Here is a 114,007-nt window from a genome sequence, read left to right as displayed (position 1 = left end):
GACCGGGCTGGGCATCAGTTTCTGGCCACGGCCGGCCGGACGATCCGGCTGGGTGTAAACCGCCACGATCTCGTGCTGGCTGGCGAGCAGGGCTTTGAGGTGTTCGGCGGCGAATTCGGGCGTGCCGGCGAAGACGAGGCGCAGTGCTTGGCTCATGGGGGCTCACTTCAAAACGTGGAAAAGAAAAAGGCTTGCCGGAGCAAGCCTTTGATCGGCGTTTCAAGCCTGCTGGCGGTGCTGCTTTTCCAGCTTCTTCTTGATCCGGTCGCGCTTGAGCGTAGACAGGTAATCAACGAAGAGCTTGCCGTTGAGGTGGTCGCATTCGTGCTGGATGCACACGGCGAGCAAGCCTTCGGCGATCAGTTCAAAGGGCTTACCATCGCGGTCCAGCGCTTTGATTTTGACCTTCTGCGGGCGGTCGACGTTTTCGTAGAAACCGGGCACCGAGAGGCAGCCTTCCTGGTATTGGTCCATTTCTTCGGTCAGCGATTCGAACTCGGGATTGATGAAAACCCGCGGCTCGTTTTTCTCTTCGCTGAGGTCCATGACCACCACGCGTTTATGCACGTTGACCTGCGTGGCGGCCAAACCAATACCCGGCGCGTCGTACATGGTCTCAAACATGTCGTCGATCAACTGACGCAGGGCGTCGTCAACCACGTCTACGGGCTTGGCGATGGTACGCAGGCGCGGGTCGGGAAACTCGAGGATGTTTAGGATTGCCATATGCGTTGTGTGATGCACTTGTGGAATAAAGTCAAAATCCGCTGCTAATATGCTGAGCAGCTTTGAAAAACGGCTTCAGGCCGCGGCTTCCGAGGGTTTCGGAGCAGCCCTTGGGCGTTCTACGTGAAGACACATAATAAAGGGATTCACCGCATGAGGAAATCACTACTCGCCCTGCTACTCCTAGCCGCCTCTGGCTTGGCTCAGGCCGAAGTGCAGCTCAAGGAAGGTCATCCGGACCGCTACACCGTGGTCAAGGGCGATACCCTCTGGGATATTTCCGGGAAGTTCCTCAGTGAACCGTGGAAGTGGCCAGAAATTTGGCACGCTAACCCACAAGTTGAAAACCCCCACCTTATCTATCCAGGCGATCAACTCAGCCTAACGTACGTTGACGGCCAGCCGCGTCTGACCCTCAACCGTGGCGCATCGCGTGGCACCATCAAACTGTCGCCGCAGGTTCGCAGCACGCCGATGGCGCAAGCGATCCCGACTATTCCGCTGGAAGCCATCAACAGCTTCTTGCTGAAAAACCGCATCGTGAACAGCGACGAAGATTTCACCAAAGCCAACTACGTGGTTGCCGGTACGGCCGAGCGCGTGGTCAGCGGCGCGGGCGATCGCGTTTATGCGCGCGGCACCTTTGATGAACAGCACCCGGTTTACGGCATCTTCCGCCAAGGTCGTACTTACACCGATCCGGACACCAAAGAATTCCTCGGCATCAACGCTGACGACATCGGTGCCGGTCAGGTGATTGCTGAGGAAGACGGCGTTGCCACGCTGACCCTGAGCCGTACCACTCAGGAAGTGCGCAACGGTGACCGCCTGTTCCCCACCGAAGAACGTCCGGTTAACTCCACCTTTATGCCAAGCGCGCCGGTCAACGAGATTCGCGGTCTGATTCTCGATGTTCCACGTGGCGTGTCGCAGATTGGTCAGTTCGACGTGGTTACCTTGAACAAGGGCAAGCGTGACGGTCTGGTCGAGGGCAACGTGTTGGCCGTGTACAAAACCGGCGAAACCGTGCGCGACCGTGTTACTGGCGAACAAGTGAAAATCCCCGACGAGCGCGCCGGTCTGTTGATGGTGTTCCACACCTACGACAAGCTCAGCTACGGCCTGGTGCTACAAGCCACCAGGCAGCTCGAAACGATGGATAAGGTACGAAATCCGTAACACCAAGAACCCCCGCGAAAGCGGGGGTTTTTGTTTCTGGGGTCTTGTAGGAAACGACCCGTAATTAACAGCTTTTTCGATCAAGGATGATCCGCAATGTCACACGCCACCTCGCCCGCCGAACTCGAAGCCCGAATCCGTCTGCACTGCCTGCCCGATCTGGGCGGCAAGCGCTTTCGCACCCTTATCAATGCGTTTGGCAACGCCTCATCGGCCCTCAGCGCGCCGGCCTCTGCCTGGCGCGCGCTAAAGCTGCCGGACACCTGCGCCGAAGCGCGGCGCGACGAAACAGTTCGCCAACGCGTAACCGCCACCCTCGAATGGCTTGAGCGCGCCAACCAGCACCTGATTATGTGGGACAACCCCGACTACCCCGCCCTGCTCGCCGAGTTGCCGGACGCGCCGCCGCTGCTGTTTGTGGCCGGCGACATGGACCTGTTGCAGCAACCACAACTGGCCATCGTCGGTAGCCGGCGGGCGTCGAAACCCGGCATGGATACCGCCAACGCATTCGCGCGCAGCCTGGCCGGCGGCGGCTTTGTCATCACCAGCGGCATGGCGGTGGGCATCGACGGCGCCGCCCACCAGGGCGCATTGGCAGTGGCGGGCAAGACCGTGGCCGTGCTGGGTACGGGTCTGAACCAGCTGTATCCGCCGCGCCATAAAAGCCTGGCCGCCGACATCGCTCGCGAAGGCGCGCTGGTATCGGAGCTGCCGCTGGACAGCCCGCCCATCCCCGCGAACTTTCCCTTGCGCAACCGCCTGATCAGCGGCCTCTCGCTTGGCGTGTTGGTGGTCGAGGCCAGCCCCTCCAGCGGCTCGTTGATCACCGCACGCCTGGCGCTGGAACAGGGCCGCGAGGTGTACGCCATCCCCGGTTCCATTCACCACCCGGGCGCGCGAGGCTGCCATCAGCTGATTCGTGATGGCGCGGCGCTGGTGGAATCGGTCGAGCACATTCTCGAAGGTCTGCGCGGTTGGCAGAACGTGGCCCCCGCGCCCAAAGCGCGGCGTAAACCCGAGGCGGTCAAACACCCTATCCTTAAATTGCTATACGCCGCCCCGCAGAGCAGCGAGGCGCTTAGCCTGGCCAGTGGCTGGCCGTTGCCGCGTGTGCTGGTAGCGCTGACGGAGCTGGAGCTTGAAGGCAAAGTCGCCAGCGAAGGTGGGGTCTGGGTGGGCCGTTAAGCGGCGCTTGGGTACACTGCGCGCAGTTCGAAATACAGCGAGGGTTAGCCATGATCAGCAGTTGGCGGGTGAAGCAGGCGGCACGTGTAGTGCGCAACGGTGGCGTGATCGCCTACCCCACCGAAGCGGTGTGGGGCCTGGGTTGCGACCCTTGGGACGCGCAAGCTGTGCAGCGTCTTCTGGCGCTCAAGCAGCGGCCGATGGAGAAGGGCCTGATTCTGGTGGCCGACACCATTCACCAGTTCGACTTTCTGCTCGAAGACTTCCCTGAATTGTGGCTCGACCGCCTGGCCAGCACCTGGCCCGGCCCGAACACCTGGCTAGTGCCGCATCAAAATCTGTTGCCTGCCTGGATTACCGGCGCCCATGAAACCGTGGCGTTGCGCGTGTCCGACCATCCGTTGGTGCGCGAATTGTGCGCCATGGTCGGGCCGCTGGTGTCCACCTCGGCCAACCCTGCAGGCAAGCTGCCGGCGCGCAACAGCCTGCGCATTCAGCAGTACTTCCCCGACCAGCTCGATGCCGTGGTGACCGGGTCGCTCGGTGGGCGCAAAAACCCCAGCGTGATCCGTGACCTGGCCACCGGCAACGTGCTGCGCGCCAGCTAAGTGTCTACGGCAGCAACACGGTCGAGCCGCTGGTTTGCCGGCCAGACAGCGCAATGTGCGCCGCGGCGGCATCTTTAAGGGCGAAGCGCTGGTTGATGTCCACGGTGATCTGGCCGCTGGCGAGCATGGCGAACAACTCATCCGCCATGGCTTGCAGGCTGGCCGGTGAGTCGGCGTAGCTGCCCAGGGTCGGACGCGTCACGTACAGCGAACCTTTCTGTGCCAGCACGCCCAGGTTCACGCCGCTGACCGGGCCTGATGAATTGCCAAAACTCACCAGCAAGCCGCGCGGCGCCACGCAGTTCAGGGACGTTTCCCACGTGTCCTTACCAATCGAGTCGTAGACCACCGGGCATTTCTTGCCGTCTGTGAGTTCAAGCACGCGCGCCGTCACGTCTTCGTGGCTGTAATCGATGGTCGCCCAGGCGCCCAATGCGTGCGCGCGCTCGGCCTTGGCGGCGGAGCCAACGGTGCCGATCAGTTTTACGCCCAAGGCTTTCGCCCACTGGCAAGCGATGCTCCCCACGCCGCCGGCTGCCGCGTGGAACAAGATGGTCTCGCCGCCTTTCAAGGGAAAGGTCTGACGCAGCAGATACTGCACGGTGAGGCCTTTGAGCATGACGCTGGCGGCCAGCTCGAAGCTGATGCTGTCGGGCAGTTTCACTACGTGCGCGGCAGGCAGCACATGCAACTCGCTGTAAGCGCCCAACGGCCCGGTGCCATAAGCCACGCGGTCGCCGACCTTGACGTTGGTGACCGCCTCGCCCACCGCATCCACCACACCGGCGCCCTCGCCGCCCAAGCCCGACGGCAATGCAGCCGGGCTGTACAGGCCGCTGCGGTAGTAGGTGTCGATAAAGTTGAGGCCAATGGCGTGATTCGCCACGCGCACATCGTTGTCGCCCAACGCGGCGGGCTGATAGTCGAGGTACTCGAGCACGTCGGGGCCGCCGTGGCGGGCGAATTGAATACGCTTGGGCATGGAAAACTCCTGTGGCTGCGCGAACGAAAGGGCTCTATCCAACGCCCCGAGCCGATGGCCGTCAACAGCGAATCCGCTTGCGGCGGTGGTATGCTTGCGCCCCTGTTCGGGCTATGAGCCCCGCCCGCTGCGGCTTCTGGGCGCCAAACCGTTTCCTATTTTGCGTGTTGAAGGTGATGTTGTGAGTGAACGTAGCGCAGCCGTTAAGGCCTATCTGCTCGACCTGCAAGACCGTATTTGTGCTGCCCTGGAAGCCGAAGACGGCGGCGCCACGTTCGCTGAAGATGCGTGGGAGCGCCCGGCGGGCGGTGGCGGTCGTACGCGGGTGATTGCCAACGGCGCGTTGCTGGAAAAAGGCGGGGTGAATTTCTCCCATGTGTTCGGCACTGGCCTGCCACCGTCTGCCAGCGCCCACCGTCCCGAGCTGGCCGGCCGAGGCTTTGAAGCCATGGGCGTGTCGCTGGTGATGCACCCGACGAACCCCCATGTGCCGACGTCCCACGCCAACGTGCGATTCTTCATCGCCGAGAAAGAAGGCGAAGAAGCCGTGTGGTGGTTCGGCGGCGGTTTCGACTTGACGCCCTACTACGGCAACGACGAAGACTGCCAGCACTGGCACCGCGTTGCCGAACAAGCCTGTGCACCGTTCGGCGCCGACGTGTACCCGCGCTACAAAGCGTGGTGCGACACGTACTTCCACATCAAACACCGCAACGAACCCCGTGGCATCGGCGGCCTGTTTTTCGATGACCTCAACGAGTGGGACTTCGACACCTGCTTCGCCTTTATCCGCGCCATTGGCGATGCCTACATCGACGCCTACCTGCCGATCGTGCAGCGGCGCAAACACACCGCGTTCACCGCTGAGCAGCGCGAGTTCCAGGCATTTCGCCGTGGCCGCTATGTGGAATTCAACCTGGTGTACGACCGTGGCACGCTCTTCGGCCTGCAATCGGGCGGGCGTACCGAGTCGATTCTGATGTCGCTGCCGCCCCATGTGCAGTGGGGCTACGACTGGAAACCCGCGCCCGGCAGCGAAGAAGCGCGCCTGACCGAGTACTTCCTGCAAGATCGCGACTGGTTGGGCGAGGCTGCTAACTGATGGACCGTTACGGTGTATTCGGCCATCCCATTGGCCACAGCAAGTCGCCGCAGATTCACCGCTTGTTCGCCGAGCAAACCGGCCAATCGCTCAGCTACGAAGCGCTGCTTGCGCCGCTGGACGGCTTCACCGCGTTTGCCCGCGAGTTCTTCACCAGCGGCCGTGGCGGCAACGTCACCGTGCCGTTCAAAGAGCAGGCCTACCAGCTCGCCGACTGCCTGACCCCGCGGGCGCAGCGCGCCGGGGCGGTGAATACCCTGAGCAAACAGAACGACGGCGGGTTGCTCGGCGACAACACCGACGGCGCCGGGCTGGTTCGCGACCTGACGGTAAACGCCGGCATGAGCCTTGAGGGCAAACGCATTTTGCTGCTGGGAGCGGGTGGCGCGGCGCGCGGCGTGCTGGCGCCGTTGTTGGCTGAGCATCCGCATTCGGTAGTGATCGCCAATCGCACCGTGGAAAAAGCCGAGGCGCTGGCGAAGGCCTTTGCCGACCTTGGCCCAGTGGCGGCGTGCGGGTTTGATTGGATGGAAGTGCCGGTGGACCTGATCATCAACGGCACGTCCGCCAGCCTCGGCGGCGAGCTGCCGCCCATTTCGCCAGGCCTGATCAAACCGGGCCATACCGTGTGCTACGACATGATGTATGGCAAAGGTCTCACGCCCTTTAACCAGTGGGCCAGCGACCACGGCGCAGCGCGCACCCTGGACGGGTTGGGCATGCTGGTGGAGCAGGCGGCGGAAGCGTTTTTCCTCTGGCGCGGCGTTCGGCCGGACAGCGCCAGCGTGCTGGCCGAACTGCGCCGCCAGCTCGGTTAAACAGCCGGCTCGAACTCGATGGGGCAGCCCGCTTCACCTTCAAGCTTGAGCAATTCCTCGACCACCTGCGCCTTGGCCCGGCGCAGGCACAGGCGTCGGCCCTGCGCCCGCAGGCGATGGGCTTCCTGGTGGAGCATGGTGACGCCGGCGTAGTCGATAAAGTTGATCTGCTGCGCCTCGATCACCACCCGCTTGCCCTTGCTGCGTTGCAGGCGCAACTGCAGGAAATGGCAGGCGCCGAAAAAAATCGAGCCTTCCACCCGCAGAATTTCTTCATCGCCTTCGAACCAGTGCTGTACCCGGGGTTGCGACGTGCGCTTGAGGTAGAAAAACAGCGAGGCCAGCACCCCGGCATAAATGGCGGTTTGCAGCTCCATCAACAGCGTGGCGGCCAGGGTCAGCAGCATCACCACAAATTCCGAGCGGCTGACGCGGTACAGCGCGCGAATACCGGCGAAATCGATCAAGCCCCAGCAGATGAGCAAAATGCTGGCGGCCATGCTCGGGAGCGGAATGTGGGCGATCAGCCTCGCGCCGAACAGCGCGAACGCGGCCACGCACAAGGCCGAAAACACGCCGGCCAGCGGCGAGCTGGCGCCGCCCTGCAGGTTCAGGCCGGAGCGGGTGAACGAGCCCGCCGACAGATAACCCGAGAACCACGCTCCCACCATGTTCGACAGACCTTGCGCGCGCACTTCCTGATTGGCGTTGAGCATTTGCTGAGAACGACTGGCTAGAGTGCGTGCGATCGACAGGCTGGTGACCAGCCCGAGCATGCCGCACGCCACGGCGGTAGGCAGCAGCCTGATCACGGTCGCGGGGTCCAGGCTTAGCGGGCTGAAGGGCGGCAACGAGCCGGTGAAGGCCGGCACCAGGGGAACGCCGGCAAAGAACGTCGGTAGCGCGGCGACAACGAGGCTGCCCAAAGCAATGCCGACCAGCAGCGCCGGGGCTCTGGGCCAAAAGCGGCGTACGACCAGACTGCTGATTAAACTCACCAGCGAAACCGCGACACAGGCTGCGCTGGCGCTGGGGAGCAATTGAATCAGGTGGGTGATGCTGTCGTAGCCGGTCGCCTGGCTGGGTAAGTCGATGCCCAATAAATACGGCAACTGGCCGAGGGCAATCACCAGCGCCGCGCCTGCGCTGAAGCCGACCACCACCGAATGCGAAACAAAATTCACCAGAGAGCCGAAGCGCAGCAGGCCGAGCAGCCACTGGAACAGTCCGGCGAGAAAGGTCAGCAGCAGCACCAACTCCACATAGTCGGCACTGCCGGGCACGGCGAGCGGGCTGACGCTGGTAAACAGCACCACGGAAATCGCCGCCGTTGGTCCACAAATCAGGTGCCACGACGAACCCCATAAACAGGCAATAACCACCGGCACCACGGCCGCATACAAACCGTATTCGGCAGGCAGCCCCGCGATCAGCGCGTAGGCAATAGATTGAGGCAGGGCGAGTACCGCGCCGCTAAGGCCGACGAGAAAGTCGCGGCGAAGCGAGCGACTGCTCTGGAGTGGCAACCAGGCGAGAAAGGGAAAAAGCATCAAGCGATTGGGCCAGCGCATCTACATCTCGGTACAAGGGTTTGGCGAAAGGGTAGCAGTCATGACAGGCACACTGCGCCCGGGGAGTTGGCTTTGCAGTGAGGGCGCGGGGCAGGTTTCACGTTACGCGCATGACTGACAATTCTGGATCCCCGCGTGCGCGAGGATGACGGAGGTTTGGAGTTAGGTTCGCGTAGGAAAACACCATCTCTACCCCGTCCACCGTCATCCTCGCGCACGCGGGGATCCAGGCTATTACGTGGGACTGCGATTCCAGCAAACCGCGGTTGCACTCCCACAGAAAACGTTTTCATCTGTGGGAGCGGCTTTAGCCGCGATGCTCTTTAGCCTTAAAGCTTGGCCTTCACCGCCGCCAGCGCATCACCGCCGTCTTTTGTTTTCACCCCGTCCAGCCAGCCGTTCAATACCTCGGGATGGGCACTTATCCAGGCCTTGGCCGCTTCGGCATTGCTGCCTTTTTTATTGGCCACCTGGGCCATGATGCTGTTCTCCATCTCCTGGGTGAACGTCAGGTTGGTGAGCAGCTTGGCGACGTTAGGGCACGCCTGTGCATAACCTTTGCGCGTCAGGGTATAAACGCTGCCGCTGGCGCCAAAATATTTCTCGCCACCGCTCAGGTATTTCATCTTGAATTGCACGTTCATGGGGTGCGGGGTCCAGCCCAGGAAAGTGATGAAGCGCTCGCGTTTCACCGCCCGCGCGACCTCCGACAGCATGGCCTGTTCGCTGCTCTCCACCAGCTTCCATTTACCCAGGTCGAACTCGTTTTTACTGATCATTTCCTGCAGCGACTGGTTGGCCGGCGCACCGGCGCCAATGCCGTAAATCTTCTGGTCGAACTTGTCGGCAAACTTGGCCAGGTCGGCGTAGTCATGCACCCCGGCGGCATACACGTAATCGGGTACAGCCAGCGTGAACTCTGTGCCTTCGAGGTTTTTGCTGAGTTGCACCACATCGCCCGGTTTTACAAATTTGTCGTAGTGGGCTTGCTGTGCGGGCATCCAGTTGCCCATGAACACATCCACCAAACCGTCTTTCATGCCGCCAAAAATAATCGGCACCGCCAGCGTGTCGATTTTGGCTTTGTAGCCCATGCCGTCGAGCAAAAAGCTGGTCACGGCATTGGTCACGGCGATGTCGCTCCAACCCGGATCGGCCATTCGCACGGTGTCGCACGACTCGGCCGCTTGCGCCTGGCCAATCGTCAGCGCCAGCGCGCCGGCCGCTGTGAGCAAGGCTGTGGATAACTTGGTGGATAAAATGTTCATGGCGTCCCCTTGGATTTAGTTTTTAGTGTGGGCAGGTGGTTGCGGAAAACGGGCTTTGCGCTCCAGGTCGTCGAGGTCGATGTGGTTGCGCATGTACTGCTGACTGGCATCAGTAAACGGCTGGTGGTCCCAGCTCTTGAGGGTGCCCAGGCTCAGCGCGCCGGCCACGAAGCGACGACGGCGCTGACTGGCCAACACCTGGTGGTGAATCGCAGGAATGTCCCACTTGCTGCGCGCCTCATCGAGAAAGGCCTCGAACAGGCTTCGGTGCTCGGCTGAGCCGCTCAACTCTTCAAGCTCGAAAGGATCTTGCTCGGTGTTGTAGAGCAGGCAGGGGTCTTGCTCGGAGTACATGAATTTGTACGGACCGCGACGAATCATCATCAGCGGGCTATTGGTGCCCTCGGCCATGTATTCGCCGAACACTTCGTCATGGCCGCCGGTGCCCAGCAAATGCGGCAGCAGCGAACGGCCGTCCAGCGGCAAGTCGTGTTGCAGCTGCCCGCCCGCCAGTTCGACGAAGGTCGGCAACAAGTCGGCGGTCGAGATCGACGCGTTCACCCGGCCGGCAGCGAACTGCGCGGGAGCGTGGATGACCATAGGCACGCGAGCGGCCATTTCAAACCAGTGCATTTTGTACCAGAGCCCACGCTCGCCGAGCATGTCGCCGTGGTCGCCGGAGAAGACGATCACGGTGTCGTCCGCCAACCCGGTGGCTTCGAGCGTTTCCAGCAGCTTGCCGATGTTGCCGTCGATGTAGCTGCACGCGCCAAAGTAGGCGCGGCGGGCGTCGCGAATCTTTTCTTGCGGCAGCGGCTTGTCCCACAGGTCGATGACTTTCATCAGCCGTTGCGAGTGCGGGTCTTGCTCGCTTTGCGCGCGGGGATGGCGGGGCAGCGGAATGTCCTGCTCCTCGAACAGGTCCCAGAATTTTTTCGGGATGGTGTACGGGTCGTGGGGGTGAGTCATCGACACGGTCAGGCAAAACGGCTGGTCCGGCGCTTCGCGCACATGGTCGAACAGGTATTGCTGCGCCTTGAACACCACCTCTTCGTCAAAATCGAGCTGGTTGGTGCGCACGCAAGGGCCGGCTTGCAGCACCGAGGACATGTTGTGGTACCAACTGGGGCGGACGTCGGGCTCGTCCCAGTTCACCGCCCAGCCGTAATCGGCGGGGTAGATGTCGCTGGTCAGACGCTGCTCGTAGCCGTGCAGTTGATCGGGCCCGCAGAAGTGCATTTTTCCCGACAGCGCCGTCTTGTAGCCCAAGCGACGCAGGTAGTGGGCGTAGGTCGGTACGTCGGCGGGAAAGTCGGCCGCATTGTCGTAAGCGCCGATTTTCGACGGCAACTGACCGCTTACCAGCGTGAAGCGTGAAGGCGCGCACAGCGGGCTGTTGCAGTAAGCGGAGTTGAAGACCACGCCTTCGCTGGCCAGGCGGCTGAGGTGCGGCATTTGAATCGGCGATGCCGGATCGTGGATCGGCAGAAGTGGCGCGGCCATCTGGTCGGCCATGATGAAAAGGATGTTCGGGCGCTTCATGTGGCAGGCTTATCCTATGCGGATCGGTTATGCGATAGTGATGGCTCGATCTTCTGCCTCACGCATTCAGGGGTAAAGCGCATGGCCAGGCATGTTTCGGATAACCATTGCTTATGTGAGCGCGTGGCGTGAGCCTGCCGCTGGATTTGCTTCGCGTGTTTGAAGCGGCTGCACGGTCGCTGAGCTTTACCAGCGCCGCTGCCGAACTGGGCACCACGCAGCCGGCGGTTAGCCAACAGATAAAGCGCCTGGAAAAAGAGCTGGCGGTGCGGTTGTTCAACCGGATTCACCGTGGCATCACCCTGACCGACGCCGGGCAGGTGCTGCTCTTGCATGTGCAGCAGGGGTTGGAAACCATCGACGCGGGCGTTGCTGCCATCACCGCGCAAAACCAGCACGAGGTGCTGCAGGTTTCCACCGATTTCGCCTTCGCCGCGTATTGGTTGATGCCGCGTTTGCCGCGCTTTCGTCAGGCTAATCCACACCTGGATGTCAGCCTGATTACCAGCGACCGCAGCATGACCAGCCTGCGCAGCGACATCGATATCGCCATCACCTTTGGCGATGGCCGCTTCAAGCACACCGAGGCCAGCCGCCTGTTCAGCGAAGAAGTGTTCCCGATCTGCAGCCCGCGCTTGCTGGAAGGCCGCACCCTGCCGTTGGCCAAAGAGCAATTGGCGAGCTTGCCCCTGCTGCACTTGAAACCGGACATGAGCAGCCGCTGGTTTGATTGGAGCGGGCTGTTTCAGGCCCTGGGTATCAATCAGCCGGTGGGCCCGGCGGCGCTGAGTTTCGACAACTACACGCTGCTGATCCAGGCGGCGATTGCCGGCCAGGGCGTGGCGATTGGCTGGAGCCACCTGGTGGATGAGCTGCTGGACCAAGGCGTGCTGTGCAGGGTGATTGAAGGCCAGGCTCAGTCCCTGTTCGGTTATTACGCCGTGCTTTCTGAGCGCAAACGCCGGGCGCGTTTGTTGCAACCGTTTGTGGACTGGCTGCAGGCCGAACTGAAAGATCAGGGATAGGAATTTTCTGATCGCATTTGATGAACTGCATCACAGCGCATTCCATACCGCACCGGCCTTTCCTATACTGCGCGGGCCGGCAAGGACTGCCCTGGCTTCCATTTCATCTGCCATGTGGACCGTCCTTGTGAATATTCGCCCCGCCCTCGCCCGCGTGTTGTTCTGCACCTTATTTGCCTTCAGCACCGTCGCCGCAGCGGCAGAGAAAATCCCTGCCAAACCGGCTGGCAAAACCCCGGTCAAGGTTCAGGAACTGGCCTCCGGCAGCGCCCTGTTGGTGGACCTGAAAACCAACGAAGTGCTGTATTCCAGCAACCCCGACAAAGTGGTGCCTATCGCCTCGGTGACCAAGCTGATGACCGCCATGGTCACGCTCGACGCCAAGTTGCCGATGGACGAAGTGTTGCCGGTGAAGATTCAAGACGTGCCCGAAATGCGCGGGGTGTTTTCGCGGGTCAAGGTGGGCAGCCTGGCCACGCGCCGCGAAATGCTGCTGTTGGCGCTGATGTCGTCGGAAAACCGCATGGCCGCGAGCCTGGCCCACCACTACCCGGGCGGCGTGACGGCGTTTGTGAACGCCATGAACACCAAGGCCCGCGCGTTGGGCATGACCCACACGCGCTACACCGAACCGACCGGCTTGTCGGAGCGCAACGTGTCCAGCGCCAATGACCTGGTCAAGCTGCTCAAAGCCAGCCAGCAATATCCGCTGCTGGGCCAACTGAGCACCACGCCGGAAACCACCGCCAGTTTCAAAAAGCCCAATTACACCCTCGGCTTTCGCAACACCAACCACCTGATCTACAAGGCCAACTGGAGCATCCAGCTGACCAAAACCGGCTTTACCGACGAGGCGGGTCATTGCCTGGTGATGCGCACCATGATGAACAACCGGCCGGTGGCGTTCGTGGTGCTCGATGCGTTCGGTAAGTACACCCACATCGCCGATGCCGGGCGCCTGAAAACGTGGGTCGAGACGGGCCGCGTGTCGCCGGTATCGGCCGCTGCCATGGCCTACAAACGTTCCAAGCAAGGCGCCCATCAGTTGGCGGCCGACTAACGCTTGTTCAGGAAACGCCGGTGTAGCGGTCGGCCCGGTGGTTGATCGCTAGCACCAGGTTTAGCGCCAGCGCGCCAAGCACCGACAAGGCCACCTTGTCGGGGGCGATGACGAACAGCGAAGTCAGCACGATCACCGCGTCCACGCCCATCTGCACCAGCCCCGCGCGCACGCCGAAGCGATCCTGCAAAAACAGCGCAAGAATGTTCACCCCGCCCAGGCTGGCGCGATGACGAAACAGCATCAGCAAGCCCAGGCCCATCGCCAGCCCACCGAACACCGCGGCGTAAAGCGGGCTCAAGTGAGCAAATGACACCCACTGCGGCGTCAGCTCCGCCAACACCGACACCAATGCCACCGCACAGCCGGTGCGCAAGGTGAAGCTCCAGCCCATGCGCCAGATACCCAGCAGGTAGAACGGCAGGTTGAGCAGGAAAAACATCAAGCCAAACGCCACGCCCAATTTGTACTTGAGCAGAAATGCCAGGCCGACCATGCCGCCGGTCAGCAAACCGGCATGGGCGTAGAAGGCGATGCCCAGGGCCACCATGGCGGTGCCGGAAATCATGGCCAGGCCGTCCTCCCAAAGCGGGTGGCGGACAAACACCTTGGCCACGGTTTCGACTTCGGCCGGGTCGATGTCGACGGAGCCGGACGTGTTGTCTTGCATGGAAAACCTCGGAAATAGCAGCGCGCCGCCCCGAGTGAGGCAGCGTTAATCAGCGTAGTCAGTGGAGCAGGCGGTGCGGGCTAGCGTTTGTCCCACACTTCGAAGCTGTAGGCCGGCGTTTCGCCGCTGGCCTCGTGCTCGATGCTGGAGGCCAGGTGCCAGGCGGCTTGATCGAACGCGGGAAACCAGGCGTCGCCCTCCGGGCTCAGGGCCACGCGGGTCAGGTACAGGCGTCGTGCCAATGCCAGGCCTTGTTCATAGAGCTGGGCGCCGCCGATCAGCATCAGCTCATCGGCATCTTCGCGGCTGGCCCATTCTTCGGCGCGGGCGATGGCCGCTTCCAGCGAGGCAAATACCTCGGCGCCTTCAAGGGTCAAACCGGCCTGGCGGCTGACCACCAGATTCAGCCGACCCGGCAACGGCCGGCCCAGAGAGTCCCACGTTTTGCGGCCCATGATGATCGGCTTGCCGAGGGTCATGGCTTTGAAGTGTTTAAGGTCGGCCGGCAAATGCCAAGGCAGTTGATTGTCGCGGCCAATCACACGGTTGTCGGCGAGGGCGGCGATCAGGCAAAGGGGGCGGGTCGTATTCATGGCCGCGAGGATAACGGCTCGCCACCGGGAAAAAAAGCAAACGGATGATGGGGCGCGCCTGAGCGGTTATCCTCAAACCCGGCTGCCACCTGAGCGGCCACCTTTTTAGCCATGAGTTTGTGCATGACCGCATTGAAATCACCGCTCCCTTCCCTCTCACCGTTGCAGCGCCTGTGGCTGACCGAGGCCGTGCGGCTGCGCGAAGAACAGGCCGGCCCGTTGGAAGACCGCGAGGCCAATCGCCAGGCGGTCAGCGCGGGTGGCCCGCTGGAACAGCGCATCGAAACCCGCGCCCTATGGCTTGCGCAGCGCGACGGCATGCTCGCCGCCTTGCTGCACTGGCGCCAGGGCGCCGTGCTGGCCGTCTGGCTGCTGGCGGTTCTGGCCGTGGTCAGTGGCGCAGGCTTGGGCTTCGCGGCATTGGGCGATGGGCAGCGGCCGGTGAATTTGTTCTGGGCGCTGGGCAGCTTGCTCGGTCTTCATCTGTTGACGCTTATCGGCTGGGCCGTTGGCCTTGCGTTCGCCGGCAGCGGCGGCGCCACCCTGGGCCGGTTGTGGTTATGGCTGAGCGAAAAATTCGCCCGAGACGCGCAAGCGGTGCAACTCGCCCCGGCGTTGCTGGTGCTGTTGCAGCGTCAACGGCTGAGCCGCTGGGCGCTGGGCATGTTCGTGCATGGCATGTGGTTACTGTTGCTACTCAGCGCCTTGGGCAGTTTGCTAGCGCTGCTGGCGACGCGGCGTTATGGCTTCGTGTGGGAAACCACGCTGTTGGGCAGCGACACCTTTGTCAGCGTTATCCAAAGCCTGGGCGCCTTGACCCATTGGTTGGGTTTCACCACCCCGGCAGCAGACGTCATTCGCGCCAGCGGTGGCGACGCCATCGCCGAAGAGAGCGCACGGCAGGCGTGGGCGGTCTGGCTGTTGGGCATGTTGATTGGCTACGGCGTGGTGCCCCGCGCCGTGCTGGCCTTGTTTTGCGCGTGGCGCTGGCAGCAAGGGCGCGCGCGGCTGAGTCTGGACCTCGATGTGCCCGGTTACAGCTTGCTGCGTGACCGCTTGCAGCCGAGCAGCGAGCGGCTGGGCGTGACCGACGCCGCGCCGCAGCAATTGCCCAGTGCGCAGACGGGCAGTCTGACGGCCGCCAGTTCGGGCGCGGTATTGGTGGCGATTGAACTCGATCCCCGGCGCCCCTGGCCGCCGGCCCTGCCTAAAGGCGTGGCCGATGCCGGCGTAGTCGACAGTCGCGAGCAACGACAGCATCTGCTGGACCAACTGAACCGCTTCCCACCCGCGCGCCTGGCCATCGCTTGCGACCCTCGCCGCTCGCCTGATCGCGGCACCTTGGCGTTACTGGCTGAGCTGGCGCGCAATGCCGGCGACACCCGCGTCTGGCTGTTGGCCGCCGAGCCCGGCGAAGCGCTCGACGGCCAGCGCCTGGAAGACTGGCACGGCGCGCTCGACGCCCTGCAGTTGAACTGGCGCCAGGGCGCGCCGTTGCAATGGCTGGAGCAGACCGATGAGTGAACGCCGTGAATCGCCGTTGAAACTGGCGGTGGTGGGCCACACCAACGTCGGCAAAACCTCGCTGCTGCGCACCCTCACCCGCGACGTCGAGTTTGGCGAGGTGTCCCATCGGCCGAGTACGACGCGCCACGTGGAAGGCGCGAGGTTATCGGTGGATGGCCAGGCCTTGCTGGAGCTTTACGACACGCCCGGCCTGGAAGACGCCATCGCCCTGCTCGACTACCTGGAACGGCTTGATCGGCCCGGCGAACGGCTGGATGGTCCGGCACGTCTGGCGCGTTTTCTGGAAGGCAGTGAGGCGCGACAACGCTTCGAACAGGAAGCCAAGGTGCTGCGGCAACTGCTCGCCAGCGATGCTGGCCTCTACGTCATCGACGCCCGCGAGCCGGTACTGGCGAAGTACCGCGATGAACTGGCGGTGCTCGGCAGTTGCGGTAAACCGTTGCTGCCGGTGCTCAATTTCGTGACCTGCGCGCAGCAGCGCGAAGACGAGTGGCGCGACGCATTGGCGCGCCTGGGGCTGCACGCGCTGGTGCGTTTTGACACCGTGGCGCCGCCCTTGGACGGCGAGCGTCGGCTGTATGAAAGCCTGGCCTTGCTGCTGGAGAAGTCCCGACCGCAGTTGCAGCGATTGATCGACGACCATGAAGCGCAGGCCCGCGCACGCCACACCGCCGGCGTGCGGTTAATCGCCGAGTTGCTGATTGATTGCGCGTCGTGCCGACGCAGTGTCGGCAACGACGAGCAGGCGCAGGTGCAGGCGCTGCACCAAAGCGTCCGTCAACGCGAGCAAGCTTGCGTACAGGCGCTGCTGCGTTTGTATGCCTTCCGCGAAAACGATGCCCGGGCCAGCGATTTGCCGCTGCTCGACGGTCGCTGGAGTGACGATTTGTTCAACCCTGAAACCCTCAAACAGCTGGGCATTCAGGTCGGCGGCGGCATGGCAGCCGGTGCCGCAGCGGGCGCCGGCATCGACTTGATGGTGGGCGGTATTACCTTGGGCGCTGCCACGGTGCTCGGTGCGTTGGCGGGCGGCGGCCTGCAAACCGCACGCACGTATGGCGAGCGGCTGGTGGGCAAGCTCAAGGGCAACCGTGAACTGAGCGTGGATGATGGCGTGCTTCGGTTGTTGGCCGTGCGCCAACGCCAATTGTTGGACGCACTGAGCGCCCGAGGCCATGCGGCGACCACCGCGATTGAGGTCAAGGCTGATCAGGATGGTGCCTGGCGCCAGGGCAAATTGCCTGCCGTGCTTCGCCAGGCGCGGGCGCACCCGCGCTGGTCGTCGCTCAACCCTCAGGCTCGCTTGCAACAGCCGGAGCGCCAGGCCGCAGTGGCGAAATTGGCGGCGCAGTTACAGGCCTAGGCTTGTTTCTTTTCGCCTTCTGCCGCGACGTGTATCTGGTTGCGACCGCCCCGTTTGGCGCGGTACAGCGCTTGGTCGGCGCGTTCAAAAACCTCGTCCACGCGATCGCCTTCGACAAACTCGGTTAAGCCACCCGACACGGTGATGGTTACGCGTTCGCCTTTGAAGTGAAACGGGCAGGCTTCAATGGCAGCGCGCAGCGTTTCGAGCAGTTGCTGGCCACCGACAACGGGCGTGGAGGGGATCAGCAAGACGAATTCTTCACCGCCGAAGCGCGCCATAAAGTCGGTTTTGCGCAGCCGGTTGTTCAGCTCGCCGGCGATGATTTTGAGCACCTTGTCGCCAGCCAGGTGGCCATAGTTGTCGTTGATGCGCTTGAAGTGGTCGATGTCCAGCACCGCCATCAGCAACTCGCCGCCGTAGCGCTGCCAGCGCGCCACTTCCAGATCCAGACGCTCAGTCCAGGCGGCGCGGTTTGGAAGCCCGGTGAGCGGGTCGGTGAGCGCTTTTTGCCGCTGCTCTTCGAGGTGGTCGCGAAAGCCCTTGGCTTCTTGTTCCATGCTCGCCACGCGCTCAACCAACGTTTGCAGGCGGCCGGCTACTTCCTGGTCGCGCTCGTCGCGTTGCGATTGGTATTGGGACATGGTGCTGAGCAAGCCGTCCAGGCGGTTTTCCACCAGGTGTTTCAGGCTGCTGAGGTCGGTGGCTTCCTGCACGCTGTTGTGCAGGCCGTCGACCTGCTGACGCAGCTCGGTATCCAGCTCGCGCGCGGCGGCCATCGATTCCGAGTAGCCCTGGTGGGCATCCTGCAAGCCGCCTTGAAACGTGGCCAGGCGTTGGTTGAGTTGCGCCAGGTAACCCTCGAACTCGCGCTGGCCGAGGTCGGCTACGGCCAGCATCAGCACGGCGAAATCGTCCAGCACCGGCACAAGCTCGTACAGGTTCAGCCCACCCTGAATGCGCACGCGCAACGACTCGGCTTGCGGCTTGTGGTGTTCCGGCACGGGCAAATCGTCGAGCAGCCCGAGCAATGTGGCTTCGACATGACTGGCAATGGCGCTGTAGCCGGCTTCGGGTTCCGGCGGAATAGCGAAGTCGGGGTCTGCCAGTTCCTGCTCGACGGTGGCGTGGATGGCGGCCGAAACGGTGGCACCGTCGGTGAGCAGCGAAGCGGACAGCGGCAGACTGTCGAGGGTCGACAACGACGAGCCCCGCGCGCTTCGCCGTGCTGCCAGTGCTTCGTTAATGGCCACCGTGGCCGCTTCACTGCCCGCTGCCGTGGCAGGCACCGTCGCCGGCTCAAGGGGTTGAGTCGTTGGCGTTGGCACGGCTGCCGGAGCGGGCGCGGTTGTAACGGCGGCGGCAGCGGGCTCCGATGCCGGCGTTGGCGTCAACGCGGGCGTCGGCTCAGCGGCCACTGGCGCTGCTGGTTGGACGGGGGCAGGAACCGGGTGCTGCACTGCTTGCGGCGCGGGCGCGGGCGGCGCTGCACTACTTGGTGTTTCGGGCGCTTCGCCGGCCCCGCCATCACGCCCGCCAAACAAGCGCTGCAGTAAGCCTGGGCGAGCGGCTTCAGGCGTTTCCAACACATCAAGTGCCTGGCGTTGCAGGCTGCTGAGTTCGGACAACAGCGCGGGCAGCTCGCGAACCTGACTGGCGCGGTTTTCTACCTGCTTGTTAAATTTTTTCAGCGGCTTGCGCACTTCGCTGGGCAAGTCGAGTTTGAGCAATTGGCTGACCAGCCCGCCGAGCGCTCCGGTGACTTGGCTGGCGCGCTCCACACGGCGCTGCTCAGAGTCGAGCACGGCTTTTTCCAGACGCGGAATCAGCGCGGAAAGGCCGGCGTCCATGTCGTCACGACGGACGATTTCCCGGAGCTCGGACATGCATTGGTCAACGGCCTTGTCAGTGCCTTCGGCCGCCAGCGAGCTGCGCACCAAGCCGCGGCGCAGTAAGTCCAGACGCATATCCCAGCGGCGCTCGAGCTTTTCCTGTTGCTCAAGGCTGCTGAGGTACTTCTCTTTCCAGCGCTGCGCGTCGTCACTCATGGGGTATTTCCGCGAGGGAAGTGTTGGATCTATCCGGCTGGCTGCACAGGCTATCAGGCAAGCGGATTTCGACGGCCACCGGCAAGTGATCGGAAATCGGCTGGGCCAGTACGCGCACAGCTTCCAGGGTCAAACTCGGGCTCAACAAAATATGGTCCAGACACCGCTGCGGTCGCCAGCTCGGGAAGGTGGCTTCCACTTGTGGGGCCAGCAAACCGAGGTCGCGCAGTGGTGAGTGCAGCAGTAAATCAGAAGCGTGGGTGTTCATGTCGCCCATCAAAACCTGATGGCGATATTCGCCGATCAGTTCACGAATATAGGCCAGCTGCCGTACGCGCGTTTTCGCCCCGAGCGACAGGTGCATCATGACCACCGCCAGCGCGTCTTCACCTTCGCCGAAGCGCAGCAAGATGGCGCCTCGTCCAGGCGGGCCGGGCAGCGGATGGTCTTCAATAACGGTGGGTTGCAAGCGGCTGAGCACGCCGTTGCTGTGTTGGGCCAGGCGCCCGAGGTTGCGATTGAGCTGCTGATACCAGTAAGGAAACGCGCCCAACTGAGCGAGGTGCTCGACCTGATTGATATAGCCGGAGCGATGGCTACCGCCGTCGGCTTCTTGCAGGGCGACCAAGTCGTAGTCGGCCAGTAGCGCGCCGATGCGCTGCAAATTGCTGGACCGGCCTTGGTGCGGCAGCAGGTGCTGCCAGCCGCGGGTGAGGTAGTGGCGATAGCTTTCGGTGCTGTTGCCAACCTGAATGTTGAAACTCAGCAGACGCAAACGCCCATCTGCCGGCAAGCCGCTGGAGTCGCATTGAGCATTGACCCGCGCATCACGCAGGCCGGCTACCCGTGGCGTACCCCAGCGACGGAGCATGGCGCGTTACTTCGCTGCGCGTTCTTTGGCGATCAATTGATCAGCCACTTGCAGGGCTTGATCCGGGCCGCCGGCCGAGCCGATGTCGAAACGGTATTTACCGTTGACGATCATGGTCGGTACGCCACTGATTTGATAAGCCAGCGCCAACTTCTTGTCTTTCTCGACCTGGCTCTTCACGCCGAAGGAGTTATAGGCCTTGAGGAACTCGTCTTTATCGATGCCCTGAGTGGCGAGGAAATCAGCCATTTCTTCAGGCTTGGCGAGCTTTTTACCTTGGTTTTGAATGGCGTCGAAAATGGCGCCGTGTACTTTTTCTTCAACGCCCATGGACTCGAGGGTCACGAACAGCTGGCCGTGGGCATCCCACACGCCGCCGAACATGGCTGGAATGCGGATGAAGTGAACATCGGCAGGCAGTTTTTTGATCCATGGGTTGATGGTGGGCTCGAAGTGGTAGCAGTGCGGGCAGCCGTACCAGAACAATTCAACGACTTCGATTTTGCCGGGCTTGGAAACCGGAACAGGGCTGCTGAGCTCGACATATTGTTTGCCGGCTTCGATCGGCTGCGCGGCGGTGGCGGTCGCAGTCATGCCGATCAGGCTCGCGGTAGCGAGGACAGCGCTGAAAATCAGGTTACGCATGCTTTACTCCTTGGCGGATAAAACTCGCCCGATAGCGAGCTGGATTTCGACCGATTGCCTGACGGCGGGTTCCCGGTTGAGGGCCAACATTGTACTGGCGGCTCCAACGAAAAAGGGTGGCTTTCGCCACCCTTTTCTGCCCGCTAATGCGTACCGGATATTACCGTTGCGCGATTAATGCAGGCCCTGGATGTAGCTGGATACCGCCGCGATATCCTTGTTGCTCAGCTTAGCTGCAATGCCGCGCATGATCATGCTGTCGCCATCGTTAGTGCGCTCGCCTTCGCGGAAGTTAGTCAGCTGCTTGGCGACATATGTGGCGTGTTGGCCGCCCAAATGCGGGAAGCCAGCGGCCGCGTTGCCGGCGCCGTCTGGCGAATGGCAACCGGTGCACGCTGGCATGCCGGTTTCCAGGTTGCCGCCGCGGAAGATTTCCTGACCGCGCGCCACCAGTTTCGGATCGGCTGTGCCGACGCTCATTTTCTGGCTGGAGAAGTAGGCAGCGATGTCTGCCAGGTCCTGATCGCTCAGGGGGGTGAGGATGCCGGTCATTTCCAGCACCACGCGGTTGCCGGATTTGATGTCTTTCAGTTGCTTGAGCAGGTAGCGCTCGCCTTGGCCTGCCAGTTTCGGGAAGTTTGGCGCAGGGCTGTTGCCGTCGGCACCGTGGCAAGCGCCACATACAGCTGCTTTGCCTTGACCTACAGCGGCGTCGCCTGCGGCATGAGCCATACCGGTGATGCCCAGGGTCAACAGCAGACTCACGAGTACTTTGTTCATCAGCTAATCCAATTACGGCTAAAGGGAGAGAATCAACGCGTGGCTTACTTGCTCATCCAGTGGATGACGGCTTGGAAGTCTTCAGCGCTACAGTCGGTGCACAAGCCGCGAGGCGGCATGGCGTTAAATCCATCGGTTACATGCTTCACCAGCGTATCCATGCCTTGGGCCAACCGCGGGGTCCAAGCAGCCGTGTCACCTTTTTTAGGGGCCATCGGCAGTTGTCCATTATGGCAGGCTCCACAGGAACGGTTGAATACCGCTTCCGGGTCCTGGGCTGCGTGAGCCATGGAGGACAACAACAGGGTAGTGGCTGTGAGCAGTAACAACTTCATCAGATCAACCTCATCAGTGAGGAACGTTCCGCATTCTGGTGAGCGAAATCGGTAAATCCTTCCTGCAAATGCTTGCCCTTATACCGGACAAAGCGCACACAAAATCTGCGGCATTATATACTGGCGTCACCGAAACGGAAACGACACCGCACGCCGGGCCACCTACTGGCACCGCCCTCACCGGAAAATTCGATGCAAGCCAAAAACCCCATCATCGGTCTGTGCCAACAGGCTGCGTTCATGATCAGCGCCGCAAAAGTTGATCAATGCCCGGACGACCAAGGCTACGAAGTGGCCTTTGCCGGCCGCTCCAATGCCGGCAAATCCAGCGCGCTCAACACGCTGACTCACGCCGCCCTCGCCCGCACTTCCAAAACGCCGGGCCGCACGCAACTGCTGAACTTTTTCCGCCTGGACGAAGAACGCCGCCTCGTCGATTTGCCCGGTTACGGCTACGCCAAGGTGCCGATTCCACTGAAGCTGCACTGGCAGCGCCACCTCGAAGCCTACCTGGGCAGCCGCGAGAGCCTCAAAGGGCTGATGCTGATGATGGACATTCGCCACCCGCTCACCGAGTTTGATCGGTTGATGCTCGACTGGTCCGCAGCCAGCGAAATGCCTATGCATATCCTGCTGACCAAGGCCGACAAGCTGGCCTACGGTGCCGCCAAGAATGCATTGCTAAAAGTGCAGACAGACCTACGCAAAGGCTGGGGCGACGGGGTGAGTATTCAGTTGTTTTCGGCGCCCAAGCGTCAGGGCATTGAAGAGGCCCAGGCCGTGCTGGCTCGCTGGATGGAGCTGGAAGACACGGTGGTGGCCGAGTAAATCGCAGGCAAAAAAAACCCCGAGCTTCGTATGGGGAGGGAGAGGCTCGGGGTTTAAGGGTCTGAACCGCTAGGGCGGGGCTCAGATATCTGCCAACACTTAACACAACATAGGAGCACCGAAGGGCTTCATCAGCCATTCAGTAACTCTGACCGCCCCCATTTGTGGAAAGTTCACCGGCCCCTTAAAACCGGTTAGTAATAAAAAGTGTCTTGGTAATTCCGTTAGCTTCCTAGCTTTCGGTTTCTGTGCGGCGTTATGCCGCAGCAGAAAAATGCCCAAGACGCCCTTTCTAGTGCGCTTCGTCCCAGTTAGCGCCGGTTCCGACCTCAACCAACAGCGGCACATCCAGTTCAGCGGCTTCGCTCATGCGCTGGCGAATTTCCGCGCTCACGGTGTCGACCAGGTCTTCGCGCACTTCGAGCACCAATTCGTCGTGCACTTGCAGAATAACTTTGGCATCCAGCCCCGATTCCGTAAGCCAGTTATCCACCTTCACCATCGCCCGTTTAATGATGTCGGCCGCGGTGCCCTGCATCGGCGCGTTGATCGCCGTGCGCTCGGCGCCTTTGCGCAAACCGGCATTTTTGGAGTGGATTTCCGGCAAGTACAAGCGACGCCCAAACAACGTTTCGACATAACCCTGCTCGCTGGCCTGCTCGCGGGTGCGTTCCATGTACGCCAACACGCCCGGGTAACGGGTGAAGTAGCGGTCGATATAGGCCTGCGACTGCTTGCGGTCGACGCCGATCTGCTTGGCCAGGCCAAACGCGCTCATGCCGTAAATCAGGCCGAAGTTAATGGCCTTGGCGCTGCGGCGCTGGTCGATGGTGACCTCTTCCAGTTCGACGCCAAACACTTCCGCTGCGGTGGCGCGGTGTACGTCCAGGTCGTTGCGGAAGGCATGCAACAAGCCTTCGTCTTGAGCCAGGTGCGCCATGATGCGCAGCTCAATTTGCGAATAGTCCGCCGCGAGCAACTGATAACCCGGCGGCGCGATAAAGGCCTGGCGAATGCGGCGCCCTTCCGCCGTACGAATCGGAATGTTCTGCAAGTTCGGATCGGTCGAAGACAGCCGCCCCGTCGCCGTCACCGCCTGATGGTAAGACGTGTGAATACGCCCGGTGCGCGGATTGATCTGTTCCGGCAGGCGGTCGGTGTAGGTGCTTTTTAGCTTGCTCATCGAGCGGTACTGCATCAGCACCTTAGGCAGCGGAAAGTCCTGCTCCGCCAGCTCGGCCAACACGGCTTCCGCAGTGGATGCCTGACCTTTCGCGGTTTTGCTCAGAATCGGCAAGCCAAGCTTTTCGTACAGAATCACGCCCAGCTGTTTGGGCGAGCCCAGGTTAAATTCTTCACCTGCGATGGCAAACGCCTCACGCTCCAGCTGGACCATTTTCTCGCCCAGCTCATGGCTTTGAATGCCGAGCAGATTCGCGTCCACCAGCGCACCGTTGCGTTCGATGCGCGCGAGCACCGGTACCAGCGGCATCTCAATGTCGTTAAGTACCTTGGCAAGAGTCGGCGTTGCTTCCAGTTTTTTCCACAGCGTTTGATGCAGACGCAGGGTGATGTCGGCGTCTTCTGCCGCGTAAGGCCCTGCTTGCTCAAGCGAAATCTGGTCGAACGTCAGCTGCTTGGCGCCTTTGCCGGCAATCTCTTCGAACGCGATGGTGGTGTGATCGAGGTACTTGAGCGCCAGCGCATCCATGTTATGGCGCGTGGCCACCGAGTCGAGCACATAGGATTCGAGCATGCTGTCGAACTTCAGCCCTCGCACATGGATGCCCTGCTCGGGGTCGCCGCCGATGGCGCAGTTCGCCAACACGTTGATGTCGTATTTCGCGTGCTGGCCGACCTTGGCTTTGTGCGGGTCTTCCAGAATCGGTTTGAGCGCGCGCAGCACCGAATCGCGATCAAGCTGGGCCGGTACGCCCATGTACGAATGGGTCAGTGGAATGTAGGCCGCTTCGTTGGGTTGCACGGCGAACGAAAGCCCCACCAGCTGCGACTGCTGAGCATCAAGGCCGGTGGTTTCGGTATCGAAGGCAATCAGGTCGGCCTTGTGCAGTTTTTCCAGCCATACCGCAAAGCGCTCGGCCTCGAGCACGGTTTCGTAATTAGCGCTCACCGCTGGCGCCGGCTCCGTGTCTTCTGCCAACGCGTTTGCTGCGCCCACATTGGCAGGCTCATCGAACAGCCCGCCCGTAAAACCGCCGGAGCGAATGGCGGCAATGTCGGCGGCCTTGGCGTCGCGCGCCAGTTCGTCCAAACCGCTCTTGAATTCCAGTAGGGAATACAGCGCCGCCAGGGCTACGCGGTCTTGCTCGCCGGGGTGCAGGCTTTCGATTTCGATATCCAGCGGCACGTCCAGCTTGATGGTCGCCAACTGATAGGAAAGAAAGGCCATCTCTTTGTGTTCGAGCAGCTTGGCCGGCAACGCTTTGGCGCCGCGAATGGGCAGCTCTGGCACCTTGTCGAGGTTGGCGTAGAGCACGTCGAGGCCGCCACCCACACCCACCAGCAGCCCAACGGCGGTTTTCTCGCCGACGCCGGGCACGCCTGGAATGTTGTCGACCTTGTCACCCATCAGCGCCAGGTAATCGATGATCAGCTCAGGACCGACACCGAATTTCTCCTTAACGCCATCAATGTCGTAGACGCTTCCCGACATGGTGTTGACCAACGTAACGTGCGGGCAAACCAGTTGGGCCATGTCCTTGTCGCCCGTAGAAATAACCACGTCGCGGCCTTGGGCAGCGCATTGCCGGGCCAGCGTACCGATAACGTCATCGGCCTCCACGCCCTCCACGCAAAGCAGCGGATAACCAAGGGCGCGCACGCTGGCATGCAGCGGCTCGATCTGCACGCGAAGGTCATCCGGCATGGACGGGCGATTAGCTTTGTAATCGGCAAACAGCTCGTCGCGAAAGGTGCCGCCCTTCGCGTCGAATACCACCGCAAACGGACTCTGCGGGTACTGCTTGCGCAGGCTTTTCAGCATGTTCAGCACGCCTTTAACGGCGCCGGTGGGCAAGCCTTTGGACGTGGTCAGCGGCGGCAAAGCGTGGAAAGCGCGGTAAAGGTAGGACGAACCGTCTACGAGGACGAGAGGAGTCTGAGACATGCGCGGAATCAACCTATAAGACGGGCCGTGGTGTACGGACAGCTGAAAAATGTAGCGAGCAACGGTGCGTGGGGCAATGTTTGCAGAAGGCCAAGCCGGGGCGTCTGAATGCCACGTCAGTAGTTTCGCGGCGGCCTGTTAGAATGGCCGCACCGTTGACAACAAAGGGACAAGGTTACCATGCGCACTCTTTCTAGCTTACTGCTGGCCGGCTTGCTCGCTGCGGGCTCGCTGAACGCTTACGCCGAAGACGAACCGGTGAGCGGCGATCCGGACGTAACCATCCGCCAGGACGGCGACAAGACCATTCAGGAGTACCGCCAGAACGGTTTCCTGTACGCCATCAAGGTCACGCCCAAAGGCGGCAAGCCCTACTTCCTGGTACGCGCCGATGGCAGCGACGGCAATTTCATCCGCTCCGACAATCCAGACATGCTGATTCCTGCCTGGGAAATCTTCAAATGGTAAGCGGCGCCTAACTCCACCCTCCTTATAAGCAGTTGGCAGGTTCTCGATGTCGGTATTCACCCCCCTCAGCCGTCCTGAGCTGGAAGCTTTTGTAGCGCCTTACGGCCTTGGCCAGTTGCGCGACTTTCAAGGCATCAGCGCCGGCAGCGAGAACAGCAATTTCTTTGTCAGCCTGGAGCAGGGCGAGTTTGTGCTCACCCTCGTAGAACGCGGGCCGATTGGCGATCTGCCGTTTTTCATCGAACTGCTCGACACCCTGCACGACGCTGGGCTGCCGGTGCCCTACGCCCTGCGCACCCGCGATGGCGAGGCGTTGCGCAGCCTGGCCGGCAAACCGGCGCTGCTACAGCCGCGCTTGGCCGGTAAACATGTAGAGCAGCCCAATGCTCACCACTGCGCGGAAGTGGGCACGCTGCTGGCCAACTTGCACAACGCCACGCGCGGCAAGGTACTGGAACGCCGCAGCGACCGTGGACTGGACTGGATGCGAAGCGACGGTGCGCCACTGCTGGCCAAACTCGATATGGCCGACCAAGCGCTGATGGCCGACGCGTTAAAAGACGTTGAAACCCACTACCACGCCATATTCGACCTGCCTCGCGCCAACCTGCACGCTGACCTGTTTCGCGACAACGTGTTGTTCGACGGCACGACGCTGGCGGGTTTGATCGACTTCTACAACGCCTGCTCGGGGCCGATGCTGTATGACGTCGCCATTGCCGTGAATGACTGGTGCTCCAGCGCCACCGGCGAGCTCGACGGCCCGCGCGCCAGGGCGTTGCTCGGTGCGTATGCGGCGCTGCGTCCATTCACGCCGAAAGAAGCGGAGCTGTGGCCCGTGATGCTTCGCGTGGCGTGCCTGCGCTTCTGGATTTCGCGGCTGATCGCAGCCGAATCGTTCGCCGGTCAGGATGTGCTTATCCACAACCCCGACGAGTTCCGCCGTCGCCTGGCGCAGCGCCAGGATGTGCTCCTGTCGCTGCCGTTTGCGCTGTAGCTCACAGCGCTTCCAAGCAACCCGCCAGCTCGTCGCCCAAGGTTTCCAATAGACGCTCATACCCGTGAGCGTCTACCGCGATTTCCTTCCCACCCAATGCGTCCAACTCTGCCAGGCGCACCGGCAAACCGGCGCTCAGCGTGTTGACCAAGCGCGGGCGCAGCGGTGGCTCGCTGAACACGCAAGTTGGTCCGGCTTGCTGCAAACGCTCGCGCATGGCCGCCACGTGCTGGGCGCCCGGCTGCACTTCGCTGGCAATGCTGAATACACCAGCGTGCTTCAGGCCGTAGGCCGATTCGAAGTAATCGAAGGCTTCGTGGAAGACGAAATAAGGCTTGCCCGCCACCCCCGCCACGCGCTGTTTCAGGCGTTGATCCAGCGCGCTTAACCGCTCGGTAAACGCCTTCAGGTTGGCTTGGTACCGCGCCGCGTTGGCCGGGTCCGCTGCGCTGAGATCGGCCGCCATGCGTTCGGCGATCACCCGTGCGTTGGCCGGCAGCAACCACAAGTGCGCATCCAGGCTGCCGGGTTGGTGATCATGGTCGTGCTCATCGGTGTCGCCGCTGTGGCCGGCCTCGTCGACATGGTCATGGCTTTCGCCGAAATGACGCAGGCTTAGGGCTGGCAGGTCTTGCACCGCCACAGTCGGCAAGGTGCGACTCTTCAATACGCGCGGCAGAAAGCTCTCCATGTCGGGGCCGATCCAGTAGAGCAACTGAACCTCAGCCACGCGTCGAACGTCCGAAGGGCGCAGCGCATAGTTATGTGGCGATGCGCCGGGCGGCAGCAACACCTCGGGTGTGCCTACACCGTCTTGCACCGCAGCCGCTATCAGCTGAAGCGGTTTAATGCTGGTGAGAACGCGCACATCGGCGTGGGCGGTTGCGCAAAAAAACAGCAGAAAGATCACAAGGAAACGCGACACGGGAACACACTCGCCGGGAAAAGGGTTATAGAATAACGTCTCTCTCACCAGCCGTCGCCGCCCAATGATCTTTACACCTTTGGCTTCACGTCCCCACGACCATTCCCACTGCGTGCACAACGCCCTCACCGAGGCGGACGCTATCTGCGAGCGCGCCGGTTTGCGCCTTACTGCCTTGCGCCGTCGTGTGCTGGAGCTGGTGTGGCAAAGCCATAAACCGCTGGGTGCGTACGACATTCTCGGCGTGCTGACCGAGCAGGACGGCCGCCGCGCCGCGCCGCCGACCGTGTACCGCGCCCTGGATTTCTTGCTTGAAAACGGCCTGGTGCACCGCATCGCCTCGCTCAACGCCTTCGTCGGCTGCAACCACCCTGCTCACGCGCACCAAGGTCAGTTTTTGATTTGTCGCACCTGTAGCGCTGCCATCGAGCTGTCCAACGACGCCATCAGCCAAGCCATTGTGGCTGGCGCCAGCGACGTGGGCTTCACCGTTGAAAGCCAGACTGTGGAAGTGGTTGGCGTCTGCTCCGGCTGTCAGAAAAAGTCATGAGCGAGGCTTTAATCCGCCTTGATGGCGTCGGCGTCAGTTTTGCCGGTCAGGCCGTGCTCAGCGACGTGCAACTGAGCGTGCAGCCTGGCGAAATCGTCACGCTGATCGGCCCCAACGGCGCAGGCAAAACCACCCTGGTGCGCGCCGTGCTGGGCTTGCTGAAAACCGAGGTGGGCAGCGTCTGGCGCAAGCCTAAACTGCGCATCGGCTATATGCCGCAAAAACTCCACGTTGACCCGACCCTACCGCTCACCGTGCTGCGTTTTTTGCGCCTGGTGCCCAAGGTCGACCGCACTTTAGCGGCGGCCGCGCTGGAAGAAGTGGGCGCCAGCCAGGTGATCGACAGCCCCTTGCAGAGCATCTCCGGCGGCGAACTGCAGCGCGTACTGTTAGCCCGTGCGTTGTTGCGCAAGCCCGAGTTGCTGGTGCTGGACGAACCCGTGCAAGGCGTCGACGTGGCCGGCCAAGCCGATCTGTACCGCTTGATTACCCGTCTGCGCGACCGCCACGGCTGCGGCGTACTGATGGTCTCCCACGATTTGCATCTGGTCATGAGTACCACCGACCAAGTGGTGTGCCTTAACCGCCATGTCTGCTGCTCCGGGCATCCCGAGCAGGTCAGCGGCGATCCGGCCTTCGCCGAGCTGTTCGGAAAGGACGCCCAGGACCTGGCGATTTACCACCACCACCACGACCACGCCCATGACCTCCACGGCGGCGTGGTGACCGACGCGCCCGCCGCAAACGGTTTGCGCATCCATGGTCAGGTGCAGCCGCATGTACACGGAGACGGCTGCAACCATGCCTGATTTCCTCGTTAACGCATTGCTCGCCGGTCTCGCGCTGGCGCTCGTCGCGGGCCCGCTGGGTTCGTTTGTGGTGTGGCGGCGCATGGCCTATTTCGGCGACACGTTGTCCCACGCCGCGCTGCTCGGCGTGGCCCTGGGCTTTTTGCTGGATGTCAGCCCAACCGTGGCGGTCACCGTGGGCTGCGTGCTGCTCGCCCTGTTGTTGCTGACCTTGCAGCAGCGCCAACCGCTGGCCTCCGACACGCTGCTGGGGATTCTGGCGCCGACCACGTTGTCGCTGGGGCTAGTAGTACTGAGCTTTATGCACGATGTGCGCATCGACCTGATGGGCTATCTGTTCGGCGACCTGCTGGCCGTGAGTAGCGCCGACCTCGCCTGGATTCTCGGCGGCAGCGCGTTGGTGCTGGTCGCGTTGACGGTGATGTGGCGGCCGCTGCTGGCGGTCACCGTGCATGAAGAGCTGGCCAAGGTTGAAGGCCTGCCCGTGGCCGGCCTGCGCCTGGCGCTGATGTTGTTGATTGCGGTGGTGATTGCCGTGGCCATGAAAATCGTCGGTGTGTTGTTGATCACCTCGTTGCTGATCATCCCGGCAGCCGCTGCGCAGCGCCATTCGCGCACGCCTGAGCAAATGGCGGGTGGCGCCAGCGTGCTGGGGTTGGTGGCGGTGTGCGCCGGGTTGTCGCTGTCGTGGTTCAAAGACACGCCGGCTGGCCCTTCCATCGTCGTCAGCGCCGCTGCGCTGTTTCTGCTCAGCTTCGCCCTGCCCCGTCGCCACGCCTGAAGCCGCCTGTCGCCCAGGCGCGCCCGGCGGTGTAAACTCGCCGGTTTTTGCGCACCCCGAGACCTGCATAGATGAAGCCGTTCGCCTCCCGTTATCTACCCGTTCTGGCGATTTCTCTGCTGTTAGGCGCATGCCAAAGCGCGGCGCCGAAAGTGGCCAGCCTGCCGCCGGACGAGTTGATCGTGGCCTTCCGCCAAGTGGAACAAAGTCTTAACGACGGTCAGCTTGGCGCTGCTGAAAGCCAGCTCGCCACTATCGCTCCGCGTGCCCAGGGCGACACGCGCCTGGAGCAGTACCAGCGCCAGTTGGCCGATGCTTACCTGAAACAAGGCAACGACGCCCTGCAGCAAGGCGACCTCGACACCGCCACCAAAGCCCTGAGCCACGCCCGCAGCCTGATGCCGCAAGCGCCAGCGCTGACCAAAGGCCTGGATAATTCCATTGCCCAGGCGCGTGCCGCAGAACTCTCGGCCGCTGATCAGGCGCGCGCCCGCGCCGCCGCTCAGACCGCCGCCAAAGAAGCTGCGGAAAAAGCCGAACAAGTACGCCAACAACGCCTGGCCGCCGAGCGCCAAAGCAAAGCCGCCACGGCCACGGCCGAAGTTGCCCCGGCGGCCGAGGCGGTTGTCGCGCCTTCCAAACCCAGCGCGCGCGTCATCAACCCAGGCGCCGCTTCCAGCGTGGTGCCGATGCCCATGCTAGACAACCAAGACAACGAACGTCTGCGCAGCCTGCTTGATGCCGTGGCCGCGGATGTTGTGACCTTCGACTGCGACGTACGCATCGAAGTACGCCAGAACAAGGACTACCCCTGGGTTGCGTCCCTGTTGCTCGCGCGGATCAAGCGCCTCGATCCGAGCTACAGTCCACGCCTGTCTCAAGCCCTCAAGCTGGAGCAAGTGCCGCGCCTGTTGCTCACTCCGCAAGCCAAGGGATGAGGCCAGCGTCCGGCTGGTGTTCCAGGCGGCCGGGCGACAGCGCACTACCTTCCACCGCAGCACCTTCTAGACTGTGGCAACGGTTTCGCTCGCTTAGAGCCGAAAGCTATAACCATAGGATTACAAAGATTTTTGCGGTCTATAGAGCGCCGGCTAGACTAGCGCCACTTATGCCTATCCGGCAGACCGCCAAACCCAAAAGGTTTAACGAGTGATCGACTTTCATCACGTCCACAAGGCGTATCGCGTCAACGGCCGCGACATCGCCGCCTTGCAGCCCACCGACCTGCGCATCGCCAGTGGCGAAGTGTTTGGCATCATCGGCCATTCCGGCGCCGGCAAAAGTACCCTGCTGCGTTTGATCAACCGCTTGGAAGAGCCTTCGGGCGGGCGAATCGAGGTAGACGGCGAAGACGTCACTGGCCTCGACGCCAATGGCCTGCGCCGCTTCCGTCAGCAGGTCGGCATGATCTTTCAGCACTTCAACTTGCTGTCCTCGAAAACCGTGGCCGACAACATTGCCCTGCCGCTGAAGCTGGCGGGCGAGCTGTCTTCCAGTGCCATCGAGCAGCGCGTTAACCAATTGCTTGAGCGTGTCGGCCTCACCGATCACGCCAAGAAGTTTCCGGCGCAGCTGTCGGGCGGTCAGAAGCAACGCGTAGGCATTGCCCGCGCCTTGGCGACGCAGCCAAAAATTCTGCTCTGCGACGAAGCCACCAGCGCCCTCGACCCGCAAACCACCGCCTCGGTGCTGGAATTGCTGGCGCAGATCAACCGCGAACTGAAGCTGACCATTGTGCTCATCACCCACGAAATGGACGTGATCCGACGCGTCTGCGACCGCGTCGCGGTCATGGATGCCGGCGTTATCGTCGAACACGGGCCGGTGACGGACGTGTTCTTGCACCCCAAACACCCGACTACCAAACGGTTCGTGATGGAAGCCGAGCAGATCGACGAAGACGAGCAGCGCGACGACTTCGCCCATGTCAGTGGCCGTATCGTGCGGCTGACGTTCCAGGGCGAGGCAACCTACGCACCGCTGCTGGGCGTGGTCGCGCGCGAAACCGGCGTGGACTACAGCATTCTTGCCGGCCGTATCGACCACATCAAAGACACTCCCTACGGCCAGCTCACCCTGGCATTGACGGGCGGCGATATCGAGGCTGCGCTCGCGCGGTTCGGCACCAGTGATGTGCACTTGGAGGTACTGCGCTAATGGACGCCCTACTCCCTAACGTCGACTGGGCCGAAATCTGGCAAGCGAGCCTGGACACCCTGAGCATGCTCGGCGGTTCGCTGCTGTTTACCGTGGTTCTCGGCCTGCCGCTCGGCGTGCTGTTGTTTCTCACCAGCCCTCGGCAAATGTTCGAACAGAAAGGCTTCTATGCCCTGCTGTCGCTGGTGGTCAACGTGCTGCGCTCGGTGCCCTTCGTCATTCTGCTGATCGTCATGATTCCACTGACCGTGCTGATTACGGGCACCTCGCTAGGCGTGGCCGGGGCCATTCCGCCTCTGGTAGTCGGCGCCACCCCATTCTTCGCGCGCCTGGTGGAAACCGCGCTGCGTGAAGTCGACCGCGGCATTATCGAAGCCACCCAGGCCATGGGCGCGACGACTCGGCAAATTGTCGTCAACGCCCTGCTGCCAGAAGCGCTGCCGGGCATTGTGGCGGCCATTACCGTGACCGCGATTACCTTGGTCTCCTACACCGCGATGTCCGGCCTGATTGGCGGCGGTGGTTTGGGCGACCTGGCCGTACGTTACGGCTACCAGCGTTACCAGCCGGATGTGATGGTGGTTACCGTCATTTTGTTGCTGGTGTTGGTGCAAGTGCTGCAAACCGTTGGCGACAAGCTGGTGGTGCACTTTTCCCGCAAATAGCGCTGCAAAAAATAACTGCAATTCGTTCGAATAAACCGTCACTAAACGAGTGCGGCCACTAGCCGCCAACACTGCATCCCACAAGGAACCCAGAGATGAAAAAACTGCTCGCTGCCCTGGCCACCGTTGCGGCGTTTTCCGCCCACGCCGAAACCCTGACCGTTGCCGCTACCGCCGTGCCCCACGCCGAAATTCTTGAATTCGTGAAGCCAGCCCTGGCCAAAGAAGGCGTAGACCTGCAAGTAAAAGTCTTCACCGACTACGTGCAACCCAACGTACAGGTTGCCGAAAAGCGTCTGGACGCCAACTTCTTCCAGCACCAACCGTACCTGAATGAATTCAACAAAAGCCGCGGCACTCACCTGGTCAGCGTGGTGGGCGTTCACGTCGAACCCTTCGGCGCTTACTCGAGCAAATACAAATCGCTCGACGAGCTGCCACAAGGCGCCACCGTGGTCATCCCCAACGACGCCACCAATGGCGGCCGTGCCCTGCTGCTGCTCGACAAAGCTGGCCTGATCAAGCTCAAAGACACCAAGAACATCCTGGCCACCAGCAAAGACATCAGTGAAAACCCGAAAGGCCTGAAATTCCGCGAACTGGAAGCAGCCACCCTGCCGCGCGTACTGAGCCAAGTTGACCTGGCCCTGATCAACACCAACTACGCGCTGGAAGCCAAGCTCGACCCGAAAAAGGACGCGCTGGTTATCGAAGGCAGCGACTCGCCTTACGTCAACAACCTGGTTGCCCGTGAAGACAACAAAGACTCCGACGGCATCCAGAAACTGGCCAAAGCCCTGCGTACTCCGGAAGTGAAGAAATTCATCGAAGAGAAATACAAAGGCGCCATCGTTCCGGCGTTCTGATGCTCAACGGATGAGTGTTGGGAAATGAAAAAGCCCGCTCGTGATGAGCGGGCTTTTTTGTGGGCGAGAGATTTTGGGTTGTAACCCTGGGGCTACGCGCCTAGGGCGTATCCAGCGGCTCGGGGATAAAGCCTTCTTCACGAAGCGCCTTGATCACACCACGGATTAGAAAGTTGTTTGAGAACCCGATCGTGTAAATCCGCGCCCCGGGACTGCTCGGTACGAGCATTCCTTGGCCCAACAGCTTTCGTATTTGATAGGTACGCTGCCCTGCGGTGAGCGTCGGCATCGCGGCCGCTATATCGCCAGATTTCACCGCCCCCCTCTCGATGGCGACCTCAAGGATCGTGCGCTCGGCTTCGGTAATCCACTCCCGTTCCCGAGCCATAGCCACTGCAGGGCGAAGTATGTGTTTTTTCAGATACCCGTATTGAGTAAGGCGGTCGACCTTTTGTAGCTCCACGCGAATGCCGTCGAGCACATAAGTGCACCAAGCCTCCAACCCGGCCGAAGTCCCTTTGTCGGCGGTTGCCAACATCGTGTAGTACTGCTCGCGGTTGTTACAGAACACCGCCGTTGGGTTGAGGACGCGCCCGCCAGTGCTTACGTTGAAGCCGTACTTGATTAGCAAGGCGTAAGTCAGAAGACGCACCACCCGTCCATTGCCGTTGCTAAATGGATGAATCCAGCCGAAACGGTGGTGAGCGAGCGCCACCTTCATCAAGTCGTATTTTGGCGGGTCGTTTCTGTTGGTGAAGGCGACGAGTTCTTCCATATATTCCGACACCATTACCGCGTCGGGAGGCAGGTGCGCGGACTGGGCGATACGCACCCCAGCGGTCCGGTAAGTGCCGGGCGTTCGGTCTCCCTCTCGCTCCAGGTCGTGCACGGCTATGCTGTGCAGTTCCCGAATTGTTCGCTCGGTCAGCGCCTCTCCTGGAGCCATCACCGTTTCGACGTAGTCCATGGCTTTCTCAATATTCGCCACTTCTCGAAGTTGATCCGTTGCGTCGGCTGACCCTTCTACTTTGCTATCGATGTAATCCGCGAGCGTTGTGTGGTTTCCTTCGATCCGAGCGGAGCCAAGGCTCTCCAGCGTATGGAACAACGACTTCAATTGGAAAAAAACGGACGGCGGCGTGTCACCTTCTAGCCGGAGCCGGCGCAGTTGTTCCAGTTCCATCAGCACATCGGCCAACCCGGAGTCGAAAGAAGGATTTAGCAGCTCCAACGGGTGATGAGAAAACGCGGCCATGTTGAATTATCTCTAAAGCGCTTTTTGATTATCTTTAAAAAAATCGCATGAGCGCCCGAATATCAAGGGGTACAGCGAAATGGCGGGAAGTGATTATCTTAAAAACCTAGTTAAGCTAAGTTAAAAACGCCGCGCAGGGAAGTCGAAATTTCGGTACTGAAGTTCCTCGCTTCGCTCTGCGGCGACCCCCGTCAAACCCATTACGACTTTATTCAGAAGTCACAGAAGGCGAGCTAGGCGATGTCGAACTCCGCTACGTGTTCGGATAGTTGCCGCAGATACCCTTCAAGGCTTCAACCCATCAAACAACGTCTGCGTCATTTGCCGGATGCGCTGCGCGTGGGCGTCGAAGTCGGGCTTGTCGGCTTGCACTAGGCGCATGAACAGCATGGAGCTGTAGTCGTTGAGGAAGTAGGCGACGAAGTCGACGTCGACGCTGGCGCTGAGCATGGTTTTGCCTTGTAGTTCGCGCAGCAAGTTGGCGATTTCGACTATCAGCCCGGCGTTCATGTCGGTGAACTGGCCGGCGGGTTCGTTGAGCAGCCCGAGGGGCAGCAGCTCGCGCCAGATGGCCGGTGGCAAGACGTTTAATTCGTGCCGCACGATTAGCGATTCGAGGTGGCACATGGCGTCCACAGCGTTATCAAAATCGGGAATCTGGGAGCGCGCATCGATGATGGCTTGCTTGTCGGCGTGCTCGACTAGGGCCAGGAGAATTTCCTGTTTGCTGCCGAAATAATTGAATACCGTGGGCGTCGAGACGCCGGCTTGCACCGCGATCTGTTCCACCGTCGTGGCAGCAAAGCCCTGTGTCTCGAAGAGCGCCAACGCCGCCGCGACTATCGCTTCCCTGCGCTGTTCTTTCTGTCGCTGCCGTAATCCCGTCACGCCAAGGTCCCCTGAGCACGCTTTGATAAGTGGCTGATTTTAGGCAAATTTAGATTGCGGTCAATATTTTTAGTTGACTATAAAAATTTATATGAATAAAACATGTCATCGCCAACGACGAGACATGCCCCATGAACAGCGAATTCACCCAGGCTTTATTGGGTGCTTATGAAGACGGTGCGCCGCCCGCTGCGCCTTTGATGCAAGGGTTCCCGCCCGCTGCCGAGCACCGCGTTACGTGGCACAACTTCATGACCCCGCCGCACAACCGGTGGGCGTTTCACAACCTGGGGCGCATCCGCCCGAGTATCACCGTTGAACGCGGCGCGTCGCCGTGTTCGCCGCTGTCGAGTGCGCCGCAGGCCATCGACAACTTCCGCTTCGAAAGCGCTGCGGGTCGACTGGTCACGCTGCAAGAGCATCTGCAAGCCAGTTGCACCGATGGTTGGCTGGTGATGAAAAACGGCGCTGTGGTGCAAGAGCACTACTTCAACGGCCACCAGCCGCACAAACGCCACATCATGTTTTCCGTAACCAAGTCGCTGATCGGCGTGTTGGCCGAAGCCATGGTCGGCTCTGGGCAACTGCGCGACGCCGCCCTGGCCAGCCACTATGTGCCGGAACTCACCGGCAGCGCCTTTGGTGACGCCACGGTGCGCCAACTGTTGGACATGGCTGTCGCCATCGATTACGACGAGGTCTATGACGACCCGCTCTCGGGAAGCTCGCAGTTCGGCTACGCCTGCGGGCTGACCGTGCCGCCGCCCGGCCTCACCGTCAGCCAGTCGCTCTACGAATACCTGCCGGCCACCCGCAAGAACGGCGAACACGGCGGCTTCTTCCATTACGTAACCGCCACCACCGAAGCCCTGGCCTGGGTAATGGAACGGGCCAGCGGGCGCAGCTGCGCCGAACAGTTGCGCGACGTCTGGCAAGGGCTTGGCTGTGAACGCGACGGCTATTTCGTGGCAGACCCGTGGGGTCGCAACGTCGCCGGTGCCGGCTTCAATGCCACGTTACGGGACATGGCGCGCTTCGGCTCGCTGCTGCTGGCCAAGGGCGAGGCGCAGGGGGGTCAACTCATTCCGGCAGCGGCCATCGAGTCGGTGCTGCAAGGCGGCGACCCGGCGATTTACGCCGCCAATGAAAACTTCGCCCTGTGGAGTCCCGGCGCCACCTATAAAAGCCAGTGGTATGTATACCCCCACGAGGCGTTGCTGGCGGTGGGTATTCACGGGCAAATTTTGTATGTCGACTTCGCCCAGCAGGTGGTCATCGTCAAGCAGTCGTCCTTGCCCATTGCCGAGAGCGTGCTGGACGTCGACACCCTGCGCCTCATCCGTTCCCTGGCCCGCGCGTTGTAACCGCTTCGAGGTATTGCCATGAACCACGTGCTGAAAACTTGCTTGATCGGGCTGCTATTCAGCGGCGTTACGGCGGCCGCCAATGCCGAGAAAATGGGTGGCGAGCTGCGGATCTACAACTGGATCGAATACCTGCCCAAAGACGTGCTGCAAGACTTCAAAGACCAGACTGGCATCAGCGTGCTGTACGACGTATTCGACAGCCCGCAAACCTTGGAGGCGAAGCTGCTCACAGGCTCGGCCGGCTACGACGTCGCGTTTCCCAGCAGCAGCCAGTTGCCCAACCTGATCAATGCCAAGGCGCTGCAACCGCTAGACCGCGAGCAATTACCGCATTTCAACCAGCTGGACCCCGCCTTTATGGCGCAGCGTCAGCAACTCGACCCGGGCAGCCGCTACGCCGTGCCCTACCTGTGGGGCAGCACGCTGCTCGGCTACAACAAAGCCAAGGTCGAAGCGGTGCTGGGCAAAGACGTCGACATGCGCGACTACGACCTGCTGTTCAAACCCGAAAACATTGCCAAACTCAGCCAGTGCGGCGTGGCCATCCTCGACAGCCCCGACGAAGTCGTGCCCATCGCCCTTCATTACCTGGGCCTGAACCCCAGCAGCGACAAGCCTGAGGATTACGCCAAGGCCGAAGCGTTGATGAAGTCCATCCGCCCCTACGTGCGCTATTTCAACTCCGCCAAATACCCGCAAGACCTCGCCAATGGCGATATCTGCCTGGCGCTGGGTTGGTCGGGCGGCATGCTGGCGGCGCGCAACATGGCGCTGGCCGCGAACAACGGCATCGACATCCGCATGGCCTTACCGCGCCAGGGCACGCTGCAATGGTCGGATGACATGGTCATCCCCGCCACGGCAAAAAACCTCAAACAGGCCCATGCGTTCATCGACTTCTTGCTGCAACCGGAAGTGATCGCCCGCGTCACCAATCAGATCGGCTACCCCAATCCGAATCCGGCGAGCACGCGGCTGATCAACCCGGAACTGCTGACCGAGAAAAACCTGTTCGTACCCGAGGCCGATCGCCATCTGTTGTTCCAGATCGAGCCGCCGAAAAAGGCCGCGCAGCGTTTGTTAACCCGGCTGTGGAACCGAATTCGGTCCGATGCCTGAGTTCGCGCCGAGCCAAACCCTGCACTGACCCGCTTATTAACCTGCAACGGAGAACGTCACCACCCAACACCTGCAACCTCACCTGCAACGCCGAGCGACGCCCCTTCGTATAAGAAAAATTTTCGACTCGAGCCTTTCGAGCCGGCGGGGTCGTTTTGCCCGAAAAACATAAAAGCGCCCCACAAAGCGCAGCGATGACCATCGCGAAGCTGTACCCAAAACAACAAGAGCCAGCGGTTTTTTCTGCCACATCAATCACAACAAAACGGAGCAGAAACACATGAACACCCTCATCAAGTGGAGCCTTGCGAGCGCCGCCCTGAGTTTTTCAGTCACCAGCCACGCCATCGACCTGACCCCCGAGGTAATGCTGGATCTCACCGTCATCGCAGCGAGCGACTATCGCGTTGGCGGCTTCTCTCTTACCCAGGGCAACCCGGTGCTGCAAACCGTCGCCAATCTGGTTCACAAACCGTCCGGCGTGTTTGCCGGCGTGTTCACCAGCAACGTCGACTTCGGTACCGACACCCGCCGCGAATTCGACTACTTCGTCGGCATCGCCCGCCCGCTCAGTGAAAACACGCGGTTCTCACTGGCGTATGTCGCCTACGACTACCCAAAAGACAGCTGGGTGAACTTCCACGAATGGGTCGGCACCTTCAGCTACAAAGGCGCCACGGCCGGTTTCAAATACACCAACGACCTGCAAAACCCGCCGGCTCTGGATGCCCTTGCCAAAGAGCTGGCGCCGTTTGGTATCAAGGTTCCCGAGCGTGACAACGACCGGATTATCACCTGGGTGGAGTACACCCAGCCGATGCCCTACCAAACCCTGCTGAACGTGCGCTACGGCTACAGCGACACCCATGACGAAATGGCCTACCGCGACGGCAGCGGCGACTATCGCAGCACCTACTACGACTGGAGCGTGGGGCTGAGCAAGAAGATGTTTGGCCTCGACTGGAAAGCTACTTACATCGACACCGACCTGTCGCAGGCTGAGTGCATGTCAGCCTTTGGGCGCGCCGGTGAGTGTTCGGCCACTGTCGTGGCGTCGGTTTCCAAAAACTTTTAATCACAGCGGGACAGTTTGCTTATGTACTCGACCTATCTAAAACACCCGCTTCGTTGCGGCGCATTGAGCCTGGCCTTGTTGCTAGGCGCCCACGGCGTGGCCTTGGCCCAAGCGCCCGAAGATGAGGGTATGCCGCCGTCTGATCGCAGCTTTCAAGCGTTCTGGGGCAAACGCGTGACCGGCTACCTGAAAGCCGCCGACGGCACAGAGCTGCGTTACTCCGTGCTGCTGCCCAAAGCCGAGGGAAAATTCCCCGTGTTGGTGCGCTACAGCGGCTATGACTCCGGCAGCATCGGCGGCCCAGCGTACTTGGGTGACAACGAAACCTTCTCCGTCGCCATGGACAAAGAACTGGTCGAAAAAGGCTACGCCGTCATGGGCGTGCAAGCCCGTGGTACCGGTTGCTCACAAGGCACCTTCGATTTTCTGGGCCCGCAATACGGCACCGATGGCCGCGACGCGATTGAATTCGCTGCGACCCAAAGCTGGTCCGACGGCAACATCGGCATGTTCGGCTGGTCGTGGGCCGGCATGTCGCAACTGATGACCGCCGAAGAGCAACCCAAGCACCTGAAAGCCATCGCCCCTGGCATGGTGCTCGGCGATGCCCGAGGCGACAGCTGGGCGCCTGGCGGCGTGCCAAATCAGGAGTTCACCACCACCTGGCACTGGTTCGTCGACCAGCGCTGGCAAGCGGTGAAAGCCAGCGCCGAAGCGGAACATGACCAGCGCTGCCTGGCGCAAGTGGCCGAGAACCAAGCCAAGGTGGTCAGCACGTCGCTGATGTACAACCTGCTTCGCCACCCGCTACGTGATGAATGGACCGAGCAGCGCAGCAGCCCCCGTGACCGCGCGGCGCAGATCAAGGTGCCGGTGTTGTCCATGCAGGCCTGGCAAGACGAAGCGGTGCTGGCGCGCGAAGGGTATTACCAAGAGCGCCTCGATCCGAAACAGCTGTGGATGGTGCAAGCCAGCGGCGGCCACAACCTTTACGAGTCCGAGCGCTTCCGCAAAAAGCTCGGCGCCTTCCTCGATCATTTCGTCAAAGGCGAGCGCAACGGTTTCGAGAAAACGCCACGGCTGGAAATGTGGCAAGAAACCGTGGCGGACAACCGCAACGGTCGCCATGAGCCCAACGAAACCGCGCGGCCAACCTGGACCATCGAGCGCGACAGCTACCCGCTCAAACCAAAGCCGGTGGCCTTCGCCCTCAGCGAAAAAGGCCAGTTGATTGAGAACGGCAAAGGCAGCGGTGCGCCGGATGGCTACAACTATCCGATCCCCGGGCCGGACGTGAACACCTTCCTCAAGGACAACGCCTGGGGCCCACAGCATCCGATCTGGCGCGAAGGCAGCCTGGCGTACACCAGCGCGCCGCTGACGCGTGACTTTCTGAGCTACGGCACCGCGAGCGCCGACCTGTGGGTTACCACCTTTCTGGCACCGGATACCGACCTGCAAGTGACCGTCACCGAAGTGCGCCCCGACGGCCAGGAAGTGTATGTGCAGCGCGGTTGGCTGCGGATGTCGGCGCGTAAGCTCGACGACGCGCGCTCCACCGCGCTTCGCCCATGGCTGCTCGACACGCCGGACTCCGTGCAACCGATGCTGCCGAATGTGCCGACGTTGGGCCGGATGGAAATTCCGCCGTTCTCCCACCCGTTCCGCAAAGGTTCGCAGCTGCGGATCTGGATCGACGCGCCGTCGCGCACAGGTGGTTATGGCTTTGACTACTTCTCCATCCCGAGCCGCAACAGCGTGCTGCACGACGATGCGCATCCGTCGCGGCTGGTGCTGGGCGAGCTGACCGGCGTCGACATTCCGAGCGCGCTGCCGGCGTGCGACACGTTGCTTAAACAGCCGTGCCGACCTGATCCCCTGAAGTGAACCCAACGGCGATCGGACGGTGGCGTCCGATCGCTTTAATTTTTGAAATTGAAGGAGCGTAAACCATGAAATTGTCCCGCACATTCCTGCACACCTGCACCGGTTTGGCCTTGCTGCTAGCCGCTACTGCCGGCCAGGCCGCCGAGCTCAAAGAGAAGATTGCCAATCGCCTGACCAACGAGCTGGTGCTGCAAATCAACGTGCAGCTCGGCCCGCGCGAAGAAATGGGCAAAGGGCCGGATGGCACCCGGGTTAACTACCCCATCGCGGGTGGCACGTTTGTCGGCAAAGATATTGATGGCAAACCCATGAAAGGCACCGTGGTGCCTGGCGGCGCCGACATGTCGGTGATGCGCGAAGACGGCGTTACGCGTATCAACGCCCTGTACCGGCTGAAGACCGATGATGGCGAAATCATCATCATCGACAACGCCGGCATCTGGCGCCTGAACGAATCGGGCCTGGCCAAACAAGCTAAAGGCCTTGAGTTCAAAGACATGAAAGAAACCGACTTCTACTGCCGCACCGTGCCCTCGTTTAAAACCCAACCGGGCAAGCACGCCTGGCTCAACGACTACATCTTCGTGGGCTCCATTGACGGTGTCAGTGAGCATGAGGTCTTGATCAGCGTTTATCGTATGGCCGGCGCTTAATCAGAACGGAAAGATCGCGGTTTCGACCGCGTTCTTTCCCCCCCTCGAAGCAGCATTGAAGGGGGATGGCAGAGCGACTATTTCGCTCACGCCATTGCTTTTTACGACGTTAAAAAAAGGGAAGGAGTGCCTGAGGGTAGCGAGGCATTTCCTGCATAGCTTCCTGCAGCAGACCCATACGCTGGTCCGACTTTAATTTTAGGTCGCGGCCATGAACAAACACTGCTTTCGCCTCATCTTCAGCAAGCCTTTGGGCTTCTTAATTCCCGTCGCGGAAATCACTACTGCCCAACGTAAACCCGGGCAGCGGCAAGTGCCTGCGGCTACTTCAGTCGAGGCTAAACCGCCGGCGTTTTCGCTTAAACACCTGGCGCTTTCTCTGTTGATGGCCGGGGTTCCGAGTTGGGCCGCCGCAGAAATTCTGCTGGATCGCAGCAACAGCGCCACGGTATCCAGCGCGGCCAATGGCGTGCCGGTGATCGAGATTGCCAAAGGTCTCGGTATGGACGTATGGCTAAACAACTGGGGTGTCCTGAAAACTGAAATTAAAGGGCTTGTCGATAATGGCGAGACTCTCGGAAATAGAACGACGAACGAATCTCTGGAATATTGGCGAGGAGACGATTTCGGCCGCGGAAAAATTCCCACCACCGTAGAAGAACAATTCAGATATATGACTAACCCACAAAATGGACCGGTGGCGGAGTTCTTTGCCAGCATGTCAGCGAAGGAAAAAACGGACGCACTTTTACAAGTGCTTTCGAATTTTTCTGATGAAGAGGAACTATGCTTGTTCTGCAAATATAGTGCGCCAGGCAATCCTGAAGAGCGTGCAGAAATGGCCGAAACACTACTTTCGCGGAAACAAGAAGTTGAAGAACTTTATCATAAGTTAAGTTTTCCAAAGCTGTAGTTTACCAACGAGCCAATACTACGCTCACCCCACCCTTTGCAACTCCACCCCCAGCTGCTGCGAAAAACATGGCCATTTTTTCCAAGCAGCATGGGTGCTGGGGTTACTGAGGCGGCTGCGGTACGCCTGCACCGATTCCTGCTCGAAAATGCTCGCTTCGAGCATGCCATCCACTGCGCGGTGAACCACTTCATCCAACTCGTTGGCGAAGGGTTCGCCGATCAGTTGGTGGGCGATTACGTTGGCCAGCGTCGTGTCGAGCGGGATCAGCGGCTGGCCTAAATGGGTGATGTAGCGGTCGTTCACTTCTTCAACCAGACGGTGGGCCAGGTAGGCCTCGTCGAGCATGCCGTCCAATCCTTCGTGGCCGTCCATTAGCGCTGATGGTTCGAGGAAAAACGCTTCGGCAACTTTCAGCACCGGTTTGATCTGCCCCTCAATGCCTGCATCCCGCGCCACTTGGTTGGCGGCGTCCAAAATGTCTGGCACCTGATCGATATAAGCCTTCACAAAACGCACCAGCGCCTGCTTGCCATCACCTTCGGGTAATCGAATGGTGTGGTGCAGCTCGGGCATTTTTTGTTCCAGCAGGTTGGCAAGGTTGGCGCTATCGGCTTCGTGTTGATGGGCGCGCTGGATCAGCTCGCGCAGTGCGGCGGTTTTCATGACTGCTCCCAAACAAAGGACATGGGTAAATGGACAGCCCCGTTCACGGATGAAACAGGTCGAAGACAGAGACATTAGCTGGCAGCGAGCGGGTGTTAAGACCGGATTGTCATAATTACGAAACTTTTATGCTGGCCCGTTATAACGCTAGCGTTACACCTTTCTCCAAGCCAATAGAACCGGGGGCTTTAGCACAAGGCCTGGCCGGTTGCGGCGATTTTTGCCTCGACATTGCGAGGTGCAAGTCGCTGGCTATACTCCGACTCGAAAGGCTGATTCGAAACACATGACCTGATGAACCCGGACTGAGCCACGGCAAGGCGAGGGTGCGACAGCTAAGTCAGTTTTCTAGCAGACGCTCCCTTGGCCGCAGGCATAGCCGGCGGGATAACAAGAACGATAAGGGGAACCCGCAATGATGCGACATCCACGAGTTTGGATGGGCCTCCTGCTGTGGTCGGTATTCAGCCAGGCGAACGCTGCCTGGACCATGAATATGACGCAGGGTGCAACGGCAACCAGTAATGCCGTGTTCGATCTGCACATGACAATCTTCCTGATCTGCGCCGTCATCGGCGTGCTGGTATTCGGCGCCATGTTCTGGTCGATGCTGGTCCACCGCCGTTCCACCGGCCAGGTCGCCTCACACTTCCATGAAAGTACGACGGTCGAGATTCTCTGGACCGTGGTGCCCTTCATCATCCTTGTGGCGATGGCCGTTCCGGCGACCAAAACCCTGATCAAAATCTACGACAGCAGCGAGTCGGAGCTGGATATCCAGGTCACCGGCTACCAGTGGAAGTGGAACTACAAGTACCTCGGCCAAGAGGTGGAGTTCTTCAGCAACCTGGCCACGCCCACCGAGCAAATCCATAACCAGGCGCCCAAAGACGAGCACTACCTGCTCGAAGTCGATCAGCCGCTGGTGATTCCTGCCAACACCAAAGTGCGCTTTCTGATCACCGCTGCCGACGTCATCCACTCATGGTGGGTGCCGGCCCTGGCGGTGAAACGCGATGCCATTCCAGGCTTCGTCAACGAAGCCTGGACCAAGGTCGACAAGCCCGGCATTTACCGTGGCCAATGCGCCGAGCTGTGCGGCAAAGACCACGGGTTCATGCCCATCGTGGTCGAGGTCAAATCCAAAGAAGATTTCGCCAAGTGGCTGGATGAGCGCAAGCAGGAAGCCTTGGCGCTTAAGGAGCTGACCAGCAAGGAATGGACGCGCGAAGAATTGGTTGAGCGCGGCGACAAGGTCTACCACACCACTTGCGCTTCCTGTCACCAGCCTGAAGGCCAGGGCCTGCCGCCCATGTTCCCGGCGCTCAAGGGCTCCAAGGTGGCCACCGGGCCGAAAGAAGACCACCTGCACACGGTGTTCTTCGGCAAACAGGGCACGGCTATGGCGGCGTTCGGCAAGCAGTTGTCGGAAGTGGATATCGCCGCGGTCATCACCTACGAACGTAACGCGTGGGGCAACAACGTCGGTGACATGGTCACCCCCAAAGACGTGCTGGCCCTGAAACAGGCGAAGGAATAGGAGACCCATCATGAGTGCAGTGATTGAGCCTGGCCATGCTGGGCACGCCGACCACGACCACGGTCATCACGGCCCCGCCAAGGGCCTGATGCGCTGGGTGCTGACCACTAACCACAAAGACATCGGCACCATGTACCTGTGGTTCAGCTTTGCGATGTTTCTGATTGGCGGCTCGTTCGCCATGGTGATTCGCGCCGAACTGTTCCAACCAGGGCTGCAAATTGTCGAGCCCGCTTTCTTCAACCAAATGACCACCATGCACGGCCTGGTGATGGTGTTCGGTGCGGTGATGCCGGCGTTCGTCGGCCTCGCCAACTGGATGATTCCGCTGATGGTCGGGGCGCCGGACATGGCCCTGCCGCGCATGAACAACTTCAGCTTCTGGCTGCTGCCGGCCGCCTTTGGCTTGCTGATCAGCACGCTGTTCACCGCCGGTGGCGGACCGAACTTTGGCTGGACGTTCTACGCGCCGCTGTCCACCACCTACGCGCCGGAAAGCGTGACGTTCTTTATCTTCGCCATTCACCTGATGGGCATCAGCTCGATCATGGGCGCGATCAACGTGATCGCCACCATCCTCAACCTGCGCGCTCCCGGCATGACGCTGATGAAAATGCCGCTGTTCGTCTGGACCTGGCTGATCACCGCGTTTCTGCTGATTGCGGTAATGCCGGTGCTGGCCGGTTGCGTGACCATGATGCTGATGGACATTCACTTCGGCACCAGCTTCTTCAGCGCTGCGGGTGGCGGTGACCCGGTGCTGTTCCAGCACGTGTTCTGGTTCTTCGGCCACCCCGAGGTGTACATCATGATTCTGCCGGCCTTCGGTGCCGTCAGCTCGATCATTCCGGCGTTCTCGCGCAAGCCGCTGTTCGGCTACACCTCCATGGTGTACGCCACAGCCTCGATTGCCTTCCTGTCGTTTATCGTCTGGGCGCACCACATGTTTGTGGTCGGCATTCCGTTGGTGGGCGAGCTGTTCTTCATGTACGCCACGCTGCTGATCGCCGTGCCCACCGGGGTGAAGGTGTTCAACTGGGTGACCACCATGTGGCAGGGCTCGCTGACCTTCGAGACGCCCATGCTGTTTGCCGTGGCCTTCGTGATTCTGTTCACCATTGGCGGCTTCTCCGGGCTGATGCTGGCCATCGCCCCGGCGGACTTCCAGTACCACGACACCTACTTCGTGGTGGCGCACTTCCACTACGTACTGGTGCCCGGCGCGATCTTTGGCATCTTCGCCTCGGCTTACTATTGGTTGCCGAAATGGACCGGCCACATGTACGACGAAACCCTCGGCAAGCTGCATTTCTGGTTGTCTTTCGTGGGCATGAACATGGCGTTCTTCCCGATGCACTTTGTGGGGTTGGCCGGGATGCCGCGACGGATTCCGGACTACAACCTGCAGTTCGCCGACTTCAACATGGTGTCGTCCATCGGGGCGTTCAGCTTTGGCGCCACGCAGTTCCTGTTTTTGTTCATCGTCATCAAGTGCATCCGTGGCGGCAAGCCGGCGCCGGCCAAGCCGTGGGACGGGGCCGACGGGCTGGAGTGGACCATTCCATCACCTGCGCCTTATCACACCTTCACCACGCCACCGGAAGTGAAGTGAGTCTGCAATGAGCGACGGCTTGCCGACCAAAACCCTGGTCACCCGCCTGCTGCTATTGGTGGTGGTGATGTTCGCGTTCGGCTTTGCCCTGGTGCCGATTTACGACGTGATGTGCAAAGCGTTTGGCATCAACGGCAAAACCTCCGGGCAGTACGCTGGCGCGCAACAGCAGGTGGATGAAAATCGGCAGGTGAAAGTGCAGTTCATGGCCACCAATGCGGCCGACATGGTGTGGGAGTTCCGCCCAGTGTCGAGCGATTTGGTGGTGCATCCGGGGGCGGTCAACGAGATGACGTTTATCGCCCAGAACCCCACGGACAAACCCATGGCGGCGCAGGCCATTCCCAGTATTTCGCCGTCCGAGGCAGCGGCCTATTTTCACAAGACCGCCTGCTTTTGTTTCAACCAGCAAGTGCTGCAACCCGGTGAACGCGTAGAAATGAAGGTGCGCTTCATCGTCGACCGTGATCTGCCCAAGGACGTCTACCACCTGACCCTCGGTTACACGCTGTTCGACATCACTGCTCGCCATGCGCCGATCGCGGCCAAGTAAGCGGTGTAAAACAAGGAGAACAATAAAATGGCGACGCACGACGAGGCCCTGCCAAAGAGCCCCAACTCCACCTACGAGCATTACTACGTTCCGGCGCAGAGCAAGTGGCCGATCATTGCCACCATCGGCATGCTCGTCACCATGTACGGCCTGGGCACCTGGTTCAACGACCTGAAGGCCGCCCGGCCTGAATCCCACGGCCCGCTGATTTTCAGCATCGGCGGTTTGCTGGTGGCGTACATGCTGTTCGGCTGGTTCAGCGCGGTGATCAAAGAAAGCCGCTCGGGCCTGTATAGCGCGCAAATGGACCGCTCCTTCCGCTGGGGCATGAGCTGGTTCATCTTCTCGGAAGTGATGTTTTTCATCGCTTTTTTTGGCGCGCTGTTCTACGTGCGTTACTGGTCCGGCCCGTGGTTGGGCGGCGAAGGTGCGAAGGGCATCGCCAACATGCTGTGGCCGAATTTCGAGTACACCTGGCCGATGCTCAACACGCCGGATCCCAAGCTGTACCCGGCCCCGAAAGCGGTTATCGACCCGTGGCACCTGCCGCTGATCAACACCATCTTGCTGATCAGTTCCAGCGTCACCGTCACCCTGGCTCACCACGCGTTACGCCACGGCAAACGCGCCGCGCTGAAGGGCTGGCTGGGGCTGACGATTGTGCTCGGCGTGTGCTTTCTGGCGCTGCAAGTTACCGAATACGTTGAGGCCTATCACGAGCTGGGGCTGACGCTGGGCTCGGGTATTTATGGCGCCACGTTCTTCATGCTCACCGGCTTTCACGGTGCCCACGTGACCATCGGCACGCTGATGCTGACCATCATGCTGCTGCGCATCATGAAAGGGCATCTGGACGAGAAACAGCACTTCGGTTTCGAAGCGGCCAGCTGGTATTGGCACTTCGTCGACGTGGTGTGGGTGGGGCTGTTTATTTTCGTGTACGTGCTCTGAGGCGCACTTACCAGCGCGCGTGACTGACCAGCTGGCCGCTGTAAAAGCCCCAGGTGATCAGGGCCACGGTCAACGCCGCCAACACCACCCGAACGGTGAGGGCGTTGACCACGCGCGACGAGTTGCCTTGGTCTTTGACCAGAAAGAACAGGCCGCTGAACAGGCTGACGATGGTGGCCAAGAGCATGAGCACGATTGCCGCTTTGAGCATGGTGTGAGTCTCGCCAATGGGGAAGGGGAATGCTGTGGAGTATAGCCAGTCACCTGCCGCTGTCCGGGCTCGCCAGATGAGGCGGTTTCGCCCCGGCTGGCTGCCGACACTGGTGGTGGCCATGCTACTGCCGGTGCTGGTGTGGCTGGGCTTCTGGCAGTTGGCGCGCGCTGAAGAAAAGCGCCAGTTGCTCGCCAGCTACGAGGCCCGTCGCGGCGCCGAGGCCATCGGCATTCTGGAACTGGAAACCACGCCCGATGCGGCTTATCGCCGGGTGCGTTTGAGCGGCCACTTCGACGACCAACACAGCGTATTGCTCGACAACCGCACCCGCGACGGCAAGGTTGGCGTCGAGCTGCTGCAACCGTTTTACGACCAGGCCAGTGATTTGTGGGTGCTGGTCAATCGCGGCTGGCTGCCCTGGCCGGACCGGCGCAACGCCGCGCAATTCGCCACGCCCGCGGCCGTGCAAAACCTCGATGCCTGGGTGTACGTGCCGCCCGGCGAAACCTTTCAACTGCAAGCCGACGCGCCGAGTAACCAATGGCCGCTGCTGGTAAACGCCGTGCACCCGCACGCGCTGTGGACGCAACTGGGCCGCGCCGGCCTGGCCTATGAAGTACGCCTGCAACCGAGCGCTGCCGCTTACCAGGCCGGCTGGCCCGTGGTCGCCATGGGCCCCGAGCGGCACCAGGCGTACGCCGTGCAATGGTTCGCCCTGGCGGCGGCGCTGTTGGGTTTATTTGTCTACTTCGGCTTTCACGCCACCGCCAAACACGAGCCTGTTTTGGGAGAACAACAACCATGAATCCAGCCATGCCAATGCCCCATGCACCTGTGCGCCGTCGCGGTCGCTTGCAACTGCTGTTGCTGCTGGCCCTCACCGTCGGGCCGATGGTGCTCGCCACCGCCATGTACCAGTTCCGCTTCTGGGTGCCGGAAGGGCGCAACTACAGCGGCGAGCTGATCGGCAATGGGCAAAACCGCACCGATCTCGGCGTGCTGGGCAGCGACGTCAGCACTTGGCAAATTCTGGTGACGGCGCCAGGCACCTGTGAAGACGACTGCCGGCAGCTGGTGTATCTGGCCCGGCAAATTCAAATCGGCCTCGGCCGGGAAGCCTCGCGCGCCACCCATGGCCTGGCCACGGCACAACCCGTCAGCGAGGCCTATAACGCCGAGCTGGCACGCGACTACCCGCGCCTGGACCGCTACGGCCTCGATGCTCAGGCCTACAGCAAAGCCAGCCCGGCCACCGGCAGCGCGCCGCAGCTATGGCTGATCGACCCCCACGGCAATCTGGTGCTGCGCTATGACGCCAAGACCAAAGGCAAGGCGATTCTCAACGACCTGCGCCTGCTGCTGAAACTGTCGAATATTGGTTGAGCTAAGGAATTTCCCATGGCCAAACCCGGATTTCGCCTTGCCCTGCTCGCCACTGTTTTGGCCGTGGTCGTGGTGCTGCTCGGCGCCTACACGCGGTTGACCCACGCCGGCCTCGGTTGCCCGGACTGGCCGGGCTGCTACGGCTTTATCAGCGTGCCCGCCAGCGAGGCGCAGCTGGCCCATGCCGAGGCCAACTTCCCCCACGCGCCGGTTGAGGCCCACAAGGGCTGGAACGAAATGATCCACCGCTACTTCGCCGGCAGCCTGGGGCTGGTGATTCTGGCCCTGGCGGTGCTCGCGGTTCGTCGGCGCGGCGAGCCGCAGCAGCCGCTGAAACTGCCGTTGCTGTTGCTTGGTGTGGTGGTGGCGCAGGCCGCGTTTGGCATGTGGACCGTCACCCTCAAGCTCTGGCCCCAAGTGGTGACAGCGCATTTGCTCGGCGGCTTCACCACCCTGGCGCTGCTGTTTTTGCTGACGCTGAGGTTGTCGGGCCGCCTGCCGAGCCTGCCCGCGATTCCCGCCCGGCTGCGGCAGTTAGCGGCGTTGGGCTTGCTGGTAGTGATTGGCCAAATTGCCCTCGGCGGTTGGGTCAGTTCCAACTACGCAGCCGTGGCCTGCATCGATTTGCCCACCTGCCACGGCCAATGGTGGCCGGCCATGGATTTTGCCAACGGCTTTCACCTCAGCCAGCACATCGGCCCGAATTATCTCGGCGGTCAGCTCGACAGCGATGCCCGCACCGCCATTCATTTCACCCACCGCCTCGGCGCCATGCTGGTCACGGTGGTGTTGCTGATACTCGCCTGGCAACTGCAACGCAGCGGCCATGGCCGCCTGGCCGGTTTGTTAGTGCTGGCCTTGGGTGTGCAGATCAGCCTGGGCGTAAGCAACGTGTTGCTGCACCTGCCGCTTGCGGTGGCGGTGGCCCATAACGCCGGCGGCGCGCTGTTGTTGCTGACGCTGGTGCTGGTGAATTACCGGCTGCGTGCGGTTGCCAACCCCGCGCGTGCAGCGGAAAAAAATTGGGTTAGCCAGTCGGCGGCCTGACCGATAAAAACAAGAAGGAGAGACGCCATGGCCACTCTACTCAGCCAAGCTCACAGCCAAGCGCTTTGGCGCGACTACCTGGAGCTGACCAAGCCCAAGGTCGTGGTGCTGATGCTCATCACCTCGCTGGTCGGCATGTTCCTCGCCACGCGTGCCGGGGTGCCGTGGACGGTGCTGGTGTTCGGCAACTTGGGTATCGCCTTGTGCGCGGGCGGAGCGGCGGCGGTCAACCATGTGGTGGATCGGCGCATCGATGCCGTTATGGCACGCACCCACAAACGCCCGCTGGCCGAAGGCCGCGTATCGCCTGTGGCGGCGCTGACGTTTGCCATGGCGCTGTCGGTGGGCGGGCTGGTGATTCTGCTGGCCTTCACCAACGAACTGACCGCGTGGCTGACCCTGGCGTCGCTGCTCGGTTATGCCGTGCTGTACACCGGCTTTCTTAAGCGCGCCACGCCGCAAAATATCGTCATTGGCGGCCTGGCGGGCGCCGCGCCGCCGCTGTTGGGTTGGGTCGCGGTCACCGGCCATATCAGCGCCGAACCGCTGCTGTTGGTGCTGATTATTTTCGCCTGGACGCCGCCGCATTTCTGGGCCTTGGCCATTCACCGCAAGGCCGAATACGCCAAGGCCGACATCCCCATGCTGCCCGTGACCCATGGCGAGCACTACACCAAAGTGCATATCGTGCTGTACACCTTGGTGCTGCTGGCGGTGAGCCTGATGCCCTACGTGATTCACATGAGCGGCTTGCTCTACCTGGCCTGCGCCGTGGTGCTGGGCGCGCGGTTTCTGCAATGGAGCTGGGTGCTGTACCACGACAGCAAACCGCACGCCGCTATCAACACCTTCAAATACAGCATCTACTACCTGTTCCTGCTGTTCATCGCGCTGCTGGTGGACCATTACTTTTTGCTCGAGCGGTAACGGCGGCCTGGGCGCGAATTGCTGACGGGGAAAAATAGTTGTCGGTCCCCCTGAGGATTTTCGCGCCTGCCGCGTCTTCTTGAAGCCACGGACACCGTGTTCACTTCGTCGAGACCGCCATGACTGCTCAAGCATCGCCACTGAACCACGCCCTGCGTTCGCAACGCCTGAACGCCCTTACCCACGAGCCGCACGCGCGCCTGGATGCCTTGGTAAAAAGCCACGACCCGTTCGGCAGCCGCGAGAAGTTCTCCAAGTTCGTCGCCGCGCAGTACCTGTTCCAGTACGACCTGGAAAACCTCTACCGCCATGCTCAGCTGGCGCAGATCGTTGACGACTTGCCGAGCCGTGGCCGCATTGAACAAGCGCGCTTGGACCTGGCTGACCTCGGTCATGCCGTACCTGCGGGCGATGACAGCGTGCGCGCGCAGCAGTTGGGTCTGGGCGCGGCGTTGGGCTGGGTGTTTGTGTCGGAAGGCTCGAAGCTCGGCGCGGCATTTCTGATTAAACGTGCCGAGGCGTTGCAGCTGAGCGACAGCTTCGGCGCCCGTCACCTGGGCGAACCGCAAGGCGGTCGCGCGCAAGGGTGGAAGCACTTCGTTGCCGCGCTTGATAGCGTGGTGCTGGATGCCGAGCAGGAGCGCCAGGCCGAAGCCGCCGCCATTGCCGCCTTCAACCGTTTCGCCGATCACCTGGAACGCACCTTTGCCTGAGGCCTGCGATGCCACGGCGCCACGCCGGCCGCTGCGCTGGCTGTGGCTGGCGTTGGCCTATGTGAGCCTGGCGCTGGCGGTGTTGGGCGTGGTGATTCCCGGTTTGCCCACCACCGAGTTCGTGTTGCTGGCGGCGTGGGCGGCGGCGCGCAGTTCGCCGCGCTTGGCGGCCTGGCTGGAAAACCACCGGCTATTCGGTCCGTCGCTGCGCAATTGGCGCGACGGCGGCGTCATCAACCGTCGCGCCAAACTGCTCGCCAGCCTGAGCATGGTGGTGGCGTTGTTGATCATGTTGCTGACGGTCAGCCACCTACCGTCCGTGGCGTTTGCCGCGTTGGGCATGGGCTGTGGCGCAGCGTGGATCTGGTCGCGCCCGGAACAACGCAAACCCTGAAACGCTTGGCGGTTTCGGTGACACGGCCGGATGGGGTACCGTTTGCCTTTCGATCTGCCGAGCTGCCTTCCTATGACCCGCAAGCACATCACCGTCGCAATTCTCGTCGCCGTCGTGGCTTTGGTATTTGGCCTCACCGTTAACCGCGTGCTCAGTGGCAAAGGCCACGGCGACCCCGCCGCGATGATCGATGCCGGCATCATTCTGCTGCCGCAAAGCCGCAACCTGCCGGACCTGAGCCTGACTAACCAGCTGGGTGAAGCGGTGCCGGTAAACGAACTAAAAGGCAAATGGAGCCTGTTGTTCTTCGGCTACACCTTCTGCCCCGACATTTGCCCGACCACCCTGGCGCAACTGCGCGAACTGAAAACCAAGCTGCCAGAAGAGGCGGTGGACAACCTGCAGGTGGTGCTGGTGAGCGTCGACCCGAACCGCGACACGCCGGAACAACTGAAGAAATACCTCGGCTATTTCGACCCGCAATTTCTCGGCCTGACCGGCGATCTGGCGAATATCCAAAAGCTCGCCAATGCCGTGAGCATTCCGTTTATTCCCGGCGACACCAGCAAAGAGAACTACACCGTCGACCACAGCGGCAACTTGGTCATCCTCGGCCCGGACGGCACCCAGCGCGGCTTTATTCGCGCACCGTTGAACAACGCCAAACTGGCGGTACAGATTCCGGAGTTGGTGAAGCAGTAACCGCCAAGCTTCGCGGTCCGTAGGAGCCAGCTTGCTGGCGAAGCTTTTGGATTTTAAGAGCTTCGCGAGCAAGCTCGCTCCTACGGACGTTTCTTCGTTACTCCGCCCACTTACGCCCCTGCAACTCCAACAAACTCTGCGCCTGCTCTGGCCCATTGCTGCCCGCGGCGTAAGGCCTTGGATCCTGGTAATTGTCTTGCCAGCCTTTGAGAATCGGGTCGACCCATTTCCACGCCGCTTCCACTTCGTCGCGGCGCATGAACAGCGTCGAGTCGCCCTCGATCACATCCAGCAGCAAACGCTCGTAAGCGTCCCAGCGGCGTTTCTGGCGGAAGGCTTGCGCCAGGTTCAAGTCCAGCTCAACTGGTGCCAAGCGCATGCCTTTGCCGGGGGTTTTGCCCATCAGTTGCAGGCTGATGCGCTCCTCGGGTTGTAGGCGAATGATCAGGCGGTTGGGTTGGGTGTTGTCGAACAGCAGGTGCGGCACCTGCTTGAAGTGAATGACGATTTCCGAGGTCTTCTTCGCCAGGCGTTTGCCGGTGCGCAGATAAAACGGCACGCCGGCCCAGCGCCAGGTATTGATCGCCACTTGCAGGGCGACAAACGTCTCGGTGTCGCTGTCGTTATCGACGTTTTTTTCGAAGTAATACGCCGGCACTTCCTGGCCGCCGATCTTGCCGGCGGTGTATTGGCCGCGCACGGTTTTGTCGTGCACGTCCATGCCTTGAATCGGCTTCAGGGCCTGGAGAATTTTCAGTTTTTCATCGCGCACCGACTCGGCGTCAAAGCGCGCCGGGGCTTCCATTGCCACCAGGCAGAGCAACTGCAACAAGTGGTTTTGCACCATGTCGCGCATCGCCCCGGAGCGGTCGTAGTAGGCGCCACGGTTCTCTACACCGAGGGTTTCGCACACGCTGATTTGCACATGATCGATATGCCCGCTGCGCCACAGCGGCTCGAACAGGATGTTGGCAAAGCGCAGCGCCATCAGGTTTTGCACCGTCTCCTTGCCCAGGTAGTGATCGATGCGAAACACCCGCGATTCATCGAATACCGCGCCAATGGCTGCGTTGATCGCCCGTGCCGAATCGAGGGAATGGCCGATGGGTTTTTCCAACACAATGCGCGCGTTGGGCCCGGCCAGGCCGGCGACTTTCAGGTGGCGGGCGATGTCTTCGAACAGATTCGGCGCGGTGGCCAGGTAATACACCTGCACGCGATCACCGGCTGGGCCAAGGTGGCGGGCCAGACGGCCGAAGTCGGCGCTTTGCGAGGCATCGATGGGGAAATAGTCCAGGCGCTCGGCGAAGCTCGCCCAGGTGGCTGCATCGAAATCGGCACGCGCCACCTGCGCCCGGCAGCGGCGTTCGGCCAGTGCCTGATACGCCTCGCGCGCCATGGGGCTGCGGGCGAGGGCGAGAATGCGCGTGCCCTCGTGCAGGCGGCCGTCGCGGTGCAGGTGATAGAGCGCCGGCAGAAGCTTGTGCAGCGCCAAATCACCGGTGCCGCCGAATACCAGCATGTCGCAAGGAATGGAAAGCAAATGACCCTCCGGGGTACAGCAGACGGTGTGAAAACGACGGCGCTCGGTTGGCGGCCTGAAAATAGCTTTTTGCCCGCCGTGCATGGTTTGGCTGGGCGTCGGGGAGGTCATGTAGTATAACTACACGCGCGCTACAACCCGGCGTCGGCCGATCATAACTCATCAAAAGAGCCAATCCCTTGAACCTCTTGCAACACATTGCCCAGTCGCGTCACCTGTTACGAAAATCGGAGCTAAAAGTCGCCGATCACGTGCTGCTCGACCCGGCAGCCGTGATGCACAGCTCCATGGCAGATCTGGCCCACAGCGTTGGCATCAGCGAGCCCACCATCGTGCGCTTCTGCCGTGCCATCGGCTGTACCGGCTTTCAGGACTTGAAGTTGAAACTGGCGCAAAGCCTGGCCGCTGGCGCCAGCTTCGGCCAGTTCGCCATTCACGAAGATGACTCGGTCGCCGACTTCAGCCTGAAAATTTTCGACACCACGCTGCACACGCTCATCGAAGTGCGCGAAAAGCTCGACCCCAAAGCCCTGCAACACGCCATCGCTGCCTGCTCGCAAGCGCAGCGCGTGGAGTTTTACGGCTTTGGTGCGTCCGGTGCGGTGGCCGCCGATGCCCAGCACAAATTCTTCCGCCTGCTGCTCACCGCTGCGGCCTATTCCGACCCGCACATGCAGGCGATGTCGGCGGTCACGCTGAAGCCTACCGACGTGGCCATCTGCATCTCGCAATCGGGGCGCTCGAAAGATCTGCTGATCACCGCCAACCTGGTGCGTGAAACCGGCGCCACGCTGATCACCCTGTGCCCGAGCCAGACGCCGTTGGCCGAGCTGTCGACCGTCAACCTCGCCATCGACGTGCAGGAAGACACCGAAATCTACACGCCGCTCACTTCACGCATCGCCCACTTGGTGGTGATCGACGTGCTGGCCATGGGCGTTGCCATGGCGCGTGGCCCGACCTTGGTCAATCACCTCAAGAGCGTGAAGCGCAGTCTGCGCAGCTTGCGGTTGTCGCCCAAGTCGCTGAAGTCAGCGGACGATGCGCGGGCTGACTGAGAGCTTCTAAAGCATCGCGGCTAAACCGGAGCGCCGGCCGGCCGCTCCCACAGGATTGCGATACCTGTGGGAGCGGCTTTAGCCGCGATGCTCTTCACCCGCCGTCACACGAAATTCATCCCGGCTGCACACAACTGTCGCTTTTGCCGCCCAGTCTGGTACTCCCGAATCCAACGATGGGAGCACGCACATGACTCGTTATCTGGATGAAGCACAGCCTTACGCCTCCTCTGCCGCGAAAACCAAACGCCAGCTCGAAGACCAGCGCCGCATGGCTTATCGCCGCGCCATCGAAGACTTCACCGAAGAGCGTCGCCTGCAACTTGAGCTGTCGGATTATCCCGATCTGGTTGCCGCCAATTACCTGGCCGCTAGCCAGGCACCGCGCCGAAGCGGGCCGCCAAGCCACTGATTTGCGCGCGTTCTGCGCGAATAAAGGCGAAGAACGTTTGCGCCACCGGTGACAGGTACTTGCCGCGCGGGTGCACCAGGCACCAGCTGCGCATCAGCGGCAGCTCAGTCACCGGCAATTCGCGCAGCGCGCCGCTTTCCAGTTCGCGGCGCACGGCGTGGCGCGAAAGCAAGGCGATGCCCAGCCCGGCAATCACGCCTTCGCGTTGCGACTCCATCGAGCCCAGCTCTATGGTCTGCTGGAAGTGCGCGCGCTTTTGGTGGCAGTAATCTTCGATGGACTTGCGCGTGCCCGAGCCCGGTTCACGCACCAGTAGCGGCCAGGCGCAGAGGTCTTGCAGCTTGAGGGTGGCGTGCCTGAGCAGCGGATGATCCGGCGGCGCAACGGCCACGATGGGATTGTCGAGAAACGGCAAAAACTCCAGCGACATGTCTTGCGGCACCTGCGACATGATCAGCAAATCGTCGCGATTGGCGCTCAGGCGGCGGATGGTCTGCGCATGGTTGACGACCACCAGCTGCAGATTCACTTCCGGGTACTGGCGCTTGAACGCGGCGAACAAGTGCGGCACGAAGTATTTCGCGCTCGACTCCACCGCCAGGTTGAGCTGCCCTTGTAGCGAGCCCTGCAGATCCGAGAGCTGCATATCCAGACTTTCCAGCCGGCCAAAAATGTCGCTGCTGGCGCGCAACAGCGCTTCGGCGGCTTCGGTGAGGTAGAGCTTTTTGCCGATGTAGTCGAAAAGTGGCTGACCTATCAGCGCTTCTAGCTGACGAATTTGTAGGGAAACGGCCGGCTGCGTCAGAGAAATTTCCTCGGCGGCGCGGCTATAGGACTTGCTTTCGCACACTGCCTGGAAGACTTGCAGCTGGCGTAATGTCATACGCAGCAATGACTTACGCATGGCATTTGGCCTTTTGCGGGTTGTCGGGTCGGCCAACTATAAGCCGTTACTTATGCCTAACCCAATAATTAATCATTTTGGGTAATCGTTGTGCGGGGCTAGGGTGTCGGGACGTTGACGCTTCAGGCGTTGCCCCGTTCAACCGGCTGAGGGCCAGCTCCGTGATCAAGAAAATTCTGATCGCTAACCGTGGCGAGATTGCCGTCCGTATCGTGCGTGCCTGCGCCGAAATGGGCATTCGCTCCGTGGCGATTTATTCCGATGCCGACCGCATGGCCTTGCACGTCAAGCGCGCCGACGAAGCCCACAGCATTGGCGAGGAGCCGCTGGCCGGTTACCTCAACCCGCGCAAGCTGGTGAACCTGGCGGTGGAAACTGGCTGCGATGCGCTGCATCCGGGCTACGGTTTTCTCTCTGAAAACGCCGAGCTGGCCGATATTTGCGCCGAGCGCGGCATCAAGTTCATCGGCCCGTCTGCCGAAGTGATTCGCCGCATGGGCGACAAAACCGAAGCGCGCCGCAGCATGATCAAGGCCGGCGTGCCGGTGACCCCGGGCACCGAAGGCAACGTGGCGGACATTCACGAAGCGCTCACCGAAGGCGACCGCATCGGTTACCCGGTGATGCTCAAGGCCACCTCAGGCGGCGGCGGACGCGGTATTCGCCGCTGCAATAGCCGCGAAGAGCTTGAGCAAGCCTTCCCCCGGGTTATTTCCGAAGCCACCAAGGCATTCGGCTCGGCCGAAGTGTTCCTAGAAAAGTGCATCGTCAATCCCAAGCATATTGAAGCGCAGATTCTCGCCGACAGCTTTGGCAACACCGTGCACCTGTACGAGCGCGACTGCTCAATTCAGCGCCGTAACCAGAAGCTGATTGAAATCGCCCCCAGCCCGCAACTGACGCCCGAACAGCGTGCTTACATCGGCGACCTCGCCGTACGTGCTGCCCAGGCCGTCGGCTACGAAAACGCCGGCACCGTGGAGTTCCTGCTCGCCGAGGGCGAGGTGTACTTCATGGAGATGAACACCCGCGTGCAGGTGGAGCACACCATCACCGAAGAGATCACCGGCATCGACATCGTGCGCGAGCAAATCCGCATCGCCTCGGGCCTGCCGCTTTCGGTGAAGCAGGAAGACATTCAGTACCGCGGTTTCGCCCTGCAATTTCGGATTAACGCCGAAGACCCGAAGAACAACTTCCTGCCCTCGTTCGGCAAGATCACCCGCTACTACGCCCCCGGCGGCCCCGGCGTGCGCACCGACACGGCGATCTACACCGGCTACACCATTCCGCCGTACTACGACTCCATGTGCCTGAAGTTGGTGGTCTGGGCGCTGACCTGGGAAGAGGCCATGGACCGTGGCCTGCGCGCCCTGGACGACATGCGCTTGCAAGGGGTGAAAACCACCGCCGCCTACTACCAGGAAATTCTGCGTAACGCGGAATTTCGCAGCGGCCAATTCAACACCAGTTTCGTCGAAAGCCACCCTGAACTGACCAACTACTCCGTCAAGCGCAAACCCGAAGAGCTGGCCCTGGCTATCGCCGCCGCCATCGCCGCCCACGCAGGCCTGTGAGGAACACATCCATGTCCAAGAAAATCCATGTAACCGACACCATCCTGCGTGACGCCCACCAGTCCCTGCTGGCTACCCGCATGCGCACCGAAGACATGCTGCCCATCTGCGACAAGCTCGACAAAGTCGGCTACTGGTCGCTGGAAGTCTGGGGCGGCGCCACATTTGACGCCTGCGTGCGCTTCCTCAAAGAAGACCCATGGGAGCGCCTGCGCCAACTGCGCGCCGCCTTGCCCAACACGCGCCTGCAAATGCTCCTGCGCGGCCAGAACCTGCTCGGCTACCGCCATTACAGCGACGACGTGGTCAAGGCGTTCGTGGCCAAGGCGGCGGTCAACGGCATCGACGTGTTCCGCATCTTCGACGCCATGAACGACGTGCGTAACCTGCGCGTGGCCATCGAAGCGGTGAAGGCGGCTGGCAAACACGCCCAGGGCACCATCGCCTACACCACCAGCCCGGTGCACACCATCGAGGCGTTCGTGGCCCAAGCCAAACAGATGGAAGCCATGGGCTGCGACTCGGTAGCGATCAAAGACATGGCCGGCCTGCTCACGCCTTACGCCACCGGCGAGTTGGTGAAAGCGCTGAAAGCCGAGCAATCACTGCCGGTGTTTATCCACTCCCATGACACCGCCGGCCTCGCCGCCATGTGCCAATTGAAGGCCATCGAAAACGGTGCCGACCACATCGACACCGCCATCTCCAGCTTCGCCTGGGGCACTAGCCATCCGGGCACCGAGTCGATGGTCGCGGCGCTTAAAAGCAGCGAATACGACACCGGCCTGAACCTGGAACTGCTGCAGGAAATCGGTTTGTACTTCTACGCCGTGCGCAAGAAGTACCACCAGTTCGAAAGCGAATTCACCGCCGTGGACACCCGCGTGCAGGTCAACCAGGTGCCGGGCGGCATGATCTCCAACCTGGCCAACCAGCTCAAAGAGCAGGGCGCGCTGAACCGCATGAACGAAGTGCTGGCCGAGATTCCGCGCGTGCGCAAAGACCTCGGCTACCCGCCGCTGGTGACTCCGACTTCGCAGATTGTCGGCACCCAGGCGTTCTTCAACGTGCTGGCCGGCGAGCGCTACAAAACCATCACCAACGAAGTGAAGCTGTATCTGCAAGGCGGCTACGGCAAGGCGCCGGGCCAGGTTGACGAAAAACTGCGCCGCCAAGCCATCGGCAACGAAGAACTGATCGACGTGCGCCCGGCCGACCTGCTCAAGCCGGAAATGGACAAACTGCGCGCGGAAATCGGTGCGGTGGCCAAGTCGGCAGAAGACGTGCTGACCTACGCCATGTTCCCCGACATCGGCCGCAAATTCCTCGAAGAACGCGCCGCCGGCACCCTGACTCCCGAAGTGCTACTGCCGATTCCCGAAGCCGGCAGCGTGGCCAGCGTGGGCGGCGAAGGCGTGCCGACTGAATTCGTCATCGACGTACACGGCGAAAGCTACCGCGTAGACATCACCGGCGTCGGCGTGAAAACCGACGGCAAGCGCCACTTCTACCTGTCCATCGACGGCATGCCGGAAGAAGTGGTGTTCGAACCGCTGAACGATTTCGTCGGCGGCAGCAGCGGCAGCAAACGCAAAAACGCCAGCGCCCCGGGCGATGTCAGCACCACCATGCCGGGCAATATCGTTGACGTGCTGGTGAAAGAAGGCGACGTGGTTAAAGCCGGCCAGGCCGTGCTGATCACTGAAGCGATGAAAATGGAAACCGAAGTGCAGGCGCCGATTGCTGGCACCGTCAAAGCCATTCACGTGGCCAAGGGCGACCGCGTGAATCCGGGTGAGGTGTTGGTGGAGATCGAGGCTTGATCGGCTAGAAAGAGCACGTCCCATTGGGGGAGCCGAATGGCTCCCCTTTTTTGTGGGGAGGAGAAATTCGAAATTTCACTCCGTCATTCCCGCGCAGGCGGGAATCCAGAATCGTGTAGGAGAACGGAGGTGTCTTCCCAATCACCGCACCTGGATTCCCGCTTTCGCGGGAATGACGGTGTTGGGCAAGAGCCCATGTGCACTCGCTCGACCCTTGTGGAATAGGTCGGCATCCAATTCAGCCTTGAGCTTTGATCGCCTACAAAACCCGCTCCCCACACAAATCCAACCCAAACCACTGCTCCACATCCCGCTGCCCTAACCCCGCCCCCAGCAAGCCAAACAACTTACCCAGCGCCGCCTCCCGCGTCATGCCACCGGCCGATATCAACCCGGTACTCACCAGTGCGCTCCCCGCCGCATACACACCAAACTCCACATGCCCCTGCGGACACTGACTGATCGCCGCCAGCACCACGCCACGCGCGTGCGCAGCCTTGAGCACCGCGAGCAGTTCAGCATTGTCCGAAGGCCCAGTGCCGACGCCATAACATTCGAGCAACAACGCCTGCGCGCCGGTGGCGAGCAGGGCTTCGGCATGGCTGGCGAGTACGCCGGGATACAGCGGCAGCACGGCGATATTCACCGGCTGGCGCTTCACGTCGTACGCCAACAAAGCCGGAAGCGCTCCGGCCCGTTCGCCGACGCGGTGGCGAGGCTGCTCGGTGAAGGCGTCGAACGCCTCGCTGCGCAGTTTGCTCACCCGCGCGCCGTGCATCAGCTTGCCGTTGAAGTACAGGTGCACGCCCGGCTTGGCGCCAGCCTGCAGTGCCTGCATGGCACCGAGCAGATTGCCCCAGGCATCGCTGCCCTCGGCGCCGGCCGGCAGCATGGAGCCGGTGAGCACCACCGGCACGTTCAGGCCCAGCAGCAGGAAACTCAATGCGGCGGCGCTGTAGGCCAGCGTGTCGGTGCCGTGCAGCACCAGCACGCCATCGAAGCCGCCGCCGCTAATGGCTTCGACGATCACGTCGCGCATCGCCAGCCAATTGGCCTGGCTCATGTTGGCGCTGTCCAGCAGCGGCAGCAGTTCGTGGAACTGCCAGTCGATGTCTACGCGCGGCGACAGGGTGCGCAGGTGTTCGCTCATTCGCGCCTCGAAGCCACCGGCCGGAGCCAGCCCTTGAGCGGTTTGCAGCATGCCGATGGTGCCGCCGGTATAGAGCACGAAAAGCTTCATGCCGGATTCCTTTGTTGTTATTGGAAAAGCATCGCGGCTAACGCCGCTCCTACGCTACGCACACTTTGTAGGAGCGGCTTTAGCCGCGATAAGTCGGTCGCAGCATACCGCGCTGAGCCCAGAGACAAGAATGCCGCGCCAGCATCCGCGGGCGCGGCATTGCGTCAAACAGTTACAGCAAATTAGCGGTGGCTGGCAGCCAGGTGACCGTCAACGGCTGCGCTGCTGGCAGCGGCCTGAGGGGTGGTCGGCCAGGCGTCGCGGTCCAGGTCCAGATCAGCGAATTTACGGGCGTCGAACACCGGCGTGGCGACGCCGGCTTTGCGCTGTTCGTCGTAGTCGCGCATTACCCGCAGGCCGACTTTGATCAACATCGCCAGGGCGATCAGGTTGACGAAGGCCAGGCAGGTCATGGTGATGTCGGCAAAGGCGAATACGGTGGTGAGGTTCTGCATCGAACCCCAGCAGATCAGCGCCAATACCAGGCCGCGATAGGTCAGCAAGGCCACACGGCTTTTGCCGAGCAGAAATTGCAGCGCGTTTTCGCCGAGGTAGTAGTTGTAGAGGATGCAGGTGAACACGAACAGGCTCAGTGCCACGCTGACAAAAATGCGGCCCCAATCACCGACCACGGCGGCCAGCGAGTTCTGGGTCAGCACGATGCCGTCGCCTTCAAAGCCTGGGGTATAGAAACCGGAGAGCAGAATAAGCAGAGCGGTGCAGGTGCAGATTACGAAGGTGTCGAGGAACACGCTGAACGCCTGAACCACGCCTTGCGCAACCGGGTGCTCAACGCTGGCAACTGCCGCCACGTTGGGCGCACTGCCCAGGCCGGCTTCGTTGGCGAACACGCCGCGTTTCACGCCCATCACGATCGCGCTGCCCAGCAGGCCGGCGAACGCAGGTTCGAGGCCGAAGGCGCTTTTCACGATGGTGACCAACATGCCGGGCACCAGGTCGATCTGGGTGAAGATCACGTACAAGGTCACGCCGATGTAGGCGAGGGTTTTCACCGGCACCAGCAGGTCGGACACCGAGGCGATGCGCTTGATACCGCCGATGAACACCAGACCCAGCAACACCGCCAGGCCGATGCCGGTGTACTGCACCGGGAAGCCGAAAGCGTTTTGCAGCGAGTGGGTGACGGTGAACGATTGCAGGCCGTTGAAGGCGAAGCCGTAGGTCACCAGCAGCAACACGGCAAACACCATGGCCATCCAGCGCAGCTTGAGGCCGTGTTGAATGTAATAAGCCGGGCCGCCGCGATACAGGCCGTCACCGTCGGAACGCTTGTAGAGCTGCGCCAGGGAGCACTCGAAGAAGCTGCTGGACATGCCGACCAGTGCGGTCACCCACATCCAGAACACCGCGCCGGGGCCGCCGAGGGTCACGGCAATGCCGACACCGGCGATGTTGCCCGCGCCCACGCGGCCGGCGAGGCTGAGCATCAGGGCTTGGAACGAGCTGAGTTGACCGCCGCTGCTGCGCAACGACTGCTTGAACACGCTGAACATGTGGCCGAAATGGCGGAACTGAACGAAGCGCGAGCGAATGGTGAAGTAACTGCCCAGGCCGACGATCAGTACGATCAGCAGCTTGCCGGACAGGAAGTCATTGAGCATTTCAAGCATGGGAGGTTTCCTCGACTCTTATTGTTCGAATGCAGCGGCGGGTTGTGAGCAACCCTGCGCAGTGGAAAAAGGTGCAGCGAAACAGGCACACGTTTCTGGATATTGCGGGCAGCAAAAAACGTGTCGCGCATGGTTGGCCACGGCTTGGCGTGGAGGCAATTTCGCGGGTCGACTCGATGTGGCGCGAGTTGATGCTACAATCGCGCCGCTCGCATCACCGGAGGGCCGCGTTGTGTCGGACAATTTGGGCACCAATCTGAAACTGCTGTGCAGCCACTACCGCTCTATTGCGGAGGTTTGCCGGCTGCTGTCGATTAACCGCGCGCAGTTCAACAAGTACCTCAGCGGGCAAAGCCAGCCGACGAGCTACAACCGCAAACGCATCGGCGATTTCTTCGGCGTTGAAGAGTACGAACTGAGCCTGCCGCCGGAGCAATTTGCTCGTCTGGTCGGCGCCCGCCTGGCCGACAGCCACAACACGCCGGTCAACGATCCGCTGGCCAACCTGCTGCAACCGCTGCGCGAGCACGCCACCAGCCTGTCGCGCTATTGCGGTTACTACTTCGAATACTCCAACTGCATGTCGGTGCCGGGCTCGATCCTGCTGTCGCTGGTGCACCTGCGCGAGGAGCGCGGCACCTTTCTGTTCGAGCGCCAGGAACGCCAAGAGCGCTCGGCCAGCGCCAATGTGCAGGCCGAAGACTGGGTGCGCTGCCGTTATTTGGGCGCCGCGTTTCACCTGCAAGACCGCGTGTTTCTCATCGACTACGAGTCGCTGACGCTCAATGAAATGAGCCAGACCATCCTGATTCCCAGCTACAAAAGCCGCATCACCCGGCTCAACGGTTTGAAAACCGGCGTGTCCAGCGGCGACCGCCGAACGCCAGCCTGCACCAGGGTTGTGTGGGAATACCTGGGCGAAGAAATAAACCGCGTGAGCGCCTATCGCCAGGTGATGCTGTATCGCCCGGATGACCCGCGTATCGACGAAGACATTCGCCAGCGGCTCACGGTGGGGCCGATCAGCAATGGCTTGTTCGAGATCGAATAGGGCAGGGAAACCTAAAATCCCGCACCGGCTGGATAAGCCGGCGCAGGGCACCGAAGTGCTCTAGGGAAAGCGCGCGTCGCTGGGCGGGTAGCCCTCGCAAATGGATGCGCCGCGCGTGACGTCGGCGACGGCTCGGTGAGCGCCGCTTCAGTCAGGGTCAGGCCCTTAGAGCAAAGGCCTGGGTGCGGCCAGAAGGCCGCGGGGTTCACGCGTGAATTTTGCTGAAAGCAGCTTTCGCCTTCCTTTCAGCGCCACCCACTTTTTCACTTAACCAATGGTCATCAACGACGCGTTGCCGCCGGCCGCTGCGGTGTTGATGCTCAGCGCGTGCTCGATCAGCAGGCGTTCCAGCGGAATATCCGTTTCGCCTTTATTCAAGCCGTGCACGCCAACGATGGCGCCTTTGCGCTGCGCTGCCGCTTCGCATACGGCGCGCAGCTGGTCGGAGTCGCCATGGTGCAGGATGGCGTCGAAGCTGGCGTCGCTGGTGCTCCAGTCGCTGACCAGACGGATGCGTTTCTGCACCTCTTTGGGCAAGCCGTTGTACAGCTCTTTGCTCAGCGGCTGTTCCTGCCAGATCACCTGACTGCCCACGGCGAGCGCGGCGGCCAGTTGTACCAGCAAATCGGTGCTGTCTTCTGCCAGGCACAGCACGTGTTCGCGTGGCAGCAAGCTGTAGGTGTTGCGCTCACCGGTCGGGCCAGGCAACACGTGCACGCTGCCGCTTTGCGCCAGCTCGCTGTATTGCTGGTGCAGGGCGACCAGGCTCGGCTCTTTTTGCGCCAGCCATTCGCCAAACACTTGGACGGCTTTGCTCTGCTCGGCCGGGCGCTGTGGTGCGCTGGCAGCCTGGCCGAGTTGCTTGGCCACCGCATCTTGCGGGCGGGTGGAGAGCAGCCGGTACATGTACAGCGGGCCGCCGGCTTTCGGGCCGGTGCCCGACAGGCCTTCACCGCCGAACGGCTGCACGCCCACCACGGCGCCGACGATATTGCGGTTCACATACAGGTTGCCGACCTTGGCGGTGTTCACCACCTGGGCGATGGTCTCGTCGATACGCGTGTGCACGCCCAGCGTCAGGCCATAACCGCTGGCGTTGATCTGTTCGAGCAAGCTGGCGAGGTTGGCGCGCTGGTAGCGAACCACGTGCAGCACCGGGCCGAAGATTTCCCGCTGAAGCTCGCTGAAGCTGTCCAGCTCGATAAGAGTAGGCATCACAAAGGTGCCGCGTTTGATCTCATCACCCTTGGCGCGGGCGGCCTGGAACACCTTGCGGCCCTTCTCACGCATTTTCTCGATATGCGCTTCGATGCCGGCCTTGGCTTCGGCATCGATTACCGGGCCAACGTCGGTGCTCAAGCGCTCCGGGTTGCCCAGGGCGTATTCGGCCATGGCGCCTTTGAGCATATCGATCACGCGATCGGCCACATCTTCCTGTACGCACAGCACGCGCAGGGCCGAGCAGCGCTGCCCGGCGCTGTCGAACGCGGAGCTGACCACATCGACCACCACCTGCTCGGTGAGCGCGGAGGAGTCGACGATCATGGTGTTCAGGCCGCCGGTTTCAGCGATCAGCGGAATGGTGCGGCCTTGCGCATCGAGGCGCCCGGCAATGTTGCGCTGAATAATGCCCGCCACTTCGGTAGAGCCCGTGAACATCACGCCGCGCACGCGCTCATCGGCAATCAGCCGTGCGCCCACGGTTTCACCACGGCCCGGCAGCAACTGCACGGCACCGCCGGGTACACCGGCTTCGAGCAGAATGCGCACGGCTTGCGCGGCGATCAGCGGGGTTTGTTCGGCCGGTTTGGCCAGCACGGTGTTGCCGGCAGCCAGAGCGGCAGCCACCTGACCGGAGAAAATCGCCAGCGGGAAGTTCCACGGGCTGATGCACACCACCGGGCCCAGTGGGCGGTGGCTGTCATTGCTAAAGAAGTCGCGCGCCTGGGCGGCGTAGTAGCGCAGGAAATCCACCGCTTCGCGCACTTCGGCGATGGCGTTGGCGAAGGTCTTGCCGGCCTCGCGAACCAGCAAGCCCATCAGCTGCTGCATCTCGGCTTCCATCTGGTCGGCGGCGCGCTCCAGCACAGCGGCGCGTTCGTCAGGCGTGGTGGCTTGCCAGATCTGCCCGCTGGACACCGCACAAAGAATGGCGCTCTTGATGTCGGCTTCGCTGGCTTCGCTGACGTGGCCGACGGTGTCGCGATGGTCGGACGGGTTTTTCACCGCCTCGGCTTCGCTGGGCGCCGGGGTGTCGCAACCGAGCATCGGCAGCGCCACGTAACGGTTGTTGGTGCTGCTCAGCAGCGCCGACGACAACGAACCCAGGCGGTGTTCGTTGGCCAAGTCGATGCCTTCGGAATTCAGGCGCGCTTCGCCATACAGGGCGCGCGGCAGGGCGATGCGCGGATGCGGCAGGCCCAGGCCACCTTCGGCAGCGGCCATTTGCTCGATCTGCACCACCGGGTCGAGCACCAGCTCTTTAATGGAAATGCTGTGGTCGGCAATACGGTTTACAAACGAGGTGTTCGCGCCGTTTTCCAGCAGGCGGCGAACCAGGTAGGCCAGCAAGGTTTCATGGCTGCCCACCGGCGCGTAGATGCGGCACGGTCGGTTCAGCTTGCCATCGGCCACCTTGCCCACAACCTGCTCGTACAACGGCTCACCCATGCCGTGCAGGCACTGGAACTCGTACTGGCCGGGGTAATAATTCTGCCCGGCAATGGTGTAAATGGCCGATAGCGAATGGGCGTTGTGGGTGGCGAACTGCGGATAAATCGCTTCCGGCACCGCGAGCAGTTTGCGCGCGCAGGCAATGTAGGAAACGTCGGTGTATGGCTTGCGGGTATACACCGGATAGCCTTCCAGGCCGTCGACCTGGGCGCGCTTGATTTCGCTGTCCCAGTAGGCGCCTTTCACCAGACGAATCATCAGGCGATGGCGGCTGCGCTTGGCCAGGTCGATGACGTAATCGATCACATACGGGCAGCGCTTCTGGTACGCCTGAATCACAAAGCCGATGCCGTTCCAGCCGGCCAGGCTTGGGTCGAAACACAGGCGCTCCAGCAGGTCGAGTGACAGTTCGAGGCGGTCGGCTTCTTCGGCGTCGATATTCAGGCCAATGTCGTACTGCTTAGCCAGTTGCGTGAGGCTCAGCAGAATCGGATACAGCTCATCCATCACTCGCTCGTACTGCGCGCGGCTGTAGCGCGGATGCAGCGCCGAGAGCTTGATGGAAATGCCCGGGCCTTCATAAATGCCACGGCCGTGGGAGGCCTTGCCGATGGCGTGAATCGCTTGCTCGTACGAGGCCAGATAGCGCTTGGCATCGGCGTCGGTGAGCGCGGCTTCACCGAGCATGTCGTAGGAATAACGGAAGCCTTTGCTTTCCATGTTGGTGGCGTTGGCCAGTGCTTCGGCGATGGTTTCGCCGGTCACGAACTGCTCACCCATCAGGCGCATGGACATGTCCACGCCCTTGCGAATCAGCGGCTCGCCGCCTTTGCCGATCAGGCGGTTCAGCGACGTGGCCAGGCCGGCTTCGTTGTGCGTGGCCACCAGCTTGCCGGTGATCAGCAAGCCCCACGAAGCGGCGTTGACGAACATCGACGGGCTGTTGCCCAGGTGCTGACTCCAATTGCCGTTGCTGATCTTGTCGCGGATCAGCGCGTCACGGGTGGCCTTGTCCGGAATACGCAGCAGTGCTTCGGCCAGGCACATCAGCGCCACACCTTCCTGTGACGACAGCGAAAACTCCTGCAGCAGACCCTGCACCAGCCCCTGACGACCGCCCGCGCTCTTCTGGTTACGCAGCTTTTCCGCGATGCCCATGGCCAGCTTGTTGGTGGCTTCGGCCTGCTCCTTCGGCAAGCGCGCCTGCTCCAGCAGCATGGCCAGCGCTTCCGGCTCAGGACGGCGATACGCGGAGGTGATGGCGGCGCGCAAAACCGATTGCGGCAGGATGCTTTCGGCGAAATCCAGGAAGCACTGCAAGCCTTGCTCAGTCAGCGCCTCCAGCGGCTCTTCACCCAGCGCGGCAGCGACACCGGACAGCTCTGGCGGCGTCAGACCGCCTTCGACCTGCTCCAGGTAATTGAAGATCGCCTGCTTGATCAGCCAGTGCGGCGTGCGGTCGATCGACTGTGCTGCCAGCTTGAGACGCTCGCGGGTGGCGTCATCAAGTTTTACGCCAAGGGTGGTGGTGGCCATTGGTTTTTTCCTAAAAGTGCGTGCCAGAGAGAGGCAACCGAAGCGCTCGGTCAGGCGGCGCGGTGTGCAAAAATTCAGCGTGGATTAAACCCGCTGGAAGTCAAAGGTGCAACCAGGCGCAACCTTTTTCTCTTAAAGCTGCGTAGGCCTTTGCTGACGCAGTTTGGCGAGGCGTTACCTTTATGCACTCGGGCGGTGCACCTGAGGCATACCGGTGTTTTCAATGCTACAAAACGGATCGTTTTTTCGCCGTTTTGGCGAAAGGTGCAACCCGAGTTCCCGTTGACCAAACCGACGAACGTTCACCGGTCCATCTGCTGCGCACCTCGAAATGAGCGAACCGCTACGCGCGGTGCTTGTCTTCACTGCGGCGCTGCCTATTACTTAACCGACCCACCGCTCAAGGCTTCCTTCATGTTCCGTTTCCCGCCGTTTGCAAACTGGCCCCGTGCTGACTGGCTTCTGCTGCTGGCCGTGCTCGCCCTCACTGGCTGCGGCTCGCGCTCCGTGCAACCCCCGCAACCCAGCCCCAGCGAAATCCAGGCCAAGGTAGTAAAGCTGATGCCCGCCACGGTGAACGACCGGCAGGGCTGGGCGACGGACATTCAGGTGGCGTTCACCACGCAGAAGCTGGACGCCAATAACAGCAACCTCTGCTCGGTGCTGGCGGTAACCGAGCAGGAGTCCACCTATCAGGCGGACCCGCCCGTGCCGGGTCTGGGCAAAATCGCTCGCCAGGAAATCGACCGACGCGCCTCGCGGCTGCATATTCCAGGCTTCGTCGTCAGCGCCGCGCTGCAGCTGAAATCACCCACCGGCAAGAGCTACAGCGAACGTCTGGCCGGCGCCCGCAGCGAACGCCAGCTCAGCGCCATCTTTGACGACTTCATCGACATGGTGCCCCTGGGCGCCCAACTGTTTGGCACCTTCAACCCCGTGCACACCGGCGGGCCGATGCAGGTCAGCATCGCCTTTGCCGAAGAACACGCGCGCGGCTACCCCTATTCCCACACCGGCACCCTGCGCCAGGAAGTGTTCACCCGGCGCGGCGGCATGTACTTCGGCATCGCCCATTTGCTCGGCTACCCGGCCAACTATCCCGAGCCGCTGTACCGCTTCGCCGACTTCAACGCCGGCTGGTACGCCAGCCGCAACGCCGCCTTTCAGCGCGCCGTCAGCCAATTGACCGGCATTGAGCTGGAACTCGATGGCGACTTGCTGGTGGCCGGCTCGCTGCTGCCCAGCTCCACCGAAAAAGCTGTGCGCACGCTCGGCAAACAACTGGGCATCAGCGACACCGCCATCCGCCGCGCGCTGGAAAAAGGCGACAGCCTCGCTTTCGAAGACACCGACCTCTATGCCGACCTGTTCGCCCTCGCCGACAGACGCGCTGGTAAGCCGGTAGCCCGCGCGGTGCTGCCGGGCATTACCCTCAAAAGCCCGAAAATCACCCGCAAGCTCACCACTGCCTGGTTTGCCAAGCGGGTGGATGAGCGGTATCGGAAGTGTTTGACGCGGGCGCGGTAGCACCCGTGATCTGCGCGCGAGTCTCCGGCGTTGGGCGATCGGTCCGCCTGCGAACGGGGGGGGGCAGCCGTTGCGATACCAGCAACGGGCCGTTGTGGGTGACGTGGTTCCCATGTGGGTGTGGATCCGCGATGGTGGTCGCAAAAAGCGAAGCCAACCCGCACCCATTCTTGAAAAGTCAGTGAATTTTCCTCAGCAGTCGCGCTCAAAACCCGCAGTAACTCGTGGGTCTGGTGCAGGTTTTAGGGGTGACAGGACGATGTCGTTTTTGATGGAGAACCATGCATGCGCAGGCTGGGGAGGCGAGATGGCCGAGCGCATTCGTGCGTTCGACTGGTCGAGCACCGGCTTGGGGGCCATCGACACCTGGTCTAAAAGTTTGTGCACCAACGTGCAAATGCTGCTGGCATCCCCCGTGCCGCTGGTAATGCTTTGGGACCAGCCCGGTTACATGATTTACAACGACGCCTACGCCGAATTCGCCGGCGGTCGTCACCCTTATCTGCTCGGTACGCCGGTTGAGTTGGGTTGGCCGGAAGTGGCCGATTTCAACCGCAACATCATGAATGTCTGCCTGGGCGGCGGCACCCTCGAATACCAGAAAAAAGACCTGATTCTGCTGCGCAACGGCCAGCCCGAGGAAGTGTGGCTCGACCTTTACTACAGCCCGGTTTGTGACGACATCGGCCGCCCGGCCGGCGTGCTGGCGATAGTGGTAGAAACCACCGCCCATGTGATTTCCGAGCGCCAGCGCAGCCAAGCCCAGGCGGCGTTTGACGTGGCCAACGAGCGGCTGCAACTGGCCCTTAACGCCGGCGCTTTGTTGGGCTCGTTTGTGTGGGATGTGGCCAACGATCAGCTGTCTGGCGACGAGCGTTTTGCCCGCACCTTTTCCTATCCGCTGGACCAGCCGCTGGACAACCTGCCCATTGCCCTGGCCAACGCGGTGATTCATCCCGACGATTTCCCGCGCGTCGAGCGTTTGGTGCAGTACACCCTCACGCAGGGCGGGCCGTACAACGCCGAGTACCGGATCCGGCGACCCGATGGCGAGTACATCTGGGTGCAGGCCAGCGGCCGTTGCGAGTTCGATGAAGCCGGCAAACCGCAGCGGTTCCCCGGCCTGATTTTCGATATTCATGAACGCAAGGTGGCGGAAGAGTCGCTTCTGCAATTGACCCACACGCTCGAGCAACGCGTGGAAGCGGAGGTGCAGGCGCGGGCCGACGCCGAAGCGCGCTTGCGTCAGGCGCAAAAGCTTGAAGCCATCGGCGGCCTTACCGGCGGCGTGGCCCATGACTTCAATAATCTGCTGCAAGTGATCGCCTCCAACCTGCACCTGCTCGCTCGCCAAGAACCGGACAACGCCAATGTGCAGCGCCGCCTGGGCTCGGCGCTGGCGGCAGTGGAGCGTGGTGCCAAGCTGTCATCGCAGTTGCTGGCCTTTGCACGTCAGCAACCGCTGTCTCCCGCCGTGTACAGCCTCACCAGCCTTTACGATGGCTTGGGCGAGGTGTTGCAGCGGGCGCTGGGCGAAATGATTCAAGTGGACCTGCAACTGGTCGACGAGCCGTGGAGCGTGCACGTTGACCGCAACCAGTTGGAAAACGCGTTGCTCAACCTGGCCCTGAACGCGCGCGATGCCATGCAGGGCGAAGGCACCATCCGCATTCATGCCGACAACGTGGCGCTCGACCAGGCCTATTGCCAAGGCAAGGAAATCAGCCCCGGCGATTACGTGCATCTGTCGATCAGCGACAGTGGCAGCGGCATGAGCCCCGATGTGCTCGGTCACGCCTTCGACCCGTTCTTCACTACCAAACCCAATGGCCACGGCACCGGCCTGGGCTTGAGCATGGTGTTCGGCTTCGTCAAACAAAGCGGCGGTCACATCGATATGACCAGCGAGCTGGGGCAGGGCACCACGGTGCACTTGTACTTTCCGCGCAGCACGCTGAGCGAAAACGTCGAACCCGCCGCCGCGCGTGCTGAGCCCAGCAGTGCCGGTGGCGAAGTGATTCTGGTGGTAGAAGACAATCCCGACGTGCGCTGCACCGTGGATGAACTGCTGCAACAACTGGGCTACACCGTGCTGCTGGCCGCCAACGGCGACGCAGCCATGGACGTGCTGCAAAGCGGCGCGTCGGTGGACCTGATTTTCACCGACGTGGTAATGCCTGGCACCCTGAAAAGCGCGGATCTTGCCGCCTGGGCCAAGCTTCAGGAGCCGGCGATTCCGGTGGTTTTCACCTCCGGCCACACGCGCGACATTCTTTCGCGCAACCACCAGCTAACCCCGGATATTCATCTGCTCAGCAAGCCCTACGGCCCGCAGGCGTTGATGGACATGCTGCAAATGGTGCTCAGCAAAGCGGCCTGAACCGCGGGCTTGACGCTTCGCGAGCCTGACCCATTTCACATTTCGGCATGTAACTGGTCGATCCGGGTGAACTGATTGCAGAAAGGGTGAGTCCCAGTCCGTGTGTACAGAATTCTGGACCAACGTTGTGGAAAGAAGATTTGCAGCGACCCGGCCGGGAGCGCCGGTAAGCAGAGGGAAACCAATGAGAGAACTACAAAGCACCGATGAACTGCTCGAAGAGCTCTTCGGCGACCCCCAAGCCGCTGCCGCAGCGGCCCGCGCGCGCATGGCCAAGCCGGCGCAGCGCCATGAACCGGAAGATGTGCAACTGCAACTCGACCCTGCCGTGCTCAGAGCCTTCCGCGCCGCTGGCGGCGACTGGCAACAGCGCATCAACCTGGCGCTCAGCACTTGGTTGGTCGAGAACGATCCGAAGCAGATGCACAGCGCTTAAGCGCAGCGTTCAGAAAAAAAACGGAGCCTTCGAGGCTCCGTTTTTTTATGGGCGAAGCAAAAGCGTTTTTGCGTGCATTGTTCCGACGGCGCCTGCTTGCATTGCCTTCAGCTCTTGCTCGCTGCGTCGGATAGCCAGCGGCCAAGCGAACGAGCTTAATAGGGAAAATATTTCTCTAGCAGGGAAGCCATGGCTACGTTAGAAAGTACCGACAGCTGGAAAATCAAAATTTACCCACACGACCATCCGCCACCTCATTTCCATGTGCAGACACCGGACGGGGAGTCGTTGGTCGACATCGCCACGCTAGTAGAGCGTCAAAGCGGGGCCAACAAGCGCGCGCTTAGAGCCGTGATGACGTGGGCTGCCGAAAACCACGCAATCCTCGTGCGCGTGTGGAATGAACAGAACTGCAGGAGCGCCGCATGAATAAAAAGCTGCGTATTACTGACGTCAAAGCGAGCGATCAACACGTGCTGCTGATCACTTGGAACAACGGCCGCGTCGTAAGTGTGAACATCGCCGAGGCCATTCACGCCTTTCGAGTGCTGGAGCCGCTGCGCGACCCCGCTGTTTTTAACCAGGCTGAGGTTGGCCAATGGGGGTTTGATGTGGTGTGGCCGAACGACATTGAGTTGTCTGCCACCACGCTGTATCGGCTAGGCATGGAGCAGGCCGGGCAAGCCATGCCTAAAAGCGCGTTCAAAGCCTGGATGCATCGGCATGGGCTATCGCTTACCGGAGCCGCCGAGGCGCTGCACCTTACGCGGCGAACCATCACCGCCTACAGCTCCGGCCCGAATCCCATTCCGTATCACATCGCCTTGGCCTGCAAAGGTTGGGAAGTAATGCAGGGCGCCGGACAAATGAGCGAGTCGCGCGGGCGTTATGGCGTGGAGCCGGCTGCTCAGCAGAGCGAAAAGCCGGCCAAAGCGGTCAAAAGCAGCAAGCGGAAACCGCCCGCGAAGTGACCGCGAAGTGCTTTTAGGATCGGTTTTTCACAGACCCTACGAGGCTCAAATGACCTTTACCGCCCGGCCAATAAACTGAATCGGCCCGGTCGGTTTCCCAATTGGCGAGCCGGTTTTCTGTTCCAGGGTCAGTTCGAACAGCTGGTTGTCTTGCAGCGGCGGGAGTTTATCCAGCGGCACATGCAGGGTTTGCCCCGGTTTGACCAAGCCCAGCGACACCGGGCCTTGCCAGCCATCGCCCTTGGTCCAGAATTCCAACGCCTTGTCGCTCGGTACTTCAGCCACGCCCAGCGGGATCAGCTGGATTTCGTTCGGGTTGTTGGCTTGCACCACCCAGCCCGGCGCGTTGCTTTGCGGGGCGACCAGTACAACGAGGTAAGTCGGCGTGGCGGATGGCACGGTCTGCGTGGCAAGCAACACGGCGAGCACCAGCGAGGCGCTCAGGCCCACCAGCGTCAGGCCGCGCCACAGCGCCAGCAGGTTCCACCAAGGCGTGGCGGCGGGTGGCGTTTGTCGATTCGCCAGCAGGCTGCGTTCGATACGCGCCCATAGCTGACGCGACGGTGTGTGCGGTTTGGCCAGCGCGGTCAACGGGTGCAAGCGTTGCTCCCATTCATCTACCGCACGACGCAGCGCGGGCTCGAAGGGTAGCCGGGCTTGCACCTGGGCGCGTTCTTCTGCCGGCAGGGTGCCGAGCACGTACTCGCCGGCCAGTTCATTGAGGGCGTCGTCTGTTTCGTGGCGTGTGGTCATCCCATGCACCCTCGTAAGGCCACCAGGCTGCGTTTGATCCAGGCTTTGACGGTGCCCAGCGGCGTCGCCAGTTTGTGGGAAATTTCAGCGTGGGAGTAACCGTCGACATAAGCGTGAATCACGCACTGGCGGCGTTCGGGCTCCAGTTGTTCCAGGCAGCCGTGGATGCGCTCGGCTTGCATCAGGCCATCCCAATTCTCTGCGCTGTCGTTGCTGCCGGCTTGTTCGGCCAGCGCCTCCAGCGTGTGCGTATCGTCTACTTGAACGTCGCGGCCGTGGCTGCGCAGGTAGTTGAGCGCCAGGTGCCGAGTAACGCTGTAGATCCAGCCGCGCGCGGAGCCGCGTTCGGCGTCGAAGCTGCCGGCGCCAGCCCAGATTTTCAGAAAGGCGTCGTGCACGATGTCTTCGGCCAAGGCGGTGTCGCGCACCAGCTGCCGGGCCACGCCAAGCAAGCGCGGGCTTTCCTGCTGATACAAGCGATGCAACGCCTCGCGTTCGCCCCGGGCGCAGGCGGCCAGCGCGGCGGCGTAGTCAAAAATAGGTTCGGACAAGGTGAGGTTCGTCAGCAGAAGGAAAGGGCACGCGCCAGCCTAGACGACTTTACGCGTGCCCATACGCCGTGATCGTTTCCGGTTATTTGGCGGCCCAGAAAATGTAGTCGGCCTGGTAGCTGACGATTTCCTTTTTGCCCTTGTTGGCGGCGGTGCACGCGGTGGCCGGCGCAACGCCGCCTTTGAGCGCTACGCGCTGAATGTAGGCCACGCCGGTCATGGCGCCTTTGCCTTCGGCCGGGTTGGCTTTGACCAGTTGATACGGCAGGTTGCCGGCGCCCGACGGTGCTACGGCCACTTGGGTGCCGGTTACTTTCGAGCCGTCCTGCGCTTGCCAAGTGGCGGGCGGGCCGAAGTAGGTGCCGACCTGCTTGCCGCTGCGGTCGCTGAGCACGGCTTTGGGGCCGACAAAGAACCATTCCATTTGCCCAGCGGCGTCTACTTTGTCACGGCATTCGTAGGTGATCTCACCCTTGCCGACAGTTTCCAGGGCCACCTTGTGGCCGTCCGGCACTTTTACGCTGTCGGGCAGTTCCATGGCGGCGTGCGCAGCGGGGGCCAGCAGGCAGCTGGATAGCAGGGCGAGGCCAAGCAGGTTTTTGCTGTTCATGCGGTTCTCTCCAGTAGGGATCAGCGGGCAGCGCAATCGGCTGCTGGAGGTACTACACGCGGGACGGATGATTGGATGCAGCAGCGAAGCAATATTTTTTACCGAGGATTTTTGCCGATCAGTGCGGATAGCGGCGCATGCCCTTCAAGGCGTCAGCCAGCGGCTGGGGGCGTCCGAGCAAGTAGCCCTGAACCTTGTGCACGCCCAGGGCGCGCAAGGTTTCCAGTTCTTGCTGGGTTTCCACACCTTCGGCCACCACGCTGCTGCCGGTTTCACGGGCGAAGGCGATTAGTGATGAAGCCAGGGCGCGGCGTTTGAAGTCGTTGTCGATGCCTTGGGTGATGCTCATGTCGAGCTTGATGATGTCGGGGCTCAATTCAAGGATGTGCCGCATGCTGGCGTAGCCGGCGCCGGTGTCGTCGATAGATAAACGCACTCCGCGCTGACGCAGCGGCGCGAGCGCTTGCTCGAGACGCACGTAGTCGGCCACGGCGGCGTGCTCGGTAATTTCCAGTACCAAGCGGCGCGGCGGCAGGTTTTGCAGCATCGGCGTCAGGCGCCCGCTGTAGACCAGTTGCGGCGAGCAGTTGAGCGCCAGGTACGTGTGGCCGGGCATATCGCTGAGCGCTTTAACGGCCAGTTGGATCGCGCGCAGTTCCAGGTCGACGCCGAGGCCGGCTTCGGCGGCTTCGATAAACCATTGATCTGGGGTTTGTGACGGTTGCGTGCTGAAGCGCGCCAGGCATTCCCAGCCGCACAGTTCCAGACTTTGCGCCGCCAGAATGGGCTGGTAAACGATGGTGGGCTGGTCGCTGGCCAGCACTTCGGAAATGCGGCGGTGCTTGTGCACGCGGTCGCGTACGCGTTTGAGCTCGCTGTCGAGCTGGTCGGCGATCAGCTCGGCAAACACGCGCATCACCTGCACGTCACGCTCGCTCAAGGTGTCGTCGGCCGCGTAGCCAAAGCAGCATAGGGTGCCGTAGAGGCGGCCGTCGCTGAGCCAGATGGGCACGCTCAAGTGCGCGCCAATCGGCAGCTCGGCGGTTTCCGGCAGTTCCTGGGCGAGCGGGCACATGGCTGTGTCGGCGATTAATTCCGGGAGTAGCCCGTCGACCACGCGCTGGCAGTAGCCGGCTTCCGGTCCCAGGGTGTCGCCGGGACTGATGGGCGGCTCGCCCTCGGCATCCACGTGGGTGAACACACGGTCTTCGACGCGAAACTGGGCGATGAACGCGACATCCATGCCCAGGTGGGTGCGCAGCGCTTTGAGCACGCGGTCGATGTAGCTCGAATCGGATACGCCCTGAGGACGCAGGGCGATCAGTTCAGCGAGTTGTACGGCGGTCATTCCCTGAGCCTCCCTTACAGATCACCTGAAACTAAAGCCGGAAAAACCACTGCTGGCCACTGCTGCCAGCGTCATGTGCAGTGCGTGCGACCGTATGCAGGCGAGTGTTCAAACGGCGCGGCCCTCTCTTGCCTGTGGAACACGCCGGGCGCGGAAAGTTGGAGGTTTCGGGCGACTGCCGCTCAGCGTAGCGGCGGGAAATGACCCTGTAGCCACTGGCAGAACAGCTGCGCGCTGGGGCTGCTCCGCTGCGCTTCGGCGATCACCAAGCAGAAGGTGTCGGTGAGCACCACGCGCTGGCCAAACGGCGCGACCAGCACGCGGGCGGCCAGGTAGTCGGCGCAGGTCAGCGGATCGCCGATCGCGATGCCTTGCCCGTCGATGGCCATGGTCAGACAGGTGAGCGAGTCGTGGGCGGTGGTCGCCTTGGTGCTTTCGTAGGGCAGCGCGTCAGCGGCGGCTAGCCAGCGACGCCAGGTGCGGCGGTCGCCTTCGTGAATCAGTGTGTGATTGGGCAAGTCGGCCGGCGTTTTCAGCGGCACGTTGCCGGTCAATAAGGTTGGGCTGCACACCGGGAATTCCTCCATGCGCAGCAGCGGGTGCGCCTGGAAACCGCGCCACGGCGGCGAGCCAAAAATAATCTGCACCGCGCCGCTGGCACCGAGCTGGCTGCCGGTGAGCGATTGCATGGAGGCGCCGAGCTTCAATTCCAGCTCGATGTCTGGGTGCTGGGCGCGAAACTGCGGCAGGCGTTTGACCAGCCAGGTGTGGGCGAAAGCGCCGTCGACAAACAGGCTGAGGGTCGACACGCGCGGCAGCAGCTCGGCAGTGGCGCGTTGAATTTGCTGCAGCGGTTTTTGCACCTGCGACAGGTATTTCTGCCCGCTGTCGGTGAGCGCCAAGCCGCGGTTGGTGCGGTGAAACAGCTGCACGTCGAGCTGCGCTTCCAATTGCTTGAGCTGACGACTGACGGCCGATTGCGTCAGGCACAGTTCTTCGGCGGTGCGGCTGACGTTGAGGTAGGTGGCTGCCAACACAAAGGTGCGCAGGGCATCGAGGGACGGAAAGCGCGTCATGGCGGGCTCGGTGGCGAGGTCTGGTATGCGTGCCAGTCATACCAGCCATGCGCTTTTTTTGATATCCCCCGGCCCATCGTTTTTGCCACGCTGGGTTATCGAGCTATAGCGGTAGCGGGGGAAATCGGCGTGTTGCAACTGTTCAAGGAAACGCGGGGCGCGGTCTGTCATGGCCTGGCGCTCACCTATGCGTTGGTGGGCTATGGCCTGGGGCTTGCCGGTTTGTTCAGCGCCAACCTGCTGGTCAATCTGTTCGCCACGCTGTGGCTGGCGCATGCCATGGTCATCGCCGGTTATTTGCTGCATGAGTGCGCGCACAACACCGTGTTCAAACGCAACGAGCACAACGCCCGGCTGGGCAAGCTGCTGACGTGGGTAACCGGCAGTTGCTACGGCACCTACGAAGACATTCGCTTCAAGCATTTTCGCCATCACGTCGATAACGCCGACGTGATCTGGTTCGAGCATGACAAATGGCTGGCCCGCCATCCGCGCGTACTTAAAACCATCGAAGCGCTGGAATGGCTGTACATCCCCGCCCACGACCTGTTGATGCACGCGGTGATGGTGTTTAGCGCCTTCCTCATTCCCCAGCGCAACGGCCAGCGCGCCCGAAATTTGGGGTTTGTGCTGGTGCGCGGCAGCTTGTTCGCGGCGCTGCTGTGGTTCGCCCCGTTTGCGGCGCTGCTCTACGTCGTCGCGTACCTGCTGATGATGACCGTGCTGCGCTTTATGGATGCGCCGCAGCACGACTATGGCAACTCGCCGACGCTGTTCGACAGAAGCCCAGCGCCTCACAAGGGCGACCGTGCCTACGAGCATCTGCACACCTTCAGCAACGTGCTGTCGATGAAACACCCGTGGGTGAATGTGCTGGTGCTGAACTTCGGCTACCACAATGCCCATCACGTGAAGCCGACCACGCCGTGGTATCGCCTGCCAGCCGTACACCACGAGTTGTATGGCGACGAGCGCGCGATGCTGTTGCCGTTCCGGGCACAGCTAAAAAGCTTTCACCGCTTTCGTGTGGCGCGTGTCGCCGGCACGGGCGACGGACCAGAGCCGGCTGCGGCGGATTACCTGACGATGATGCGCAATGGCGAAATTCGCGGCGGCAACGCAGCCTCGTTCCTGACCTCTTTCTAATGGCGCCCAGCATGCAAAAACTCGAAGTCTTTCAGTCGCTGTGGGGCATGGAACTCAAGCACCCGACGCAGCCCGAACGCAGCCATGAAGAAAACTTCGCCATGGCCGCCGAAGCGGGGTTCGCCGGCATCTGCCTGGACCCCAACACCGACGAATTACCGTACTACCGCGAGACCCTGCCGCTGTTCGAAAAGTACGGCTTGAAGAGCATGGTCAACCTGTTCCCCCGCCGCGTCAGCGACATGCGTCACTTGCTGGAATTCGCCCGCGAAGTGAGCGCGGTGAAGGTCAACACCATCGCCCAGGTGATGCCGGTGAGCGTGGCCGGCGCGGTGCCGTTGATCAGTCGCTGGCTGGAAGAAGCGCAAAGCATGGGCATTGAGTTGCTGTTTGAAACCCACCGCAACGGCATCCTCAACGACCTGTACTTCACCCTCGAAGTGCTCGACGCCATTCCCGAACTGCAGCTCACCGCTGACCTTTCGCACTTCGTGGTCGACCGCGAATTTCCCCTGCCCATCAGCGCGCGTGACCAAGGGTTTATCCAGCGCATTCACGAACGCACCGACTGCCTGCAAGGCCGCATCGCCACGGCCGAGCAGGTGCAAATTCAAATTGATTTTCCGCAACACCAAGCCTGGGTCGAGCAGTTCAAAGTCTGGTGGAAACAAGGCATGGCCAGCTGGCGCGCGCGCAATGCGGCGGATGCGACTTGCGTGTTTCTCTGTGAGCTAGGGCCGCCGCCGTACGCGATTACCGGGGGCGATGGGTTGGAGCTGTCAGATCGCTGGCAGGAGGCGTTGGTGATTAAGGGGTGGGCGAAAGAATTGTGGGGGGAGTTGGACAGATGAGTAGTCGCACATGGCGCTTCACTGCGATTTCGGTCTGATTTTTTAAGTGCTTTTGTCGATGCGTTGACTCGGAGTGGCAAGTCACCCGCATAGATGCTGTCTGATTCGAGTTACGGACAAGTCCTACGTATCTAAAGGATGTGAAATCGGCTGGCCCTTCGAGGAAAAAACCTTGCTTCGGACTGCCGACAGTGTCCGATACCCAGTCCCTCCAGGTGGGAAGCCCCTTACGGGAACGTCGTTCCAAATTCCGTTCTGGTTGTCCAGCGTGCCAACACGTATGTGAGGCTCGAAAAAGCATCATTTGCACGAATGAATTTGCCGCTCGCTCTGTGGGAATGATCCTACTGGTCTTAGTCTTTCTTCTGGCCTAATTCGCTTTACTGCCATGGAAGTATCCGCCGCCTAACCGCCACCTGGCGCCCATAGGCAGCATCTGACCATGACTCAACCGCAATCGTTTCTACGCAAGTCTCTTGCCGTATACCTCTCTCTCTGCACGCTGTTTGCGCCCATCGCGCCCGCGTTTGCGACCTCCGAACCACTTCCTTGCTCGTGCGCCGCTAAGCAAGACTTACCTGAGCTAGGGGGCAGCATTGGCGAGTCCTCGCCGAAAAGCGCGCCCTCAGAATGGCTTGCTCAACCAAACGACTTTGACCTTGCGCCCAGTGTCCTGCGCGACCGCACTAAAGGCGCCGACGAAGCCGTAAGCATGGGCACAGGAATGCTTTCCAGCGCTGCCAGCGCCGCTACTGAAAGTTGGCTCGCAGCGCATCACATTACGTCAGCGGTCTCGCTCAATATCGCGGACGGCGGCCTTCGTGGCGGCAGTCTCGACATGCTCGTACCGTTTTACAACGCCGGTAAAAACCTGGTCTTTACCCAATTTGGCATGCGCCGCGCGAATTCCTATACCGTTGACTACCGCAACACCTTCAACATGGGCGTTGGTTATCGTCACGAGACGAACGGCTGGCTTCTTGGCGTGAACAGCTTTCTGGACCGTGATGCCCAGGGCGACCATGACCGCCTGGGTATGGGTGTGGAAGCGTGGACTGATTTCCTGAAAGTCAGCGCCAACAGCTACAAGCGCTTATCGAACTGGAAGAATTCTCCCGACCGTGCCGATTACCAGGAGCGCCCAGCCGCTGGCTGGGATGTGCGTGCGGAAGGTTATCTGCCGGCTTACCCACAATTGGGCGGCCAGATCATTTTCGAAAAATATTACGGCGATGAGGTGAGCCTGTTCTCGGCCAACGATCGGCAGAAGAACCCCCACGCCATGACCCTTGGCGCTATCTACAACCCGGTGCCGCTGCTAAGTCTCGGCGTCAATCACCGCATCGGCCAGGACGGTCTCGCAGATTCCTCCGCCAACCTTACGTTCAATTACCGGTTGGGCGAGTCGTTCGCCAAACAGGTTTCGTCGTCGAGCCTCATTGCAAGCCGACTGGTTACCAATGCGCGGTACGACCTCGTCGCACGTAATAACGAGATCGTGCTGGATAACCGCAAAAAAGCCTTAGAGCTTAAACTTCCGGCGGCGGTTAGCGGCAAGGGCAATGAAACCGTACTGTTTACCGTCACCGGAGCGAGCAACTTCGCTTCGCTTTCCTGGGTGGGCCCCGCTGCCAGCTTCGCCGGTCCCCCCTCCATTGATGGTACTGCCAGCCTGACGTTGCCTGAGCATATTGACGGCGGCGTTAACACCTACACCTTGCAAGCCATGGGCATGGACCGTTCGGGTCGTAGCCAGCTATCCAACGTGATGACGGTCAATGTGCTGACTACGGTTCTGCAAATTGACGCGGCTCCCGCCACTATCGTTGCCGACGGCTTTAGCACTACCACGCTTAGCGCTTATCCAGTGGACTCACTTGGTAAAGGCACACGTACCGCTCAGACCGTGACCTGGACTACTAGCGCCGGCACGCTGGCTAGCGACACATCTGATACAGATAGCCGCGGCGTAGCGCGCATGGTGTTGACAAGTCCTACGTCGGCCGGACTGGCCAAGATTGAAGCGCAGATGGGTACCGTCAAAGGCTCGACCTCCGTACGCTTTGCGGCGGGTCTTCCAAGTGCCGATAGCAGCGCGCTCTTGTTGGAGGCCACACCACTTTCCATAACCGCCGACGGCGTCAGCAGTTCCTCGCTGACGGCGACCATTTACGACGACCTAGGCAACCCGGTCGATGCCGGCCATGCGGTTAATTGGGAAACGACCTCTGGACAATTGGCCGATACAGCGTCGCTTACCGATGCCACTGGTGTGGCTAGGATGAAATTGACCAGCTCGATCAAAACCGGTGTAGCCCAGGTTCAAGCCAGCATTGGCGCGGCCAAGCAGCGCGTCCCTGTCAGCTTCGTTCCCGGCATCCCAGCGACCGGCAACAGAGGCCTGGCGCTTAGCGCTACGCCTACAACCATCAAGTCAGATGGCATTAGCACTTCGGCGCTAAGCGCGCTGATTTCGGACGACAAAGGAAACCCCGTGGAAGCCGGCGTAACGGTCAACTGGAGCGCCAGTGCCGGCTCCCTCACTGGTGACGTTTCGTATACCGACACCGATGGCGTCGCCACGATGACTCTGACCAGCGAAGCATTGCCAGGCGCGGCGAAGGTCAAGGCAAGCGCAGGCGCGTCCAATAACGAACTGACCGTTACCTTCGCCCCGGGTGTGCCTGCGGCAGGCAGCGCCGGGCTTGTCCTACTCGCCTCCCCTGATTTGATTACAGCCGACGGCGTCAGTACATCCGTGCTGACGGCTACAGTCCTCGACAACCAAGGCGACCCCGTCGGCGCGGGCATGCAAGTGGATTGGAGTGCCTCGATCGGTACGTTGACGAGCGAGGCCACCAGTACCGATGTAAACGGTGTGGCCACGGTTTCATTGATCAGTTCGACCATCGCCGGTAAAGCCACGGTAGACGCCTCTGCGGGCGTAGCATCCAACGCGGTGGACGTTACCTTCGCGGCGGGGCTTCCGGCCGCCGGCAAAAGCGGCCTGGCCATCAGTGCTGCTCCTTCGGTGATTGAAGCTGATGGCATCAGCACCTCGGCGCTAACCGCCGTGGTTAAAGATGCACATGGCAACACCGTCGACGCTGGCGTGAACGTGACCTGGACAACCAGCGCAGGCAGCGTGACTCCGTCTAACGCCGTCACCGATGCGACCGGTAAGGCTACTGCCGTGCTCACCAGCACGGCATCGGTAGAGACTGCGACCGTGCAAGCTGAAGCCGGCGCCGCGCAAAATTCGGCGGATATTCTGTTTGTCCTCGGCGCCGCGACCATCACCAGCGCGACGCTAAACCTGGCCGCTTCGCAGAGCTCGCTGCTCGCCGATGGAGCCAGCACGTCCAGCCTGACCGCGACGGTTAAAGACATTAAAGGTCAGCCAGTTGGCGCGGGTATTCCGGTGAACTGGACAACATCGGCCGGGCAATTGAACGTGACGGTTTCCACTACCGACTCGAACGGCCAGGCCAATGCCGTGCTCACCTCGTCGACCGTTTCGGGGAGTGCGGATGTGCAGGCTGTGTCGGGCGCTGCCCATGATCAGCTTGACATCACTTTTGCTCCGGGCGTGCCAGCTGCTGGCGCAGACGGTTTGACGATCACGGCCACACCTGCGGTTATTCCCGCCGACGGCGGCAGCACGACCATGCTCAGTGCGCAGGTGCGCGATCGGTTCGACAACCCAGTAGCCCCCGGCACCCCGGTCACCTGGACCGTCAGCCGCGGCCTCCTGGCCAGCGCAGTTACCGCCACTGATTTCCACGGCGTGGCGCGGGTACAGCTGACAAGCGGGACGACTCCCGGTGCCGCCAATATTGGGGCAAGCGCCAACGCCGCCAATAACCACGCAAGCGTGACCTTCAGTACGCCCGCGCCGACCCATATAGCGGTCACACCCGCAGCAGCCTCCATTAACGGCGACGGCGCTAGTAACACCGTGCTGAGCGCGGCGCTGACAGATGTAAGGGGAATGCCGCTAGGCGCAGGAGTTCTGGTTGAGTGGAGTACCTCAGTGGGAACCCTTATGAGCGATGAGTCGATGACAAATGCTAATGGCGTCGCTAGTACCATCCTAACCAGTACTCCGGGCGCGCATGTCGCTTTGGTAGAGGCCAAGGTGGGTGCGGTGCAGGGCTCGGCTAAGGTGGTCTTCACTGTGGGCGCGCCGGCAGCCTTGACGCTCAGTGCGAGCCATACTTCCATTGTTGCGGATAGCAACTCGAAATCTACTTTAAGTGCGCAGGTCTGGGACGCTGACCTACAACCGGTAGGTGCAGGCATAGTGGTTTATTGGACAACCACTGCAGGCACGCTTGGTGATCGCTCATCAACAACTGATGTCAGCGGCGTTGCAGTTATGGAACTGACCAGCGCTTCAGAACTGGTCACTGCCGCGGTTTATGCCACCGCACAGAGCGCGACTAATCTCACCCATGTGCGCTTTACCGGCGGCGTAACCGCGAAGCTTCAACTGACGCCTACCCCTACAGTCATCGATGGGGACGGCAAAAGTACCTCGCTATTAAGCGTTGCGGCGACAGACATTAGCGGCAACCCTGTCGTTGGCGCAGTCGTTCGATGGACGACCAGTGCAGGCACCTTAGTGAATGACGTTTCTACTACAAACGCGTTAGGGATTGCCACTATGACCCTGACTAGCTCGAAAACCGCTGCGGTAGCTAAGGTCGTTGCGACGGTAGACAAGATAGCTGGCTCGGCGGAAGTGACGTTTGCCCCGTTAGTGAATAGCGTCACGGTCTCAGTATCGAATGCGGCGATTATCGCCGATGGCTATACGCGTTCAACTATCTCGGCTTCAGTCGTCAACAACCAGGGGAAACCGGTGGGCGCCGGTGTGGCGGTGCAGTGGACATCCAGTGCCGGCACTCTCTCAGACAGAACGTCTTTGACGGACGCCGCAGGTATAGCCAAGACAGAGTTAACCAGTTCCACCGCGGTTTCTAAGGCTGCTATCGAAGCATCGGCGGGCTCGGTGAAAGGTAGCGGGAGCGTAGCGTTTACCGGCGGTCGATTGACGTTTGGGCAACTACCAAACTTTGGTGCGGCACTACGGGGGCAGGTGACATTTAACGCAGTGGTTACTGATGATCAAGGGCGGCCAGTTCAAGGAGTGAAGGTATATTGGAAGTCAACTTTCGATAATCGTTTTGGAGGGAATTGGGCGAACAGCAGTGTCGCCGATATCCACTTCCTGCCGGCCCAGCCTTTCTCAGTTACTGATTCGGCCGGTAACGCCCAAATGACGTTTGCTGCCAACCTGCAACACTACTGGGCTCAGTCATATACAGTTTCGGCTGGAATCGGAAGCGGTTTGCGCTCCATCGTCGAGACAGCCTACTTTGCTGTGTTTAACCCTTATTGAGGTCCTGATACGAGTGTAGAAACGCCCTGGGGCTACCACCCGGGGCTTTTTTTGCGTTTAGGAAAATGCAGTACTTGCCTGGCTGCCTGCTACGCGACGCAGTGGTGAATTTGATTGATAACGCGCTGGGCATATTGCACGTCATCATGCTCGGCCGATCGCCAACTTGGCGGATTTTCATGAGCTTCAGGCTCGTGAGCGCCTCTGCGAGTGGGTCGCCGCCGCGACTAGCGACGACCGCGCCGCTATGGCGTTACCCCTCCCGATACAGCCGATTCAACAACCCCAACAGCTGTTCTCTTTCTTCAGCACTTAGGGCCGCCGTGGCGTCCTGGTCGCTCTGCACCACCACATCCTTCAACGTCTTCAACAACTGCTCACCCGCCTTGCTGAGAAACAGGCCGTAGGAGCGTTTGTCCGGGTTGCTGCGTACGCGCATGGCCAGGCCGCGTTCTTCGAGTTTGTTGACCATCAGCACCGCTTGCGGCGGCTCGATCGCCAGCGCTTTGGCGAGGTCGGCCTGCATCAGGCCCGGCGACTGCTCGATGATGCTCAGCGCAGTGAATTGTGCGGGGCGGATGGCGTGTTCTTCCAGGCGCGTGGTCAGGTGTTGGAAGATTTTCAGCTGCACGCGCCGCATTACATAACCCACCAGATTATCCAGCGCAGCGTCGAGCGTCGTCGGGTCGGCGGGCGCTGCCTGGGTTTTGGCTTTGCGGGGCATGGTGGCGTCCTGATGAGAAATGGTTAGGCATGTTAATAATTTTTTCGCCCAGATGCACAATCGGGACGAATATTTAGTTATTAGTGTTAACCGGTTAGGCTCGGGATTGCCCTGTATCTAAGGCTATGGCCAGCGTTTATTCGGCCATCCAGCTGAGGGTGTAGAGTGTCCTTCGAAACCTAGAACCGATTTATAGTTAATTGACATAACTAAAAATCCGGCTTAACTTCGCCTCATCCAACCCAGACATGAGGCAGTGACATGAGTACCTACGAAGGCCGGTGGCAAACCGTGAAGGTGGAAGTGGACGAAGGCATCGCCTGGGTCATTCTCAACCGCCCGGAAAAGCGCAACGCCATGAGCCCCACGCTCAACCGCGAAATGGCCGACGTGCTGGAAATCCTGGAACAAGACGCCGATGCCCGCGTGCTGGTGCTGACCGGGGCCGGTGAGTCGTGGACCGCCGGCATGGACCTCAAGGAATACTTCCGCGAAGTGGACGCCGGGCCGGAAATTCTTCAAGAGAAAATTCGCCGCGAAGCCTCGTACTGGCAGTGGAAGCTGCTGCGCATGTACAGCAAACCGACCATCGCCATGGTCAACGGCTGGTGCTTTGGTGGCGGCTTCAGCCCACTGGTGGCGTGTGACCTGGCGATCTGCGCCGACGAAGCGACCTTTGGCCTGTCGGAAATCAACTGGGGCATTCCACCGGGCAACCTGGTGAGCAAGGCCATGGCCGACACCTGCGGGCACCGCGAGTCGCTGTACTACATCATGACCGGCAAAACCTTCGGCGGGCAGAAAGCCGCCGCCATGGGCTTGGTCAACCAGAGCGTGCCGCTGGCGCAGTTGCGCGAAACCACGGTGGAGTTGGCGAAAAATCTGCTGGAGAAAAACCCGGTGGTGTTGCGCGCCGCGAAGGTCGGCTTCAAGCGCTGCCGTGAACTCACCTGGGAGCAAAACGAGGATTACCTCTACGCCAAGCTCGACCAGTCGCGGTTGCTCGACACCGAAGGCGGTCGCGAAGAAGGCATGAAGCAATTTCTCGACGACAAAAGCATCAAGCCCGGCCTGCAAGCCTACAAACGCTGATCGCGAGGTGTCCATGTTCGACGTGCCATTACTGATTGCAGGCCTTGCCCGGCCTTCCGCTGACGGCCGCACCTTCGACCGCCTGAGCCCGTTCACCGGCGAGGTGGTGTCGCGCGTTGCCGCCGCCACGTTGGAAGATGCCGATGCCGCGGTGGCAGCGGCCCAGGCCGCGTTCCCGGCGTGGTCGGCCTTGGCGCCGGGCGAGCGGCGCTTGCGGTTGTTGAAGGCCGCCGAACTGATGGAAGCCCGCGCCCCCGAGTTTATGGCCGCCGCCAGCGAAACCGGCGCCGCCGCCAACTGGTACGGCTTTAACGTACAACTGGCCGCCGGCATGTTGCGTGAAGCCGCGGCGATGACCACGCAGATTCTCGGCGAGGTCATCCCGTCCAACGTGCCCGGCAACTTCGCCATGGGTCTGCGCCAACCCTGCGGCGTGGTGCTCGGCATTGCGCCGTGGAATGCGCCGGTGATTCTCGGCGTGCGTGCCCTGGCCATGCCGTTGGCCTGCGGCAACACCGTGGTGCTCAAGGCCTCGGAAGCCAGCCCGTTCACGCATCGCTTGATCGGCCAGGTCCTGCATGACGCCGGATTGGGTGACGGCGTGGTGAACGTCATTTGCAATGCTCCGGAAGATGCGCCTGCCATCGTCGCCCAGCTCATCGCCAACCCGGCGGTGCGGCGGGTGAATTTCACCGGTTCCACACACGTCGGTCGTATCGTCGCCGAGCTGTGCGCGCGGCAGCTGAAACCGGCCTTGCTGGAGCTGGGTGGCAAGGCGCCGCTGCTGGTGCTGGACGATGCCGACCTGGACGCCGCCGTCGCGGCCGCTGCCTTCGGTGCGTACTTCAACCAGGGGCAAATTTGCATGAGCACCGAACGCCTGATCGTCGATGCCAAGGTGGCGGATGCCTTTATCAGCAAGCTCGCCGCCAAGGTGGCGCAGCTGCGGGCTGGGCCGGCAGAGGAAAGCGGCGCGGTGCTCGGTTCGTTGATCGACGCCCCTGCCGGCGAGCGCATCCAGGCGCTGGTGAACGATGCCCTCGGCAAAGGCGCAACGCTGGCAGCCGGTGGCGGACTGCAGGGCAGCATCATGCAGCCGGTGCTGCTCGATAACGTCACCGACGGCATGCGTTTGTATCGCGAAGAGTCGTTTGGCCCGGTGGCCGTGGTGCTGCGTGGCGAGGGCGACGAAGAACTGCTGCGCCTGGCCAACCACTCGGAGTTTGGCCTCTCGGCCGCCATTTTCAGCCGCGACGTTTCCCGTGCGCTGGCCTTGGCGCAACGGGTGGAGTCGGGCATTTGCCACATCAACGGGCCGACCGTGCACGACGAAGCGCAGATGCCCTTCGGCGGGGTGAAATCCAGCGGCTACGGCAGCTTCGGCAGCCGCGCCTCGATTGAGCATTTCACCCAGTTGCGCTGGGTCACGATCCAGAACGGGCCGCGCCATTACCCGATCTGAAACAGGCCGGTTCATCCCGCAATAACAAGAACAAACAAGCCCCCCGCCGCCACCCCGGCGCGGGCGGGCGCGCACAGAGGAAAGGCTCGTGAATGGAGAATTCGTAGCAACCCGCGCTGACCACGTGGTGCGCTATCGCCAGGTGGCCATCGGCAATCCGGGGGTGAACATTACCCATGGGGGCGACGGCAGCATTTACCTGCGCGCGCAGGAGCCACTCAAGCCAGCGCCGGCGCGTCTGCTCGACCGGCTGCTGCATTGGGCGCAGGTGAAACCGCAGGCCACGTTTGCAGCGCAGCGCGGTGATGACGGCAAATGGCAAACCCTCAGTTACGGCGAAATGCTCAGCAACGTGCGCGCCCTCGGCCAAGCGTTGCTGCGCTACGACTTGAGCGCACAGCGGCCGCTGATGATCTTGTCGGGCAATGACCTGCAGCACCTGCAACTGGCCTTCGCTGCCATGTACATCGGCGTGCCGTACTGCCCGGTGTCGCCGGCCTACTCGCTGCTGTCGCAAGACCTGGAAAAGCTGCGCCACATTGTCGGCCTGTTGCAGCCAGGCCTGGTGTTTGCCGCCGAGGCGCAGCCGTTCCAACGCGCCATCGAACAGGTGCTGGCCGATGACGTCGCGCTGGTGTTCACCCGTGGCACGCTGCCAGATCGGCGTAGCGAGCGCTTTGCCGATCTGCTCGCCACCGGCAACGTCGAGGCGGCCGACATCGCCTTTGATGCCACCGGCCCACACACCATCGCCAAGTTCCTGTTCACCTCCGGCTCCACCAAGCTGCCCAAAGCCGTGCCGACCACCCAGCGCATGCTCTGCGCCAACCAGCAAATGCTGCTGCAAACCTTCCCCGAATTCGCTGCGCAGCCGCCCGTGCTGGTCGATTGGCTGCCGTGGAACCACACCTTTGGCGGCAGCCATAACGTCGGCATCGTGCTCTATAACGGCGGCAGTCTGTACATCGACAACGGCAAGCCAACGCCCAACGGCATGGCCGAAACCCTGCGCAACCTCAAAGACATTTCCCCCACCGCCTACCTCACCGTGCCCAAAGGCTGGGAAGAATTGGTCACCGCGCTGGAGCAGGACGCCGAGCTGCGCGCGCGGTTTTTTGCCAAGGTCACGCTGTTCTTTTTCGCCGCTGCGGGTTTGTCGCAAAGCATCTGGGATCGCCTCGACCGCATCGCCGAGCAGCACTGCGGCGAGCGCATCCGCATGATGGCCGGACTAGGCATGACCGAAGCTTCGCCCTCGTGCACCTTCACCACCGGACCGCTTTGCGTGGCCGGTTATGTCGGCCTGCCGGCGCCGGGCTGCGAGACCAAACTGGTGCCGGTCGACGGCAAACTGGAAGCGCGCTTTCGTGGCCCGCACATCATGGCCGGCTACTGGGGCTCGCCTCAGCAGACGCTCGACGCCTTTGATGCCGAAGGCTTTTACCGCTCCGGCGACGCGCTGAAATTTGCCGACCCCGAGCGGCCTGAACTGGGCCTGATGTTCGACGGCCGCATTGCCGAAGACTTCAAGTTGTCGTCCGGCGTATTCGTCAGCGTCGGCCCGCTGCGCAACCGCGCCGTGCTCGACGGCACGCCCTATGTGCAAGACGTGGTGGTCGCCGCGCCGGACCGCGAGTGCCTGGGCTTGCTGGTGTTTCCGCGCCTGGCCGACTGCCGCGTGTTATCCGGCCTGCCCAGCGTGGCCAGCGACGCGCAAGTGTTGGCCCACGAGCGGGTGCGCGGCTGGTTCGCCGACTGGCTCAAGCGGCTTAACCAACACGCCACCGGCAACGCCACGCGACTGGAATGGATCAGCCTGTTGAGCGAACCACCCTCGATTGACCGGGGCGAAATCACCGACAAAGGCTCGCTCAACCAGCGCGCGGTGTTGCAGCACCGCAGCGCTCTGGTGGAAGCGCTGTATCGAGGCCAGGCGCCGCAGATTATTCGCTTCAACGGCTAAGCAAAGCGCCGCACACAACAATAAAAACTCGAGGTTTACATGCCCATTTCTACTGCGCAGAACGGCGCGTCGCTGCGCACCATTGCCCTGTGTTTTATCGTCGCCATGCTTGAAGGCCTCGACCTTCAAGCCGTCGGCGTCGCGGCGCCGGCCATGGCCCAGCACTTCGCCCTGAACTCGGCCGCGTTGGGCTGGGTCTTCAGCGCCGGCTTGTTCGGCCTGTTGCCGGGCGCGGTGTTCGGTGGCTGGCTGGCCGACCGCTTCGGGCGCAAAAGCGTGTTGGTGGCGGCCGTGGTGTTGTTCGGTTTGTTTTCGCTGCTCACCGCCCACAGCGCCACCTACGAGCAACTGCTCGCAGCGCGTTTGGTTACGGGGTTGGGCATGGGCGCCGCGCTGCCGATTCTGATCGCGCTGTCCTCGGAAGTCGCCAGCCCAGGCTTGCGCAACCTGGCTGTCAGCCTCACCTACTGCGGCGTGCCGCTGGGCGGAGCGATTGCGGCGCTGCTGGGTATTTTTGCGGTGTCCGGCGACTGGCGGCTGGTTTTCTACGTCGGCGGCTTTGCGCCGCTGGTGATCGCCTTGCTGCTGATGCGCTGGCTGCCCACGCCCGCCGCGCGCCAAGGGCAGACGTTGCCAGTGGGCGCCATCAGCCGCGAACTGCTCGGGCAACGCCGTGGCGCGTCGACCCTGCTGCTGTGGGGCGCGTGTTTCTGCACGCTGACCATTCTCTACATGCTGCTCAACTGGCTGCCGACCCTGCTCATCCAGCGCGGCCTCAGCCGTCTGGATACCGCCACCATTCAAGTGCTGTTCAACATCGGCGGCGTCGCCGGCTCGCTGTTGGCCGGACGCCTGATGGACAGCGGCAAGGCAATGCTCGCGGTGCTGCTGGCTTACCTCGGCATGCTCGCGGCCTTGCTGGCGCTGGGCCGCGTGGAGCAGGCGCAAGGGCTTTACCTCGCTGGCCTGGCCGCAGGTGCCTGCGCGGTGGGTGGGCAACTGATTCTCTATGCCCTGGCGCCGCGCCTGTATCCCGCGCATGTGCGTGCCACAGGGGTTGGCGTGGCCGTGGCGGTGGGGCGTTTGGGGTCCATGAGCGGGCCATTGGCGGCCGGGCAATTGCTGGCGGCGGGGGCGGGCGTGACCGGTTTGTTGCTGGCCGCTACGCCGTTGGTGGCGATAGCGGCGTGTGCTGTCGCCGTGCTGCTCAAGCGTGACCTGAACAACTGATTTTCCGAGCGACACATCCTCAGCTCCACTGGACTCCACTGAGGATGATTTTTGCCGCGTCGTAGCCTTAAGCCCGCTACGGCGCGGTTTTTTTCGCGTGGTTTATTGCGCTGAATAACGCGGACGCGGCGTAGCCACCGGAATCGGACTGGTGCCATCGAGCGGCAGGAACTCCGCGCGTTCGGCGTCGTAAGCGCGAATCTCGCAGGTATCGATGCTGTAGACCCAACCGTGAATAAACAACTGACCGCTGGCCATGCGCGAAGCCACCGAAGGATGGGTGCGCAAGTGCTGCAATTGCGCGACCACGTTTTCCTCGGTCAGCACGCCGAGGGTCTCGTGCTCCGTGCCGCAATTGCAGTTATCCGCCACCATGATTTTTGCCACTTCGGAATGACGCAACCAGGCTTTGACCGTGGGCATTTTTTCCAGCGTGTCGGGGTTCATCACCGCGCGCATGGCGCCGCAATCGGAATGGCCGCAAACGATGATGTGGTGCACACCGAGCGCCAACACCGCGTACTCGATGGCGGTGGAAACGCCGCCGTTCATTTGCCCATACGGCGGCACCACGTTGCCCACGTTACGGGTCACGAACAGATCGCCCGGCGAGCTTTGCGTAATCAGTTCGGGAACGATGCGTGAGTCGGCGCAGGTAATAAACATGGCGCGCGGGCGTTGCGCGGTGGCGAGCTTTTGAAAGAGTTCTTCCTGCTCGGGAAACACTTCGGTGCGAAAGCGTTGAAAGCCGGAAACGATCTGCTGCAACGCCTCATCGGCGCCCTCGCCTTCCGCCTGGTCGAGGCGATCGAGGTTCTGTTGGTCGCGCGTGTTCATAAAAAACTCCTGAGCGAGAAACGGGGCCTGGATGACTATAGGCGGCTATTGTTCCAGCTTCGCCCTTGACGGGCTATCTTCGGTCCGCTGATCGACCTAACCGCACCACCGAGCTAGCGGTGTGACTAGTTTTTGGCATTGGCGTTCTGTTGTGAGTACAGTCCTTTTCGGCCTATTTCACTGCGAGCGCCCCATGCCGTCGATTTACGACCTCAAACCCCGCTTTCAGAACCTGCTCCGCCCCTCCGTTACCCGTCTGCATCAGCGTGGCGTCACTGCCAACCAGGTGACGTTGTTTGCCTGTGCCATTTCCATTCTGGTCGGCGCGGTGGTGGCGATATTCGCGGAACACCGCGCGGTGTTTGCGCTCTTACCGCTGTGGATGCTGCTGCGCATGGGCCTGAACGCTGTGGATGGCATGTTGGCGCGCGAGTTTGGCCAGCAATCACGCCTGGGCGCTTACCTCAACGAGATCACCGACCTGGTTGCCGATGCAGCGTTGTACCTGCCGTTTGCCTGCCTGGCCGGCGTGTCTGGCGCTGCTGTCGGCGCCGTGGTGCTGTTGGCCTGGCTAACTGAATACGCCGGCGTGCTGGGGCTGATGGTCGGTGCTTCGCGCCGTTACGACGGGCCAATGGGCAAAAGTGACCGCGCTTTCGTCTTTGGCCTGCTGGGCTTTCTATTGGCCCTGGGCATCGCGGTCGAACCATGGCTGACGGCGATCATGGCCGTGCTGGCGGTCTTGCTGGTTTACACCACCTTCAACCGCATCAAGCGCGGCCTGGCAGAGCAACCTGCCCACTAATCTCGATTCATTACAGGAATTCTACGGATGGAAACTCAACGCCAGCAGCACCACGCAACGTTTCCCACCCATGACGGCGTAGACCTCTTCTACCGCCACTGGCCTGCCCACGACGCCGCCGCTGATGCCCCGCGCAAAGCCATCGTTTTGCTGCACCGTGGCCATGAACATTCCGCGCGTATGGCGCACCTGGTGGACGAACTCAATCTGCCGGATTTCAGCTTTTTCGCCTGGGACGCCCGTGGCCATGGCCACTCGCCCGGCGAGCGCGGCGACAGCCCGAGCTTTGCCGCCAGCGTGCGCGACGTGGAAGACTTCGTCGCCTTCATCCAGCGCGAGCATGGCATCGCCATTGAAGACATTGCGGTGGTCGCGCAAAGCGTCGGCGCCGTGCTTGCCGCTACCTGGGCCCATGACTACGCGCCGCGCATCCGTTGCATGGTGCTGGCCTCGCCGGCCTTCGACATCAACCTGTATGTGCCCCTGGCGCGCCCCGGCCTGACCTTGCTGCGCAAGCTCAAAGGCAACTTCTTCGTTAAAAGCTATGTGCGCCCCGGCATGCTCACCCATGACAAGGCGCGCGCCGAGAGCTATGCCAACGACCCGTTGATTGCCAAGGCGATTTCGGTCAATCAGCTGCTCGGTCTGTATGAAGCCGCTGACCGTGTGGTGGCCGACGCCGAGGCCATTCAGGTGCCGACTCAACTGTTGATTTCCGGCGCCGATTTCGTGGTCAAGCGCAAACCCCAGGAGCTGTTTTTCCAGCGCCTGGGCACGCTGCAAAAAGAGCGTCATCTGCTCCCCGGTTTTTACCACGACACCCTCGGTGAGGCTGATCGCCACCTGGCTGTGAACAAGGCGCGTGGCTTTATCGAACTGCTGTTCAGCCAACCGTCGAGCCGGCCGGAACTGCTCACGGCCGACCGCATCGGCTTCACCAAGGCCGAAGCCGAAGGCCTGGCCACACCGCTGCCGCCGCTGTCGCCAACCGGCCTGTATTGGCGCGCCACCCGCGCCTCGATGGGCCTGGGCGCCAAGTTGTCGGCCGGGGTAAAGCTGGGTTTCGACACCGGCTTCGACTCGGGCAGCACCCTGGATTACGTGTACCGCAACAGCCCGACTGGCACCGGTTCGCTTGGCCGAATGATCGATACCAACTACCTCAACTCCATCGGTTGGCGCGGCATTCGTCAGCGCAAGCTGCACATTGAGGAGCTGCTGCGCGACACCCTGCAAACGTTGCAGGCGCAGGGCAAGCCGACGCGCATCGTCGACATAGCTGCGGGCCACGGCCGCTATGTTCTCGAAGCGCTGCAAGGCCTTGCTCAGCGCCCGGACTCGATCCTGCTGCGCGATTACAGCGACCTCAACGTCAGCCAGGGCCAGGCGCTGATTAGCGAAAAGGGTTTGAGCGATGTCGCTACGTTTGTAAAAGGTGATGCCTTTGATCCGGCCAGCTTGGCGAGCCTGGATCCCAAACCGACCCTGGCGATTGTTTCCGGCCTGTATGAGCTGTTCGGTGATAACGGCATGGTCAGCGCTTCGCTGGGTGGCCTGGCGCAAGCCGTCGAGCCAGGCGGTTATCTGATCTATACCGGCCAGCCCTGGCACCCGCAGTTGCAACTGATTGCCCGCGCGCTGACCAGCCACCGCGGCGGTCAGGCCTGGGTGATGCGCCGTCGTACGCAGGCGGAAATGGACCAGTTGGTCGAAGCCGCCGGCTTTCGCAAGGTGACTCAGCGCATCGATCAATGGGGCATTTTCAGCGTCAGCCTGGCGCAGCGGATCGGGGCATGAGCGAGGCCCTGACCCTGGCGCCGGTTTATCCGCAACTGAGCGTGCGCCAGCGTTTTCCCCGGGCGCTGGTGTGGCTGCTGATTCTGGCGCCACTGTTCTTCGCCACCTACAGTTTGGCCAACTGGTTCACCAGCCAGCGTGCGGACGTCGGCACCCTGGTGTTTGCCTGGGAGCAGCACACCCCGTTTTGGGCCTGGACCATCGTGCCCTACTGGTCCATCGACTTGCTCTACGGCTTGTCGCTGCTGCTGTGCAATAGCCGTCATGAGCTGGATATCCATGCCCGGCGCTTGCTCAGCGCGCAGGTTCTGGCGATTGCCGGGTTCCTGTTGTTTCCGCTCACGTACACCTTTTCCCGCCCGGAAATGACCGGCTTTTTCGCCTGGATGTTTGAGGTGTTGATGGGTTTTGACAAACCGTTCAACCAGGCGCCGTCGCTGCATATCGTGCTGCTGATTGTGCTGTGGGTGCGCTACGCCGCTCACACGCCGGAAGGCGTGTTGCGGTGGTTGCTGCACCTCTGGTTTGGGCTGATCGGCCTGTCGGTGCTCACCACCTACCAACACCATTTCATCGACTTGCCCACCGGCGTTCTGGTGGGCTGGCTGTGCATCTGGCTGTGGCCGCTGGACCGCCCCAGCCCGCTGGCGAACTTGCGCTGGCAGCCGCAGGCCAAAGGGCGCCGTCTGGCGTTGTACTACGCGCTTGCCGGCGTGGCGCTCGGTGCGCTGGGCATCAGTGTTGGAGGTCTGGGTTGGTGGCTGACCTGGCCGGCCACGGCGCTGTGCCTGGTGGCCCTGAATTACCTGGTGGTGGGCGCGACCGGTTTCCAGAAGCACAGCGACGGCACGCTCAGTTGGGCCTCGAACTTTCTGTTCGGGCCCTACCTGATAGGCGCCTGGGTGAACTCGCGGTTGTGGACCGCGCGCCAGCCGGCGCCGGTTTTGATCATGGATGACGTGTGGCTGGGGCGAATTCCCAACAAAGGCGAGCTGGACGACACGCCAATCCGGGCCATTGTCGACCTGTGCGCCGAGTTGCCGTGCGCCAGCGGCGGCCGCGCTTACCGAAGCCTGCCCACGCTCGACCTGTTGCCGCCGAGCCCCGAGCTGCTGCGCGCGGCTGCCATAGCCATTGAGCAGGCGCGTCAGCAAGGCCAGGTGCTGGTGTGCTGCGCCCTTGGTTATTCGCGCAGCGCCGCAGCGGTAGCCGCATGGCTGTTGCATAGCGGCCGTGCTGCCACCCCGCAAGCCGCCGAAGCGATACTGCGTCAGGTCCGCCCCGGCGTAGTGCTGCGAGAAGGGCACCTGCGCAATTTGGCTGCGATGGACGCCGGCACATGAGCGACCTGCGTTTGCTCAGCTGCGCGCGCTTACTGGAGCAGGGGCAGCGTCTGGATCAGTTGTCCACCAGCCTCAGCGTCGTGGCATTGGCCGGCGCCTTGCTCGTGACCATTCACTACCAACTGCTGCTGGTCGCCGGGTTGCTGGTGCTCACGTTGCTGGCAGGCGCTTTGGAAAAATACTGGGCCATGCGCGTGGCCTTCGACGCGGCGCTGTTTGCCCGCTTGGCCGATGCCGCTGACCTGCGCGCGGCCACCGTGGAACTGGACAACGGCTTGCTCGGCCTGGGCCTGATGCCGGCTGCCAACGTCGGACGTGACTGGACCCTGCGCTGCAAGGGCGCCTTGGGGCTGCTGCGCAAGCAGGGTCTGGCACTTGCTGTACAACTGCTGTTAGCGCTGGCTGCTGTGGCGGCTGGCGCGTTTGCCTAGAGGACGGCACATGTCACGTGTATCGCAATACAGCTGGCGCGGCGCTTTTGTCGCCCGCCTGATTATCGGCTTTGCTGCTGCCATCACCGGCGCCCGCGCGCTGTGGGTGGGCTGCACGCCTGAGCCCAAAGCACGGGTGTACTTCGCCAACCACAACAGCCATGGCGACTTCGTGCTGCTGTGGTCGTCGCTACCCAGCCACATGCGCGGCAGCACCCGGCCAGTGGCCGGCGCCGACTACTGGGCCAAGGGCGGTGTGCGCAGCTTTCTGATCAACAAGGTGTTTCGTGGCGTGTTGATCGCGCGCTCGCCCACCGCAACCGACCCCAACCCCATCGACCAGATGGCCGCGGTGCTCGAAGGCGGCGAGTCGCTGATTCTGTTCCCCGAGGGCACGCGCAACCTTGAAGACGGTTTGCTGCCGTTCAAGAGCGGCCTGTTCCACCTCGCCAGCCGTTGCCCGGACGTCGAGCTGGTGCCGGTCTGGATCGATAACCTAAAACGCGTGATGCCCAAAGGCCGCACGCTGCCGTTGCCGTTGCTGTGCACCCTGACCTTCGGCACGCCCCTGCAGTTGCTCGAAGGCGAAGCCAAAGCGGACTTTCTCACCCGCAGCCGCGAGGCATTGCTGGCCCTGACGCCCAAGGAGTCCTGACGTGGATCGGCAAACGCTTAACGTATTTATCGCTGTCGGTTTATTCCTCGCACTGGCCTCGCTGGTGGGGCAAATCCTCAAGTGGAAAAAAGGCGCAACGCCAGTCATCGACAACCTCAACGCGCGGATCAACGCGTGGTGGGTGATGGTCGCGGTGCTGGGCGTCGCATTTTTCTTCGGCAAGCCCGGGGTGTTGCTGCTGTTTTACCTGCTGTCGTTCTTCGCCCTGCGCGAATTCATCACCCTTACGCAAACCCGTGGCGGCGACTACCCGGCATTGGTGGCCGCGTTCTACTGCGTGCTGCCGTTCCAGTATTTTCTGGTGTACATCGAGTGGTACGGGATGTTCAGCATCTTCATTCCCGTGTTCGTGTTCCTGCTGATGCCATTTCTGGCGTCACTGGGCGGCGACACCACGCGCTTTCTGGAGCGTACGGCCAAGGTGCAGTGGGGGCTGATGATTTGCGTGTTCAGCATTTCCCATGTGCCAGCGTTACTGACCCTGAACATCGCCGGCTACGAAGGCCGCAACTTGCTGCTGATCGCGTTTCTGGTGCTGGTGGTGCAGTCCTCGGACGTACTGCAATACATCTGGGGCAAGCTGATGGGCAAAACCAAAGTGGCGCCAAACCTGTCGCCCTCGAAAACCCTGGAAGGCCTGATCGGCGGCGTGGTATCGGCCACTCTCCTGGGTGGTGCGCTGTTCTGGATGACGCCGTTCAGCTTCCTGGGTGCGCTGGCCTTGGCGTTTGTGATTTGCCTGATGGGCTTTATCGGTGGGCTGGTGATGTCGGCGATCAAGCGTGACCGTGGGGTGAAAGATTGGGGCCATATGATCGAGGGCCACGGCGGCATGCTCGACCGCCTCGACTCTGTGTGTTTCGCCGCCCCGGTGTTCTTCCACCTGGTGCGCTACAACTTCACCTGAGCCTGGGCGATCGTCTGCCGAGGGCGTTGAGGCCGGTTAAACCACCACCTCATGCGCCCTGGGCAGATCCGGCCCGGTGCGCGAGCAGGTGACGGCAGCGGCTGCCACCGCGTAGCTCAGCAACGCATCGAGCTGCTCCCGGCTCAACCGCGCCATTCCTTCCGGGCTGTCCAGCTCCGCCCGCGTCAGCCACGCCAATAGCGCCGCCTGAAACGTATCCCCAGCGCCGACGGTGTCGCGCACGTCAATGCGCCGTGACGGCACCGACACCACGCCATGCTCACGGCTGAACGCGGTGGCGCCTTGGCTGCCACGGGTCATCACCACCAACTGGCAACGGCCACCGAGCCAGCGCTGAATAATCTGTTCCGGCTCAATGCCGGGGTAGAGCAAACCCAAGTCTTCGTCGCTGACTTTGATCAGGTCGGCCAACTGCGCCAGTTCTTCCACACGCTCGCGCCACAGCGCGGCATCAGGTTGAGGGTTGAGGCGGACGTTGGGGTCGAGGCTGATCAGGCGCTTGCCGCTTTCGCGACGAATCAGCTCCAGCAGGGTGTCGCCAATGGGTTGCACCACCAGCGAGAACGAGCCCACGTGCACACCGCGCACCTCGCTGCTCAAGGCCGGCAGATGTTCCGGGCGCACGGCGCGGTCGGCGCAGCCTTCGCCGCGAAAGGAATAGTGCGGGTGGCCGTTGCCGTCGAGGGCGACCATGGCCATGGTCGTGGGGCAGTCGCTGGCGATCAGGAAGTCTTCGCGTACGCCTTCTTCTTCCAGCACCCGGCGCAGGCGGGCACCGAGAAAGTCGGTGGACAGGCCGCCAAACAGCGCCGACTTCACGCCCAACCGACGCAGGCCCACGGCCACGTTGAAGGGTGAGCCACCGGCGATGGCTTTGTAGTCCAGCTCGCTGCTGCGCGCGCCGGCCGCCTGGGTGAAAAAGTCGAACAACGCTTCGCCGCAAACCAGGTACATGTCGAACTCCTGAACAAAAGGGATTGGCTGTTTTTACGCCTATTGCACCTGCATCACCTGCTGGCGGTAACGCTGGTACACCGGCTCGTACGCGGCGCTGGCTGCGGGGTTCGGCTCGGTGTGCGTGCGCAGGTCGAGGCTTACGCAGCGGTCGCACAACGCGTGCAAGCTGCCTTCGCCGCCGCTCCACGCCGCCTGAATCGCCGCGCCCAGGGCTGCCGCTTCGGTGTGCTGCGGGCAGACCAGTGGGGTGGCCATGATATCGGCGACTACTTGGCGCCACACCGAGCTTTTTGCGGCGCCGCCGATCAAGCGAATTTCCCGGCTTTCGATGCCGCTGGCGCGCAGCAAATCCAGGCCGTAGCGCAGGCCAAAGCACACGCCTTCCAATACGGCGCGGCAGAGGTTGGCGCGGGTGAGGTTATCGCTGGTCAGGCCCAGCAAACTGGCGCTGGCGTTGGGCAGTGCCGGTACCCGTTCGCCGTTAAGGAAGGGCAGCATCAGCACGCCGCCGGCGCCAATCGGCGCTTGCATGGCCAAGGCGCCGAAGCTGGCGAGGTCCAGTTCCAGCAGCTCCTGGATGGCGCCGGTGGCGTTGGTCAGGTTCATGGTGCAGATCAACGGCAGCCAGCCGCCGGACGATGAACAGAACGTGGCGACCGAGGCGTGCGGGCTCACCTGGGGCTGGTCGGCGAAGGCGTACAGCGTGCCCGACGTGCCCAGGCTCATGGTGATGGCGCCGGGGCGGATATTGCCGGTGCCGATGGCGCCCATCATGTTGTCGCCGCCGCCACTGGCCACCTTCGCGCGAGGGTTCACGCCCAGCCGCGCGGCGACGTCGGGCAGTAGGGTGCCGACCGATTCATCGGCGCCGATCAGGGTGGGCAGCGCGTTGTTAAGGCGCCCGCTGGGGTCGATCAGGCGCAGCAAGTCGTGGTCCCAGTCGCGGGTGCGCACGTTGAAATAGCCGGTGCCGGAGGCGTCGCCGTATTCGCTGCAGGCGCGGCCGGTGAGCCAGAAATTCAGGTAGTCGTGGGGCAGCAACATGTGGGCGATGCGCTTGTAGAGGGCCGGGTGGTGTTTTTGCGTCCACAGCAGTTTCGACACCGTGTAGCCCGGCGCAATCGCCACGCCGAGGCGCGCCAAGGAGCCCTGCTCGCCGCCGAGAAAATCCAGCAGTTGCTGATTTTCTGCCGCCGATTCGGTGTCGCACCACAGCTTGGCCGGGCGCAGCACCTGGCCCTGGGCGTCTAGCAGCACCAAGCCGTGCTGTTGGCCTGAAACACCGATGCCGGCAATCGCCTCACCGCTAACACCCGCGTCGGCCAATGCCGCGCGGGTGGCGTGTTCGAAGGCGCTGAGCCAGTCCGCCGGTTGCTGTTCGCGATGGCCGTTGGGCCCGCTGATCAGCCGGTGCGGCGCGCCGCCCGCGCCCAACACCTGCCCGCTGCTGGCGTCGAGTACCAGCGCCTTGGTGCCTTGGGTGCCGCAATCAATGCCGAGGTACAAGGCCATGGCCGGACCTCAGCGCTGCTGGTTCAACGGACCGACACGCCCGCCGTCGCCGAGCAACGCCTGCAACGTGCCGGTCACGCCAAGGGTGCGCAGGTTGTGCAACTGACGCTCGAAAGCGGCAACAAACGCAGCCGAGCCTGGAATGGCCGGGCCGAACACGCGGTCGGCGCCAAGCAAGCGCGTGGTGAGGGCGGCCTTGTCAGCCACCAGACCTTGCGCCCACTCCCCGTGCGGATCGGGAATGCGGTAGGCGGTGCCGTTTTCATCCACACCATCGAGGTACACCGCCCAGGCCGCGACGACCAAGGCAGCACGGTCGAGTTCGGCGCCGTCGGCGATCAAGCGGTTCAGCGTCGGCACAATGAATTTAGGGAATTTCGAGGTGCCGTCGGAGCACACGCGCTCCAGTTGGTCAGCGATGGCCTGGTTGGAAAAGCGCTCGATCAGCGTGTCCTTGTAAGTGGTCAGGTCAATGCCCGGCACCGGCGCCAGTTGCGGGGTCACGTCCAGGTCCATAAAGCGCCGCACGTAACGGCGGAACAGCTCGTCGTTCATGGCCTCGTGCACGAAGCGGTAGCCCTTGATAAAGCCCAGGTACGTGAGCGCCAGGTGGCTGCCGTTGAGCAGCTTTATTTTCATCTCTTCATAGGGCGACACGTCGCCGGTGAACTGCACGCCGACGGCTTCCCATGCGGGGCGGCCGTTAACGAATTTGTCTTCGAGCACCCATTGCAGAAACGGCTCGCACACCACCGGCCAGGCGTCGTCGATGCCGTGTTCGCGGGCCAATTGCTGGCGATGGGCGTCGCTGGTCATGGGCGTGATGCGGTCGACCATGGCGTTGGGAAAGCTGACGTTGGCGTCGATCCATGCGGCCAGTTCGGCGTCGGCCAGCCGCGCGTAACTGAGCAGCGCTTTGCGGGTGACGGCGCCGTTGTGCGGCAGGTTATCGCACGACATCAGCGTGAATGCAGGCGTGCCTTCAGCGCGGCGTTTGGCCAGTGCGGCGCAGAGGAAACCGAACACGGTGGTGGGTGTTTGAGGGTTGGCCAGGTCGTGCTGAATGGCGGGCAGGTCGGCGAGAAATTCGCCGCTGGCGTCGTCGATGCAATAGCCGCCTTCGGTGATGGTCAGCGAGACAATGCGAATCGCCGGCTCGGCTAGTTTGTCGATCACCGCCTGCGCGCCGTCGGCAGCCAGGAGCATGTCGCCGATCACGCCGACTACGCGCACTTCCAGGCTGGGCACATCGCCCAGTTCCACTTGCGTGTAGAGGTAATCCTGGCCGGCGAGCGCGTCGCGCATGGCTTTGTCTTCGGCGCGCAGGCCGATGCCGCAGATGCCCCAGTCCATGTCCTGGCCGCTGTTGTGCAGCGCTTCGGTGTAGATGGCTTGATGGGCGCGGTGAAAGCCGCCGACGCCAATATGGGCGATGCCTTGCTGGCGCGCGCCCAAGTCATAGGTGGGCACGGCGATGTAGGGCACCAGGCGGGACAACGTGGAGCGACTGAGTTTCATAAAAGTCCTTACGCCGCCTGCTCGGTAGCGCTGCGTTTGTCGATGGCGGTGCCATTGGCATCGAAGAGGTGGCAGTGCGCCGTGTCGAAGGCCAGCTCCAGCGGTTGGCCGTAGGCCGGGCCGAAGTCGCCGCGCACGCGGATGGTCAGTGTTTCGCCGGAGGCGGTGCGCACGTGGCAATAGGTGTCGCTGCCCAGGCGTTCGCTGACGTCGGCGACCACCTGCAACTGGCCTTGCCCGGCCGGCACGATATTGAAGTGTTCCGGCCGCACGCCCAGCGTCACGCTAGCGCCGGTCGACAGCGCGCAGGCCTCACGCGGCAGATGCAGGTTGGCGCCGGCGTCGAGCTGCACTTCGCAGCTGCCGCCATCTACCTGGCCAACCGTGCCGCGCAAAAAGCCCATCTTCGGCGTGCCGAGGAAACCGGCAACAAACAGGTTGGCCGGGTGGTTGTACAGCTCCAGCGGCGAGCCCACTTGCTCTACGCGGCCGCCGTTGAGCACCACCACTTTGTCGGCCAGGGTCATGGCTTCGACCTGGTCGTGGGTCACGTAAATCATGGTGGCCTTCAGCTCTTTGTGCAGGCGCGCCAGTTCCAGGCGGGTTTGCACGCGCAGCGCGGCGTCGAGGTTGGACAGCGGTTCATCGAACAGGAAAATTTTCGGGTTGCGCACAATCGCCCGGCCGATGGCCACGCGCTGGCGCTGCCCGCCAGACAACTGCTTGGGCTTGCGCTCCAGCAGCCGCTCCAGTTCGAGAATGCGCGCGGCGTTGTCCACTTTGGCTTGCACGGTGGCTTTGTCGACCCGCGCCAGGTCGAGGGCGAACGACAGGTTTTTGCGCACGGTCATGTGCGGGTACAGCGCATAAGTCTGGAACACCATGGCCAGGTCGCGCTTGGCGGGGGCCAGGTCGGTGATGTCTTTGCCGTCCAGCGAAATGGTGCCGCTGGTAACTTCCTCCAGGCCGGCAATCAGGCGCAGCAAGGTGGATTTACCGCAGCCCGACGGGCCGACAAACACCACGAATTCGCGGTCGCGTACGTCCAGGTCGATGCCTTGAATGATGGCGTGGCCATCAAAGCCTTTTTGCAGATTGCGGATGCTGAGGTCAGCCATGTGAGCACTCCTTGGAAACCAGGCCGGTCATTTCACGGCACCAAAAGACAGGCCACGCACCAGCTGCTTCTGGCTGATCCAGCCGAAAATCAGAATGGGCGCGCAGGCGAGGGTCGAGACGGCGGATAACTTGGCCCAGAACAACCCTTCCGGGCTGGAATAGGACGCCACCAGCGCGGTGAGCGGGGCGGCGGCAGACGAGGTGAGGTTGAGCGACCAGAAGGCCTCGTTCCAACACAAGATCAGCGACAACAACATGGTCGAGGCCAGGCCGCCGCGGGCGATGGGCAGCAGCACGCGGCCGATTTCCTGAAAGGTGGTGGCGCCGTCCAGCCGCGCCGCTTCGAGGATATCCACCGGAATATCTTTGAAGTACGTGTAAACCATCCACACCACAATCGGCAGGTTGATCAGCGTGTAGATCACAATCAACGCCAGGCGCGAATCGAGCAGGCCCATGCTTTTGCACAGCAGGTAAATGGGCATGAGCACGCCCACCGGCGGCAGCATTTTGGTCGACAGCATCCACAGCAGCGTGCGCTTGGTGTGGCGGCTTTCGTGGAAGGCCATGGAGTACGCCGCCGGCACCGCAATCAACATGCACAGCGCCGTGGCGGCGAAGGAAATCAGCACGGAGTTCCAGGCAAAACTGAAGTAGTCGCTGCGCTCGTTGATGTGCAGGTAGTTCTCCAGCGTCGGCACAAAGAACAGCTGCGGCGGCGTGGCGATGGCGTCCATTTCGGTTTTGAAGCTGGTGAGGATCATCCAGAAAATCGGGAAGAAAATCAGCAGCGCCACCGCCCAGGACAGCGTGCCCACGACCACGCTTTGCAGGCGCCGGGATTGCTTCAAGGTCAGCATCGTCAGGCTCCTTTTTACGGTTGGTCAGTGAGGTTTTTGCCAATCATCCGCACCAGGATGATGGCGGCGATATTGGCGATCAGCACGGCGATCAAGCCGCCCGCCGAGGCCATGCCCACGTCGAATTGCAGCAGCGCCTGGTTGTAGATCAGGTACGCCAGGTTGGTCGATTCGTAGCCCGGCCCGCCGCTGGTCGTGGTGAAGATTTCGGCGAATACCGAGAGCAGAAAAATGGTCTCGATCATCACCACCACGGCAATCGGACGCGCCAGGTGCGGCAGGGTCAGGTGCCAGAAAATCGCGATGGGGCCGGCGCCGTCGAGGCGCGCGGCTTCTTTCTGGTCTTGGTCGAGGGACTGCATGGCCGTCATCAAAATCAGAATGGCGAACGGCAGCCACTGCCACGACACGATAAAGATGATCGACAGCAGCGGATGGTGCGCCAGCCAGTCCACCGGCTGGGCGCCGAAGAAGCGCCACACGGCCGCGAGAATGCCGGACACCGGATGGAATATCAGGTTCTTCCACAGCAAAGCGCTGACGGTTGGCATGATGAAAAAAGGCGAGATCAACAGCACGCGCACAATGCCGCGACCCCAGAATTCGCAGGCCTCCAGCAACGCGCTAATCAGCACGCCGAAGATCACGCTTATGGCCAATACGCTGCCCACCAGGGTTAGGGTGTGCAGCGCGCCGGGCATAAAACCGGGGTCGGTGACGAAGAACTCAAAGTTCTCCAGGCCGACGAATTCGTTCTCGCCAGGCGACAACAGGTTGTAGCGGATCAGTGAGAAATACACGGTCATGCCCAGCGGCACGATCATCCACAACAGCAGCAGGGCGACGGAGGGGCTGACCAGAAACCAGCCCGGCTTCAGCGCCCGCCGCTTGGCGCGCGGTGCGGCAGCGGGTGCGTTGGCAACGGTGTCGAGAACCGAGGAACTCATGGCGACTCCATGACAGGGTTAGAACGCCGGCGCGGGGGAGCGCGCCGGCGGGGTGCCTCTACGGGGGAAAGAAGGCGTTACGTCGGCGGACTATTTCGGGTAGCCCGCGCGCTTCATCTCACGCACGGTGCTGGCCTGCGCGGCGCTCAGCGCCTGGTCGACCTGCATCTGCCCGGTCAGCGCGGCGGCGAACAGCTTGCCGACTTGCGTGCCGATGGCCTGGAACTCCGGAATGGTCACCAACTGAATGCCCACATACGGCACCGGGCGCACGCCAGGGGCGGTCGGGTCGGCGGCTTTCAGCGATTCCAGGGTGACCTTGGCGAACGGCGCGGCGCTCATGTAGGCATCGTTGTAGGTCGAGGCGCGAGTGCCTGGCGGCACGTTGGCGACGCCGTCTTTCTCGGCAACAAGTGCGCCGTATTCCTTGGAAGTGGCCCAGGCGCTGAATAGCTTGGCGGCGTCTTTGGCTTTGGAGCTGGTGGGAATGGCCAGTGCCCAGGAATACAGCCAAGTCGCGCCCTTGTCCGTGACTTGCTTGGGCGCGAAGGTGAAGCCCACATGCTCGGAAACCTTGCTTTGCGCTTTGTCGGTCACGAACGAGCCGGCCACGCTGGCGTCGACCCACATGCCGCATTTGCCGCTGTTGAACAGCGCCAGGTTTTCGTTGAAGCCGTTGCTTGAGGCGCCGGGCGGGCCGAATTTATTCATGGTGGTGACGTAGAAATTCAGCGCGTTTTTCCATTCGCTGCCGTCAAATTCGGGCTGCCATTTCTCATCGAACCAGCGCGCACCGTAGGCGTTGCCGATGGTGGTAATCAGCGCCATGTTTTCGCCCCAACCGGCTTTGCCGCGCAGGCAGATGCCGTACTGGCCCTGGTCAGGCTTGTGCAGTTTTTCAGCGAAACCGGCGAGCTGTTCCCAGGTCGGGTGCTCGGGCATTTCCAGGCCGGCGGCCTTGAACAGGTCGGTGCGGTAATAGGTGATGGAGGCTTCGGCGTAGAACGGTAGCGCATAGAGCTGACCCTTGGCCGACAGCCCTTCGCGCACGGAAGGGAACACGTCGTCGAGGTCGTAGGTGGCGGGCAGGTCTTTCATCGGTTCGAGCCAACCCTTGGCGCCCCACAGCGAGGCTTCGTACATGCCGATGGTCAGCACGTCGAACTGGCCGCCCTCGGTGGCGATGTCAGTGGTCAGGCGTTGGCGCAGGACGTTCTCTTCGAGAACCACCCACTTCAGTTTGATATCGGGATGCTGCTCTTCGAAGGTTTTCGAGAGCTTTTGCATGCGGATCATGTCGCTGTTGTTGACCGTGGCGATGGTCAGGGTTTCGCCCGCCAGGGTAACGGCGGACGACGACAAGCAGAGGGCGGCAACCAGTGCCTTGAGCGTGTGGTTCATGGTGTTGAACTCCTCTTGGCAGCCAGGTCGGCGGCGCAAGACATTATTGTTTTTGTTTGACCGGGGTCGATTACACGCCGGCTCGCCAGCGCAAACAACGCCTTGCCTGCACCGCGACCGATACTTTTTTGCGGTCCGTCTGTAGGGCAATTCGCGCAAAAGTGCACGCCGCGCCGCTTTAGCGCGCTGATTTGAGGCGGAAGTGGTGAGTCACGCGGTGTGAATCAGTACCGGTTTTGCTCGGTCATGCGTTGCGTGACCAGCCGTCGGTAACCGGACGGCGTCATGCCTTTGAGTTGCTGGAAGCGCCGGTTGAAGTTCGACACGTTGCTGAAGCCGGATTCGAAGCACACGTCGGTCACCGGCTTGTCGCTGGTGCTGAGCAACTCGCAGGATTTGCTCACGCGCAGGCGATTAACAAACTCGACAAAGCCGCGCCCGGTGGCCTGCTTGAAGAAGCGCGAGAAGTACGTCGGCGTCATGCCCAACTGCTCGGCGACTTGCTCTTGGGTGAGGTCTTGCACGTAGTGCTGAAAGATAAAATCCACCGCGCGGTTGATGCGCTCCACATTGCTCTCGTCGGCCAGTTGCGTGGCCCGCACGCCGGAGAGCAGTTGGTAATCCTCGGTGGCGGCGAGTAGCTCCATCAAGATCAGAAAATGGCCCAGGCGCGTCATGCCGCTGGACTCGGCAATGCGCTGCATCAGGCCGCGCGCTTCGCTGATCAAACGCGGGCAGCGAAATTCGATGCCGTATTGCGCGCGGCCCAACAGCGGCGCCAAGCCCTGAAGTTCCGAGAACACTGCGCTGCCGCTGTCGAGCACTTGGTCGGTGAAATTCACCAGCATGTCGCGCTGCGGATACACCTCGTCTGCCGCCACCTGGCTAATCCAGTTGTGGGGCAAATTGGGGCCGGTGAGAAACAGCGTGTCGGGGGCGAAGTTGCCGATGTAGTCGCCGATAAACACCTTGCCCGAGCTGGCCACGATCAGGTGCAGCTCGTACTCCTTGTGGAAGTGCCAACGCACCAGCGGGCTGGGGAAACCGTGCTGGCGATAGATCAGCGAATGACCTTCGTGGTCATCCATCAACTCGTAGGAGGGGTCGGTAATTCGCGACGTACGGGCCATGCTGCGCTACCAGAAACAGAGAGGCTGAGGCGCTAAACCTTAGCGCGACCCGCCTGCGCTGCCCAGCGCTTAGATCAGCGTCATTTGTGCGCCGGGTGGGCAAAATTGGCTGCAATCCAGGCCGGGATCGCCGCGTCGGTTGAGGTCCAGGCGCTTGATGGCCAGTTTGAAACGCTGGCTCAGCAGTTCGGCGAACACGCCTTCGCCTTTCATGCGCACGCCGAAACGGCTGTCGTAATTTTTGCCACCGCGCGACTGGCGTATCAGGCTCATGACGTGGGCGGCGCGGTCAGGGAAATGGCTGGTCAGCCACTCCTCAAACAGCTCGGCAATTTCCAGCGGCAGGCGCAGCAGCACGTAGCCGGCCGAGCGCGCGCCGGCCTCTTTGGCGGCGGCGAGAATCTGCTCCAACTCCATGTCGGTGATCATCGGAATCACCGGCGCCACCATGGCGCTCACCGGCACGCCGGCTTCGTGCAGCTCTTTCATGGCCCGCAAGCGCGCCTTTGGCGAGGCGGCGCGCGGTTCCATGATGCGTTTGAGTTCATCGTCCAACGTGGTCAGGCTAAAGGCCACGCTCACCAGGTTGCGGCTGGCCAGTTCACTGAGTAGATCGAGGTCGCGCAGGATCAGCGAACTCTTGGTGATGATGTGCACCGGGTGGCGATAGCGCAGCATGATCTCCAGGCTGCGGCGGGTCAGCTGTTGCTCGCGCTCGATGGGCTGGTAGGCGTCGGTATTGATGCCCAGGGCGATGGGCGCCGGCTCGTAACGGGGCTTTTGCAGCTGCTCTTCCAGGCGGCTGGCCAGGTTGGTTTTGGCGATCAGCTTGGTTTCAAAATCGATGCCGGGCGACATATCCCAGTAGGCATGGCTCGGGCGGGCGAAGCAGTAGATGCACCTGTGCTACGCTATAAGACACTCGAAAGCCCGGAGCGTCTGAAATGCAACGCAAGTGCTACTCATACATACGTTTCAGTCATAAAAAGCAAGAGCTAGGTACGAGTTTTGCGCGGCAGAGCGATATTCAGCATTTTGTTGATAAACACAACCTCATCGTAGATACGACACTTGAAGACCTGGGCGTTTCAGCTTTTCGAGGAAAAAACGCAAAACAAGGCCAGTTAGGCGGATTTATCGACCTTGTTGAACAAGGCTTGATTGAACCTAATTCAATTCTACTGATTGAAAACTTCGACCGTCTTTCAAGACAAAAAGTAATTAAATCCACGCAGATTTTTCTAAATCTACTTAATCGCGGTATAGATATAGCTATTCTAGATTCTGGAAAAATCTACTCGAAAGATACGCTTTTATCATCTGATTTTTTTATTGCAGTGATTGAGTTTGAACGAGCAAACGCAGAATCATCAAGAAAAAGCGACTTCACAAGCTCGGCTTGGAATATTCACCGTGATGAAATGCGAAAAACAAAAGCTGTTAAAACTAGAAAAACACCGAGTTGGATAGGGGTTAGTGGCGTAGTTAAAGCTCGACCAGGTGATGAATCAGCCAAGTTTTTTATTATCGAAAATGAAGCTCGGAAAATCAGAAAAATTTTCGATTTAGCTTTATCAAAAGGTTTGAGCGAAACGGCAAAGGCTGTTAATGATTGGCTTGAACCAGATGAACCAAAATATTCTATTCATCAAATACAATACCTCCTCAAAAATAGAAAGGTTATAGGCGAACATCAGCCTATGAAATTTCACGAAAGTGAAATGGGACAGATGAAGCTAATGCCCGAAGGACCAACAATCCATGACTATTATCCTGCGATTGTGGATAAAACCATTTTTGAGGAAGTACAAGAAAAAATTTCTGGACGTAAACCTTTTTCGGGAAGGTTTAATAAATCAAGATTAAACGTATTTCAAGGCTTTATTACATGCTACCACTGCCATGGGACAGTGAGATACATGGATAAATCTAGCAGTGAAAGAAGCAATAAGCATTATTTCGTTTGTACAAACTCAATGTCTGGCAAGTGCGTTTTAGATAAACGACTCACGTACAACGCAAGTGAAGCAATGCAGTTTTTCTTTGAAAAAACAGACCGGTTAAATCTATCCGAAATTTTTGAAAATGATGAAAATATTTTACGCCTCAATAACTCAATCAAAGATGCTGAAAGAGCTTTAAAAAATACAAATCATCAGCTTGAACAGTTAAAGAAGCAAATCAGAGAAATGCTCCGCATTGGCAAAAATATATCTGACACATTGAACGAAATGCTTATCGAGTTTGAAACGTTAAAGCGTGAACAAACCAACACGTTAAAAACGTTGAAAGAAGAAAAAGAAACGTCAGTAGCACAGATTGAAGTTTCTAGAAATTTCAATCAGGAAAATATTCTAGAACTGCTAAATGACAAGAGTGATGAAGCAACACGAAAAAGAATTAATATTAACAACCATCTGAAACAAATAATTGAGAATATCCAATTTTTTTGCAGGGGTTATTCAAAGAAAAACCCTATCACCGGTGTTGAAGATAAACGTTCGACTTTAATTCCAACAATGATAGTAAAATTTAAAAATGGCGCAGTGAGGGTCATTGTTGAAAATGAATTAATAAAAGACGTAGGTGAACAGTCTGGCGGTGCAGAACTTTACCTAGAAATTTTAGAAGATATGCACCAACAAATGATTCTGAAAAAGGCGCTGACAGTATAACCACTTGGTAAGCCCTTTTCGTTGGACGATTAAAAATCGTCTAACGAAAAGGACTCAAATAAAAGTCAGCTTAAAAGTTGAAGTATGACATTCAAATGCTAATATATTAATATAAGTGTAAATGCGAAGTAATTAAGTAACTCGCTACACTATCCCCACACTTTTTTCGCTGCGCTCAAAAGTGAGGGAATAGTTAGCTCGCAATTGGTCATTGAGACAGAGGCAAAAGCAAAAAGCGAAAGTCAAAATCAAGGGCACTAAAAATCTAAAAAAGTAACGCTGTCGCTCATACTATTTTCGATTGTTTAGAAGTGAAACGAGTTATAAAAATTTAGCAGTCTGCTAATTATTTTTCTAACACTTTCACCAAAACAACAACCGAGAAAAACAATGAAGAACATAACAATATTTTACAGACAAATGAATTACAAGAATATCGGAAAGGGTATCGCTACACTTCAAAAATCGTTGCAGCATTCGTTGAGAGTTACGCCCAACAACCCCACCAAAAACCTAGAATGGAATGAGTCTAAATCCGCACATAATCAAATTTATTTGCCCGAACAAAACAAAGTCTTTGCGTTAGATTCTCTATCACAAGAGGAACGAGTTAATATAATTTCAAACATCATAGACGATGTAAAAGTTAACAAAAAATCCAACTCAATTGACACAGAAAATAAAAATGATTTGGGCAAGTATAAAGCAAAACTTAACAAAATACTTAAAGCGTCAACTGACAATCCAAAGCTATATAACTATCTTAACAATATCATAAACTCAAAAACTGAATTAGACAGTGAAATAGAAAAAAATCATTTTGGTCAGTTTGAATTAACAAGAAAGAATCAAAAGATTGAGTGCCTCGGCAAATTTATAGAGCTTCACAACAAAGTGCTAAACCCAAAAAATACAAAGGAAATAGGACTAAATGAAGCGGTTATTCAAGAAGCTGTTTTTAAAATCCCATCAAGAAACGATGTTAAAATTTCTTTAACTGACACGGTAGAAATTCAAGCATCGTTTTACAAGAAAAACTTTCCTGACTATCAAATCAAAGCCATTGCTATTCACGGTGATGAATCAGACGAACATTCTCATATCTTCGTTTCTACAAAGAACAAAAGAACCAACAAGCACGACTTACTAAAAGCACAATATAGATTCGTTGAACAAAATATTGACGAAGAACGATTGAGCATTTTGAAAAACGAACCAAGTAGCTATAAACGTAAAAAATTACAGGCTGAATATTTTCAAGTTCTTTTCTATGCTCACGCAAACCAAACCCTAAATGAATTAGGTTTAAATGCCAAAGTTTTAGAAAAGACAGAAGAAAATAAAGCACGTATGAGAGTGATTGAAGAGGACGCAAAACTACCAAAAATTGAAAGACGCTTCAACTTCAATAACTTACAGCTAAAAAAGCAAGGTGAAAATATTAAAACCCTAGCACTGCAAGCCAATAAGTTAAAAACAGAAAATAACAAATTAGAGAATAGTAATAACTCATTACGCACAGAAAATAACTCATTAGAAGAAGAAAATAATTTATTAGCCACGGACAACAACTCATTAAGAATAGAAAAAACATCTTTAACCACAAACAATAACGCTTTAAGAAAAGAAAAAAATTCTCTCACCACAGAAACCGTATTATTGAGAAATGAGAAAATCGAATTAAATGATTCAATAAAGTCTTTAAAAAACACATACTATAAAGTCGTTGAAAGTCTTGAATATATTGCAGAATCACTGATTGACTTTGTAAGAGATAAAATGAGTAGAATCAATACCGACAAGCGAGAGATACAAATAACAGCAAGTATTAATAAATTTCTCGACGATGTTGGGACACCAGAGCAAGTCAATAATTTAGTTGATGATATTGCTAGTCAAGCTGAACATCGAGTGAGACCCGCTGTTTTAAGGTTTAAAGTCTAACCTATGCCCTTGGAACACGCCCGAAAAGCCGCATAGGCTCGGGCGTCCTATCTGGACACGATTAATGCACCTTGACCCATGGGGTCAATCATATGAGTGAATCAATAAGAGAGAATAGCAGAATGGCTTTTAATAGCTTTTAAGGCTTTTGGCCCCCAACCGGGGGGTTTGGGGGGGATAACACAAACATACAAAGTAAATAACGGCAGTACCTGCCGCAAA

The 114,007-nt window shown here is 60.8% G+C and carries 100 protein-coding genes and 1 pseudogene (1 of these 101 cut by a window edge); 61 read left to right on the top strand and 40 right to left on the bottom strand.

What is annotated here, in order from left to right; genetic code table 11:
• Positions 1–156, bottom strand: partial view of a methionyl-tRNA formyltransferase gene (fmt, locus tag AC0IW7_RS10150; RefSeq protein WP_471817613.1) — the beginning only. The gene continues 795 nt to the left of window position 1, outside the view; only the first 156 of its 951 coding nucleotides appear in the window; it begins with the start codon at positions 154–156; the stop codon falls past the left edge of the window.
• Between the two features lie 63 nt (positions 157–219).
• Positions 220–726 carry a peptide deformylase gene (def, locus tag AC0IW7_RS10145; RefSeq protein WP_122492264.1) on the bottom strand — a complete coding sequence of 169 codons (507 nt, stop codon included), beginning with the start codon at positions 724–726 and terminating at the stop codon, positions 220–222.
• A 153-nt stretch (positions 727–879) separates the two neighbouring features.
• Here def and AC0IW7_RS10140 point away from each other — a divergent pair, with 153 nt between their 5' ends.
• From AC0IW7_RS10140 to tsaC, 3 genes are all read left to right on the top strand, one after another.
• Positions 880–1,905 (top strand): LysM peptidoglycan-binding domain-containing protein, encoded by a 1,026-nt coding sequence (locus AC0IW7_RS10140; RefSeq protein ID WP_471817611.1) that lies wholly within the window; start codon positions 880–882, stop codon positions 1,903–1,905.
• Between the two features lie 96 nt (positions 1,906–2,001).
• Positions 2,002–3,093, top strand: coding sequence for a DNA-processing protein DprA (gene dprA, locus AC0IW7_RS10135; protein ID WP_471817609.1), 1,092 nt, complete (start codon positions 2,002–2,004; stop codon positions 3,091–3,093).
• Between the two features lie 50 nt (positions 3,094–3,143).
• Complete coding sequence (tsaC, locus tag AC0IW7_RS10130; RefSeq protein ID WP_471817607.1) at positions 3,144–3,701, top strand: L-threonylcarbamoyladenylate synthase type 1 TsaC; 558 nt, start codon at positions 3,144–3,146, stop codon at positions 3,699–3,701.
• 4 nt (positions 3,702–3,705) lie between these two features.
• Here the strand turns inward: tsaC and AC0IW7_RS10125 are convergent, their stop codons facing one another.
• Positions 3,706–4,683, bottom strand: a complete 978-nt coding sequence (locus AC0IW7_RS10125) for an NADPH:quinone reductase (RefSeq protein ID WP_471817605.1) — start codon at positions 4,681–4,683, stop codon at positions 3,706–3,708.
• 181 nt (positions 4,684–4,864) lie between these two features.
• On the opposite strand from AC0IW7_RS10125, the gene hemF reads away from it, so the two are divergent.
• Together hemF and aroE are read left to right on the top strand one after the other, a co-directional pair.
• Complete coding sequence (gene hemF / locus AC0IW7_RS10120; RefSeq protein WP_471817603.1) at positions 4,865–5,785, top strand: oxygen-dependent coproporphyrinogen oxidase; 921 nt, start codon at positions 4,865–4,867, stop codon at positions 5,783–5,785.
• Positions 5,785–6,603, top strand: coding sequence for a shikimate dehydrogenase (aroE, locus tag AC0IW7_RS10115; protein ID WP_471817602.1), 819 nt, complete (start codon positions 5,785–5,787; stop codon positions 6,601–6,603). Before hemF ends, aroE begins: the two co-directional genes overlap by 1 nt.
• Here the strand turns inward: aroE and AC0IW7_RS10110 are convergent.
• The 3 genes from AC0IW7_RS10110 to betC all read right to left on the bottom strand — a co-directional run bounded on the left by AC0IW7_RS10110 (position 6,600) and on the right by betC (position 10,984).
• Positions 6,600–8,174: a SulP family inorganic anion transporter gene (locus AC0IW7_RS10110; RefSeq protein WP_471817600.1), complete on the bottom strand. Its 1,575-nt coding sequence runs from the start codon at positions 8,172–8,174 to the stop codon at positions 6,600–6,602. The two genes, aroE and AC0IW7_RS10110, sit on opposite strands and share 4 nt — an antisense overlap.
• Positions 8,175–8,503: 329 nt before the next feature.
• Positions 8,504–9,442: a choline ABC transporter substrate-binding protein gene (gene choX, locus AC0IW7_RS10105; protein ID WP_471817598.1), complete on the bottom strand. Its 939-nt coding sequence runs from the start codon at positions 9,440–9,442 to the stop codon at positions 8,504–8,506.
• Positions 9,443–9,457: 15 nt separating this feature from the next.
• On the bottom strand, positions 9,458–10,984 hold the full coding sequence (gene betC, locus AC0IW7_RS10100; RefSeq protein ID WP_471817596.1) for a choline-sulfatase: 1,527 nt from the start codon (positions 10,982–10,984) through the stop codon (positions 9,458–9,460).
• A gap of 128 nt (positions 10,985–11,112) precedes the next feature.
• On the opposite strand from betC, the gene AC0IW7_RS10095 reads away from it, so the two are divergent.
• A complete protein-coding gene (locus AC0IW7_RS10095) occupies positions 11,113–12,009 on the top strand; it encodes a choline sulfate utilization transcriptional regulator (RefSeq protein ID WP_471817594.1) in 897 nt (298 codons plus the stop codon).
• 112 nt (positions 12,010–12,121) lie between these two features.
• Entirely contained in the window at positions 12,122–13,069 is a 948-nt protein-coding gene (gene pbpG, locus AC0IW7_RS10090; RefSeq protein ID WP_471817592.1) for a D-alanyl-D-alanine endopeptidase, read from the top strand.
• A 7-nt stretch (positions 13,070–13,076) separates the two neighbouring features.
• Here the strand turns inward: pbpG and AC0IW7_RS10085 are convergent, their stop codons facing one another.
• Both AC0IW7_RS10085 and AC0IW7_RS10080 read right to left on the bottom strand, forming a co-directional pair.
• Complete coding sequence (locus tag AC0IW7_RS10085) at positions 13,077–13,739, bottom strand: YitT family protein (protein ID WP_471817590.1); 663 nt, start codon at positions 13,737–13,739, stop codon at positions 13,077–13,079.
• A gap of 80 nt (positions 13,740–13,819) precedes the next feature.
• Entirely contained in the window at positions 13,820–14,332 is a 513-nt protein-coding gene (locus tag AC0IW7_RS10080; RefSeq protein ID WP_471817588.1) for a dihydrofolate reductase, read from the bottom strand.
• A gap of 123 nt (positions 14,333–14,455) precedes the next feature.
• On the opposite strand from AC0IW7_RS10080, the gene AC0IW7_RS10075 reads away from it, so the two are divergent.
• Both AC0IW7_RS10075 and AC0IW7_RS10070 read left to right on the top strand, forming a co-directional pair.
• Positions 14,456–15,856 carry a DUF2868 domain-containing protein gene (locus tag AC0IW7_RS10075; RefSeq protein ID WP_471817587.1) on the top strand — a complete coding sequence of 467 codons (1,401 nt, stop codon included), beginning with the start codon at positions 14,456–14,458 and terminating at the stop codon, positions 15,854–15,856.
• On the top strand, positions 15,849–17,222 hold the full coding sequence (locus tag AC0IW7_RS10070; protein WP_471817585.1) for a GTPase/DUF3482 domain-containing protein: 1,374 nt from the start codon (positions 15,849–15,851) through the stop codon (positions 17,220–17,222). The genes AC0IW7_RS10075 and AC0IW7_RS10070 overlap by 8 nt, the downstream gene beginning before the upstream one ends.
• Here the strand turns inward: AC0IW7_RS10070 and AC0IW7_RS10065 are convergent.
• The 5 genes from AC0IW7_RS10065 to AC0IW7_RS10045 form a co-directional block, all read right to left on the bottom strand.
• Entirely contained in the window at positions 17,219–19,270 is a 2,052-nt protein-coding gene (locus AC0IW7_RS10065; RefSeq protein WP_471817583.1) for a GGDEF domain-containing protein, read from the bottom strand. The genes AC0IW7_RS10070 and AC0IW7_RS10065 overlap by 4 nt on opposite strands.
• A complete protein-coding gene (locus tag AC0IW7_RS10060; RefSeq protein WP_122492247.1) occupies positions 19,263–20,141 on the bottom strand; it encodes an endonuclease/exonuclease/phosphatase family protein in 879 nt (292 codons plus the stop codon). The genes AC0IW7_RS10065 and AC0IW7_RS10060 overlap by 8 nt, the downstream gene beginning before the upstream one ends.
• Positions 20,142–20,147: 6 nt before the next feature.
• Positions 20,148–20,786 carry a thiol:disulfide interchange protein DsbA/DsbL gene (locus AC0IW7_RS10055; protein ID WP_471817581.1) on the bottom strand — a complete coding sequence of 213 codons (639 nt, stop codon included), beginning with the start codon at positions 20,784–20,786 and terminating at the stop codon, positions 20,148–20,150.
• 174 nt (positions 20,787–20,960) lie between these two features.
• Entirely contained in the window at positions 20,961–21,566 is a 606-nt protein-coding gene (locus tag AC0IW7_RS10050) for a c-type cytochrome (RefSeq protein WP_471817579.1), read from the bottom strand.
• Positions 21,567–21,610: 44 nt separating this feature from the next.
• On the bottom strand, positions 21,611–21,901 hold the full coding sequence (locus AC0IW7_RS10045; RefSeq protein WP_471817577.1) for a c-type cytochrome: 291 nt from the start codon (positions 21,899–21,901) through the stop codon (positions 21,611–21,613).
• A gap of 192 nt (positions 21,902–22,093) precedes the next feature.
• Here AC0IW7_RS10045 and yihA point away from each other — a divergent pair, with 192 nt between their 5' ends.
• The gene (gene yihA / locus AC0IW7_RS10040; protein ID WP_122492243.1) at positions 22,094–22,729 is read left to right on the top strand and encodes a ribosome biogenesis GTP-binding protein YihA/YsxC; all 636 of its coding nucleotides are present in this window, start codon (positions 22,094–22,096) and stop codon (positions 22,727–22,729) included.
• A gap of 292 nt (positions 22,730–23,021) precedes the next feature.
• Here the strand turns inward: yihA and polA are convergent, their stop codons facing one another.
• Positions 23,022–25,856, bottom strand: a complete 2,835-nt coding sequence (polA, locus tag AC0IW7_RS10035; RefSeq protein ID WP_471817575.1) for a DNA polymerase I — start codon at positions 25,854–25,856, stop codon at positions 23,022–23,024.
• 180 nt (positions 25,857–26,036) lie between these two features.
• Here polA and AC0IW7_RS10030 point away from each other — a divergent pair, with 180 nt between their 5' ends.
• Positions 26,037–26,324, top strand: a complete 288-nt coding sequence (locus AC0IW7_RS10030; RefSeq protein ID WP_122492242.1) for a DUF2782 domain-containing protein — start codon at positions 26,037–26,039, stop codon at positions 26,322–26,324.
• A gap of 46 nt (positions 26,325–26,370) precedes the next feature.
• Positions 26,371–27,321: a homoserine kinase gene (locus AC0IW7_RS10025; RefSeq protein WP_471817574.1), complete on the top strand. Its 951-nt coding sequence runs from the start codon at positions 26,371–26,373 to the stop codon at positions 27,319–27,321.
• Between the two features lies 1 nt (position 27,322).
• Here the strand turns inward: AC0IW7_RS10025 and znuA are convergent, their stop codons facing one another.
• A complete protein-coding gene (znuA, locus tag AC0IW7_RS10020) occupies positions 27,323–28,246 on the bottom strand; it encodes a zinc ABC transporter substrate-binding protein ZnuA (protein WP_471817573.1) in 924 nt (307 codons plus the stop codon).
• 64 nt (positions 28,247–28,310) lie between these two features.
• Here znuA and AC0IW7_RS10015 point away from each other — a divergent pair, with 64 nt between their 5' ends.
• The 7 genes from AC0IW7_RS10015 (at position 28,311) to AC0IW7_RS09985 (ending at position 34,074) form a co-directional block, all read left to right on the top strand.
• Positions 28,311–28,796, top strand: a complete 486-nt coding sequence (locus AC0IW7_RS10015) for a Fur family transcriptional regulator (protein ID WP_122492239.1) — start codon at positions 28,311–28,313, stop codon at positions 28,794–28,796.
• The gene (znuC, locus tag AC0IW7_RS10010) at positions 28,793–29,605 is read left to right on the top strand and encodes a zinc ABC transporter ATP-binding protein ZnuC (protein ID WP_471817571.1); all 813 of its coding nucleotides are present in this window, start codon (positions 28,793–28,795) and stop codon (positions 29,603–29,605) included. Before AC0IW7_RS10015 ends, znuC begins: the two co-directional genes overlap by 4 nt.
• On the top strand, positions 29,598–30,386 hold the full coding sequence (znuB, locus tag AC0IW7_RS10005) for a zinc ABC transporter permease subunit ZnuB (protein WP_463540573.1): 789 nt from the start codon (positions 29,598–29,600) through the stop codon (positions 30,384–30,386). The genes znuC and znuB overlap by 8 nt, the downstream gene beginning before the upstream one ends.
• Positions 30,387–30,457: 71 nt before the next feature.
• Positions 30,458–31,324 (top strand): PA5502 family lipoprotein, encoded by an 867-nt coding sequence (locus AC0IW7_RS10000; protein WP_471817569.1) that lies wholly within the window; start codon positions 30,458–30,460, stop codon positions 31,322–31,324.
• Between the two features lie 211 nt (positions 31,325–31,535).
• Positions 31,536–32,543 carry a methionine ABC transporter ATP-binding protein gene (locus AC0IW7_RS09995; protein ID WP_471817567.1) on the top strand — a complete coding sequence of 336 codons (1,008 nt, stop codon included), beginning with the start codon at positions 31,536–31,538 and terminating at the stop codon, positions 32,541–32,543.
• Positions 32,543–33,208 (top strand): methionine ABC transporter permease, encoded by a 666-nt coding sequence (locus AC0IW7_RS09990; protein WP_463540570.1) that lies wholly within the window; start codon positions 32,543–32,545, stop codon positions 33,206–33,208. Before AC0IW7_RS09995 ends, AC0IW7_RS09990 begins: the two co-directional genes overlap by 1 nt.
• Positions 33,209–33,303: 95 nt before the next feature.
• The gene (locus AC0IW7_RS09985) at positions 33,304–34,074 is read left to right on the top strand and encodes a MetQ/NlpA family ABC transporter substrate-binding protein (protein ID WP_463550994.1); all 771 of its coding nucleotides are present in this window, start codon (positions 33,304–33,306) and stop codon (positions 34,072–34,074) included.
• Between the two features lie 100 nt (positions 34,075–34,174).
• Here the strand turns inward: AC0IW7_RS09985 and AC0IW7_RS09980 are convergent, their stop codons facing one another.
• Both AC0IW7_RS09980 and AC0IW7_RS09975 read right to left on the bottom strand, forming a co-directional pair.
• On the bottom strand, positions 34,175–35,329 hold the full coding sequence (locus AC0IW7_RS09980; protein ID WP_471817565.1) for a Fic family protein: 1,155 nt from the start codon (positions 35,327–35,329) through the stop codon (positions 34,175–34,177).
• 285 nt (positions 35,330–35,614) lie between these two features.
• On the bottom strand, positions 35,615–36,217 hold the full coding sequence (locus AC0IW7_RS09975) for a TetR/AcrR family transcriptional regulator (RefSeq protein ID WP_471817563.1): 603 nt from the start codon (positions 36,215–36,217) through the stop codon (positions 35,615–35,617).
• 131 nt (positions 36,218–36,348) lie between these two features.
• Here AC0IW7_RS09975 and AC0IW7_RS09970 point away from each other — a divergent pair, with 131 nt between their 5' ends.
• The 6 genes from AC0IW7_RS09970 to AC0IW7_RS09945 all read left to right on the top strand — a co-directional run bounded on the left by AC0IW7_RS09970 (position 36,349) and on the right by AC0IW7_RS09945 (position 43,231).
• On the top strand, positions 36,349–37,581 hold the full coding sequence (locus tag AC0IW7_RS09970; RefSeq protein ID WP_471817561.1) for a serine hydrolase domain-containing protein: 1,233 nt from the start codon (positions 36,349–36,351) through the stop codon (positions 37,579–37,581).
• Between the two features lie 18 nt (positions 37,582–37,599).
• Positions 37,600–38,703, top strand: a complete 1,104-nt coding sequence (locus tag AC0IW7_RS09965) for an extracellular solute-binding protein (protein WP_471817559.1) — start codon at positions 37,600–37,602, stop codon at positions 38,701–38,703.
• Between the two features lie 280 nt (positions 38,704–38,983).
• Positions 38,984–39,778, top strand: coding sequence for a TorF family putative porin (locus AC0IW7_RS09960; protein ID WP_471817557.1), 795 nt, complete (start codon positions 38,984–38,986; stop codon positions 39,776–39,778).
• A gap of 21 nt (positions 39,779–39,799) precedes the next feature.
• Complete coding sequence (locus AC0IW7_RS09955) at positions 39,800–41,665, top strand: CocE/NonD family hydrolase (RefSeq protein ID WP_471817555.1); 1,866 nt, start codon at positions 39,800–39,802, stop codon at positions 41,663–41,665.
• 65 nt (positions 41,666–41,730) lie between these two features.
• Entirely contained in the window at positions 41,731–42,318 is a 588-nt protein-coding gene (locus tag AC0IW7_RS09950; protein WP_122492227.1) for a DUF3237 domain-containing protein, read from the top strand.
• Between the two features lie 211 nt (positions 42,319–42,529).
• On the top strand, positions 42,530–43,231 hold the full coding sequence (locus tag AC0IW7_RS09945) for an ESPR-type extended signal peptide-containing protein (protein WP_471817554.1): 702 nt from the start codon (positions 42,530–42,532) through the stop codon (positions 43,229–43,231).
• A gap of 24 nt (positions 43,232–43,255) precedes the next feature.
• Here AC0IW7_RS09945 and AC0IW7_RS09940 read toward each other — a convergent pair whose 3' ends face one another.
• The gene (locus AC0IW7_RS09940) at positions 43,256–43,897 is read right to left on the bottom strand and encodes a hypothetical protein (protein ID WP_471817553.1); all 642 of its coding nucleotides are present in this window, start codon (positions 43,895–43,897) and stop codon (positions 43,256–43,258) included.
• A 415-nt stretch (positions 43,898–44,312) separates the two neighbouring features.
• Here AC0IW7_RS09940 and coxB point away from each other — a divergent pair, with 415 nt between their 5' ends.
• Genes coxB through AC0IW7_RS09920 form a run of 4 tightly spaced genes read left to right on the top strand, consistent with a single transcriptional unit; the run spans position 44,313 to position 48,553 of the window.
• Positions 44,313–45,437, top strand: a complete 1,125-nt coding sequence (gene coxB / locus AC0IW7_RS09935) for a cytochrome c oxidase subunit II (RefSeq protein ID WP_471817551.1) — start codon at positions 44,313–44,315, stop codon at positions 45,435–45,437.
• Between the two features lie 10 nt (positions 45,438–45,447).
• Positions 45,448–47,049 carry a cytochrome c oxidase subunit I gene (gene ctaD / locus AC0IW7_RS09930; RefSeq protein ID WP_463384280.1) on the top strand — a complete coding sequence of 534 codons (1,602 nt, stop codon included), beginning with the start codon at positions 45,448–45,450 and terminating at the stop codon, positions 47,047–47,049.
• Between the two features lie 7 nt (positions 47,050–47,056).
• Positions 47,057–47,602 carry a cytochrome c oxidase assembly protein gene (locus tag AC0IW7_RS09925; protein ID WP_471817549.1) on the top strand — a complete coding sequence of 182 codons (546 nt, stop codon included), beginning with the start codon at positions 47,057–47,059 and terminating at the stop codon, positions 47,600–47,602.
• A 27-nt stretch (positions 47,603–47,629) separates the two neighbouring features.
• Positions 47,630–48,553, top strand: a complete 924-nt coding sequence (locus tag AC0IW7_RS09920) for a cytochrome c oxidase subunit 3 (protein WP_463384278.1) — start codon at positions 47,630–47,632, stop codon at positions 48,551–48,553.
• Between the two features lie 7 nt (positions 48,554–48,560).
• On the opposite strand, the gene AC0IW7_RS09915 is transcribed toward AC0IW7_RS09920, so the two are convergent.
• Positions 48,561–48,764, bottom strand: a complete 204-nt coding sequence (locus AC0IW7_RS09915; RefSeq protein WP_122492452.1) for a twin transmembrane helix small protein — start codon at positions 48,762–48,764, stop codon at positions 48,561–48,563.
• A 76-nt stretch (positions 48,765–48,840) separates the two neighbouring features.
• Between AC0IW7_RS09915 and AC0IW7_RS09910 the strand changes: the two genes are divergently transcribed.
• The 7 genes from AC0IW7_RS09910 (at position 48,841) to AC0IW7_RS09880 (ending at position 53,933) form a co-directional block, all read left to right on the top strand.
• A complete protein-coding gene (locus AC0IW7_RS09910; protein WP_471817547.1) occupies positions 48,841–49,572 on the top strand; it encodes an SURF1 family protein in 732 nt (243 codons plus the stop codon).
• On the top strand, positions 49,569–50,150 hold the full coding sequence (locus AC0IW7_RS09905) for a hypothetical protein (RefSeq protein ID WP_471817545.1): 582 nt from the start codon (positions 49,569–49,571) through the stop codon (positions 50,148–50,150). The genes AC0IW7_RS09910 and AC0IW7_RS09905 overlap by 4 nt, the downstream gene beginning before the upstream one ends.
• 15 nt (positions 50,151–50,165) lie before the next feature.
• Complete coding sequence (locus AC0IW7_RS09900; protein ID WP_471817544.1) at positions 50,166–51,197, top strand: COX15/CtaA family protein; 1,032 nt, start codon at positions 50,166–50,168, stop codon at positions 51,195–51,197.
• 27 nt (positions 51,198–51,224) lie between these two features.
• Entirely contained in the window at positions 51,225–52,124 is a 900-nt protein-coding gene (gene cyoE / locus AC0IW7_RS09895; RefSeq protein ID WP_122492217.1) for a heme o synthase, read from the top strand.
• A gap of 119 nt (positions 52,125–52,243) precedes the next feature.
• Positions 52,244–52,837, top strand: a complete 594-nt coding sequence (locus AC0IW7_RS09890; RefSeq protein ID WP_471817542.1) for a biliverdin-producing heme oxygenase — start codon at positions 52,244–52,246, stop codon at positions 52,835–52,837.
• Positions 52,830–53,231, top strand: coding sequence for a YbaN family protein (locus tag AC0IW7_RS09885; protein ID WP_471817540.1), 402 nt, complete (start codon positions 52,830–52,832; stop codon positions 53,229–53,231). Before AC0IW7_RS09890 ends, AC0IW7_RS09885 begins: the two co-directional genes overlap by 8 nt.
• 72 nt (positions 53,232–53,303) lie before the next feature.
• Entirely contained in the window at positions 53,304–53,933 is a 630-nt protein-coding gene (locus AC0IW7_RS09880; protein ID WP_471817538.1) for an SCO family protein, read from the top strand.
• 97 nt (positions 53,934–54,030) lie between these two features.
• On the opposite strand, the gene zwf is transcribed toward AC0IW7_RS09880, so the two are convergent.
• Complete coding sequence (gene zwf / locus AC0IW7_RS09875) at positions 54,031–55,455, bottom strand: glucose-6-phosphate dehydrogenase (RefSeq protein ID WP_471817880.1); 1,425 nt, start codon at positions 55,453–55,455, stop codon at positions 54,031–54,033.
• A 200-nt stretch (positions 55,456–55,655) separates the two neighbouring features.
• On the opposite strand from zwf, the gene hexR reads away from it, so the two are divergent.
• A complete protein-coding gene (gene hexR / locus AC0IW7_RS09870; protein ID WP_122492212.1) occupies positions 55,656–56,534 on the top strand; it encodes a transcriptional regulator HexR in 879 nt (292 codons plus the stop codon).
• 190 nt (positions 56,535–56,724) lie between these two features.
• Complete coding sequence (locus tag AC0IW7_RS09865; protein WP_122449843.1) at positions 56,725–56,946, top strand: PA3496 family putative envelope integrity protein; 222 nt, start codon at positions 56,725–56,727, stop codon at positions 56,944–56,946.
• Here the strand turns inward: AC0IW7_RS09865 and AC0IW7_RS09860 are convergent.
• A complete protein-coding gene (locus AC0IW7_RS09860) occupies positions 56,906–57,850 on the bottom strand; it encodes a LysR family transcriptional regulator (protein WP_122492211.1) in 945 nt (314 codons plus the stop codon). The two genes, AC0IW7_RS09865 and AC0IW7_RS09860, sit on opposite strands and share 41 nt — an antisense overlap.
• Before the next feature lie 161 nt (positions 57,851–58,011).
• Between AC0IW7_RS09860 and AC0IW7_RS09855 the strand changes: the two genes are divergently transcribed.
• The gene (locus AC0IW7_RS09855) at positions 58,012–59,427 is read left to right on the top strand and encodes an acetyl-CoA carboxylase biotin carboxylase subunit (RefSeq protein ID WP_122449841.1); all 1,416 of its coding nucleotides are present in this window, start codon (positions 58,012–58,014) and stop codon (positions 59,425–59,427) included.
• An 11-nt stretch (positions 59,428–59,438) separates the two neighbouring features.
• Positions 59,439–61,250, top strand: a complete 1,812-nt coding sequence (gene oadA / locus AC0IW7_RS09850) for a sodium-extruding oxaloacetate decarboxylase subunit alpha (protein ID WP_471817536.1) — start codon at positions 59,439–59,441, stop codon at positions 61,248–61,250.
• 259 nt (positions 61,251–61,509) lie between these two features.
• Here oadA and AC0IW7_RS09845 read toward each other — a convergent pair whose 3' ends face one another.
• Positions 61,510–62,490 (bottom strand): asparaginase, encoded by a 981-nt coding sequence (locus AC0IW7_RS09845; RefSeq protein ID WP_471817534.1) that lies wholly within the window; start codon positions 62,488–62,490, stop codon positions 61,510–61,512.
• A 182-nt stretch (positions 62,491–62,672) separates the two neighbouring features.
• Positions 62,673–64,121, bottom strand: coding sequence for an alanine/glycine:cation symporter family protein (locus AC0IW7_RS09840; protein ID WP_122492208.1), 1,449 nt, complete (start codon positions 64,119–64,121; stop codon positions 62,673–62,675).
• A 232-nt stretch (positions 64,122–64,353) separates the two neighbouring features.
• Here AC0IW7_RS09840 and AC0IW7_RS09835 point away from each other — a divergent pair, with 232 nt between their 5' ends.
• On the top strand, positions 64,354–65,172 hold the full coding sequence (locus AC0IW7_RS09835) for an XRE family transcriptional regulator (RefSeq protein WP_463550979.1): 819 nt from the start codon (positions 64,354–64,356) through the stop codon (positions 65,170–65,172).
• 267 nt (positions 65,173–65,439) lie between these two features.
• Here the strand turns inward: AC0IW7_RS09835 and putA are convergent, their stop codons facing one another.
• The gene (gene putA / locus AC0IW7_RS09830) at positions 65,440–69,381 is read right to left on the bottom strand and encodes a trifunctional transcriptional regulator/proline dehydrogenase/L-glutamate gamma-semialdehyde dehydrogenase (RefSeq protein WP_471817533.1); all 3,942 of its coding nucleotides are present in this window, start codon (positions 69,379–69,381) and stop codon (positions 65,440–65,442) included.
• A gap of 414 nt (positions 69,382–69,795) precedes the next feature.
• Between putA and AC0IW7_RS09825 the strand changes: the two genes are divergently transcribed.
• The 5 genes from AC0IW7_RS09825 to AC0IW7_RS09805 all read left to right on the top strand — a co-directional run bounded on the left by AC0IW7_RS09825 (position 69,796) and on the right by AC0IW7_RS09805 (position 74,695).
• A complete protein-coding gene (locus AC0IW7_RS09825; protein WP_471817531.1) occupies positions 69,796–70,908 on the top strand; it encodes a DUF1615 domain-containing protein in 1,113 nt (370 codons plus the stop codon).
• A gap of 259 nt (positions 70,909–71,167) precedes the next feature.
• Positions 71,168–73,288, top strand: a complete 2,121-nt coding sequence (locus tag AC0IW7_RS09820) for an ATP-binding protein (protein WP_471817530.1) — start codon at positions 71,168–71,170, stop codon at positions 73,286–73,288.
• A gap of 184 nt (positions 73,289–73,472) precedes the next feature.
• Positions 73,473–73,724, top strand: a complete 252-nt coding sequence (locus AC0IW7_RS09815) for a BrnA antitoxin family protein (protein ID WP_471817529.1) — start codon at positions 73,473–73,475, stop codon at positions 73,722–73,724.
• Positions 73,725–73,913: 189 nt separating this feature from the next.
• Positions 73,914–74,153: a DUF4160 domain-containing protein gene (locus AC0IW7_RS09810; RefSeq protein WP_471817527.1), complete on the top strand. Its 240-nt coding sequence runs from the start codon at positions 73,914–73,916 to the stop codon at positions 74,151–74,153.
• Positions 74,150–74,695, top strand: coding sequence for a DUF2442 domain-containing protein (locus AC0IW7_RS09805; RefSeq protein ID WP_471817525.1), 546 nt, complete (start codon positions 74,150–74,152; stop codon positions 74,693–74,695). Before AC0IW7_RS09810 ends, AC0IW7_RS09805 begins: the two co-directional genes overlap by 4 nt.
• Before the next feature lie 45 nt (positions 74,696–74,740).
• On the opposite strand, the gene AC0IW7_RS09800 is transcribed toward AC0IW7_RS09805, so the two are convergent.
• The 5 genes from AC0IW7_RS09800 to AC0IW7_RS09780 all read right to left on the bottom strand — a co-directional run bounded on the left by AC0IW7_RS09800 (position 74,741) and on the right by AC0IW7_RS09780 (position 79,033).
• Positions 74,741–75,448: an anti-sigma factor gene (locus tag AC0IW7_RS09800; RefSeq protein ID WP_471817523.1), complete on the bottom strand. Its 708-nt coding sequence runs from the start codon at positions 75,446–75,448 to the stop codon at positions 74,741–74,743.
• Entirely contained in the window at positions 75,445–75,999 is a 555-nt protein-coding gene (locus tag AC0IW7_RS09795; RefSeq protein ID WP_471817521.1) for a sigma-70 family RNA polymerase sigma factor, read from the bottom strand. Before AC0IW7_RS09795 ends, AC0IW7_RS09800 begins: the two co-directional genes overlap by 4 nt.
• An 82-nt stretch (positions 76,000–76,081) precedes the next feature.
• Positions 76,082–76,609, bottom strand: a complete 528-nt coding sequence (locus tag AC0IW7_RS09790; protein WP_471817520.1) for a DUF3455 domain-containing protein — start codon at positions 76,607–76,609, stop codon at positions 76,082–76,084.
• 118 nt (positions 76,610–76,727) lie between these two features.
• Positions 76,728–77,957, bottom strand: coding sequence for a sensor domain-containing phosphodiesterase (locus AC0IW7_RS09785; protein ID WP_471817518.1), 1,230 nt, complete (start codon positions 77,955–77,957; stop codon positions 76,728–76,730).
• 182 nt (positions 77,958–78,139) lie between these two features.
• Entirely contained in the window at positions 78,140–79,033 is an 894-nt protein-coding gene (locus AC0IW7_RS09780) for a LysR substrate-binding domain-containing protein (RefSeq protein WP_471817516.1), read from the bottom strand.
• 129 nt (positions 79,034–79,162) lie between these two features.
• Between AC0IW7_RS09780 and AC0IW7_RS09775 the strand changes: the two genes are divergently transcribed.
• The 3 genes from AC0IW7_RS09775 (at position 79,163) to AC0IW7_RS09765 (ending at position 86,434) form a co-directional block, all read left to right on the top strand.
• On the top strand, positions 79,163–80,179 hold the full coding sequence (locus AC0IW7_RS09775; protein ID WP_471817514.1) for a fatty acid desaturase family protein: 1,017 nt from the start codon (positions 79,163–79,165) through the stop codon (positions 80,177–80,179).
• An 11-nt stretch (positions 80,180–80,190) separates the two neighbouring features.
• Positions 80,191–81,030, top strand: a complete 840-nt coding sequence (locus AC0IW7_RS09770; RefSeq protein WP_471817512.1) for a sugar phosphate isomerase/epimerase family protein — start codon at positions 80,191–80,193, stop codon at positions 81,028–81,030.
• Between the two features lie 442 nt (positions 81,031–81,472).
• Complete coding sequence (locus AC0IW7_RS09765; protein WP_471817510.1) at positions 81,473–86,434, top strand: Ig-like domain-containing protein; 4,962 nt, start codon at positions 81,473–81,475, stop codon at positions 86,432–86,434.
• Positions 86,435–86,687: 253 nt separating this feature from the next.
• Here AC0IW7_RS09765 and AC0IW7_RS09760 read toward each other — a convergent pair whose 3' ends face one another.
• Positions 86,688–87,158 carry a MarR family winged helix-turn-helix transcriptional regulator gene (locus AC0IW7_RS09760; protein WP_471817508.1) on the bottom strand — a complete coding sequence of 157 codons (471 nt, stop codon included), beginning with the start codon at positions 87,156–87,158 and terminating at the stop codon, positions 86,688–86,690.
• 261 nt (positions 87,159–87,419) lie between these two features.
• Between AC0IW7_RS09760 and AC0IW7_RS09755 the strand changes: the two genes are divergently transcribed.
• The 4 genes from AC0IW7_RS09755 to mhpT all read left to right on the top strand — a co-directional run bounded on the left by AC0IW7_RS09755 (position 87,420) and on the right by mhpT (position 92,905).
• Positions 87,420–88,250: a p-hydroxycinnamoyl CoA hydratase/lyase gene (locus tag AC0IW7_RS09755; RefSeq protein WP_471817506.1), complete on the top strand. Its 831-nt coding sequence runs from the start codon at positions 87,420–87,422 to the stop codon at positions 88,248–88,250.
• 13 nt (positions 88,251–88,263) lie between these two features.
• Complete coding sequence (locus tag AC0IW7_RS09750; RefSeq protein ID WP_471817504.1) at positions 88,264–89,712, top strand: aldehyde dehydrogenase; 1,449 nt, start codon at positions 88,264–88,266, stop codon at positions 89,710–89,712.
• An 88-nt stretch (positions 89,713–89,800) separates the two neighbouring features.
• On the top strand, positions 89,801–91,675 hold the full coding sequence (locus tag AC0IW7_RS09745; RefSeq protein WP_471817502.1) for a feruloyl-CoA synthase: 1,875 nt from the start codon (positions 89,801–89,803) through the stop codon (positions 91,673–91,675).
• Positions 91,676–91,714: 39 nt separating this feature from the next.
• Complete coding sequence (gene mhpT, locus AC0IW7_RS09740) at positions 91,715–92,905, top strand: 3-(3-hydroxy-phenyl)propionate transporter MhpT (protein WP_471817500.1); 1,191 nt, start codon at positions 91,715–91,717, stop codon at positions 92,903–92,905.
• A 102-nt stretch (positions 92,906–93,007) separates the two neighbouring features.
• On the opposite strand, the gene AC0IW7_RS09735 is transcribed toward mhpT, so the two are convergent.
• Entirely contained in the window at positions 93,008–93,742 is a 735-nt protein-coding gene (locus AC0IW7_RS09735) for a carbonic anhydrase (RefSeq protein ID WP_122492190.1), read from the bottom strand.
• A 193-nt stretch (positions 93,743–93,935) separates the two neighbouring features.
• Here AC0IW7_RS09735 and AC0IW7_RS09730 point away from each other — a divergent pair, with 193 nt between their 5' ends.
• The 6 genes from AC0IW7_RS09730 to AC0IW7_RS09705 are packed head-to-tail and all read left to right on the top strand — an operon-like array spanning position 93,936 to position 99,701.
• Positions 93,936–94,547, top strand: coding sequence for a CDP-alcohol phosphatidyltransferase family protein (locus AC0IW7_RS09730; protein ID WP_471817498.1), 612 nt, complete (start codon positions 93,936–93,938; stop codon positions 94,545–94,547).
• Between the two features lie 27 nt (positions 94,548–94,574).
• A complete protein-coding gene (locus tag AC0IW7_RS09725; protein ID WP_471817496.1) occupies positions 94,575–96,344 on the top strand; it encodes a bifunctional alpha/beta hydrolase/class I SAM-dependent methyltransferase in 1,770 nt (589 codons plus the stop codon).
• Positions 96,341–97,687 (top strand): phosphatase PAP2/dual specificity phosphatase family protein, encoded by a 1,347-nt coding sequence (locus AC0IW7_RS09720; RefSeq protein ID WP_471817494.1) that lies wholly within the window; start codon positions 96,341–96,343, stop codon positions 97,685–97,687. The genes AC0IW7_RS09725 and AC0IW7_RS09720 overlap by 4 nt, the downstream gene beginning before the upstream one ends.
• Positions 97,684–98,118 (top strand): hypothetical protein, encoded by a 435-nt coding sequence (locus tag AC0IW7_RS09715; RefSeq protein ID WP_471817492.1) that lies wholly within the window; start codon positions 97,684–97,686, stop codon positions 98,116–98,118. Before AC0IW7_RS09720 ends, AC0IW7_RS09715 begins: the two co-directional genes overlap by 4 nt.
• Positions 98,119–98,128: 10 nt before the next feature.
• A complete protein-coding gene (locus tag AC0IW7_RS09710; RefSeq protein WP_122450040.1) occupies positions 98,129–98,773 on the top strand; it encodes a lysophospholipid acyltransferase family protein in 645 nt (214 codons plus the stop codon).
• A gap of 1 nt (position 98,774) precedes the next feature.
• On the top strand, positions 98,775–99,701 hold the full coding sequence (locus tag AC0IW7_RS09705; protein WP_122492185.1) for a phosphatidate cytidylyltransferase: 927 nt from the start codon (positions 98,775–98,777) through the stop codon (positions 99,699–99,701).
• A gap of 36 nt (positions 99,702–99,737) precedes the next feature.
• On the opposite strand, the gene AC0IW7_RS09700 is transcribed toward AC0IW7_RS09705, so the two are convergent.
• The 9 genes and pseudogenes from AC0IW7_RS09700 to AC0IW7_RS09660 form a co-directional block, all read right to left on the bottom strand.
• Positions 99,738–100,676 (bottom strand): carbohydrate kinase family protein, encoded by a 939-nt coding sequence (locus tag AC0IW7_RS09700; RefSeq protein WP_471817490.1) that lies wholly within the window; start codon positions 100,674–100,676, stop codon positions 99,738–99,740.
• Between the two features lie 39 nt (positions 100,677–100,715).
• Complete coding sequence (gene xylB / locus AC0IW7_RS09695) at positions 100,716–102,191, bottom strand: xylulokinase (protein WP_471817488.1); 1,476 nt, start codon at positions 102,189–102,191, stop codon at positions 100,716–100,718.
• 9 nt (positions 102,192–102,200) lie between these two features.
• Positions 102,201–103,709 (bottom strand): mannitol dehydrogenase family protein, encoded by a 1,509-nt coding sequence (locus AC0IW7_RS09690; RefSeq protein ID WP_471817487.1) that lies wholly within the window; start codon positions 103,707–103,709, stop codon positions 102,201–102,203.
• Between the two features lie 8 nt (positions 103,710–103,717).
• Positions 103,718–104,827 carry an ABC transporter ATP-binding protein gene (locus tag AC0IW7_RS09685; protein ID WP_471817485.1) on the bottom strand — a complete coding sequence of 370 codons (1,110 nt, stop codon included), beginning with the start codon at positions 104,825–104,827 and terminating at the stop codon, positions 103,718–103,720.
• Between the two features lie 27 nt (positions 104,828–104,854).
• Positions 104,855–105,688 (bottom strand): carbohydrate ABC transporter permease, encoded by an 834-nt coding sequence (locus AC0IW7_RS09680; protein ID WP_463384225.1) that lies wholly within the window; start codon positions 105,686–105,688, stop codon positions 104,855–104,857.
• A gap of 14 nt (positions 105,689–105,702) precedes the next feature.
• Positions 105,703–106,635 (bottom strand): carbohydrate ABC transporter permease, encoded by a 933-nt coding sequence (locus AC0IW7_RS09675; protein WP_471817483.1) that lies wholly within the window; start codon positions 106,633–106,635, stop codon positions 105,703–105,705.
• Between the two features lie 90 nt (positions 106,636–106,725).
• Positions 106,726–108,036, bottom strand: coding sequence for an ABC transporter substrate-binding protein (locus AC0IW7_RS09670; RefSeq protein ID WP_471817481.1), 1,311 nt, complete (start codon positions 108,034–108,036; stop codon positions 106,726–106,728).
• 224 nt (positions 108,037–108,260) lie between these two features.
• A complete protein-coding gene (locus tag AC0IW7_RS09665; protein ID WP_122492177.1) occupies positions 108,261–109,166 on the bottom strand; it encodes an AraC family transcriptional regulator in 906 nt (301 codons plus the stop codon).
• A 69-nt stretch (positions 109,167–109,235) separates the two neighbouring features.
• Positions 109,236–110,072 (bottom strand): annotated as a pseudogene (locus tag AC0IW7_RS09660) (PA0069 family radical SAM protein); the annotation flags it as partial.
• A gap of 38 nt (positions 110,073–110,110) precedes the next feature.
• On the opposite strand from AC0IW7_RS09660, the gene AC0IW7_RS09655 reads away from it, so the two are divergent.
• Both AC0IW7_RS09655 and AC0IW7_RS09650 read left to right on the top strand, forming a co-directional pair.
• On the top strand, positions 110,111–111,841 hold the full coding sequence (locus AC0IW7_RS09655; RefSeq protein WP_471817479.1) for a recombinase family protein: 1,731 nt from the start codon (positions 110,111–110,113) through the stop codon (positions 111,839–111,841).
• Positions 111,842–112,231: 390 nt separating this feature from the next.
• Complete coding sequence (locus AC0IW7_RS09650; RefSeq protein WP_471817477.1) at positions 112,232–113,785, top strand: hypothetical protein; 1,554 nt, start codon at positions 112,232–112,234, stop codon at positions 113,783–113,785.
• Positions 113,786–114,007 lie beyond the last annotated feature (222 nt).

It is taken from the genome of Pseudomonas sp. AC229 (assembly GCF_979254655.1).
This window is presented reverse-complemented; position numbering and strand designations above follow the sequence as displayed.

What these genes read in the sequence shown, in the direction of transcription:
- AC0IW7_RS09920 (WP_463384278.1), top strand. Translation starts at nt 47,630, where the DNA reads ATGGCGACGCACGACGAGGCCCTGCCAAAGAGCCCCAACTCCACCTAC.
- AC0IW7_RS09710 (WP_122450040.1), top strand. Translation starts at nt 98,129, where the DNA reads ATGTCACGTGTATCGCAATACAGCTGGCGCGGCGCTTTTGTCGCCCGC.
- AC0IW7_RS10140 (WP_471817611.1), top strand. Translation starts at nt 880, where the DNA reads ATGAGGAAATCACTACTCGCCCTGCTACTCCTAGCCGCCTCTGGCTTG.
- oadA (WP_471817536.1), top strand. Translation starts at nt 59,439, where the DNA reads ATGTCCAAGAAAATCCATGTAACCGACACCATCCTGCGTGACGCCCAC.
- AC0IW7_RS10125 (WP_471817605.1), bottom strand. Translation starts at nt 4,683, where the DNA reads ATGCCCAAGCGTATTCAATTCGCCCGCCACGGCGGCCCCGACGTGCTC.
- AC0IW7_RS09815 (WP_471817529.1), top strand. Translation starts at nt 73,473, where the DNA reads ATGAGAGAACTACAAAGCACCGATGAACTGCTCGAAGAGCTCTTCGGC.
- betC (WP_471817596.1), bottom strand. Translation starts at nt 10,984, where the DNA reads ATGAAGCGCCCGAACATCCTTTTCATCATGGCCGACCAGATGGCCGCG.
- AC0IW7_RS10045 (WP_471817577.1), bottom strand. Translation starts at nt 21,901, where the DNA reads ATGAAGTTGTTACTGCTCACAGCCACTACCCTGTTGTTGTCCTCCATG.
- pbpG (WP_471817592.1), top strand. Translation starts at nt 12,122, where the DNA reads ATGTGGACCGTCCTTGTGAATATTCGCCCCGCCCTCGCCCGCGTGTTG.
- choX (WP_471817598.1), bottom strand. Translation starts at nt 9,442, where the DNA reads ATGAACATTTTATCCACCAAGTTATCCACAGCCTTGCTCACAGCGGCC.
- AC0IW7_RS09925 (WP_471817549.1), top strand. Translation starts at nt 47,057, where the DNA reads ATGAGCGACGGCTTGCCGACCAAAACCCTGGTCACCCGCCTGCTGCTA.
- znuC (WP_471817571.1), top strand. Translation starts at nt 28,793, where the DNA reads ATGAGCGAGGCTTTAATCCGCCTTGATGGCGTCGGCGTCAGTTTTGCC.
- AC0IW7_RS09765 (WP_471817510.1), top strand. Translation starts at nt 81,473, where the DNA reads ATGACTCAACCGCAATCGTTTCTACGCAAGTCTCTTGCCGTATACCTC.
- AC0IW7_RS09805 (WP_471817525.1), top strand. Translation starts at nt 74,150, where the DNA reads ATGAATAAAAAGCTGCGTATTACTGACGTCAAAGCGAGCGATCAACAC.
- AC0IW7_RS09760 (WP_471817508.1), bottom strand. Translation starts at nt 87,158, where the DNA reads ATGCCCCGCAAAGCCAAAACCCAGGCAGCGCCCGCCGACCCGACGACG.
- AC0IW7_RS09785 (WP_471817518.1), bottom strand. Translation starts at nt 77,957, where the DNA reads ATGACCGCCGTACAACTCGCTGAACTGATCGCCCTGCGTCCTCAGGGC.
- AC0IW7_RS09845 (WP_471817534.1), bottom strand. Translation starts at nt 62,490, where the DNA reads ATGAAGCTTTTCGTGCTCTATACCGGCGGCACCATCGGCATGCTGCAA.
- AC0IW7_RS09985 (WP_463550994.1), top strand. Translation starts at nt 33,304, where the DNA reads ATGAAAAAACTGCTCGCTGCCCTGGCCACCGTTGCGGCGTTTTCCGCC.
- AC0IW7_RS09780 (WP_471817516.1), bottom strand. Translation starts at nt 79,033, where the DNA reads ATGACGCGCTTTCCGTCCCTCGATGCCCTGCGCACCTTTGTGTTGGCA.
- AC0IW7_RS09905 (WP_471817545.1), top strand. Translation starts at nt 49,569, where the DNA reads ATGAATCCAGCCATGCCAATGCCCCATGCACCTGTGCGCCGTCGCGGT.
- ctaD (WP_463384280.1), top strand. Translation starts at nt 45,448, where the DNA reads ATGAGTGCAGTGATTGAGCCTGGCCATGCTGGGCACGCCGACCACGAC.
- AC0IW7_RS10050 (WP_471817579.1), bottom strand. Translation starts at nt 21,566, where the DNA reads ATGAACAAAGTACTCGTGAGTCTGCTGTTGACCCTGGGCATCACCGGT.
- polA (WP_471817575.1), bottom strand. Translation starts at nt 25,856, where the DNA reads ATGTCTCAGACTCCTCTCGTCCTCGTAGACGGTTCGTCCTACCTTTAC.
- AC0IW7_RS10055 (WP_471817581.1), bottom strand. Translation starts at nt 20,786, where the DNA reads ATGCGTAACCTGATTTTCAGCGCTGTCCTCGCTACCGCGAGCCTGATC.
- def (WP_122492264.1), bottom strand. Translation starts at nt 726, where the DNA reads ATGGCAATCCTAAACATCCTCGAGTTTCCCGACCCGCGCCTGCGTACC.
- zwf (WP_471817880.1), bottom strand. Translation starts at nt 55,455, where the DNA reads ATGCTGGTATTCGGCGGCACCGGTGATTTGGCGCTGCACAAGCTTCTG.
- AC0IW7_RS09880 (WP_471817538.1), top strand. Translation starts at nt 53,304, where the DNA reads ATGACCCGCAAGCACATCACCGTCGCAATTCTCGTCGCCGTCGTGGCT.
- AC0IW7_RS09890 (WP_471817542.1), top strand. Translation starts at nt 52,244, where the DNA reads ATGACTGCTCAAGCATCGCCACTGAACCACGCCCTGCGTTCGCAACGC.
- AC0IW7_RS10060 (WP_122492247.1), bottom strand. Translation starts at nt 20,141, where the DNA reads ATGCTCCGTCGCTGGGGTACGCCACGGGTAGCCGGCCTGCGTGATGCG.
- AC0IW7_RS10080 (WP_471817588.1), bottom strand. Translation starts at nt 14,332, where the DNA reads ATGAATACGACCCGCCCCCTTTGCCTGATCGCCGCCCTCGCCGACAAC.
- AC0IW7_RS09675 (WP_471817483.1), bottom strand. Translation starts at nt 106,635, where the DNA reads ATGAGTTCCTCGGTTCTCGACACCGTTGCCAACGCACCCGCTGCCGCA.
- AC0IW7_RS10025 (WP_471817574.1), top strand. Translation starts at nt 26,371, where the DNA reads ATGTCGGTATTCACCCCCCTCAGCCGTCCTGAGCTGGAAGCTTTTGTA.
- AC0IW7_RS09650 (WP_471817477.1), top strand. Translation starts at nt 112,232, where the DNA reads ATGAAGAACATAACAATATTTTACAGACAAATGAATTACAAGAATATC.
- AC0IW7_RS09915 (WP_122492452.1), bottom strand. Translation starts at nt 48,764, where the DNA reads ATGCTCAAAGCGGCAATCGTGCTCATGCTCTTGGCCACCATCGTCAGC.
- mhpT (WP_471817500.1), top strand. Translation starts at nt 91,715, where the DNA reads ATGCCCATTTCTACTGCGCAGAACGGCGCGTCGCTGCGCACCATTGCC.
- aroE (WP_471817602.1), top strand. Translation starts at nt 5,785, where the DNA reads ATGGACCGTTACGGTGTATTCGGCCATCCCATTGGCCACAGCAAGTCG.
- AC0IW7_RS10070 (WP_471817585.1), top strand. Translation starts at nt 15,849, where the DNA reads ATGAGTGAACGCCGTGAATCGCCGTTGAAACTGGCGGTGGTGGGCCAC.
- AC0IW7_RS09990 (WP_463540570.1), top strand. Translation starts at nt 32,543, where the DNA reads ATGGACGCCCTACTCCCTAACGTCGACTGGGCCGAAATCTGGCAAGCG.
- putA (WP_471817533.1), bottom strand. Translation starts at nt 69,381, where the DNA reads ATGGCCACCACCACCCTTGGCGTAAAACTTGATGACGCCACCCGCGAG.
- AC0IW7_RS09825 (WP_471817531.1), top strand. Translation starts at nt 69,796, where the DNA reads ATGTTCCGTTTCCCGCCGTTTGCAAACTGGCCCCGTGCTGACTGGCTT.
- AC0IW7_RS09950 (WP_122492227.1), top strand. Translation starts at nt 41,731, where the DNA reads ATGAAATTGTCCCGCACATTCCTGCACACCTGCACCGGTTTGGCCTTG.
- AC0IW7_RS09665 (WP_122492177.1), bottom strand. Translation starts at nt 109,166, where the DNA reads ATGGCCCGTACGTCGCGAATTACCGACCCCTCCTACGAGTTGATGGAT.
- AC0IW7_RS09715 (WP_471817492.1), top strand. Translation starts at nt 97,684, where the DNA reads ATGAGCGACCTGCGTTTGCTCAGCTGCGCGCGCTTACTGGAGCAGGGG.
- AC0IW7_RS10065 (WP_471817583.1), bottom strand. Translation starts at nt 19,270, where the DNA reads ATGAGTGACGACGCGCAGCGCTGGAAAGAGAAGTACCTCAGCAGCCTT.
- AC0IW7_RS09755 (WP_471817506.1), top strand. Translation starts at nt 87,420, where the DNA reads ATGAGTACCTACGAAGGCCGGTGGCAAACCGTGAAGGTGGAAGTGGAC.
- AC0IW7_RS09860 (WP_122492211.1), bottom strand. Translation starts at nt 57,850, where the DNA reads ATGCGTAAGTCATTGCTGCGTATGACATTACGCCAGCTGCAAGTCTTC.
- AC0IW7_RS10110 (WP_471817600.1), bottom strand. Translation starts at nt 8,174, where the DNA reads ATGCGCTGGCCCAATCGCTTGATGCTTTTTCCCTTTCTCGCCTGGTTG.
- AC0IW7_RS09910 (WP_471817547.1), top strand. Translation starts at nt 48,841, where the DNA reads ATGAGGCGGTTTCGCCCCGGCTGGCTGCCGACACTGGTGGTGGCCATG.
- AC0IW7_RS09800 (WP_471817523.1), bottom strand. Translation starts at nt 75,448, where the DNA reads ATGACCACACGCCACGAAACAGACGACGCCCTCAATGAACTGGCCGGC.
- xylB (WP_471817488.1), bottom strand. Translation starts at nt 102,191, where the DNA reads ATGGCCTTGTACCTCGGCATTGATTGCGGCACCCAAGGCACCAAGGCG.
- AC0IW7_RS09945 (WP_471817554.1), top strand. Translation starts at nt 42,530, where the DNA reads ATGAACAAACACTGCTTTCGCCTCATCTTCAGCAAGCCTTTGGGCTTC.
- AC0IW7_RS09670 (WP_471817481.1), bottom strand. Translation starts at nt 108,036, where the DNA reads ATGAACCACACGCTCAAGGCACTGGTTGCCGCCCTCTGCTTGTCGTCG.
- AC0IW7_RS09750 (WP_471817504.1), top strand. Translation starts at nt 88,264, where the DNA reads ATGTTCGACGTGCCATTACTGATTGCAGGCCTTGCCCGGCCTTCCGCT.
- AC0IW7_RS09700 (WP_471817490.1), bottom strand. Translation starts at nt 100,676, where the DNA reads ATGTACCTGGTTTGCGGCGAAGCGTTGTTCGACTTTTTCACCCAGGCG.
- AC0IW7_RS09820 (WP_471817530.1), top strand. Translation starts at nt 71,168, where the DNA reads ATGTCGTTTTTGATGGAGAACCATGCATGCGCAGGCTGGGGAGGCGAG.
- AC0IW7_RS09965 (WP_471817559.1), top strand. Translation starts at nt 37,600, where the DNA reads ATGAACCACGTGCTGAAAACTTGCTTGATCGGGCTGCTATTCAGCGGC.
- AC0IW7_RS09735 (WP_122492190.1), bottom strand. Translation starts at nt 93,742, where the DNA reads ATGAACACGCGCGACCAACAGAACCTCGATCGCCTCGACCAGGCGGAA.
- tsaC (WP_471817607.1), top strand. Translation starts at nt 3,144, where the DNA reads ATGATCAGCAGTTGGCGGGTGAAGCAGGCGGCACGTGTAGTGCGCAAC.
- coxB (WP_471817551.1), top strand. Translation starts at nt 44,313, where the DNA reads ATGATGCGACATCCACGAGTTTGGATGGGCCTCCTGCTGTGGTCGGTA.
- AC0IW7_RS09690 (WP_471817487.1), bottom strand. Translation starts at nt 103,709, where the DNA reads ATGAAACTCAGTCGCTCCACGTTGTCCCGCCTGGTGCCCTACATCGCC.
- AC0IW7_RS09680 (WP_463384225.1), bottom strand. Translation starts at nt 105,688, where the DNA reads ATGCTGACCTTGAAGCAATCCCGGCGCCTGCAAAGCGTGGTCGTGGGC.
- AC0IW7_RS09865 (WP_122449843.1), top strand. Translation starts at nt 56,725, where the DNA reads ATGACTCGTTATCTGGATGAAGCACAGCCTTACGCCTCCTCTGCCGCG.
- dprA (WP_471817609.1), top strand. Translation starts at nt 2,002, where the DNA reads ATGTCACACGCCACCTCGCCCGCCGAACTCGAAGCCCGAATCCGTCTG.
- AC0IW7_RS09940 (WP_471817553.1), bottom strand. Translation starts at nt 43,897, where the DNA reads ATGAAAACCGCCGCACTGCGCGAGCTGATCCAGCGCGCCCATCAACAC.
- znuB (WP_463540573.1), top strand. Translation starts at nt 29,598, where the DNA reads ATGCCTGATTTCCTCGTTAACGCATTGCTCGCCGGTCTCGCGCTGGCG.
- AC0IW7_RS09655 (WP_471817479.1), top strand. Translation starts at nt 110,111, where the DNA reads ATGCAACGCAAGTGCTACTCATACATACGTTTCAGTCATAAAAAGCAA.
- AC0IW7_RS10030 (WP_122492242.1), top strand. Translation starts at nt 26,037, where the DNA reads ATGCGCACTCTTTCTAGCTTACTGCTGGCCGGCTTGCTCGCTGCGGGC.
- yihA (WP_122492243.1), top strand. Translation starts at nt 22,094, where the DNA reads ATGCAAGCCAAAAACCCCATCATCGGTCTGTGCCAACAGGCTGCGTTC.
- AC0IW7_RS09730 (WP_471817498.1), top strand. Translation starts at nt 93,936, where the DNA reads ATGCCGTCGATTTACGACCTCAAACCCCGCTTTCAGAACCTGCTCCGC.
- AC0IW7_RS09725 (WP_471817496.1), top strand. Translation starts at nt 94,575, where the DNA reads ATGGAAACTCAACGCCAGCAGCACCACGCAACGTTTCCCACCCATGAC.
- AC0IW7_RS09770 (WP_471817512.1), top strand. Translation starts at nt 80,191, where the DNA reads ATGCAAAAACTCGAAGTCTTTCAGTCGCTGTGGGGCATGGAACTCAAG.
- AC0IW7_RS10075 (WP_471817587.1), top strand. Translation starts at nt 14,456, where the DNA reads ATGACCGCATTGAAATCACCGCTCCCTTCCCTCTCACCGTTGCAGCGC.
- AC0IW7_RS09840 (WP_122492208.1), bottom strand. Translation starts at nt 64,121, where the DNA reads ATGCTTGAAATGCTCAATGACTTCCTGTCCGGCAAGCTGCTGATCGTA.
- AC0IW7_RS09980 (WP_471817565.1), bottom strand. Translation starts at nt 35,329, where the DNA reads ATGGCCGCGTTTTCTCATCACCCGTTGGAGCTGCTAAATCCTTCTTTC.
- AC0IW7_RS09790 (WP_471817520.1), bottom strand. Translation starts at nt 76,609, where the DNA reads ATGAACAGCAAAAACCTGCTTGGCCTCGCCCTGCTATCCAGCTGCCTG.
- AC0IW7_RS09810 (WP_471817527.1), top strand. Translation starts at nt 73,914, where the DNA reads ATGGCTACGTTAGAAAGTACCGACAGCTGGAAAATCAAAATTTACCCA.
- AC0IW7_RS10085 (WP_471817590.1), bottom strand. Translation starts at nt 13,739, where the DNA reads ATGCAAGACAACACGTCCGGCTCCGTCGACATCGACCCGGCCGAAGTC.
- AC0IW7_RS10000 (WP_471817569.1), top strand. Translation starts at nt 30,458, where the DNA reads ATGAAGCCGTTCGCCTCCCGTTATCTACCCGTTCTGGCGATTTCTCTG.
- AC0IW7_RS09955 (WP_471817555.1), top strand. Translation starts at nt 39,800, where the DNA reads ATGTACTCGACCTATCTAAAACACCCGCTTCGTTGCGGCGCATTGAGC.
- AC0IW7_RS09960 (WP_471817557.1), top strand. Translation starts at nt 38,984, where the DNA reads ATGAACACCCTCATCAAGTGGAGCCTTGCGAGCGCCGCCCTGAGTTTT.
- AC0IW7_RS09970 (WP_471817561.1), top strand. Translation starts at nt 36,349, where the DNA reads ATGAACAGCGAATTCACCCAGGCTTTATTGGGTGCTTATGAAGACGGT.
- cyoE (WP_122492217.1), top strand. Translation starts at nt 51,225, where the DNA reads ATGGCCACTCTACTCAGCCAAGCTCACAGCCAAGCGCTTTGGCGCGAC.
- AC0IW7_RS09900 (WP_471817544.1), top strand. Translation starts at nt 50,166, where the DNA reads ATGGCCAAACCCGGATTTCGCCTTGCCCTGCTCGCCACTGTTTTGGCC.
- AC0IW7_RS09720 (WP_471817494.1), top strand. Translation starts at nt 96,341, where the DNA reads ATGAGCGAGGCCCTGACCCTGGCGCCGGTTTATCCGCAACTGAGCGTG.
- AC0IW7_RS10015 (WP_122492239.1), top strand. Translation starts at nt 28,311, where the DNA reads ATGATCTTTACACCTTTGGCTTCACGTCCCCACGACCATTCCCACTGC.
- AC0IW7_RS09685 (WP_471817485.1), bottom strand. Translation starts at nt 104,827, where the DNA reads ATGGCTGACCTCAGCATCCGCAATCTGCAAAAAGGCTTTGATGGCCAC.